Origin of the sequence: Streptomyces sichuanensis (genome assembly GCF_020328095.1) — a bacterium.
GTDB lineage: Bacteria > Actinomycetota > Actinomycetes > Streptomycetales > Streptomycetaceae > Streptomyces > Streptomyces cinnamoneus.
On sequence record NZ_JAIXMK010000004.1, the window covers coordinates 223,627 to 325,482 of the forward strand.

Annotated in this window: 62 protein-coding genes, 1 tRNA gene and 2 pseudogenes (1 of these 65 only partly in view); 21 read left to right on the forward strand and 44 right to left on the reverse strand. The window is 73.2% G+C overall.

Translation table 11 applies throughout. The features are described from left to right. From LE181_RS02875 to LE181_RS02885, 3 genes are all read right to left on the reverse strand, one after another. Window positions 1-352: the beginning of an ATP-binding protein gene (locus tag LE181_RS02875; RefSeq protein WP_225659282.1), read on the reverse strand. The gene continues 2,234 nt to the left of window position 1, outside the view; the window shows 352 of its 2,586 coding nt (coding positions 1-352); it begins with the start codon at window positions 350-352; its stop codon lies off the left edge, out of view. Between the two features lie 35 nt (window positions 353-387). Next, entirely contained in the window at window positions 388-1,413 is a 1,026-nt protein-coding gene (locus LE181_RS02880) for a PhlD (protein WP_225659283.1), read from the reverse strand. Window positions 1,414-1,854: 441 nt separating this feature from the next. Continuing rightward, window positions 1,855-2,757, reverse strand: coding sequence for an oxidoreductase (locus LE181_RS02885; protein WP_225659284.1), 903 nt, complete (start codon window positions 2,755-2,757; stop codon window positions 1,855-1,857). A gap of 70 nt (window positions 2,758-2,827) precedes the next feature. On the opposite strand from LE181_RS02885, the gene LE181_RS02890 reads away from it, so the two are divergent. Continuing rightward, window positions 2,828-3,838 (forward strand): helix-turn-helix domain-containing protein, encoded by a 1,011-nt coding sequence (locus LE181_RS02890; protein ID WP_225659285.1) that lies wholly within the window; start codon window positions 2,828-2,830, stop codon window positions 3,836-3,838. A gap of 5 nt (window positions 3,839-3,843) precedes the next feature. On the opposite strand, the gene LE181_RS02895 is transcribed toward LE181_RS02890, so the two are convergent. From LE181_RS02895 to LE181_RS02910, 4 genes are all read right to left on the reverse strand, one after another. Continuing rightward, window positions 3,844-4,179: an STAS domain-containing protein gene (locus tag LE181_RS02895; RefSeq protein WP_225659286.1), complete on the reverse strand. Its 336-nt coding sequence runs from the start codon at window positions 4,177-4,179 to the stop codon at window positions 3,844-3,846. A 97-nt stretch (window positions 4,180-4,276) separates the two neighbouring features. Further along, window positions 4,277-4,600, reverse strand: coding sequence for a hypothetical protein (locus LE181_RS02900; protein WP_225659287.1), 324 nt, complete (start codon window positions 4,598-4,600; stop codon window positions 4,277-4,279). A gap of 160 nt (window positions 4,601-4,760) precedes the next feature. Further along, window positions 4,761-4,835 (reverse strand) — tRNA-Ala (locus LE181_RS02905). 61 nt (window positions 4,836-4,896) lie between these two features. After that, window positions 4,897-5,349, reverse strand: coding sequence for a VOC family protein (locus LE181_RS02910; protein ID WP_225659288.1), 453 nt, complete (start codon window positions 5,347-5,349; stop codon window positions 4,897-4,899). Window positions 5,350-5,370: 21 nt separating this feature from the next. On the opposite strand from LE181_RS02910, the gene LE181_RS02915 reads away from it, so the two are divergent. Further along, window positions 5,371-5,973 carry a CGNR zinc finger domain-containing protein gene (locus tag LE181_RS02915; protein ID WP_225659289.1) on the forward strand — a complete coding sequence of 201 codons (603 nt, stop codon included), beginning with the start codon at window positions 5,371-5,373 and terminating at the stop codon, window positions 5,971-5,973. A gap of 9 nt (window positions 5,974-5,982) precedes the next feature. On the opposite strand, the gene LE181_RS02920 is transcribed toward LE181_RS02915, so the two are convergent. Next, a complete protein-coding gene (locus tag LE181_RS02920) occupies window positions 5,983-6,864 on the reverse strand; it encodes a hypothetical protein (RefSeq protein ID WP_225659290.1) in 882 nt (293 codons plus the stop codon). Between the two features lie 234 nt (window positions 6,865-7,098). On the opposite strand from LE181_RS02920, the gene LE181_RS02925 reads away from it, so the two are divergent. After that, window positions 7,099-7,947, forward strand: coding sequence for a DMT family transporter (locus tag LE181_RS02925; RefSeq protein WP_225659291.1), 849 nt, complete (start codon window positions 7,099-7,101; stop codon window positions 7,945-7,947). Between the two features lie 68 nt (window positions 7,948-8,015). Here the strand turns inward: LE181_RS02925 and LE181_RS02930 are convergent, their stop codons facing one another. The 4 genes from LE181_RS02930 to LE181_RS02945 form a co-directional block, all read right to left on the reverse strand. Next, window positions 8,016-8,366, reverse strand: a complete 351-nt coding sequence (locus LE181_RS02930; protein ID WP_225659292.1) for a hypothetical protein — start codon at window positions 8,364-8,366, stop codon at window positions 8,016-8,018. A gap of 65 nt (window positions 8,367-8,431) precedes the next feature. Beyond that, on the reverse strand, window positions 8,432-8,983 hold the full coding sequence (locus LE181_RS02935) for an SMI1/KNR4 family protein (RefSeq protein ID WP_225659293.1): 552 nt from the start codon (window positions 8,981-8,983) through the stop codon (window positions 8,432-8,434). A gap of 115 nt (window positions 8,984-9,098) precedes the next feature. Next, window positions 9,099-9,818 carry a hypothetical protein gene (locus tag LE181_RS02940; protein ID WP_225659294.1) on the reverse strand — a complete coding sequence of 240 codons (720 nt, stop codon included), beginning with the start codon at window positions 9,816-9,818 and terminating at the stop codon, window positions 9,099-9,101. Between the two features lie 109 nt (window positions 9,819-9,927). Then, complete coding sequence (locus LE181_RS02945; protein WP_225659295.1) at window positions 9,928-11,523, reverse strand: amidase family protein; 1,596 nt, start codon at window positions 11,521-11,523, stop codon at window positions 9,928-9,930. A 137-nt stretch (window positions 11,524-11,660) separates the two neighbouring features. Between LE181_RS02945 and LE181_RS02950 the strand changes: the two genes are divergently transcribed. From LE181_RS02950 to LE181_RS02965, 4 genes are all read left to right on the forward strand, one after another. Further along, complete coding sequence (locus tag LE181_RS02950; RefSeq protein ID WP_225659296.1) at window positions 11,661-11,873, forward strand: ferredoxin; 213 nt, start codon at window positions 11,661-11,663, stop codon at window positions 11,871-11,873. Next, window positions 11,863-13,230, forward strand: coding sequence for an NAD(P)/FAD-dependent oxidoreductase (locus tag LE181_RS02955; protein WP_225659297.1), 1,368 nt, complete (start codon window positions 11,863-11,865; stop codon window positions 13,228-13,230). The genes LE181_RS02950 and LE181_RS02955 overlap by 11 nt, the downstream gene beginning before the upstream one ends. Window positions 13,231-13,260: 30 nt before the next feature. After that, entirely contained in the window at window positions 13,261-14,475 is a 1,215-nt protein-coding gene (locus LE181_RS02960; protein ID WP_225659298.1) for a cytochrome P450, read from the forward strand. Window positions 14,476-14,536: 61 nt separating this feature from the next. Beyond that, window positions 14,537-17,902 carry a hypothetical protein gene (locus tag LE181_RS02965; RefSeq protein WP_225659299.1) on the forward strand — a complete coding sequence of 1,122 codons (3,366 nt, stop codon included), beginning with the start codon at window positions 14,537-14,539 and terminating at the stop codon, window positions 17,900-17,902. A 159-nt stretch (window positions 17,903-18,061) separates the two neighbouring features. Here the strand turns inward: LE181_RS02965 and LE181_RS02970 are convergent, their stop codons facing one another. Together LE181_RS02970 and LE181_RS02975 are read right to left on the reverse strand one after the other, a co-directional pair. Continuing rightward, window positions 18,062-18,823 (reverse strand): class I SAM-dependent methyltransferase, encoded by a 762-nt coding sequence (locus LE181_RS02970; RefSeq protein ID WP_225659300.1) that lies wholly within the window; start codon window positions 18,821-18,823, stop codon window positions 18,062-18,064. A 68-nt stretch (window positions 18,824-18,891) separates the two neighbouring features. Next, on the reverse strand, window positions 18,892-19,173 hold the full coding sequence (locus LE181_RS02975) for an NIPSNAP family protein (protein WP_225659301.1): 282 nt from the start codon (window positions 19,171-19,173) through the stop codon (window positions 18,892-18,894). A 109-nt stretch (window positions 19,174-19,282) separates the two neighbouring features. Between LE181_RS02975 and LE181_RS02980 the strand changes: the two genes are divergently transcribed. The 3 genes from LE181_RS02980 to LE181_RS02990 all read left to right on the forward strand — a co-directional run bounded on the left by LE181_RS02980 (window position 19,283) and on the right by LE181_RS02990 (window position 21,518). Further along, window positions 19,283-19,831 (forward strand): TetR/AcrR family transcriptional regulator, encoded by a 549-nt coding sequence (locus LE181_RS02980; protein WP_225659302.1) that lies wholly within the window; start codon window positions 19,283-19,285, stop codon window positions 19,829-19,831. Between the two features lie 167 nt (window positions 19,832-19,998). Continuing rightward, on the forward strand, window positions 19,999-20,631 hold the full coding sequence (locus LE181_RS02985) for a hypothetical protein (RefSeq protein ID WP_225659303.1): 633 nt from the start codon (window positions 19,999-20,001) through the stop codon (window positions 20,629-20,631). 221 nt (window positions 20,632-20,852) lie between these two features. Continuing rightward, on the forward strand, window positions 20,853-21,518 hold the full coding sequence (locus tag LE181_RS02990; RefSeq protein ID WP_225659304.1) for a hypothetical protein: 666 nt from the start codon (window positions 20,853-20,855) through the stop codon (window positions 21,516-21,518). Between the two features lie 114 nt (window positions 21,519-21,632). On the opposite strand, the gene LE181_RS02995 is transcribed toward LE181_RS02990, so the two are convergent. The 3 genes from LE181_RS02995 to LE181_RS03005 form a co-directional block, all read right to left on the reverse strand. Further along, window positions 21,633-23,354, reverse strand: coding sequence for an acyl-CoA dehydrogenase family protein (locus LE181_RS02995; protein ID WP_225659305.1), 1,722 nt, complete (start codon window positions 23,352-23,354; stop codon window positions 21,633-21,635). A 120-nt stretch (window positions 23,355-23,474) separates the two neighbouring features. After that, window positions 23,475-24,086 carry a PadR family transcriptional regulator gene (locus LE181_RS03000; RefSeq protein WP_225659306.1) on the reverse strand — a complete coding sequence of 204 codons (612 nt, stop codon included), beginning with the start codon at window positions 24,084-24,086 and terminating at the stop codon, window positions 23,475-23,477. Window positions 24,087-24,175: 89 nt separating this feature from the next. After that, complete coding sequence (locus LE181_RS03005; protein WP_225659307.1) at window positions 24,176-24,724, reverse strand: hypothetical protein; 549 nt, start codon at window positions 24,722-24,724, stop codon at window positions 24,176-24,178. Between the two features lie 226 nt (window positions 24,725-24,950). Between LE181_RS03005 and LE181_RS03010 the strand changes: the two genes are divergently transcribed. After that, entirely contained in the window at window positions 24,951-25,658 is a 708-nt protein-coding gene (locus LE181_RS03010; RefSeq protein WP_225659308.1) for a hypothetical protein, read from the forward strand. Between the two features lie 80 nt (window positions 25,659-25,738). Next, window positions 25,739-26,893, forward strand: coding sequence for an SGNH/GDSL hydrolase family protein (locus LE181_RS03015; RefSeq protein ID WP_225659309.1), 1,155 nt, complete (start codon window positions 25,739-25,741; stop codon window positions 26,891-26,893). Window positions 26,894-27,021: 128 nt separating this feature from the next. On the opposite strand, the gene LE181_RS03020 is transcribed toward LE181_RS03015, so the two are convergent. Next, on the reverse strand, window positions 27,022-27,939 hold the full coding sequence (locus LE181_RS03020; RefSeq protein WP_225659310.1) for an alpha/beta hydrolase: 918 nt from the start codon (window positions 27,937-27,939) through the stop codon (window positions 27,022-27,024). A gap of 97 nt (window positions 27,940-28,036) precedes the next feature. Further along, a complete protein-coding gene (locus LE181_RS03025; protein WP_225659311.1) occupies window positions 28,037-28,948 on the reverse strand; it encodes a helix-turn-helix transcriptional regulator in 912 nt (303 codons plus the stop codon). A 98-nt stretch (window positions 28,949-29,046) separates the two neighbouring features. On the opposite strand from LE181_RS03025, the gene LE181_RS03030 reads away from it, so the two are divergent. Further along, window positions 29,047-29,841, forward strand: coding sequence for an NAD(P)H-dependent oxidoreductase (locus LE181_RS03030; protein ID WP_225659312.1), 795 nt, complete (start codon window positions 29,047-29,049; stop codon window positions 29,839-29,841). Between the two features lie 80 nt (window positions 29,842-29,921). On the opposite strand, the gene LE181_RS03035 is transcribed toward LE181_RS03030, so the two are convergent. From LE181_RS03035 to LE181_RS03055, 5 genes are all read right to left on the reverse strand, one after another. Then, window positions 29,922-30,410, reverse strand: a complete 489-nt coding sequence (locus LE181_RS03035) for a glutathione peroxidase (RefSeq protein ID WP_225659313.1) — start codon at window positions 30,408-30,410, stop codon at window positions 29,922-29,924. Window positions 30,411-30,532: 122 nt separating this feature from the next. After that, complete coding sequence (locus LE181_RS03040; RefSeq protein WP_225659314.1) at window positions 30,533-31,024, reverse strand: hypothetical protein; 492 nt, start codon at window positions 31,022-31,024, stop codon at window positions 30,533-30,535. Window positions 31,025-31,135: 111 nt separating this feature from the next. Next, the gene (locus tag LE181_RS03045) at window positions 31,136-31,438 is read right to left on the reverse strand and encodes a hypothetical protein (RefSeq protein WP_225659315.1); all 303 of its coding nucleotides are present in this window, start codon (window positions 31,436-31,438) and stop codon (window positions 31,136-31,138) included. A 139-nt stretch (window positions 31,439-31,577) separates the two neighbouring features. Beyond that, entirely contained in the window at window positions 31,578-31,892 is a 315-nt protein-coding gene (locus LE181_RS03050; RefSeq protein ID WP_225659316.1) for an alpha-amylase inhibitor, read from the reverse strand. A gap of 163 nt (window positions 31,893-32,055) precedes the next feature. Then, window positions 32,056-32,202 (reverse strand): hypothetical protein, encoded by a 147-nt coding sequence (locus LE181_RS03055; RefSeq protein ID WP_225659317.1) that lies wholly within the window; start codon window positions 32,200-32,202, stop codon window positions 32,056-32,058. Window positions 32,203-32,291: 89 nt separating this feature from the next. Between LE181_RS03055 and LE181_RS03060 the strand changes: the two are divergent. From LE181_RS03060 to LE181_RS03070, 3 genes and pseudogenes are all read left to right on the forward strand, one after another. Then, a pseudogene (locus LE181_RS03060) lies at window positions 32,292-32,883 on the forward strand (helix-turn-helix transcriptional regulator). Between the two features lie 96 nt (window positions 32,884-32,979). Next, the gene (locus LE181_RS03065) at window positions 32,980-34,194 is read left to right on the forward strand and encodes a M6 family metalloprotease domain-containing protein (protein WP_225659318.1); all 1,215 of its coding nucleotides are present in this window, start codon (window positions 32,980-32,982) and stop codon (window positions 34,192-34,194) included. 88 nt (window positions 34,195-34,282) lie between these two features. Next, window positions 34,283-34,843, forward strand: a complete 561-nt coding sequence (locus LE181_RS03070; RefSeq protein WP_225659319.1) for a GNAT family N-acetyltransferase — start codon at window positions 34,283-34,285, stop codon at window positions 34,841-34,843. A 79-nt stretch (window positions 34,844-34,922) separates the two neighbouring features. On the opposite strand, the gene LE181_RS03075 is transcribed toward LE181_RS03070, so the two are convergent. From LE181_RS03075 to LE181_RS03085, 3 genes are all read right to left on the reverse strand, one after another. Next, entirely contained in the window at window positions 34,923-35,519 is a 597-nt protein-coding gene (locus LE181_RS03075) for a DUF2867 domain-containing protein (protein ID WP_225659320.1), read from the reverse strand. Between the two features lie 142 nt (window positions 35,520-35,661). After that, window positions 35,662-37,254 carry a carboxylesterase/lipase family protein gene (locus tag LE181_RS03080; RefSeq protein ID WP_225659321.1) on the reverse strand — a complete coding sequence of 531 codons (1,593 nt, stop codon included), beginning with the start codon at window positions 37,252-37,254 and terminating at the stop codon, window positions 35,662-35,664. A gap of 116 nt (window positions 37,255-37,370) precedes the next feature. Further along, window positions 37,371-39,077: a CocE/NonD family hydrolase gene (locus LE181_RS03085; protein ID WP_225659322.1), complete on the reverse strand. Its 1,707-nt coding sequence runs from the start codon at window positions 39,075-39,077 to the stop codon at window positions 37,371-37,373. 115 nt (window positions 39,078-39,192) lie between these two features. Between LE181_RS03085 and LE181_RS03090 the strand changes: the two genes are divergently transcribed. From LE181_RS03090 to LE181_RS03100, 3 genes are all read left to right on the forward strand, one after another. Next, window positions 39,193-39,909 carry a TetR/AcrR family transcriptional regulator gene (locus LE181_RS03090; RefSeq protein WP_225659323.1) on the forward strand — a complete coding sequence of 239 codons (717 nt, stop codon included), beginning with the start codon at window positions 39,193-39,195 and terminating at the stop codon, window positions 39,907-39,909. A gap of 96 nt (window positions 39,910-40,005) precedes the next feature. Then, on the forward strand, window positions 40,006-40,452 hold the full coding sequence (locus LE181_RS03095) for a VOC family protein (RefSeq protein WP_225659324.1): 447 nt from the start codon (window positions 40,006-40,008) through the stop codon (window positions 40,450-40,452). 45 nt (window positions 40,453-40,497) lie between these two features. After that, window positions 40,498-41,229 carry a tyrosine-protein phosphatase gene (locus tag LE181_RS03100; protein WP_225659325.1) on the forward strand — a complete coding sequence of 244 codons (732 nt, stop codon included), beginning with the start codon at window positions 40,498-40,500 and terminating at the stop codon, window positions 41,227-41,229. A gap of 3 nt (window positions 41,230-41,232) precedes the next feature. On the opposite strand, the gene LE181_RS03105 is transcribed toward LE181_RS03100, so the two are convergent. Both LE181_RS03105 and LE181_RS03110 read right to left on the reverse strand, forming a co-directional pair. Next, the gene (locus LE181_RS03105) at window positions 41,233-41,748 is read right to left on the reverse strand and encodes a GNAT family N-acetyltransferase (protein WP_225659326.1); all 516 of its coding nucleotides are present in this window, start codon (window positions 41,746-41,748) and stop codon (window positions 41,233-41,235) included. 39 nt (window positions 41,749-41,787) lie between these two features. Beyond that, window positions 41,788-42,597 (reverse strand): DUF6424 family protein, encoded by an 810-nt coding sequence (locus LE181_RS03110; protein WP_225659327.1) that lies wholly within the window; start codon window positions 42,595-42,597, stop codon window positions 41,788-41,790. 325 nt (window positions 42,598-42,922) lie between these two features. On the opposite strand from LE181_RS03110, the gene LE181_RS03115 reads away from it, so the two are divergent. Further along, the gene (locus LE181_RS03115; protein ID WP_225659328.1) at window positions 42,923-44,137 is read left to right on the forward strand and encodes a GH25 family lysozyme; all 1,215 of its coding nucleotides are present in this window, start codon (window positions 42,923-42,925) and stop codon (window positions 44,135-44,137) included. 120 nt (window positions 44,138-44,257) lie between these two features. Continuing rightward, entirely contained in the window at window positions 44,258-44,983 is a 726-nt protein-coding gene (locus LE181_RS03120) for an LppU/SCO3897 family protein (RefSeq protein WP_225659329.1), read from the forward strand. Window positions 44,984-45,025: 42 nt separating this feature from the next. Here LE181_RS03120 and LE181_RS03125 read toward each other — a convergent pair whose 3' ends face one another. From LE181_RS03125 to LE181_RS03205, 15 genes and pseudogenes are all read right to left on the reverse strand, one after another. Continuing rightward, window positions 45,026-45,481 carry a phospholipase gene (locus tag LE181_RS03125; RefSeq protein WP_225659330.1) on the reverse strand — a complete coding sequence of 152 codons (456 nt, stop codon included), beginning with the start codon at window positions 45,479-45,481 and terminating at the stop codon, window positions 45,026-45,028. A gap of 458 nt (window positions 45,482-45,939) precedes the next feature. After that, window positions 45,940-47,133 (reverse strand): saccharopine dehydrogenase family protein, encoded by a 1,194-nt coding sequence (locus LE181_RS03130; protein ID WP_225659331.1) that lies wholly within the window; start codon window positions 47,131-47,133, stop codon window positions 45,940-45,942. 67 nt (window positions 47,134-47,200) lie between these two features. Next, window positions 47,201-48,364 carry an AAA family ATPase gene (locus tag LE181_RS03135; RefSeq protein ID WP_225659332.1) on the reverse strand — a complete coding sequence of 388 codons (1,164 nt, stop codon included), beginning with the start codon at window positions 48,362-48,364 and terminating at the stop codon, window positions 47,201-47,203. Between the two features lie 126 nt (window positions 48,365-48,490). Continuing rightward, window positions 48,491-49,192: a ribonuclease H family protein gene (locus tag LE181_RS03140; RefSeq protein ID WP_225659333.1), complete on the reverse strand. Its 702-nt coding sequence runs from the start codon at window positions 49,190-49,192 to the stop codon at window positions 48,491-48,493. Between the two features lie 85 nt (window positions 49,193-49,277). Continuing rightward, entirely contained in the window at window positions 49,278-50,207 is a 930-nt protein-coding gene (locus LE181_RS03145) for a hypothetical protein (protein WP_225659334.1), read from the reverse strand. A 121-nt stretch (window positions 50,208-50,328) separates the two neighbouring features. Further along, window positions 50,329-50,523, reverse strand: coding sequence for a ferredoxin (locus tag LE181_RS03150; RefSeq protein WP_225659336.1), 195 nt, complete (start codon window positions 50,521-50,523; stop codon window positions 50,329-50,331). Window positions 50,524-50,558: 35 nt separating this feature from the next. Then, complete coding sequence (locus tag LE181_RS03155; protein ID WP_225659337.1) at window positions 50,559-51,773, reverse strand: cytochrome P450; 1,215 nt, start codon at window positions 51,771-51,773, stop codon at window positions 50,559-50,561. Window positions 51,774-51,931: 158 nt separating this feature from the next. After that, window positions 51,932-52,129, reverse strand: a complete 198-nt coding sequence (locus LE181_RS03160) for a ferredoxin (RefSeq protein ID WP_225659339.1) — start codon at window positions 52,127-52,129, stop codon at window positions 51,932-51,934. Between the two features lie 87 nt (window positions 52,130-52,216). Then, window positions 52,217-53,413, reverse strand: a complete 1,197-nt coding sequence (locus tag LE181_RS03165) for a cytochrome P450 (protein ID WP_225659341.1) — start codon at window positions 53,411-53,413, stop codon at window positions 52,217-52,219. 53 nt (window positions 53,414-53,466) lie between these two features. Further along, window positions 53,467-54,726, reverse strand: a complete 1,260-nt coding sequence (gene ccrA / locus LE181_RS03170; protein ID WP_225659342.1) for a crotonyl-CoA carboxylase/reductase — start codon at window positions 54,724-54,726, stop codon at window positions 53,467-53,469. Window positions 54,727-54,795: 69 nt separating this feature from the next. Then, a pseudogene (locus LE181_RS03180) lies at window positions 54,796-64,797 on the reverse strand (type I polyketide synthase); the annotation flags it as partial. 88 nt (window positions 64,798-64,885) lie between these two features. Next, window positions 64,886-83,323, reverse strand: coding sequence for a type I polyketide synthase (locus LE181_RS03190; protein ID WP_225659344.1), 18,438 nt, complete (start codon window positions 83,321-83,323; stop codon window positions 64,886-64,888). A gap of 36 nt (window positions 83,324-83,359) precedes the next feature. Beyond that, complete coding sequence (locus tag LE181_RS03195) at window positions 83,360-88,789, reverse strand: type I polyketide synthase (RefSeq protein ID WP_443742918.1); 5,430 nt, start codon at window positions 88,787-88,789, stop codon at window positions 83,360-83,362. 32 nt (window positions 88,790-88,821) lie between these two features. Continuing rightward, entirely contained in the window at window positions 88,822-99,384 is a 10,563-nt protein-coding gene (locus LE181_RS03200; protein ID WP_225659346.1) for a type I polyketide synthase, read from the reverse strand. Window positions 99,385-99,454: 70 nt separating this feature from the next. Next, on the reverse strand, window positions 99,455-101,856 hold a 2,402-nt coding region (locus LE181_RS03205; RefSeq protein ID WP_225659347.1), incomplete at its 5' end, for a type I polyketide synthase.

Sequence of the window (101,856 nt, forward strand, 5' to 3'; positions counted from 1 at the left end):
GGCCGGATCCGATGGTGCCGGCCGGTCGGTCCGCGGCCGGTCCGGGGTCGTCCGTCGTGGGTGCGTGACCTTCCCGGAGCGCCAGTGCGCAGCGCGCCTCGACCCATTCCTTCACCGTGGCGGGGTCACCGCCGCACGCCCGGACCAGGGCCACCACGATGTCCTTGCCCGGCAAGGAGGCCCGGTTGAGCGCGCTGGCGAGGGTGCTCACCGGAAGGTGTTCGCCGGCCTTGCGCGCTTCGCGTTCCAACGCCCGGTAGGAGAGGCCGGAACGGACCTTCATGGTGCGCAGCAGGGCGACGAACTCGGCAGCGGTCCCGGCCGCACCGGGTGTGGGTAACGGCGTGGTCACAATGCGACATGTTATCGAAGGGGGCTCCGGTGGGGCTATCCGCCTGCACCGGCGGGGCGCGCTCCGGAAGCCGTTTCCGTATCACTGCCACGGGTGTGCGGGGGTATGAAGGAAGGGCGGTTCTCGTGCCATGTGGCGTGGAGCGCGGTGGTGGTGAAGCCGGGGCCGAATCCCAGAACGAGGCCCGTTGCGCCTGACGCGGGAGGGCGGTCGTACACGCGTGCCAGCACGTCGAGTACGGCGGGTCCGCCGATGTTGCCGATGTGGCGCAGGCATTCCCAGGACGGGGCCAGATCGCTGTCGGTCATTCCGAGGGCATCCGCCGCCTGGTGCAGGATTCCCGGTCCGCCGGGGTGGACGACGGCGAAGTCCGGGCGCACGTCTTCGGTGCGCAGCCACTCCAGGACGCGGGGCATGACCCTGGTGACCGCGCGGGTTGCCGCGTCGGTGCTGTCGAAGTGGAATCCGGCCTCGTCGATGGCGCCCCAGTAGGCGTTCCGGCTGTCGGGCAAGAGGTATTCCAGCGTCGCGTGCAGGCGCAGGCCGGGGCCCAGAGGTTCGGCGGAGACGACCGTCGCGGCGGCGCCGTCGCCGAAGAGTCCCTTGTAGATGATGGACTGCTTGGTGGTCTCCGAGCGGTGGTACGACGTCGACAGCTTTTCCGCGACCACGACGAGGGCGCGGCTGCCCGGGTGAGCCCGCACGTGGTCCGCTGCCTTGGCCAGGCCCTGGGCACCACCGACGCATGCCAGGGATCCCATCTCCACGCGGCGGACGTCCGATCGCAGCCCGAGCTCACCGATCAGCCGGACGGCCAGGCCGGGGCACTGCCATGAGGAGGTATGGCTGGTGACCACCGCGTCGATGTCCTCCGGGGACAGCCGCGCGTGTGCCAGGGCTTGGCGGGCGGCATCGGCCGCCAGGCCCAGGCACTCGTCGAAGGCGGCCCGGTTGCGTTCGGCTATGCCGGCAGGCGCGGAAAACAGAGGGTCCGTCAGGGGTCTGGTGAAGTAGCGCGTCTCCACCTGCACGGCGTTGAGCAGCCGGGAGACCACACCCATGCTCCGTGGGTCGACGGTTGGGCGGATGTCATCCTCGATGTCCGTGACGGACACCCTGTGTCCACCGAGCGCAACGGCGGGGCGGGAGACATATGCGGGCATGGGGTACCTCCGGTGGTGCAGGTATGACAAGAAAGGTCATTACGAGCACCTCTGGAGGAAACCCCCGGTCCGTCGTGGACCTTCTGCATTCCGCTCAAGCGGAAGCGCACCATGCAGGGTTTTGCTTGTCGCGCGGGATGGCGGGGGCCGAGTCGATCCGGGCGCCCAAGGGCCCTTCACCTCGCCTCGACAGCGGTGCCCGCAGTGACGGTGCGGTGCAGGACCAGTGAAACCGCACGCTGTGTTCCCTGTCGAGGGTTGCCCGTTGCCTCTTGGACGGATGCCAGGGAAACCCCGCCTGACCTGCGAAGATCCTCAGCGCCAGGGGGCTGCCGCACGTCATTGGCGGTGCACGGCGTCGAGGCGGGCGAGCTCGTCCTCCGAGAGCCGCAGGGCGCCGGCGGCCACGTTGGCCGCCAGGTGGTCCAGGTCGCCGGTGCCGGGGATGGCCAGTACGTGGGGGCCGCGGTGCAGCGTCCAGGCGATCCGTATCTGGGCGGGGCCGGCCCCGTGTGCCCGGGCCACGTCCAGGATCTCCGGGTGGTCGGAGTCGGTCGCTCCTGTTTGGCGGCCGGTGGCGGCGATCGCGTAGAACGGTACGAAGGCGATGCCCTGTTCGCCGCAGGTGCGGAGGAGTGTGTCCTGGTCGGGCCGCATGCCGATTCCGTACGGATTCTGCACACACACCACCGGGGCGATGGCCTGGGCCTCGGCGAGGTGGGCGGGGGTGACGTTGGAGATGCCGAGGTGACGGATGAGGCCGGCGTCGCGCAGTTCGGCCAGGGCGCCGAACCGTTCGGCGATCGATTCGGTGCCGAGGATGCGCAGGTTCACCACGTCCAGGTGGTCGCGACCGAGCTGGCGCAGGTTCTCCTCGACCTGTCCGCGCAGCTGCCCGGGCGTCGCGTGGGGCAGCCACTCACCGGACGGGTCGCGTCCAGGGCCGACCTTGGTGGTGATGACGAGATCGTCCGCGTAGGGGCCCAGGGCCCGGTTGATCAGCTCGTTGGCGGAGCGCAACGAGGAGAAGTAGAAGGCGGCGGTGTCGATGTGGTTCACACCGAGCTCGACGGCGCGGCGCAGCACGCCTATTGCCTGGTCGCGGTCGCGGGGAACGGCGTCGGGGATGAGCGCTTCGCCGGTCTGCGGCAGGCGCATGGCGCCGAAGCCGATCCGGTTGACCACGAGGTCTCCCAGCGTCCAGGTTCCTGCTGCCGCCGCGTTGATCGTCTGTGAGGTCATGGCCGGAATGATGCGCACACCCGTAGGGTGACCGCCACTGATTCGGGCATGAGTGAATCCTCGGGGGCGAGTGGTGGCGGAGCTGGTGTTCTCGGTGCGGGATCTGGCGCAGATGCGCTTCGCCGTCTCGCCCATGTGGGAGGTCGGGCCCAGCTTCCGGCTGCTGGGCTGCGGATCCGTGCATCCTGTGCACCGGCCCTGGACCGAGCAGGTACGGCCGCGGCTGGCGGCGGCCGGACTGGACCGGGGATGGCTGGCCGAGCTGATCCCGCCGTCGGGCTACGTCCCCGACTTCCTCAATCCGACGCCCTCCGGCCCGGCCCCCGGCCTGCCAGCCGAGCTGGACGGCATCATGGCCGCCCGCGCCGAGCGGGTACGCCACGACCTCGACCGTCTCCGGCACGAGCGGGGCGGGCGGCTCGGCCCCCGCTCGCAGGCCCTGTACGAGCGGCCGCGGGCGCGCCTGGCCACGGTCACGGAGGAGATCCAGCGCTACTGGGAGATCGCGCTCGCCCCGTACTGGGCGCGCATCCGGGCCGTGCTCGACGCCGACGTCTCCCATCGGGCCCGGCAGGTCGCCGAGGGGGGCACGGCCCGGCTCCTCAACGACCTGCACGCCTCGGTGCGCTGGGACGTGGACACGTTGCAGCTGCCTCGCCGCCCCAAGGCCCTCTCCCGGCACACGGCAGGCCAAGGGCTGCTGCTGATTCCCTCGGTCTTCACCGGACCGGGGCCGTTCACCCGGGTGGCGCCGCCGGAACCGCTCCACATCGCCTATCCCGCACGCGGCATCGGCTCCCTCTGGGAGCAGCGGTCCACCGCCGGGACCGCCGCCCTGGCCGCCGTACTCGGCCGGGCGCGAACCCTTCTGCTGACCGAGCTGGGGAATCCGGCCTCCACCACCGAACTGGCCCGTCGCACCGGGCTCTCCCCGGCCGGCGTCTCCCAGAACCTGACCGCCCTGCGCGACGCGGGCCTGGTCAGCGCCCACCGGACGGGACGCTCAGTGTTGTACGCCCGCACCTCGGTCGCGGAGTCCGTCCTCGACGCCGCCTGCCCGGGGGACGGTGGCGCCCCTTGATGAACCTAGGGCAGCCCCACGGCCGCCCCCGTGGCCTTGAGCAGCCGCTCGACCGCGGGCGCCACAGGTCCCGAGACGCTGAAACCGATCCCCTCGTCCCGGGCGTACTCGCTCGCGCTGAGCAGGGCGTTCAGGCCGGAGCAGTCGCAGAAGGAGACTCGGCTGAAATCCACGTCGACGCATTGAGCACCGCTTGCCACGGCGGACGCCAGCTCATCGCTCAGGCGGGACGAGGTCAGGTAGTCCACTTCGCCGGCCACCGGCACGGTCGTCCGGCCGTTCACCGTCGTGCTGGAGACGTGGAATCGCTCACCGGATGTCTTTTCCCGGTCACTGTGCATGGAAATCAGCCTCCCGCGCCCGTGACCGGGAGTCAAAGGCCGCAGCCGTCGGGCCGGACGTCCCGGCTCGGCCTGTCGTTCGGCCCCGGCGGTCCGCTCAGCCGAACATCACGCTGTGCGGAACGGCGGCTCCGAAGTTCACCGACGTGCCCGGCTGCATCACCAGGCGGGAGCCCTCACAGCCCTGTTCCGCGAACACCGTCGCCCTGGTGTTCGTGCGGTTGTTCGCGCTTCGCGCCCCGCTGACCAGGAGGAAGCATTCGCCGTTCTCCGGCGCGTGCAGAGTGAAGTCGTCGCCGTTCACATTGATGTAGGTGAAGTCGCCCGTGGCCGCCTGGGCACTGGTGGACATCCCGGTGAACAACGCGAGAGCGGCGCCGACGGCCACGGCCGGCCGCAGGGCGTTCTTCAGTGATGGCATGGCAGTTCTCCCCCCTTGGTGCCTGGGTGGTGGTCCACCCAGGCAGCACAAGGATGAGGCTCTCCGAACATGCCGTGAAGCGCCGGGAGGCGCCGTCACCCGAATGGGCTACCAAGCCGTGGTGGGCGCGCGCTGCGCACGCCGGTGACGGTGTGAAAGGGGCGGGGCGGCCGGATTCGAACCGGCGTCCTCCGAGATGCCATCGCGGCGCATTACCTCTGTGCTACGACCCCGCCTTGTTCATGATCGTAACCCAGGCGCGACAGCACAGGAAGCCGGGCCTCTCGGGGGCGGATCTACGCCACGCAGAACTCGTTGCCCTCCGGGTCCTGCATGACCCACCAGTGGCCGGCCGGCCCCTTGTTCACCTCGCGGACGCGGGTCGCCCCCAGCGCTTCCAGCCGGGCCACCAGCTCGTCGAGGCCGCCGCGCTCGCTGTGGACGTCCAGGTGCAGGCGGTTCTTGCCGGACTTGCCCTCGGGCACCTCCTGGAAGAGCAGCCGCCGGCCATGGCCGATGCCGCTGGTCCCGTCGTACGGGTCATCGGGATGACGGACGGCGGCGTAGCCGCGGAAGATCTTGCGGCCGTGGTGTTCGGTGACCGCCTCCGTGCCGATGTGCCCTGCGGCCAGCAACTGCTCGATGAGGGGGCTGGGGTCCTCCACCTCGTACTCCAGGGCCGCCGCCCAGAAGTCCGCGAGGGCGGGTGCGTTCGTGCTGTCGATGACCAGCTTCCAACTCAGTGCCATGTAACCAGTTATATTGGTTACATGGACTCGTCCGCAAGCAGAGGGCTGACACTGCGCTCCCATACCGGGGCCTCCTACCGGTTCGACCCGGGCGCACTGTGCCTGGAGTTGCTGACCACCGGCGGGCCCGGCCCCTACCAGCGCTACGAAGTGCTGCATCAGCCCGCCGACCTCGGCCTCTGGGCCGAGCGGTCGCGGCTGGCGCCGACGCCCGTACTGGAGATCACCGACGCCGAGGTGGCTGACGCGCGGCGGCTCCGCGACGCGCTGTTCCGGGCGGCCCTCGCCCACACCCGTGGCCAGGAGCCCGCGCAGGACGACCTGGACGTGATCAATCAGGCGGCCGCACGTCCCTCCTTGGTGCCCGCGATCGGGCCGGCGGGGCAGCGCCAATGGGCCGGCCCTTCCAGCGGCACGCACCTGCTGGCCACCGTCGCCCGGGATGCGGTGGAGCTGTTGACCGGCCCGTTCACACACCGCATCCGCACCTGCGCCGCCGAGGACTGTCACCTCGTCTACGTCGACACGTCACGCCCCGGCCGCCGCCGCTGGTGCTCCATGGAGCACTGCGGCAACCGCCACAAGGTCCGGGCGCTGCGCGCCCGCCACACCGGGGAAGGATGACCGAGGTCGTCAGTCCTTCACGCAGCTGACGACCGGGCCCTTGAGCATGCCACCGGTGTACGTTTCCTGGCCCTTGGGCAGCCAGTAGCCCATCTTCGAGATGATCGTCGAACAGCGCGCGCCCAGGTGCGCCACGACCTTCACCTTCACCGGATGTCCCGGTTGGATATTGACCAGAGCGCAGTCCAGGACGTGCGGTTGCCGCTGTGTGGAGGGGTACGCCTGGGTGAGGGGGTTCGAGCACTGGCGGTCGGCGGAGGAGAGCCGCACGCCCGTTCCTTCCTCGCCGATCAGGCCCAGGCGGGCGTTGCTGTCACCGCGCAGGTCCCGGCGCGTGACCGTGTAGGTCAGGGTCGTGGTGCGGCCGGGGCGGACGGTGGCCGGTGTGACGGTGATGGTGTGGACCGGGGCCGGCTTGGGCCAGGCCAGAGTGATCGTGCGTGTCCAGTGACCACGCGCGTCGAAGCCCCGCGCGGCCGATCGTGCGCGCATCGCGACCGTGACCCGGTACGTGCCGGGCCCGGGGTACTCCGTGCGGGTCCCCAGGCGGCCCGAGGCGACCTCACGGCCGCCGCGTGTCGTCATCCGGTACGTCCCGGAAGCATCGCACGCGAAGCGCTCGCACCGGGCCGGCGCCGACACGGTCAGGAACGCGTTGTCCAGCGACGCACACAGGTGCGTTCTCACCGAGTGCCCGCCCGGGCCGCTGACCACACCGCCGCGGACGCACCGCTGCTCCCCGGCCTCCGGTGCCGCAGCGGGAGCCACCGCCCCTGCTCCGGCCACCCGGGCTGCCGCCTCCGGGACCGCTGTCGCGGACGGCGGCCCCCACAACGGCGTGGCGATCAGCGCGGCGAGCACGAAGGTACGAGCAGATGTCTTCAAGGCCATCGCGAGCTCCCGGTTTCCGAGACGGGCGAAAACCACGGAACCACACATTCTCCGCGCGCAGGGCGACGGCCCTCGACGCCACGCCGTCCCACCAGCCGGACGCTCCCTGATCACGCCGGTGAGTCGGCCGCAGAGGCGTGGCCCGCGACGTGGTTGCGGGGCGGCCCGCGGTAGGGGCCGCTAACGTGGGCGGGCAGGAGCACGTGCACGGTCCGTCAGCTGCAGGGAGCGCCGATGAGCATGGTGCTCGCCGTGGTGTTCGCGGTCCTCACCTCGCTGAGCAATGGCTTGGCCACTGTCCTGCAGCGCAAGGCCGCCCGTACGACCCCGGAAGCCGATGCCCTGCACGCTCGGCTGATGCTCCGTCTGATGCGGCAGCCCGTGTGGTTCGCCGGCATCGCGGCAGTGATCTGCGCAGCCGTCTGCCAGGCCCTGGCCTTGAGGTGGGGGCCGCTGGCGCTCGTCCAGCCGGTCTTCGTCATCGAACTGCCCCTCGCGCTGCTGATCGGCAGCCTCGTCCTGCACCGGCGCCTGTCACCGCGCGGCTGGGGCGCCGTGGCCGCCGTCGCCGGTGGGGCCGGGCTCGCCCTGGCCGCCGCCGCGCCGTCCGGCGGCCGTGCCCCCCAGTCCGCCGCGCACTGGGCGGCGGCCCTGGCCTGTACCGGCCTGGCCGTGGCCGGCTGCGTGGCAGCCGCGGCGACGTGCCCGGCGGGCAAGGCCCGGGCCGCCCTGTTCGGTGCCGCGGCGGCCATCGCGTACGCGGTCACCGCCGCCCTGATGAAGACCGCCGTCATCCGGTTCGGCGAGCAGGGCGTGGTGGCCTTCTTCACGGCCTGGCAGACCTACGCGTTCGCCGCGGCCGGGGTCTGCGCGCTGTTCCTGCTGTCGAACGCCATGGCGGCCGGCCCCCTGGTCGCCTCCCAGCCCGCGCTCACGCTGGGCGACGCACTGGTCAGCCTGACCCTGGGCATCGTGCTCTACGCAGAAGACGTGCGGTCCGGCTGGTGGTTGCTGCCGGAGGCCGTGGGCGTGCTGCTGGTGCTGGCGGGGACGCTCGTACTGGCCGGGGTGCAGCAGGAATGACGGCGACGGGCCCGAGGGCCGGACTGGACGCGCTGCCGCGGTGCCGGCCCTCGACGGACCGGGCTGTCTCAGGTGCAGGCCGCTTCCAGGGCGTCGGCCCGACGGCGCAGGTCCGCAGCGATGTCGTCCCAGACGGGGCCGTGAAGGTAGAGGCTGTCGGCCGCCTCCCTCATCAGCGCCGGATCGTCGGGCCGCTGCAGGAGCAGCAGCCGGTAGGCGAGGTTGCGGACCCACAGCGGGAGTCGGCTCTCGACCATGTGCGGGCCGAGCTCCCGCAACATGGACAGGATGGAGTCCGCATCGGCGAAGGTCAGTTCCTCGACGAAGTAGTGCTCCTTGTGCTCTCGGCTGCACGCGGGAGCGGGTACGAAGTCATCGCCGTACAGACATCGGGCGTGTTCGGACAAGGTCGTGTGCATGATCTTGAGCCTACGATGCCGCGAACATGCAGGCAGCCACCCCCTGGGCCTGCATCAGGAGGTCTTTACGGGCCGTCCAGCCAGTCGGTGTACCAAGCGCGGAAACCGGGGCTCACCGGAACGCAGCCTCCCCAGTCCGGGTCGAACTGCCAGATCTCCCCTGCCCGCGGGCCGTTCAGGATCAGCCGGATGAAGATTCCGCAGCCCCGTTCGGCGAGCATGAGCGTGCCCCGGGACAGGGTGTCCGCCCGTGCGCCCATCCGGCCGGGCAGGGGTTCGGCGAGCGGGAACGGCGCGCTCAGCCGGCCCGGCTGCCGGTCTTCCTCCCACGCGTCGTCCACGGCCCACTCCTCGCCGGCCTGCGGGCGGGGGACGGTCAGCGGCATCACACCGTGGCAGGGGCCGGCCGGGCCGTTGCCCACCGTCGCGACGAAGGACCGGTACTCCGCAGGGAGCTCGATGCCGTGGGTTTCCTCGAACGCCCGGATCTCCGCCCCGGGCAGCGGCGGCGTCAGCTGGTACCGGTGCGTTTCCGCCCCGAAGCACGCCCGCTCCGGATCGCGGGCCGCCTTCTCCCGCACCCCTGCGCGCACGCCCTCCACGTCCCAGCTCTCCACCCGGCGACCGTAACAGCACCACGCGGGACACGACGGGGGCGGCGGTACGGTACGGCCCGTACCGCCGCCCGAGCCGACAGCACCGGGTGGACCAGCGTGTTCTCAGGTGTGGCGGTCAGGAGTCGTGCAGCCAGACGCGGAGCGGGCCGAGCACGGAGAAGCCGGCGGCGCGCGCGTGCGCGAGATCGTCGCCGTGTTCGTAGCCCACCTGGGGAAGGCCGGGGAAATGGGCTGCGGCAGCCGTGATCGCCGAGGTCCAGGCGGCTGCGGGGTCGCTGTCGTCGGTGGTGAAGAGGTTGGAGAGGCCCACCACCCCCGAGCCGCGGTTCAGGACGACGCCCCCGCAGAGGTCTTCGCCCCGGTGAAAGGCGAGGACCAGCACGGACGGGTCGTCGAGCAGCGCCGGCCGGAAGACGTCCGGGCTTCCGTCACCGCCGTTCCAGGCTGTCTGCCAGGCGTACAGCTGAGCGGCCGTGGTGACCGGCTGGGTGCGCAGAACCGGCGTGGCCCTGGTTGGGGTTCCTGCCGGGCGGTGGATCCACTGGGCGGTGAAGAGCTCGACGAAGCCGTCCGCGGTGAGGTCGAGCGCGGCGAAGCTGTCCTTGATCGAACACCCGGGTGTCGCCGTGTCGACCTCGGGCAGGAAGTCGGCCGGCACCGCGTCGGGGTGCACGGTGACGGCGTCGGGGTAGTACGGCGGCGTGCGGCGGGCACTGTGCCAGGCCGTCTCACCGAGGGTGTTCGGTATGCCGTGGGACCGGCAGACGGAAGCGCACCACTCGGCGTTGTTCCGAGCGGCGGCGGCACGGACGGATGTCGTCTCGGTTGGGGTCACCCGGGGAGACTGGCACTGCTCCGGGCCGGGTGCACACCCTTTTCTCCCCCCGTCGAGGGGACCGGGGGCCGGCCGGTGTCCGTTGCCCGGTCCCCGTACGGGATCCTGCTCACATGCCCGGCCCCGCCGACGGCAGGTAGCGCGGGGCTCGCCAGGCGCCCAGCCTGTGTTCCACTGCGGCCCCCAGCGCCAGGAGCCGGGCGTCCTGGTGGTCACCGGCCATGAGGAGCACGCCGACGGGCAGTTCGTTCACGAAGCCGGCGGGTACGGAAAGCGACGGGTAGCCGGCCACGGCTGCGGGCGTGGAGGAGGGGATCACGTCGTTGTCGCCGCGCGCGCAGTCGGTCGTCCAGGCGGGCGGGTTCGTGGGCGAGGCGATGGCGTCCAGGTGGTGGGCGGCCATCGTCTCGTCCAGTGAGCGCCGGGAAAGGCTCTTCAGCTCGGCGCGCATCGCCCGGTATGCGGGGCTGGTGGTGGGGGGTGCGGTCAGGGCCTGCTCGAACAGTTCCTGACCGGCGAAGCACGTGCGTTCCGCCGGGTGGGTGCGGTTGAACTCGACCAGTCCGGTGAGGGTGCGGGGCCCGTCACGGGTGGCGAGGTAGGCGTTGATGTCCCGGTGGAATTCGCTCAGCAGCGTCGGGTATTCGAGTTCGGCGAGCCGGGCCTGGTAGGGAGGGGTCACCTCGACGACCTCGGCTCCCGCGCTGCGCAGCCTTTCCGCCGTGCGGGTCATGAGGGCGTCGACCTGCGGCCCGAGTGAAGGCAGCCGCCACAGGCCGATCCGTCGGCCGCGCAGGCCGGGTGCCGGCCGGTCCGCGAGGCCGGGGGAGCTCGTGGGGCGCAGGGTGTCGTCGCCGCTCAGCACCGCCAGGGTGATCGCTGCATCGGTCACGTTGCGGGCCATGGGGCCTGCGGTGTCCTGCTCGGCGGAGATGGGCACGACCCCCGCGCCGCTGACGAGTCCGCGGCTGGGTTTGTGTCCGACCACCCCGTTCATCCCGGCCGGGCACACGATGGAGCCGTCGGTCTCGGTGCCGATCGCCACCTGTGCCAAGGACGCGGCCATCGCGGCGGCCGACCCGGAGGAGGACCCGCAGGGGTTGCGGTCCAGTACGTACGGGTTGTTGGTCTGCCCGCCCACGGCGGACCATCCCGATGTCGGCTTCGCGGCACGGAAGTTCGCCCACTCCGACAGGTTCGTCTTGCCCAGGATCACGGCCCCCGCCTCCCGCAGGCGGGTCACCAGGGTGGCGTCGGCCCCGGGCGGGCGTCCGGCCAGGGCCAGCGAACCGGCGGTGGTCGGCATGTCGCGGGTGTTCACGTTGTCCTTGAGCAGCACCGGTATGCCGTCGAGCGGACCACGGGTCGTGCCGTGCCGGTGCCTTGCGTCGCTGGCGGCCGCCTGGCGCAAGGCCGTCGGGTCGGTGCGCAGGACCGCGTGGATCTTGGGGTCGACGGCCTGGATCCGCCGCAGGTAGGCGGTGGTCAGCGCGGACGCGGTCAGCGAACCGTCGGCCATGCGGGCCTGCAGTTGCGGGATCGTCGTCGTGTCGAGGTCCACTCCGCGTAAGGCCGGGGCGGCTGACGGCGGCCCGCCGTCCGTGCCGGGTTCGGTGGCCTGTGCACGCGACCCCGGCACGCCCGTCACGAGAGACCCCGCCGCCGCCAGAGCGGCCATCAGTGCTGCAGTTCTCCTCTTCCTCATGAGCATCAGCGCACTACATGGCGGGCGGCGGGCGCAAGAGTGCCGTTCCCCCCTCGGCTGGAGCAGCATGTGCGGTGCCCGTGTCCGATCTGGGGTACTAAGAGGGTGAGCACCCGATGAGTGAAGGAGCGCCCGGGATGAGGGTTGTGGTCGACCTCAACCGTTGTCAGGGCTACGCGCAGTGTGCGTTTCTCGCTCCCCGGGTGTTCGAGTTGCACGGCGACGAGGCCCTGTTGTACACCCCGGCCGTGCCCGCCGAGCAGCACGAGCGGGTGCGCCGGGCTGCGGCCGCCTGCCCGGTGCAGGCGATCGTCGTCGGCGAGCAGGCGGGTGCGGCCGGTGTCCGGTGACCTGCGCGACGGGCGGATCGTCATCGTCGGCGCCTCCCTGGCCGGCCTGCGGGCCGCCGAAGCGCTGCGCGACGAGGGTTTCACCGGCTCCCTGACGCTCGTCGGGGACGAGCCCGACCTGCCCTACGACCGTCCGCCGCTGTCGAAGCAGGTGCTGCTCGGGCGGGCGAGGGCCGAGGAGTGCGGGCTGCCGGCGCGCCGCGCGCTGCAGGCGCAGTGGCGGCTGGGGGTGCGTGCCGCCGGCGTGGACACGGCCGGCAAGCGGGTGCTGCTAGCCGACGGCGATCAGGTGCCGTACGACCGGCTGCTGATCGCCACGGGGACCCGGGCCCGGCCCTGGCCGGACGCCGGGGAGGCGGGGCTGGACGGGGTGTTCACGGTGCGCACGGTCGGGGACGCGAGCCGCCTCGCCGAGCGGCTCGACGCCGGTCCCCGCCGGGTGCTGGTGATCGGCGCGGGCTTCACCGGCTCCGAGATCGCGTCCGCCTGCCGGGAGCGCGGCCTGGAGGTGACCGTCGCCGAGCGCGGCCGGGCGCCGCTGATCGGCGCGCTGGGCGGCACCGTGGGGGCGTGGGCGACGAAGTTGCAGCTCGCGCACGGCGTCGACCTGCGGTGCGGGGTGACGGTGACCGCCCTGCAGGGCGAGAACGGCCGTCTGACCGGCGCGGAGTTCTCCGACGGCAGCCGGATCGACGTCGACGTGGCCGTGGTCGCCCTGGGGGCGGTCCGCAACACCGAATGGCTGGCCGACTCTGGGCTCGCCGCCGGGCCCCGGGGCGTGGCCTGCGACGCGGGGTGCCGGGTGTTCGACATGTACGGCATCGTCTCCGACGACGTCTTCGTCGCCGGAGACGTGGCCCGCTTCCCGCACCCGCTCTTCGAATACCAGCTGATCGCCCTGGAGCACTGGGCCAACGCCGTCGCCCAGGCCGAGGTCGCCGCGCACAACATGGTCAGCCCCGGTCCGCGCAGACGCCCCCACCTGTCGGTGCCGGCGTTCTGGTCCAGCCAGTTCGGCCTCAACATCAAGTCCGTCGGCGTGCCGACCTTCTCCGACCAGGTCGTCATCGCCCAAGGCGCCCCGGAGGAACGCCGTCTGGTCGCGGTCTACGGCTACCGTGGCCGCGTCACGGCCGCGGTGGCGGTCAACCGGGCCAAATGGCTTGAGCACTATCAGCGGCTGATCGAGACCGCCGCCCCGTTCCCGCCCGGGCCGGGCGCGGCCGATTTCGTCGACGGCAGCGAGCCCGTCCCCTCCGACGTGCCGGACCCGAGGGTGCTCTCGCACGGCCCGACCGTCGCCCTCACCGGCCACCTGCCCGACCGGCGCCTGACCCTGCTGCGTCCCGGGGGCTGACCGCCCGCCGCCCCGCTAGGAGCCCCGCCCATGTCCTCGGAGACCCTCTTCCGGCGCATCACGGAATACCGTCACCGCCCCGATCCCTATCCCCTGTACGCGGAGCTGCGGGAAGCCGGCGGCGTGGCGCGCCAGGAGAGCGGGGCGTACCTGGTGGGCACCTACCACGAGATCAACGCCTTGCTCCACGATCCGCGCGTCAGCTCGGACCTGCGCAACCGCACCGAACCCGACCCGGGTCTCCTGGTGCCGGAGGGGCTTCCGCCGGCCTTCATCGGCATCGACGACCCCGAGCACGACAGGCTCCGGCGCCTGACCATGCGGCAGTTCGGGCCGCCCTGTTCTCCCGGCCGCGTCGACGCCCTGTACGAGGAGATGGAAGGCATCGCCGAGGAACTGGCGGACGGCCTGGCGGGCAGGGATCACGTCGACCTCGTCGACGACTTCGCCTTCCCCCTGCCCGTCACCGTCGTCTGCCGGCTGCTCGGCGTGCCGCAGGAGGACGTGCAGAAGCTGCACGCCTGGGCGGACACCGTCGTCGCGAGCCTGGACTTCGCCCCCGGGGAGGATCCCGGGCCGCGACGGCGCGCCGCCCAGGAGGCACGCATGACCATGGGCACCTACCTGGGCGAACTCGCCGGGCAACGGCGCGGCAGTCCGGCCGGCGACATGCTCTCCGGCCTCGTCAACGACGACGGTCCGGAGGGACGTCTCACCGACCTGGAACTCATGGTCACCACCGTCCTGCTGCTGATCGCCGGGCACGAGACCACCGTCAACCTCATCACCAACGGCATGCTCACCCTCCTCCGCCACCCCGGGGAGCTCGAACGGCTGCGGGCCCACCCGGAGCTGATGCCCGGCGCGGTCGAGGAGCTCCTGCGCTACGAGCCCCCCGTGCAGATGCTGCCCCAGCGCACTGCGCTGGCCGACATCGAGATCGCCGGAGTGACCATCCCCCGGGGCGTGCCGCTGATCCTGGTCCTCGCCTCGGGCAACCGCGACCCGCTGCGCTTCCCCGAGGCCGACCGCTTCGATCCCACCCGGAGCGACAACCAGCACTTCGGCTTCGGCAGCGGCATCCACAACTGCTTCGGCGCACCGCTGGCCCGTCTGGAGACGCAGATCGCGCTCAGCACGTTGCTGCGCCGGCTCGACAGCCCGCGGCTGCTGGAGGACCTGCCCGAATACCGCAACAGCCCCGTCCTGCGCGGCCCCCGCCACCTGCCCGTCGCCCTGACGTAGCGGGGCCCCTGCGAGAGAAACGGCCTGGACCTGGGCGAACGTCCTCCCCCACAATCGCCGCATGATCGAAAGCACCGCCCCCGCGCTCGTCGACGCGCTCCTCGTCACCCTCGACCCGCTGCCCTTCCCGCAGCGCGTGCGCCACATCGCCCGGTGGGCCCGGGAGCGCCGGGCCGGTGGGGAGCTGGGGGCGGTGCTGGCCGAGCTGTCGGAGCGGGGCGGGTACGAGCAGGGCATCGCGGCCTCGGCCGCGGGCGCCGGCCGTGACGTCGTCTGGCTGCAGAACCGGCTGACCGACCCCGATCCGGCCGTCCGGGTCCACGCCGTCGCCGCCGTCCGCGACGGGCTCATTTCCGACGCCGCCGTCACGGCAGCGCTGGACGACGCGCCTCTGGCGATCCGCCGTCAGATCGTCCGGGCGGTCGTCGCGGGGCGGCGCACCGCCCTCGCGGACGCGCTCGTCCGGCCGGTCCGCGAGCGCTGGGGCGACGCCGAGGCGGCGAAGCTGCTGCCGGCCTGCAGGCCCGCCACCGTCGAGGAGCTGCTCCCCGTCCTCTTCCACACCGCCGTCCCCTGGGGCAAGCTCGCCGCACACCACTCCCCCGCCGTCCTCGACGAGGCCGAGCGCCGGCTCGCGGCACTGTCCGAGGACCACCGGCGGAGGTGGTGGCAGGCGTACGGGTCCATCGTGGCGGCCACCATCGAGGCACAGCCCCTGCGGGTGCTCGACCTGCTGGAGCGGCTGTGCCCGGGCGCCCTGCCCGAACCCGTCCACCGGCGGCTCGGCCGGCTGGCCGCCGCCGACCCGGGCGGCACCCTCCGGCTCCTCGTGGCGCCGGGGCGCGAGGACGGGGACCTCCACCGCCTGAAGCCGTCCGTGCTGCGTGTACTCGTCCGTCACCGGCCGCCCGGCTTCGACGCGTTCGGGCGGGCCATGGGCCGTGACGAGCGTGCTCTCGTACGGCTGTTGAAGGCGATGGCGCCGTCACGGCGCGCCGAGTTCTACGACGTCGCGATGAACGGGCGGAGCATGGGCCATGCCGCCCTGTCGCACGGCATCCTCGATGTGCTGCCCCGGGCCCGGCGCGAGGCCGAGGCCCGGCGCATGGCCGGGCAGGCCCGCGAGTACGGCGGCAGCCGGCAGAGCGTCCTGTCGGCCATGGCCTACCTGCCGGTGGCGGAGGCCCGTCCTGAACTACTGGCCGCGACCCGCCGTTCGGAGCCCACGGAGCGGGCCTACGCCTACAAGCTGCTGGTGCGCAACGCGGCCCTCGCCCGCGACCCGGCCGCCCTCACGGAACTGCTCGCGGGGCTGGACCGGCTGCGCAACGAGCAGCAGCCGGTGCGCTCCGCCTTCCTGGCCGCGCTCGCCGACGTCCGGCCCACCCTGTTCGCCCAGGAAGCGGCTCCCCACCTGGAGCGCCTCACGACCGACACCGTCGAGGCACGTGACTTCTCCTGGCCCGAGAGCCACGCCCTGCGCACCCTGGCCCGCGGGGTGCTGCGTGAGCAAACCGACGCGGGGGACGACGAACTGACGGGCTGGGCGCTCCGCACGGTGGCGCGGCTGCAGGGTGCCGCCCCCTCGCGCGAGGACCTGCGTCCGGGCCAGGAGCACGACGTGTTCGCCGCGCTGCGCCCCTCCCTCGAAGCCGCCGCCGACAGGGCCGACTTCACGGAGACGCTGCGGCTCGCCGCCACGCTCCGGGAGCTCGGCCACGGCATACCGGGGCTGCAGGCCCTGCTGCGGCGCGCGATCGAGCACGGCACCCCCGACGACGGACGTCGAGCCGTCGATCACTGGCTCGACGACCCCCGGACCCGGGACGACCGCCTGACCGAGCTGCTCGCGCTGGAACCGTCCGCCGCCACGTTGTCCCGCGTGCAGTGGATGCTCGTGTGCCGCCGCACCGACCTGCTGGACACCGTGCTGGGCGACACCCCTCCGTACGGACGGTTCCTGATCGAGGGCAGCCACGTGCTGCCGCCGGTCTGCCGGGACGCGAGGTACTGGCTGCCGCGCCAGCAGGCCGCGGCAGTACGGCTGCTGGAGCGAGCGGCGGGGGACGACAACCTCACGATGCACGAGCGCGTGCAGGCGGTGCGGATGGCCGCGTGGCTACCGGGACACGGCACCGGACTGCTGCTGCGCTACGCCGACGACGGCAACGTGCCGCTCGCCGAGGCCGCCCTCGCGGCCCTCGCCCGGACGGAGGGCCCGGGGCGCCACCTGCGGCTGCTCCTCTCCCACGCCGGCGGGGACCGGGCGCGCGTCGCCGTCCCCGCGGCGTCCCGCGCGAGCCGGTTCGTCGCGCCGTCCGCCCTGGCCGGGGAGCTGAGGGGGCTCCTGACCTCGACCAGCGGGGTGAAGGTGACCAGCCGCAAGGAGGCCGCGCGGCTCGCCGCCACCGCACTGCCCGCGCCGCAGGCGGTGGCGCTCCTCACCGAGGCGTGCACGCGCCCGGGTCAGCACCACGACGTGCAGGCCGCGTGTGTGGCGTTCACCAAGGGCCTGCTCGCGCACGAAGAGGCGTGGGGGCTGCTGGAGACCGCCGCGGCCGGCCGGCGCGAGCTGCGGATGACCGTTCTGGCGAGCCGGCCGGGCGATCTGCCCGAGCGTCACCGGCGGCGTTACGCGGCGCTCGTACGGGCCGTGTGCGACACCGACGACCCCGAGGTGGCGCGCGACGCCTACGCGGCGCTCGGGACGTGGTCGCCCTGGGCGCCGGACGCCACGGAAATCCTGGAGGCCGCCGTCACCGACCTGGACAACCGGGCGAGCTGGCACCACGCCGCCGACGCGCTGTGCGACGTCGTCGCGCTGGCACCCTCCGGCACGCCGGACCCCGCCCCGCTCACCCGGACGCTCACCGCCCTGATCGCTGCCGACGCCCTGCCCGGCGCCCCCGACGCGGAGCCCGACCGCGACCGGCCCGCGCACCGGCGCCTCCGGCGTCTGACCCTCGGTCTGGCGGCAAGGAGCACACGGCATCCCCGGGCCGTGCGGGAAACGGCGCTCGCCGTCTCCGAAGTCCTCGGCGATTCGGGGGACTACGGCCCCGAGGCGGCCGAACTGCTGGTCCGTACGCTCGATCCGGACGCGGCACCGGACGGACTGACGTCCCAGCTTGAGCGCCTCGCCCGGTTCCACGAGGGCCGGCCGGCGCTCGCGGCCCGCACGGCCGGCTCGCTCGTCCAGCGCCTGGGAACACGCCACGGCAGCGACGGGGCGCTCGCCCACGCTGCCCGCTCCCTGACCGCCGACGGGGGCCACGCCGCCGGGCTGTTCGCGGTCGCCCTCACCACGGTGGGCGGCGGCCGTACCAACTGGTCGGCCGCCTGGCGCGAACAGCTGCGGGTCCTGCGCCGGCACGCCTGCGCGGACGTACGCGACGAGGCCCGCGCCACGACCACCGCCGAGGAGTGAGCGCCCCCTGAGCGGCGTCGTGGGCGGCCGGGGCTCGACGACGCCCCGGCCCGCCCCGCGGGTGCGCTGCCGGCCCAGGGTGTGCGGGCGGCGGGCCGGGGCATCACCATCGAGCCGACCCGCACGGCTCCGCCCCGTCGCTGTGGTGCCGAGACTGCGTCAGGTGCGCTTGCGTGCCTCGATCAGGAACCGTGCGGTATGGGCGACGAACGGCCCTTCGTTCTCGATCCGGTCGTGGAGCTGCCGGAGCCGGTCCGCGTAGTGGTCGACGGTGAATCCGGGCACCATCCAGATCACCTTCCGCAGGAAGTAGATGACCGCGCCGATGTCGAAGAACTCCGTGCGCAGGAATTCCGAGCGCAGGTCCACGACCTCCAGGCCGGCTGCCTCGGCCGCCCGGCGGGCGTCGTCCGGATGCCGCTTGCGACGGACCTCCTCGGGCTGCGGGCCGAGGAAGTACTCGACCAGCTCGAAGACGCTGGCCGGTCCGACCTGTTGCGAGAAGTACGTGCCGCCCGGCCGGAGCACCCGGGCGATCTCCTCCCACCACACCGTCACCGGGTGCCGGCTCACCACGAGGTCGAAGGCCCCGGCGGCGAACGGCAGCGGCGGCTCGTCCTCGTCCTGGACGACCACGGCGCCGAGCGGGTGCAGCGCGCGGGTGGCCTTGGCGACGTTCGGCGGCCAGGACTCCGTGGCCACCACCAGCGGTGGAAGCTTCGGCACGCCCGCCAGGACCTCCCCGCCGCCGGTCTGGATGTCCAGCGCGGCCGAGGCGCGGCCCATCCGCTCGCCCATCATGCGCTGATAGCCCCACGAGGGGCGCTGCTCGGTGGCCCTTCCCGCCAGCCAGGAGAAGTCCCAGCCCTCCACCGGGACCGTTTCCGCCTCGGCCACCAGGTCCTCAAACGTTCGCGCCATACGCGGATCGTCTCAGGCCGGGCCGTACGCCGGCGACCGGATATCGTCGCCCCGGCGCGTCCGGCGGGTCAGGGGGCCGTCAGCCGGTGAATCTCGCGAGGGCGCGTTTCGCGGTCGTCGAAGACGATGTCCGCTCCTGCCGTCGCCATCACGGTGGCCAGCGCCGCGTCGAGGGCTTCCGCGGAATCCATGTGCACGGTCGACGCCACCGCCTCGTCCGTCACCCAGCAGTCGGCCGAAAGGCAGCCCGGCGTCCGCCGGAATATCTCGGCGACCCGCCGGACGCGCGCGATGAATTCCTCGCGGTGGGAAGCGTGCGGATAGTGGAACGCCACGAGGCAGGTTTTCATGCCGCTCTCCCCTTCGGACGAACCATCGGCAGGTCCTAGCCATCTATACGATACCGTATAGATCTCACCGTCGATCTCAGGCCGCAACACGAACGGGGTACCAAGAGTCATGGGCGCCGAGACCCGCACACCTCGCAGCAAGTGGATCGAGGCGGGCCTGCAGGCTCTCGCCGACGGCGGCCCGGGCGCGGTCCGCATCGAGGCGCTGGCGAAATCGCTCGGTGTCACCAAGGGCGGCTTCTACGGCTTCTTCGCCGACCGGAACACCCTGCTGCAGGAGATGCTCGACACCTGGGAACGCGAGAGCGTGGACGACCTGCTCGCACGCGTCGAGCGCGAGGGCGGTGACGCCGAGGACAAAATGGCGAGAGCGGGCACACTGGCCTCCGACGAGCGGTTGCTGGCCATCGACCTGGCGGTCCGTGACTGGGCCCGGCGCGACCGGGTCGTCGCCGACCGGCTGCGGCGGGTCGACAACCGGCGCATGGACTACCTGCGCTCGCTCTTCCGTGGGCTGTACGCCGACGAGGGCGAGGTCGAGGCGCGCTGCATGCTCGCCTTCTCGCTGCTGATCGGCAATCACTTCCTGGCCGCCGACCACGGCACCCGCACCCGTGAAGAGGTGTACGCGCTCGCGGTCAGGCTGCTCAGGACCTGAGGGAGCGGGACGCGACGTGTTCGAGGTGTCCGGCGAACACCCTGTGCGCGTCGGGCGTGAGAGCAGAAGAACGAAGCCCGGTGAACGCGCCCCCGGCGGAGGCAGCTCGCCGCCGGGGCGCGATAAACACGTGGGTGTTTCCCTTATACCCGCCATATGATGATCACATGAACCTCAAGCGGATCGCGGCATATGTGGCTGCCGCCACGATGGCCCCTGCCCTGTTTCTCGCCACACCGGCAGTCGCCGCCGACACCGCGCCGACGGGTGCGACCTCCCTGGCCGCCGCCGAACCCGTCCTGGCCTTCAAGGACTTCCCGACCTCTTTCACGCCGGGCGGCGACTGGTCGAATTTCTCGATAACCATGGAGAACCGCACCGGGCAGACGCTGACCGACTTCCACGCCTCGCTCCTGTTCCAGGAGGGCTACAGCACGAAGGAGGACATCAAGCAGGGCGACGTCGAGCTGGAGTACTACGCGGGCGGCCGCTGGCACCCGGTGGACCTCTGGTTCGGCACCCACCGGTTCAGCGGCGAAGTGTGCCCCCAGGCCGACCCGGTCGGCGGCCCGAACTCCTGGTACTTGAACTGCCCTGCGAAGATCGGCGACCTCAAGCCGGGCGACACCTACGCTCTCGACCTGCGCGTGCGCTTCGCGTCGAGCGCGCCCGCAGCCAAGTACATGCTGACGGCTTCCGGTTACATTCCCGTGGGCAGCACGGACAAGTACCCCCTGCCCGTCCTCACCGACCGGTACCGATTCACGGTCCAGCCCGCGCAGGCAGCCGCGAAGCCCTGAGCCGCGGCCGGTGAAGCGCCGTCAGGGCGGGGCCGCCGGGCGGCCCCGCCCGCCCGTCCGCCACAGGAATCCCGTTCCGCCACACGGGTGAGAGAGAGTGGGTGAATGCCGTAAAGGTGACGCACCATAGTTAACCCGTCACCCTTCCCATGGTCGGCAGTTAAGTCGAGGTGAAAGTACGCCGGTCATACGTGCACCGGCGCCGACTGGAGGGGAATCCTGTGAGCTTCGTTCAGCGGATCGCTGCCGCCGCCACGCTCGTCGTCACCACGCTCGGGTTCGGCTGCGGAAGCGCCTCGGCCGCTTCGGGCCATGGCGACGGCGTCACGAACATCTACTGCAACAACCCGTACAACGCCAGCCTGGTCGACGCCTCCGGCGGAACCGCGGTGGTGAAGCAGGCCCAGGATCTGCTGGGCGTCGGCGTGGGCGGTGACGGGACGGGCGGTACCGGCGCCGGGGGCAGCGGTTCGGGTGGCAACGCCTCCAGCGGCGACGGCAGCGGCGGCGGTGCCGGGGCCGGCGGTGGCGGCAGCGTCTTCGGTGGGGGCAGCCCCGACGCCGAAGGCGGCAACGGCACCAGCGGTCCCGCCGCGGGCGGACCCGGTGCGGGCGGTGTCGGCGCAGGCGGCCCGGGCAGTGGTGGCTCGGGCGCGAGCAGCGGCGCTCAGCACCAGGGAGCCACTGCCAACGGTGGCAAGGGCGGCAGCGCTGACCTCTCCAACGTCCAGCAGGCCAACCAGAACCGTTGCGGACAGAGCACGGACGCCGAGGTCAGCACCACGGTCGACAAGAGCACCGCGATCGACAACAGCCGGTCGGTCGACAAGTCGGTCAGGACGAGCAAGCTGCGGTACGACCTCGCCGGCCGTCCGCGACAGCACTGAGCACGGATGACGGGCCGATAGCCGGGACCCGTCCCCGAGCCCGTGGGGTCTTCCACCGTGCGCAACGCGCCGGTGGAAGACCCCACAGCCGTGTACGCCCTGTCGCCGGGGCCGTTACGGGGCCATCTCGTACGCCCCGGACAGTGCCTCGACGCGCTCCCACACGCGCGTCGAGCGGGCCTCGTCGACGACCGGGCGCCGGACCGCGCCGAGCGCCCAGCTCTGCTGCTCCTCGGTGGCGGAGTCCTTGCCGTGCAGCTCGACGGCGTGGGCGGAGAAGTCGCGGACGAGGACGGCGAAGAGCTCGTCGAGCACGTCCTCCTCGGTCCCGGTCAGGGCGGACTGCTCCAGGATCAGCTGGCCGTGGACGACCAGGGCGAAGAGCTGGCCGACGGCCAGGAGCAGGTCGAGGTCGCGGCTCTGCTCCTCGCCGGGGGCGGCCGTGGTGACGAACGTGCACAGGGCGTCCGCCTGCTCCCGGAAGCGGGCGACGTTCGGCAGGTGGGCGTAGGCGTCGTAGGCGCCGCGCCAGTCGTGGAAGCGGATGGAGCCGAGGCCCCGGGCCGGTCCCTGCCGGAAGAGGAACTCGTCGTCGGCCGCGTCGAGGCGGGTCGGCACGGGCGCGTACTCGGCGGGGTTCAGCAGGTGGTTGCCCATGAACTTGAGGATCAGCGCGAGGTTGACGTGGACCGTGCCCTCCAGCTTCGGCAGGCCGCGGATCTCGGTGGCGGCCTGGGCGAAGTAGGTGTCCTTCTCGAAGCCCTTGGCCGCGATGACGTCCCACATGAGGTCGATGACCTTCTCGCCCTCGGTGGTCACCTTCATCTTCGTCATGGGGTTGAAGAGGAGGTAGCGGCGGTCGTCGGGCCCGGCGGAGCGGAAGTAGTCGACGGCGCGGTCGCTGAACAGCTTCATGCCGACGAGACGGACGTAGGCGTCGGTCAGCTCGCGGCGCACGTGCGGGAAGGCGGTGACGGGGCGGCCGTAGAGGATGCGGTTGTGCGCGTGGGTGACGGCCTCGTACATCGCGTGCTCGCAGATGCCGATCGCGCCGGTGCACAGGTTGAACTTGCCGACGTTGACGGTGTTCAGGGCGGCGTCGAAGGCGGCGCGGCCGGTGTGCAGGATGTCCTCGGGCGCGACCGGGTAGTCGTCGAGGCGGAATTCGCTGACGTACTTCGAGGAGTCGACCACGTTCTTCACGAGGTGGTACGCCTCGTGGCGGCTGTCGGCGGCGAAGAACACGTAGCCGTCGGGGCCCTCGACGTCGGTGCGGCGGCCGAAGACGGAGACGAGGCCGGCGGCGTTGCCGTTGCCGATGTAGTACTTGGATCCGGTGGCGCGGAAGCCGCCGTCGCCGGTGGGCTCCAGCAGCATGTCGGTCGAGTAGATGTCGGCGCCGTGGGTCTTCTCCGACAGGCCGAAGGCGAACACCTCGCCCTGGGAGAGCAGCTCGGCCGCACGGGCGCGGGCGGCGGCGTTGTCGCTCTGCCAGACCGGGCCGAGGCCGAGGATGGTGACCTGCCATGCGTACCAGTAGTCGAGCCCGTAGAAGCCGAATATCTCGTTGAGGGCGGCGATGCGGGCGGTGTCCCAGCGCTTGTCCCCGGCTCCGTCGGCGGCCGCCGCGGGGGTCAGGAACGTCGCGAACAGGCCCTCCTTGGCGGAGAATTCCAGGAAGTCCGCCAGCCAGGCGCGGGAGCGGTAGTCCTCGATCAGCTTGCGCTTGCCGCGGGTCTCGAACCAGTCGACGGTGGCGCGCAGCAGCCTGCGGGTCTCGGCGTCGAAGTGCGCCGGGTCGTAGGTGCGCGGGTTGAAGAGAAGCGGGTCGGCCATGACTGTCCGCCTTTCCGGCTCGGAGTCGGGGGGTGAACGGGGTTCGGTGGTCAGGGGGATGCGGGGGGCGCGCCGGCCGCTCCTGGTGCGGGAGGGCGGCGGGCGTCCCGCTTCCGGGGGTCAGCGCTCGGGGTGCCCGGGACGTTCGGGGCGCTCGGCGGCCCGCGGCCGCCCGGCCTGTGCCTCACGGATCCGGTGGAGGGTGGCGAGCACGTCGTCGAGCCAGGCGAGCGTCATCCGCTCGTACGCGATGCCGCCGCGCAGCACGACGTGCTGCAGCTCCTGCATGGTGTCGAGCGCCTCGGGGGCGTCGGGGCCGGTGAAGTCGCGCAGCTCGCCGGCGAGGTAGTGCGCCAGCCGTTCGGAGTGTGTCCGGTGGTACCGCTCGACCTGGCGCATCAGCTCGGACGGGTCGTCGAAGGCGGCGCCCCGGATCTTGACTGCGAGGTCGTGCCGGACGCTCTCCGGTTCGATCGGCTCGTGCAGCCACTGTGAGAGGGCGGCCTGGCCCGGGGCGGCAACGGAATAGTGCTTTTTGTCCGGTCTGCCCTGCTGCGGCACCTCACGGGCCTCGACCCAGCCGTCGCTCTCCATGCGCTTGAGAACGCGGTAGATCTGCTGGTGGGTAGCGGTCCAGAAGTACCCGATGGACCGGTCGAACCGCCGGGCCAGCTCGTATCCGGAGCCCGGCTTCTCCAGCAGAGAGACGAGGATCGCGTGCTCAAGCGCCATATGCCGGATCCTCTATGCAACTCGTTGCATAGACAAGCGGTCCCGCCCGGGTGAGACGCGGGTCACGTCGGCGGGCGACCCGGACACGGTCAGGAAAGGTGCTTCCGCGCGGTGACGTAGCGGAACGGCGCGCTGACCCCGGCGCTGTGGTGGCCGGCGGCCGCGAGGGCCAGCGTCAGACGCTTGCGCGGTTTGAGGTCCAGGCCGGCGGTGGCGTGCAGCGCCCCGAGCGCGAATTCGTCCCCGCACCCCACGGCCGCGTATCCGTCGGCCGGCTCGGCTATCTGGTAGTCGTCGTAGACGGTGAACAGCCGGCCCTGTATGCCCACGAGGAACGTCCCGGCCTGCTCCTGCTCGGAGTCCTTGCGCGCCCAGCCGCCCTCCGTCAGGCACGTGCGCAGCCTGTCGACGAAGACGGTGGTCATGAACCGGTCCAGGTCGCCCTTCGGCTTGGGCGCCTTGAACGCGTGGTGCAGCAGCTGCCCCATGCGGAAGCTGGTGGTGAAGCCCATGGCGTAGGGGCCGTTCCGGAAGATCTTCGGATCACGGCGGACGGTGACTCTGAGGCCGCAGACGCCTGCCGAGTCCCCGCCCAGGTGCACCCGCCCGTCGTGGACGAGCCCGACGATCACGGTCATGGTCGCCTCCTCCGCTGTACCACCCTCTCGATACTGCGCACGGGGAAACGGGCGGAAACCGGCCCAGGGCGGGAAGTGGCGGCCGGGCGAGTCGCCCGGTTGGGCAGTGCCGCGTGGCGGAGGTGCCGTGAGGGGCCCACGATGACGGAGGGCGTGGGTGGGTGGCGAACGCGGCCGTACCGACGTCGGGGGCTGTCCCGCTGCCCGGAACCGAAGGAGTTCGGACATGTCCCCACGTCGGCGCCACGTCGCCGTCTTCATAGCCGCCGCCGCCGCGACGGCCGGCGCCGGTCTGTGGGCCGCGGCTGCCGTGGGTGCGATACCCCACGTGCTGCCGGTCCCCGAGGTGACCTTGAGCCACGCCAGTGCGGACCTGTGCCTGACCGATGCCGCGGCCGGGGCGCTGCAGGCCAATGGTCTGTCCCTCATCGCCCAGGCACCCGCCGTCGTCATCGGCAAGGGTGGCAGGCAGTGCGTGCGCGTTCCCACCAAGGACGGTCGCCTGGCGACGGATTTCAGCACGGGCACCGTCACGTTCGACGGGGCGTTCGGCTTCGCCAGGCCGTCGACGGGCAAACGGGTGCTGCTGAGCGACCTGACGGCCGATCTCACCAGCCGCAACATCGCCGGCAGCGCGGCTCCCGGTCCGGCGTCCGGGCCGCCGCCCGGCCTGGCAGAGCCGAAGGAGCTGCTGAGCTTCACCCTCGATCTCGCGAAGGCGAAGGTCGATCTGTCCCACGGCACCATGTCGGGGGCCGGCACGATCAACCTGCTCGGCGCCACGCACAGCATCGTCAAGGACGCCCTGGGCGCCGATCCCCTGCCCGGGCCGGTTCCGGTCTTCGACGTCACGGTCGGCGGTTCCGTGGACGATTCCGTGGTCGATGCCCTTCTTCAGTCGCAGTCACAGCGCGGGCACGTCCCGCCGGGGTAGACGAACGCCGCCGCAGAAAGGTCCGGCACCCGCCCCGGGCCACGGGAACAAGATCCAGCCACCCGCTGTTCGAAACGATCATGACAACGACCTCCCAGTGGGTAGCAGGATTCCGCTCCGCCGTCATCAGCCCCTACGAGACCTACCGGCTCTTTCCGTCAAGGAGCTTCACCGACCAGACCGTACGGCAGGTCCTGCGCCTGAACGGTGGCGGCGAAGCCGTCCGCATACGCCTGAGCAACAGGTTCGGGAAGGAGCCGCTGACCGTCGGGGCCGCGCGGCTGGCGCGGCGCACCGAGGGGCACGGCATCGACCCGGAGACGTCCGTCGCGCTCACCTTCGGTGGGGAGCACGGGTTCACCCTCGCGGCCGGCGAGGAGGCCGTGAGCGATCCGGTGGTGGGCGAGGTGTCCGCCGGTGACGCGCTCGCCCTCAGCCTCTACTTCCCCCACGACACGGGACTCGCGACCTTCTCCGTGATCGCCTCGGAGACCGGCTTCGCCGTCCCGGGCGACGCGACCGCGGCCACCGCCCTGGACGGTGCCGAAGAGCTGCCGCTGTCCCGGTACTTCGTCTCCGGCGTCGACGTCCTCGCTCCCGAGGGCACGGCGATCGCCGTGGCCTTCGGCGACTCGTGGATGGAGGGGGCCGGCACCACCCCCGGGGCCGACGCCCGTTTCCCCGACCAGCTCAACCGCCGCCTGGAGCGCGGCTGGGTGGTCAACCAGGGCATTTCCGGGAACCGGCTGCTGACCGACGAGATCGGCGAGCACGCCCTCGCGCGGCTGCAGCGCGATGCCGTCGACGTGCCCGGCGTCACCCACGTCCTGCTCAACTTCGGTCTCAACGACCTCGGCAGCCCCGGTTCCATCGACCCGGCCGCCCCGCAGCCGCTGCCCACGGTCGAGCAGCTCGTCGACGGCTACACCGAGCTGGCCCGCAGGCTGCACGAGGCCGGCCTCACCGTCATCGCCCACACGATCGGCCCCTACGCGGGAACGATCTTCGAGGGTTACGACTCCGAGGAGGGCCGGGCCGTCCGCCGCAAGGTCAACGAGTGGATCCGCACGGCCGACGTCTTCGACGCCGTGACGGACGTCGCGGCGGCCGTCGAGGACCCGGCCGACCCGGAGCGGATCCTCCCGGCGTACGACAGCGGCGACCACCTGCACCTCAACGACGCGGGGACGAAGGCGATGGCCGCGGCGGTCGATCTGTCGAACCTGAAGCTCTGATGCCAGTCACGCCGCCCGGCCCCCCGGCCTGGCCGGGCGGGCCGGGCGGCGCCCACGCGGGGTGCGCGAGGCCGTGTCCGCGTCATCGACTCCCAGGACCGGGATCGTCCGAGGATCGCGGTCAGTCCCTACGATTGCGTCATCCGGTCGCGCAGCCACGAGTCGACGCCGCTCAGCGCGGTCCTGGCCATTGCCGTGGGGTGGCCCGTGAAGCCGTGGGGGGACTCGGGGTAGACCCGGAGCTCGACGTCATTGCCGGCCGCTGACAACCGGCCTGCCAGCGCCAGGTTGTCTTCCAGCAACACGTCTGCGCTTCCGACGACCAGCAGCGTCGGGGGAAGCCCCCACAGGGCGCCGTAGAGGGGAGAGATGTCGGGGACAGTGCGGTCTTCCACATGGCCGGCGTACGCCTGGATGAAGTATTCGTCCGCGATGCGGCGTCCGGCCGGGGTTCGTGCGCTCAGGTCGTAGGTCCCGAACTGGAGCGCAGCGCCGGTGAACCGGTCAACGGCACCTCTGTCCCTCAGCCGGAGCAGGGTCGCCAGGGCGAGTGTGGCTCCCGCGGAGCTCCCGCCGATCGCGAGCCGGGACGTGCCGAAGCGGGGACCGGCTTCTTCGACGAGCCAGAGCGCCGCCGCCTCACAGTCGTCGGGTGCCGCCGGCCAGGGGTGCTCAGGGGCCAGCCGGTAGTCGACGCTGACAACGGCGATGTGGAGGGCGTCCGCGAGTTCGCGGTTGCGCCCGTCGCCTCGTGCTGCGGAGTCCATGTAGAAGCCGCCGCCGTGGATGTCCAGGTAGACGCCCCGTGGCGGACCGTCGGCAGGAGTGAAGATCCTGACGGGGACGCACGCTTCCGCGGCTTCGATCGTCTCTTCGACGGCAGGCGGATCGGCGGCAGGAGGAGCAGACCTCTTCGCTCGGGCCTCCTTGAGCTCGTCCAGTGTGGCGGGGCCACGGCCTGCCGCCCTCGACTTGTAGAAGTCACGAGCTTCATCGACCTGCTGCGCGGGCACGTCGGCGAACAGTGCGTCCAGCGCGAATCGCACGCGTCCCTCCTCATCACTCGGGTCTCGACTCCACGGTATCCCGGCCTGCGGCGCCGGATTCGGCGCCCCCGGGCCGATCCGTCCGTCGTCCCGACGGCTACCCGGCGCGCGCCCCGGGCACCTCCTCCGCGGCCGTTGCCAGCCGGGCCAGGGCTGCGGCGTCCCGGCTGCCCTCGTCGGCACTGAACACATACACGACCAGGCCCACCTCACCGGGCGCCGCCGGCACGTGCAGCGTCTCGTAGTCCAGGTGCAGCAGCCCGGCCACCGGGTGCCGCAGCCGCTTGCGGCCCGCGGCGCACATCACGACCTCGCCGGTGGCCCAGAGCCTCCGGAACTCGGCGCTGCGTCCGGACAGTTCGGTGATGAGCCCGGCCGGTTCCGCGTCGTCGGGGTAACGCCCGGCGAAGACCCGCAGCTGGCCCACGGCCTCGACCGCCCTGTCCTCCCATTCGGGGAAGACGTCCCGGGAGGCGGGGTCGAGGAAGAGGTACCGCGCCTGGTTCCGGTCGCGGCGACCGGGCTCGGCCAGGCCGCCCATCAGCTCGGCGCCGAGGGCGTTCCAGGCCACCACGTCGAGGCGATGGTCCGTCGCGAAGGCCGGGAGGTGGGCCATGGCGTCCATGACGCGCTGCAGCAGGGGACTCACCCGGGCCCTGGGCGCGGGGCCGCGCCGGGCGCCGGCCAGGGTGGCGAGGTGCCTGCGCTCCGCCCCGTCGAGACCGAGCGCCCCGGCGAGCGCGTCGAGCACCTCGGCCGACGGCTGGGTGGCCCGGCCCTGTTCGAGCCGTACGTAGTAGTCCACGCTGATGCCCGCCAGCTGGGCCAGCTCCTCCCGGCGCAGCCCGCGCACCCGCCGGCGACGGCCGCCGGCCAGCCCTACGTGCTCGGGCGCGACGCGCTCCCGGCGAGTGCGCAGGAAACCGCCGAGCGCCCGCCGCGGATCGCCGACCCCGTCGATGCGGTGGTCCGCACTGTCTGTGCGCTCCCTGTGGTCCACGCTGTTCATGCGTTCCAGTATGGGTGGCCCTCGCAGTACCAGGATCACCGATCCGGTGGTCGAACAGGGTGCTGGCTGCTCCGCAGCGATCGCGAGAGCGTAGCCGCATGAGGGAAGCCACACCGCAGCAGCAGAAGAAGATCCTCGTCGTCAGTGCACACCCGGAACCCCGTTCGCTCACCGCCTCGCTGACCGCCTTCGCGGTCGAGCACTTGCGCGCGGCAGGTCACGAGGTACGCCTGTCCGACCTCTACGCGATGAAGTGGAAGGCGACGGTGGACGCCGACGACTTCCCCGACCACCCCGGGGACCGCCGGCTGCAGGTGATGGGCGCCTCGGAGCACGCCACGCTGGCGGGGCGGCTGTCGCCGGAGATAGCGGCGGAGCAGGAGAAGGTCCGCTGGTCGGACGCGGTGATCCTGCAGTTCCCGATGTGGTGGTTCTCGGTGCCGGCGATCCTGAAGGGCTGGATCGACCGGGTGTTCACCAGCGGGTTCGGCTACGGCCCGGAGGTGCCCCCGCCCTACGGCGAGAGCGCCCTCGCGGGGCGCCGGGCGCTGGTGTCGGTGACGGCCGGCGCCCGCGAGTCGGCGTTCTCGGACCGGGGCGTCCACGGTCGGCTGGAGGACGTCCTCCACCCGCTCCAGCACGGCTTGTTCTGGTTCACCGGCATGGCGCCCCTCGAACCGTTCGCGGTCTTCGGAGCGAACGACCTGCCGGAGGAGCGGTTCGCGGTGGCGCAGCAGGAGTACGCGCGACGGCTCGACGGGCTCTTCACGGACGAGCCGGTACCGTTCCGGTCCCTCGTCGGCGGCGACTACGACCGTGCCATGCGCCTGCTGCCGGGTGTGGAGGCGCCGGGGGCGGGCGGACTGGACCTGCACGTCCGCCCGCGTGGCTGAGCGGCCGGTCCCGGTCCCGGACCCGCTTCCGGGACCGGCTCCGGCCCGAAGTATGCGCCGCAGGCCGCCGCGGCACGGGATCAGGCCGGCAGTACGGCCTCGACGGCGGCGGTGACCTCGGGGGCGTCCGGCTCGGTGCGGGGGCTGAACCGGGCGACGACGGTGCCGTCGGGGGCGACGAGGAACTTCTCGAAGTTCCAGCGGATGTCGCCGGTGTGGCCCTCGGCGTCCGGCGTGCCGACGAGTCCGGCGTACAGGGGGTGCCGGTACTCGCCGTTGACGTCGGTCTTCTCGGTCATGGGGAAGGTGACGCCGTAGGTGGCCGAGCAGAAGGCGGCGATCTCCTCATGGGTGCCGGGCTCCTGCCCCATGAACTGGTTGCAGGGGACGCCCAGGACCGTGAAGCCGCGCTCCGCGTACTGCTGGTGGAGTTTCTCCAGTCCGGCGTACTGCGGGGTCAGCCCGCACCGGGAGGCGACGTTGACGACCAGGACGGCCTTGCCCTTGTACTGGGCGAGGTCCGCGGGGCCGCCGTTGAGGGCGTCGATTTCCACGTCGTGAAGGGACATGTCGCTCCTTGTGTTCGTCATCGGTGAGGCCGGTGCGGCTGGTGTACCCGTTGATTGTCGCCGATCGGCCCGGGACGCCACGTGCCGCTGCCCGGCGATGAAGAGCCTTCGCTGTGGGCGCGTCAGGCCGGCCGCGCGGTGGCGGCCCGCCCACGGAGCAGGAGGTTCTGGGTGGCCAGGCCGATCGCCAGGTACGCGTACAGCGACGCCGTGCCCAGCATTCCGGCGCCGGCCGCGTGGTCGATCCACAGGCCCAGTGCGCCGTGCGCACCCACCGAGGCCAGCCACCATCCGGTGGTGGCCGCCGTTCCCTTGCGCAGTACGTCGCCCCCGGGACCGTGCCACACCCGTACGGTCCGTGCCCTGGCCGCTCCGAAGCCCGCCGCCACGGCCAGGCTTGCGGCCAGGAGGACGACGGGCAGCGTCGTCAGCGCGTGGTGTTTCAGGACCGATGCGATGCCGAAGGCGAGCCCCAGGGTGCCGAGAACGCCGAGGATCATGGGGGCGATCAGTGAGCCGGCACGGCGTACCCGGCGGGTGCGCAGTTGGCGTCGTACGACCAGCGCAACGACCACCACGGCCACGACGACGGCCCCGCCGTGCGCGCTGTGCATGTGTGTACTCCCCCCGGTGGCACTGTGCTCGGGCGGCCGTGCCGCCCGGTCCATTGTGCGCGAGCGTCCGCGAAGTCCTGCCTGAGGGGTGGCCCGGCTTCGAGGGACGGCCTACGAGTGCAGGCTGATCAGCATGATGCCTGCGAACGTCATCACCAGGCCGGCGAGGGCCAGGACGACTCCGCGGATGCGGAACCGCGTCACGCTGGTGCCCGCCGCGAGCGTTGCGGGCGTGCCCAGACTGTCGAAACCGCCGAGAGAGCCCTGGCCGCCCAGCCGGCGGTAGACGCGTTCGCTCCGGGCCTGGGCGCTCTGTGACATGGCGGCGGCCACACCGCCGATGTCGAAGGCGAGGCTGATGCCGAACAGGGCCGCTGCGGCGCCCAGCGCGGTGAAGACTATCGGCACGATCATGGCCTGAATCCTACGGTCTCCACCTCGTGCACCAGGGCCCCCGGGTGGCCCCGGGTCACCGCCGCGACGGGCGCGGGGCCCGGCGGCCGCCGTACGGGGCGGTGACCGGGGCAGTCACCAAGGGACGCCGGTCAGTGGGTCAGCAGGTGACGACCTTGCCGTAGGAGCCCCTCCCCCAGTGCCATTCCCACTGGTAACCGGGCTGGTAGGTGAGGCAGCGCGAGTCGGGTCCCCAGTCGATGACGACCTTGAGGTGCATCGCCTCCTGGCAGTTGTTGGTCACCTTCACGTACTTCTCGTGCTTGATGACGTCCCGCTTGACGCAGGCGGGGGCCGTCCCCGTCACCTTGACCCCCGCGGGTTCGGCTGCCGTGGCCGGTGGAGCCATGACCAGACCACTGCCCAGGACGGCGGCGGCCATGATGCCGAGGGCGGCGCTCTTGCAGATCTTCATGGTGGTGATCCCTTCAGATCGCGTTCAGGGCACGTCTGTCCCAGCACGGGACCTACCCTGCTGCACACGAAGCTCACCCGACGTTGACTCACGAGTCAGTCTGTCGGGGCATCCTGGGGGCGTGAAGGGCAAATTCCGCCTGTGCGCACGCGTCTGGAGGACATCAGTCCAGCTCGTAGCCGAAGGTGTACGGGAAGGATGATTCTCCGTGTCCGGCCGTGAACGTGCCGGTCGTCGCCGTGACGTAGACGATGACGTACTCACACGACGTCCCCACCGCCTCGATGCCCCCGGAGAAGGCGTTGATCACCGAGGCGCGGGCGAGCCGGGACCGGATCCGCCCTGCTCGGCCGGCGCCGGCTCCTCCGCCTGCTCCTGCTGCTCCAGAACCGCGGGCGCATGACGGCCACCGAGCTCGCCGCCGAGCCGGAGGTGCCGGTCCGTACCGTCTACCGGGACGTGGAGGCGCTCCAGGCGTCGGGCGTCCCGGTCTGCGCCGAGCGCGGGCCCGTCGGCGGCTACCGCCTGATGGACGGCTACCGCACACGGCTGACCGGGCTCACCGATGCCGAGGCCGACGCGCTGTTCCTCGCCGGAGCGCCCGGCCCCGCATTCCTGGCCGTGGAGGTCACGGACACGGGCTTCGGACGGCCCGCCGGCTTCGACCTGGCCGCCCACTGGCAGGAATCCTCGCGACGCCTGGAAGCCACGTTCCGCCAGGCGACCGAGCACCTGCGGATCTCTTCCCGGGCACAACGGCTGCTGCCCGTGCAGTTCGGACATGCCGGTACCCGGGCCCTGGAGAGCGCCGGGCCGCCGGACGACGAGGGCTGGGTGCGGGTGGACATGCCGGTCGAGTCGCCGGCCGTCGCGGTTCGGCGACCTGCTCAGACTCGGCACGGAGGCGGAGGTCGTCGGACCGCCGGCACTGCGACAGGCCGTCGCCGAAGCCGTGACCGTTCTGGCCGACCGCTATGCGGCCGGGCCCTGAACCCGCCAGGCTGTCCCTGCCTTGTCCTGTGCGTCCCGTCCGTTTCGTGGACCTCCCCGGCGGTGAGCCGAAGGCTCCGCCCTGAGAAGGAGTGACATGCCCACCTTGCGCTCCCGGCCGCGGCTGCTCGCCACGGCCTGCACCCTCGCCACGTGCATAGCCACCTGCACGGCCCTGGCCGCACCTGCCGCCGCGGCGGCGCCCCGGCCCGAACGGCCGTCACCCGCCGCCGACTGCGCGCTCAAGGGCGGGACCGGCTGGACCGACGAGGGCCATGACACCGACCGTGCGCAGTTCCGGCGTGCCACGGGCGTCCACCGGGTCCTGACGCTGTTCGTGGACTTCCCCGACGCCCGGGCCACCGACCCGACCGCCGCGTACGCCGGCCTCCTCGCCCCCGCCGCCGAGTGGATGCGCACGGCCTCCTACGGCCGCTCGCAGCTGGACCTCACGTTCGCGCACCGGTGGATCCGGATGCCGGCGGCGTCCACGAGCTACGGATTCCAGCGCGGGCTCACCTTCGAGGCCCACGAACGCTACCTCCGCGACGCGGTCACGGCCGCCGACCCGTACGCGGACTTCTCCCGCTACGACATGGTCTACGTCGTCCCCACCAGAGCGGCCGCGGCGATCTCCTTCTCCCCCACCTACCTCTACGACCCGTCCACGCCCGGTGTCACGGCCGACGGCACCCGCGTCAGATGGGCCGTCACCTTCGGCCAGGACATGTGGCGCTGGGGGCACAAGGTCGCCGCGCACGAGACCGGCCACGTCTTCGGCCTGCCCGATCTGTACGCGTTCACCGGAGACACCCACGGATTCGTGGGCGGCTGGGACGTCATGGGCAACATCGCGGGCCACGCCCCGCAGCACCTCGGCTGGCACTCGTGGAAGCTCGGCTGGACCCGTGACGACCAGGTCGCCTGCCTGGCGCAGCCCGGCCGGCGCACCGTCCGGCTGACGCCCGTGGAGCGCCCGGGCGGCACCAAGATCGCTGTCGTCCGCACGGGCGCGACCACGGCGTACGTGGCCGAGTCGCGCCGCGCCGCGGGCAACGACCCGCGTCCCTGTTCCACGGGCGTGCTGATCTACAAGGTGGACTCCGCGGTCGCGACGGGCAACGGTCCGGTCCGGGTGATGAACGGGAGCCCGGCCACCACCCCGCCGGCCGGGTGCGGCCCGCTCGACCTCGCGGCGTTCGGGCCCGGCCGGTCCTTCACCGACCCGGCCGCGGGCGTGCGCATCGACGTCCTCGCGGGCGGCCGCTCAGGAGACACGGTGCGCATCACCGCCACCGGTCAGGCCACTTGAGCCGCCACCGGCTCCCCGGACGGCCGCGCCGACACCCGTGAGAAGATCCACTGGCAGTGTGCGCTGATTCCTGTGGTGGAAGGTGACGATGTACGCGATATCCCTGGGCGACGACGGTGCGGAACTGCGTCCGCTCGAACCGTGGCAGGCCGACGCGTTCCTGGCCCACATCGACCGGGGACGGGAGTTCATCGGGCAGCACAACGGGCTGCCCGACATCGTCACCGACCTCGCGTCGAGCCGGGCGTTCCTCCAGACGTACGCGGACAAGACCGCGGCCGATGCCGGGCGGATCTGCGGCATCTGGACGGACGGCAAGCTGGTCGGCGCCGTCATCCTCCGGCGGATGGACGTCGGGCAGCGCACTGCCGAGGCGGGCTGCTGGCTGGAGCCGGCGGCGGTGGGCAAGGGGCTGGTGACCCGGGCCGTGCGCGTGCTCATCGACTGGGCCGTCGAGGAGCGGGGCATCCACCGTGTGGAGTGGTGGGTGTCGTCGGCGAACGAGCCCAGCATCGCCGTGGCCAGGCGGCTCGGGATGACGAAGGACGGCGTACTGCGGGAGAGCTACCTGTACCGCGGGAAGCGGCACGACGAGGAGATCTGGTCGGTGCTGGCGCCGGACTGGCGGGCGGCCCGGCGGGCGTCCTGAGCCAGTCGGTGAAGGTACCGCCGCCCCGGCGGTGGCGGTACCTGCGCTCGCCGTTCGCCTGCGCGGGACTGTCTCCGCGTCAGGCCGCGCTTTCCTCACGGGTGTTCGCCTGCCACGTGCGTCCGATCGCCCGCAGCAGCGCCGGGTACACCCCCGCGTACCGGAAGGGCTTGATCCCTGCCATGTATACGGCACCGAGCAGCCCGTTCGGCTTGACCAGGACGGCCATCTGACCGCGGTAGCCGCCGGCCCCGTCCGGGACCCAGCCGATGTGCATGACCCCGTGCATGGTCCGGTTGGCTATCTCGGCCGCCCACTCGTCGTGCGTCCGGTAGAGGGAGGTGAACGGGCGCGAGGAGAAGGCGGGCCCCTGGGGCCCGTCGCGGAGGTCCGCCGGCAACCGGTCGCGCAGCGTCTGCACCCGTCCGCCGGTGCCGGCGTCGGGCTTGTCCCAGCCGAGCAGCGCTCCGAGCTTCCAACGGATCGCGAAGAGAGCGCGCGACACGGGTGAGGAGTCGCCTGTCGCGTCGCCTTCCGTGAACTGCCGCACCAGCCGGGGGAAATCGTCGGGACCGCCTGGAGTGGGCAGCGCCCACACGTCCTCGATGTGGAAGTCGCCGGCGATCTCATGGATCCGCCAGGGACGGGAGGTGTGTGCGGTGGTGGGGAGTCTCATGAGCAAGCCCCTCGATCTATACGGCTACGTATAGATCGAGGCTAGCCCCGCCCGTACGCCCCCGTACAGCCGAGTGGGGCGTGAGGGCAGACGCATGGCGACGCCTCGCCGGCTCGATGGGCGCACGGGGCCGTCCGCCGGCCTACCGTCGCGCCGGCTCGACCGATTGCCAGAAACCGCAGTGGTGGTCCGTGCCGAAGGTGTTGATCGTGACGCTTCCCGTGGGGCGCAGGGAGAGGAAGCTGTCCGTGGGGTTGCGGTAGGCGTACCAGCGGGCGCGGTCCTTGCCGTTCGGGTCGAGGGTGGAGACGAAGGAGCTCCAGTAGGCGATCATCCGGTCGGAGAGCTTCTGCTGCTCCTCGGTGAAGGTGACGCCCGGAAAGTCGAAGAGGTAGGGCAGCTCGGTCGCGTGGGCGGCCAGGACGTTCTTGGTGCCGAAGAACTGCTGCACACCGGACCAGGCGACGGGGGCGGGGTCCGCGAACTCGTAGGCGTACACCGGCATGTGCGGGGAGAGCGTACGGTTCAGCGAGCGGGCCCGGCAGGCGAAGTCGCCGTCCGTGACGGCGTGGCCGTAGGCGAGCCCGGCGTCGCCCTTGTGGGCGCTCCGGGGGTACGCGCGGGCGATGACCCCGCCCTTGGCGCCGTAGTGGGCCTTCAGGCCGGGGACGAACTCCTGCTGCGGGACCTTGCCGGTCAGGGTGTAGGTGACCTCGTCGTGATTGGTGCCGTTGAGGACGGGCACCTTGACGGCCGGGACGCCGGAGACGGGGCCGGGCAGCAGGGCCGTGCCGTACGAGAGGGTGCTCACCGAGGCGGCGGGCGCCTCCGGGATCGCGGAGAAGCCCTTGGCGCCGTGCCGCGGCGGGCTCGTCAGGGCGCTCGCGGGCAGGGCGCGCAGGCAGCCGGCGGCCGTGGCCTCGACGAAGCAGCCGAGCGACGCGGCGAAGGCCGTGCCGGCCTGCTGCGCGGCGCCGGCCTCCCGGCCTCCGCACGGGCCGCTCTGCAGGATCGCGGCGCGGAACAGGCCGCGGGAGGCCGGGGAGTTGAGGAGGGCGCAGACGGACGCGCCGCCCGCGGACTCACCCGCGACCGTCACCTTGGCGGGGTCGCCGCCGAACGCGGCGACGTTGCCCTTGACCCAGCGCAGGGCCGCCTGCTGGTCCATGAGGCCGTAGTTCCCGGTCTCCTTGCCGTCGGCGAGCGCGGGGTGGGCCAGGTACCCCAGGGCCCCCAGCCGGTAGTTGATCGTGACGACGACGACGCCGCCCTGCGTGGCCAGCCGCCGGGCCGGGTACGCGTCGCCGCTGCCCCAGCTCAGGGCGCCGCCGTGGAGCCACACCATGACCGGCGCCCGTTCCCCGCGGCGCCGCTCCGGCGCCCACACGTTGAGGAAGAGGCAGTCCTCGCGGCCCGTGGCCGCCGCTCCGGCCACCCCCGGCTGCGGGCACTGCGAACCGGGCATGGTGGCGTCCCGGACGCCCTCCCACGCGGAGTGCCGCTCCGGGGCGCGCCAGCGGCGCTGGCCGGTCGGCGGTGCGGCGTACGGGATGCCTTGGAAGAGCCGGTAGCCCTCGCGGACCGACCCGCGCAGCCGTCCCGACGTCACGGTGACGACGGGCCCGTCGGCCGCGTCGGCCTCGTCCTCCAACGGGGCGCAGCCCGCAACGGCCAGCAGGAGCACGGCCGCCGCGGCGAGCAGCCGGATGGACCTCGACCTCGCCGGTGGCAGCACGGTGCCTCCTGAGAGACGTCACGGAGAGTCGGCATTCGCACTGTATGCGCGTCGTGCCGGCCCCGCCGCCGGGGAGCCGCCGTCCGGGTACCGGCCGTCCGGGCCGCTCGTGTGCGTCAACCGGCGTCCCCGGGGAGCATCAGTGCCGAGTCCGCGTGCAGGGTGATGCGGACGGGCGTGACGTCGGTGGCGTCGACCGCCGGCTCCCCCGTGCCGGGGTTGCGGGCGTAGCGGGGGTGGGCGCCGCCGCTGATCTGCCAGCGGATCCGGTGACCGGCGGCGAAGCGGTGGGCGGTGGAGCTCATCGGGACGGTGACCTTCGCCGGTTCCTGCCCGGGCGTCCGCAGCGGGGCCAGCCCGTCGCAGACGTTCGTGGAGCGGCCCTGCGCGTCCACGTCGCACAGGCGGGCGAAGATGTCGGCGTATCCGGTGTCCGTGGAGACGGTCAGTCGTGCGGTGACGGGGCCGAGGACGTCCACGGGCCCGGTCAGCGGCGGGCTGGTGAACGTCAGGACGTCCTCCCGGGCTTCGAGTGCGCTGTTGTCGCGGGGGCCGGCGGTGCGGGCGAGCAGCGGGCCGCCGACGGACGGGGTGGGATCGGCGGGGTCGTAGCGGAAGGAGGCCAGCGGTGCGGAGTCCGTGGGGGCCAGTTCGGTGAGGTGTCCGCCCGGGGTGGGGAACCACACCGTGGTGGCCGGGGCCGGATCGCAGGACACGGGCGGGGGCGGTGGCCAGTCGTCGAGGTCCCGCCACGCGTTGTCGCCGCCGAGGTGCACGCGCACCCGGGTGGGGCGCAGGCCGGAGGGGTCGTCGCACAGGTGCGCGCGCAGCCAGGCCAGGCTCTCGGCGAACACCTCGGGCCAGCCCTGCTGGAGGGCGGAGGTGTGGGTCCAGGGTCCGACGAGCAGGGCGGTGTCGCAGCCGGCCCGGCGCAGCCGGCCGTACTGCTCGAAGGTCTGGTCGGCCAGTACGTCGTGCCACCCGGTGATCAGGGCGGTGGGGACGTTCAGCCGGTCCGCGGCCTCCCCGACGGACGTGCCGGACCAGAACGGGTCGTCGGCGTCCGGGTGTGCCATCACCTCGTCCAGCCAGGGCACTTCGCCGAGGGCGGCCACGTGCGCCCGGCGCAGCGGTCGCGCGGTGACGATCGTGCGCAGGTGGCGTTGCAGGCGCATCGTCGCCTTCACGAGGGGGACCAGTCCGCGGTGCTGGGTGGTCATGGCGGCGCCGAGGATGAGGGCGTCCTCCAGGTGGAGTGCGCCGCCCGCGTGGAAGAGGGCGTGGGGATCGTGCAGCCCCACCTGCACCACCATCGCCTTCAGTTCCGGCGGCGGGTCGAGGGTGAGGGCCCACTGCACGTGGCCCAGGTAGCTGGGGCCGACGGTGCCCAGCGTTCCGTTGAACCAGGGCTGCTCCCGCAGCCAGGAGACCGTGGCCTGTCCGTCGGCGGCCTCGTCGCGCCACAGGTCGAACCGGCCGCCGGAGCCGCCGGTGCCGCGGCAGCTCTGCAGGACCACGTGGAAGCCCTGTTCGGCGAAGAGGATGCCGTACAGCGGTGACCAGGGCAGGCCCCGGCCGTAGGGCGAACGCACGAGGAGGGTGGGGAAGTCGCCCGCGGTGCGGGGGAAGTAGTGGTCCGTGATCAACGGGCTGCCGTCTGCGGCCGGAACGACCAGTCCGGGCTCCCACCCGACGTCGTGCCGCCTGGGCGGGAGCCCGCGCCAGGTCGCCCGCATGATCCGTGAGGGCAGTGGCGGCTTCCCGGAAGGCGGCGTCCAGGCCGCGGCCCTCGGCGCGGCGGCGTCACGCGTGGGTGATGTCATCGTTCCCCTCCACCATTTCTCGTACGCAGTACGAGAATAGATGATAGGGGATGCTGGAATGACATCCACCCGTAGCGCGGCCGCAAGGGAACGCGAGAGAAGGAGTACGAAGATCGTGACCGGTGACGGCGGGTCGGGCGCTTCGGGCGTCGACCCCCAGGAGCTCTGGCTGACGTCCGACCGGCCCCGCAGGGGGCGCAGGCCCGCCTTCAGCCGTGAGGCGATCACGGCGGCCGCCGTCGCCCTCGCGGACGCGGAGGGGCTCGACGCGGTCACGATGCGGCGGGTCGCCTCGGAGGTGGGGGCCGGCGTCATGTCGCTCTACAGCTACGCCCCCGACAAGGCGACGCTGATCGAGCTGATGGTGGACCACGTCAGCGGCGAACTACCGGTGTCGGACGCCCCCAGCGGTGACTGGCGCGCCGACCTCAAGGCCATCGCCCACCTCCAGCGGGCCCTCATGCTGCGACACCCCTGGCTGCCCGCCGCCCTGTCCACCCGCCGTTCGCTCGGCCCCAACACCCTGGCCTTCCTGGAACGCGCGCTCGCGGCCCTGCGGCCCACCGGGCTGGACGGCGCGGCGAAGCTGGAGGTCTTCGCGCAGCTGACCGGGTTCGTGGCCGGGCACGTATCGCATGAGATCGCACAGGCCGCAGCCGCACGATCGCCCGAGCGGGCCGCCGCCGAGGCCCGCTACCTGGCCGTCGTCGCCGCGGACGGCCACCACCCGGAGCTCGCCGAAGCCCTCTCCGCCCCCGGACGCGCCCTCACCCCCGAGGCCACCTTCACCCGGTTCCTCAACCGCCTGGTCGACGGCCTCGACAGCGACTGATCCGGCAGCCGCGGCCGGGGGCCTGCCGTGGGGACCCACGTGGCACACGCCCGGCGCTTCCGCCCCTCCGGCCCCCGCTCACGGCACAGTGGACGCATGAACGCAGAGGAGAGCAACGCCCTGGCCCGGGCGCACGTGGCGACGAGGCTTCCGGCCCGGAGCCTGGAGCGGGCACGACGGTTCTACGCGCAGCAGCTGGGCCTGGAACCCGTCGACGAACGGCCCGGCGGGCTGCTCTACCGGTGCGGGGGCGTGGAATTCGTGGTCTTCGAGTCGACCGGAGCCTCCCCCGGCACGTTCACTCAGATGGCGTGGACGGTCGACGACATCGAGGCGGTCGTCACGGAGCTCGGGCGGCGCGGCGTCGTGTTCGAAGAGGTCGACGTGCCCGGCTTCCGGACGAGGAACGGAATCGCCGAGATCGACGGGAACTATCCGAGCAAGGGCGCACGGGGTGAACGCGGCGCCTGGTTCCGTGACAGCGAGGGGAACCTGCTGGGGATCGGCGAACCGGTCCGGGACGACCGTTCCGCCGGCACGTGATCTCCGTCGCGGTGACGGCCGTGCCGGCGGGCGTAGGTTCCCCTCGTGAACAGACACCTATCCTTCGAGCGGTTGCACAACTTCCGCGATCTGGGCGGCTACACGACCGAGGACGGCCGGACGGTCCGTTGGGCGCGGCTGTTCCGGTCCGACTCGCTGGGCAAGCTCCAGGGCGCGGACTGGGAACGCTTCGTCGCCCTCGGCGTCACCACCGTCATCGATCTGCGCTACCCCTGGGAGATCGCGGCCAAGGGCCGCGTCCCCGAGCACGCGTCACTGACCTACCACAACCTCAGCATCGAGCACCGTCCCTACGACCAGGCGGCTCTCGGCGCCGACGTCGAGACCGGGCCGTTCCTGGCCGAGCGGTACATGGAGGTCGCCCACGACGGCGTCGAGGAACTGCGCCGGGCCCTGGAAGTGATCGCCTCCCCGGACGGTCCCGTGGTCTTCCACTGCGCGTCCGGCAAGGACCGCACCGGGCTGCTGGCCGCGCTCGTCCTCTCCTTGCTGGACGTGCCGGAGAAGGACGTCATCGAGGACTTCGCCCTCACCGAGCTCGCCACCGAACGCCTCGTCGCCGACTGGCGGGCCGGTCACCCGGGCCGGGAGCCCGCCTGGCCCGGGTTCGGGCGGGCGCCCGCCGACGTGATGCGCTTGTTCCTCGCGGCGCTGGCGGATCAGCACGGGTCCGTGCGCGGCTACGCAACGGACCTGCTGGGCGTCGACGACGCCCTGATCGATGCCCTGCGCCGGAACCTGCTGGAGCCGGCGTGACGGTCAGATCCCGAACGGGGCCGCGTAGCGGACGGTGCCGCCGGGCAGCGGGTGGGCCTCGTCCAGGGCCATGGCCATCATGGCCTCGTCCGGGACGTCGATGGTCAGTCCGATGCCGTGCGCGGAAGCACGGGTGAAGCCGAACCGCGGGTAGTACGCCGGGTGTCCGAGGACGGTGACGTACTTCTCCCCCATGTCGCCGGCCGCCTTCAGCGCGGCACGGACGGCGGCCGAGCCGGCGCCGCTCCTCTGCTGCCCGGGGCGTACGGCGACGGGGGCCAGGCAGAGGGCCGGGGTGTCGTCGATGTGGCAGCGCGTGAGGAGGGCGTGGCCGGTGACGCTGCCGTGCTCGTCGGTGCTGACGAGGGACAGGCCGTCGATCCAGGCGGAGTCGGCACGCAGGGCGTCGACCAGGTCGGCCTCCAGCGGCGTCTCGAACGCGGCGAGGAGGATCTCGCGAATGGCGGGGACGTCGGCACCGGTCTCGGCGCGGGTGATCCAGTCGGTGTGTGGACGCATGGCAGAACGTACCACGCGAGTTCCCCCGGCTTCCTCTTCTTATTGCTGGTGCCGGAACGCCTCCCGGGCCAGCCGGTCGTCGGGCGGGAGGATCGTGGCGTCCCACTCGGCTCCCCGCGCCTCGACGAGTTCGGCAGCGCCGACCTGGGCCTCCGCACCCGCGCCGACCAGGCGCGCCGCGTACGGCGAGCCGGCGTGGGCGGCCAGGACGCGGACGCGGCCGTCGCCCGAGCCGCGCGGGGAGAGGGGGACGACGGCCACCGGCAGGCCCTGTTCGTCCGCCACGAACAGCTCGAAGTCGTCGAAGCGGAAGTGGTCGATGTCCACGATGGGCTTGGGGTAGTGGTGGTACCCGGCCGCGGTCGGCAGCACGCCGGAGTGGGCGCCCGCGGGGAGGGGGACCGAGGCGTTGAAGATGGAGTCCGTCCATTCGGCGACCTGCTCGGCCGTCTCGATGGGCGTGTTCAGCAGGCGTTCGCCGTCGTCGTAGCCGAGGGCGGCGTAGCCCGGAAGGGTGTCGGGGAAGGCCCGCACCAGGCGCACGGCGTAGCGCCGGATGCGATCCACCTTCTTCGGGTCCGCGCAGAACTGGGCGGACCACTCCACGCCGAGCGGCAGGAACACGCAGAACCAGCCGTCCTCGTCCTTGACCCACACCCCGCCGCCGTGGTGGTCCTGGTACGGCCCCGGGGCGAACGCCCAGTCGCCGGTCGTGTCGACCAGCTTGCGCATCAGGTTCCGGCTCGCCCGGTACTGCGCGCTCTCCTTGCGCGGCGGGTGGTCCGCCACGGAGATGGTCCAGGGGAAGTCCTCGTGCCGCGGGTGGGTCGCCCGTTCCCTGTCGTTCATGGCTCGCCCTTCTCCAGGCTTCCCGCCGCCTCCCCGCGGGGCCGCGGTGATGTCCCCGACGGATCGCGTCGCATCGCGTGCCGTGATGGGTCCCACGGGCGGTCCCGGCGATAACCCCGGAGCACGCGAAGCCCACATTCGGACCAGTGGCTCCCGGAGACAGCTGCCGCACCGGGATTCCGGTGGCATGTCCGCGTCGATAGCATCCCGGGGTTGTCCGCCCACCGCTTCTCAGCCCCCGTTCGCCACGGCGTGAGCACAGTGAGGGAGCTTTGCTGTGAGATTCTTGCCGAACCGCCCCCGGTCCTTACCGGACCGTCGTCTCGTGGCCGCCGCCGGTCTGCTGGCGTTCACCGCCCTCCTCCAGCCCGCCGGGGCCCTGGCTGCCGAGCCGCCGCCTGCCGGCCCCGCGCACAGCGCGGAGGACGACCACCACGCCGGCTCCGGCCTCGCCGCCACCGATCGCGGCACGGCTCCCCGCCCCGCGGTGGCGGCCGCCGTACGGGGGCTCGACGTCAGCGGCCACCAGGGGAACGTGGACTGGCCGGCCGTCGCCGCCGCCGGAGCGTCCTTCGCCTACGTCAAGGCGTCCGAGGGGCTGACGTTCAAGAACGAGTTCTTCGCGCAGCAGTACAACGGTTCCGCCGCCGCGGGACTGGTGCGCGGCGCCTACCACTTCGCCCGGCCGGACACCTCGGGCGGCGCCGCGCAGGCCGACGCCTTCCTCGCCGCGGGCGGCGGCTGGAACGCGGACGGCAGGACGCTGCCGGGGGCGCTCGACGTGGAGCGCCTCTCGCAGGACGCTCCCGTCTGTTACGGGCTGGAGCCGGCCGGCATGGTCGCCTGGATCAGCGCCTTCACCGAGCGGTACCGCCAGCACACCGGGCGGTACCCGGTCCTCTACACCAACACCGGCTGGTGGTCCCAGTGCACCGGCGACTCCCGGGCGTTCGCGAACACGTCGCCGCTGTGGATCGCCAACTACAACGGCACGGCCCACCCCTTGCCCAAGGGCTGGCCCGCCTACACGCTCTGGCAGACCTCCGACCGGGGTCCGTTCCCCGGCGACCAGAACGTCTTCAACGGCTCCGAGCAGGACCTGCGCACCTTCGCGAACGGCGACTACACGCCCCCGCCGACCTCCGACTGGCCCGTGCTGGCACAAGGACACCGCGGCCCCCAGGTCACCGCCGCCCAGTACCTGCTCAACGGCCGGGGTGCCGCCCTGGAGGCGGACGGCGCGTTCGGCCCCGCCACCCGCGAGGCCGTCACCGCCTTCCAGCGCTCGGCCGGCCTCACCCCCGACGGCGTCATCGGCCCGAAGACCTGGCAGGCCCTCGTCGTCACGGTCCGGTCCGGCTCCGACGGTCCCGCCGTGCGCGCCGCCCAGCACCTGCTCAACAGCCACGGTGCCACGCTGCAGGTGGACGGCATCTTCGGGCCGGGCACGAGGGATGCGACCGTCTCCTTCCAGAAGTCCCGCAACCTCGGTGCGGACGGCATCGTCGGCCCTGCCACCTGGAAGGCGCTGCTCTCCTGAAACCCCGATGAAATCGAGCTGGGCAACCGGCCTTCCACCCGCCACACTTCAGGGAGCCCACCGAGGCGAAGCCTCTCCCCACCCGGCAGTCCGCAAGCCCCCCGGAGTTGACCGATGCCCATGGAAGTCACCTTATGGCTGACCCCCGAAGAGGCCGCCTTCGGCGTCGTCAGAACCGTCGGTCTGCCGAGGGGGTCGGTCAACGTCCGCGTTCCACCGGTCCGGGACGGCGATCTCATCCGGGTGTCCACCGACAAGGGCGAGGCGCTGCTCCGGATCCGGGTCGGCAGCGTGCCGGCGCCGCAGCCGCCGGGGTCCCGGGCGTCGCTCCTGCGCAGCCCGCTGCTCAAGCCGCTGCTCGTCCTCGGGGCGCTCGGCGTGCTGGTCGTCGTCCTCCTGACCCAGCGCGACGACTCCTCCTCGGCCGCGCCGGGCGCCGGCAGGACCCCGTCGCCGCCGGCCTCCCGCACGCCCTTCTCCCCCGGCCCGGGTGACGGGCACGCGGCTCCGGGACTTCCCGACCCGCTCGCCGGCACCGACCGCCCCACACGCGGCCCCAGCAGGCTCCCCACACCTCCCGCTCCCTACCGCACGGGGACGTGCCTCAACGGGACCATCCCCGACTCCACGACCCCGGTGAAGGTGAACAACGTCGGCGTCGTCGCGTGTTCGTCGTCCGACGCGCACTACCGGGTCATCCAGACGTTCCACGGCACCACCGACATGTCCCGGTGCCGCGAGAACTCCGACACCCAGTACTCCTTCTCCTCCGAGACGACGTTGGGGGGCCGGACGATCAGTTCGGTCGTCTACTGCCTGGTCGGCATCGGTTCCTACGAGAGGTGAGAGGGATTCCCCCGCCGTGGGCCGGGGTCCGTGCCGGTGGAATCAGGTGCCGAGGGCGCTCACGGCCTGGTAGTAGGTCCAGGCGGTGGCGTTGCACGCGGTGTGCTTGGCCCCGCTGTAGGTGTTGCAGACGCGCTTGAGGTCTTCGTGGAGGGCGTTGTCGAGGCGGGCCTTGTTCGCCTCCAGAGTGCCGGTGACCTTGTAGTTGCGGTAGCCGAAGTCGTGGCGGGCGCAGGAGTTCCGGAAGGGGAAGCCGAAGGGGTTGTCGGGCGACTTGGAGCAGTAGTCGGTCGACCAGTCGAATCTGTAGGAGGCCCAGGCGCCCTGGTTCTGGCGGGCGGCGTTCCAGGCGTTGGAGCTGGAGGCGCTGGTCTGGGTCCAATGGGCGAGAACCTGCGCCTTGTCCGCGGGGACGGCGGCCTGGGCGGGTGAGGCGAGGGTGACCACGGCGGTCACGGTGAGGGCGGCTGCGGCCAGGGGGGTGGTGAACCGGTGCACGGAGATCCTTCGAGGGGCACCCGCACAGGTGCGCGGGAGGGATGACCAGGAGCTGTGCTCTGCTCACCGGCGGAGATCGCGAGCGGGAGCAACGCGCCTCATCCCAGCCGATCATGCAGGGGCCTGTCCATGTCACACGGCGGAGATGACCGGAACGGGGTGGACGGAGGAGGGGCGGGCCTGCGCCGGCATGTCCTGAAACCAGCGCTCCGCTTTTCCGGGAGGCGCCGGGCAGGTGCTTCGCCGGCTCGTCCTCCGCGGTCCCTCAGCTCGGCTTTCCGGTACTTCCGCTTCCGCGGGGTGCGCGCCCGGCCGGACCCGGACCGCACCGGCTGTCCGGCTTGATCCTTTCGGTCGGCCCGTGCAGTTGCACGGGCCGGCGCCGGCACGGAGCCCCTTTCGGGCTACGCGCCTGACGGTCGGATCCGGCGTGGGTTTGGCGCGGATTCAGCGTGGGTTCATCGTGTGTGGACGACGCGGAACGGGATCCCGGCCGCTTGCAGCCGGCCGATCAGCGCGTCGCCCATCGCCGTCGCCGGTGTGACCTGGCCCGCGGTCTCCGGCAGATCGTCCAGGGCGAGGCACAAGGACGCCTCCGCGAGCATCTTCGCGGTCTCGCCGTAGCCCGGGTCTCCGCCCGTGACCTCGGTGAACACGCGGCGGCCGCCGCCCTCGCCGACGAACCGCATCCGGAACCAGCCGGCGGCCCGCTGCCGCGCACTCGGCCCGCGTCCCGCGGGGTAGCGGTTCATCAGCCAGGTCCTGGCGGGCGGCAGCTGCGCGACGGCCGCCAGCGCGCCCAGTCCGACCGGCCCCGCCAGGGCCACGGGCAGCGTCTTCACCGACGCGTAGTGCCGGTAGCGGAAGTCGGGGCCGTAGCGTTCCAGTGCGGCGGCCGAGCGGCCCACGACGAGCGGGTCGAGCGTGGGCAGCGGCAGCGCCCACGTGCCCGTCTCCTTGCTGAACCGCGGTGCTCCCAGCGGGGTTCGGACGCGCCGTCCGGCCGGCGGCTGCTCGTGCCGCCGCCGCTCCCGTGCCGCCGCGGCCGCCTGCCGCTGCCGCCCGATGATGGTCAGGGACGAGGCGAGCGTCCCGCCGGAGATCAGTCCCGAGGCCCGTACGAAGCCGTCCACGCTCAGCGGGACCTTCTCCGGCAGCTGCTGGACGGTGAAGTACACGCCCAGGTCGTGCGGCACGGAGTCGAAGCCGCAGGCGTGCACGAGCCGCGCGCCGGTCTCCCGGGCCTGCTCGCCGTACCGCACGAACATCAGGTCCACGAACTCCGGCTCACCGGTGAGGTCCGTGTAGTCGGTGCCGGACTCCGCGCAGGCGGCGACCAGTTCCTCGCCGTACCAGATGTACGGCCCGACGGTCGAGGCCACGACGTGCGTGGACCCGGCGAGCGCGCGCATCGCGGCCCGGTCGCCCGCGTCCGCGGCCACCAGCGCCAGACCGGCGGCCCGCTCGGGGTCGAGCACGGCCAGCCGTTCCCGCAGCTTCTCCAGCTTTTCCCGGCTGCGTCCGGCGAGTGCCAGCCGGCAGTCCCGCGGCGCGTGCGCCAGCAGGTACTCGGCGGTGAGCTCCCCCACGAAGCCCGTCGCCCCGAAGAGCACGACGTCGTAGGGGCGTTCCGTACCGGTCTGCCTGTTCATGGCACCTCCGTCACAGGGTTGCGTCACGGGAGACCGTAACGCGTGCAGGATCGTTTCATCTCCTGATTCAGCGCTTGGGCCAGTGCCACAGCGGTTCGTCCATGAGCCCCTGGCCCGCCACCTGCGTCTGTCCGAAGTCCTTGACCAGTTCGACGACGTGGGCGCCGGGGGCGAGGGCGGCGGCGAGCGGGCGGGCGTGGGTGACGACCACGATCTGGCTGTGCCGGGACGCCCTGCGGATCAGGCCGGCCAGCGGCGCGAGCAGGTCCGGGTGGAGGCTCGTCTCGGGCTCGTTCAGGACGAGGAGCCGCGGCGGGCGCGGGGTGAGGAGGGCCGCGGTCCACAGCAGGTAGCGCAACGTTCCGTCGGAGAGCTCGGCGGCGGTCAGGGGGCGCAGCAGTCCGTGCTGGCGGATCCGCAGTTCGAAGCGCGTGCCGAGCAGGCCGATGTCGACGCGACTGCCGGGGAAGGCGGCGTCGACGGCCTCGTCGAGCGCTTCGTGGTCGCCGGTCTCGCGGATGGTCTGCAGGGCGGCGGCGAGGTCGGAGCCGTCGCCGCTCAGGACGGGGGTGCGCGTGCCGATGTGGGAGGCGCGGGCGGGCGCGTGGGCGTCGGTGCGCACGTGGTCGTAGAAGCGCCAGTCGCGGATCTGCTCGCGCACGGCGAGCACGTCGGGGGCGTGCTGCGGGTCGGCGACCTCGCCGAGCATGGAGTCGTACGGGCGGATCGCCCCGGCCCGGCGGTGCCAGGTGCCGTCCAGGGCGCGGACCTTCACGGCGCGGCCCTTGCGTTCGGAGAGCAGGGCGGCGGGGCGCAGGACGGGGCCGCTCCAGATCGCCTCGGACTTGATTTCGGGGTCGAGGGCGAAGAGGGAGGTGGTGGACGTGCCGCCGGGGTGTCCGAAGTCGACGGCGTATCCGAAGTCGTCCCCGGCGAAGCCGAGGCGCAGGCCGGCGGGGGCCGTGGAGGTCGTGCCCTGGACGGGGTGCAGGCCCTCGCGGACGGCACGGCCGGTCTTCTCCGGGCCCGCCCAGAGCGTGGACGGGAGGCCGCCCTCCCGGGCGAGCGCGGCCACGGCGCCGCCGCGCGCGGCGTCGGCGAGCAGTTTCAGGGCGCGGTAGAGGGAGGACTTGCCGGTGCCGTTCGCGCCGGTCACCACGTTGAGGCGGTCGAGGGGGACCACGAGGTGGCGCAGGGAGCGGTAGTTCTCGACGGCGAGCGTGGTGATCATGTGTTCGATCGTACGGGGCCGGCCGGTGGTGCGCGGAGCAGCGACGCCGCTGCGGGCGGCGGCTCTCGCGTGCGGCTCCTCCGTGCGCAGCCGGCCGCCGGTGGGTCCGGCGGCCGGCCGCGTCGCTCACGCCTGGGCGGCCAGGTCGCGGCAGGCCGGGTGGCCCCAGCCCTTCGCGTTCTTGGCGATGGACTCCCCGGCCGCGTACGACTGTCCGCAGACGCACCGGCCCGCGAACTTCGCGCGGAGGGTCTTCGTGCCGCGTGCGGAACCGCCCGCCGCGGCCTTTCCGGACCTCGCCGCACGGGGCTTGCCCTGCGCGGGCTCGGGGCGGGGGGCCGGCACCGGCAGGACCGACGCCCCGTGGGACGTTCCCGCCGGGAGCTGGGCGGTGGCCGCGTCGCTGGCCGCCTGGTCGGCGATGGCGTTCAGGTGGTCTCCGTCCACCTGGTGCGCCGGTACGTAGCGGAATTCCACCGGGCGGCCCGTGAGCAGCGCGTCGATGCGGGCGACGAGCTCCTGGTTGGCCACGGGCTTTCCGGCAGCGGTCTTCCAGCCGTTGCGCTTCCAGCCGGGCAGCCACTTGGTGACCGCGTTCATGGCGTACTGCGAGTCCATGCGCACCTCGATGGGCACGGCCGGGTCGGTGGCGCCGAGCAGCTGCTCCAGTGCGGTGAGCTCCGCGACGTTGTTCGTGGCCCGGCCGAGCGGGCCGGCCTCCCAGCGCTCAGGGGTTCCCTGCGCGTCGGCTATGACCCAGGCCCAGGCTGCGGGCCCCGGGTTGCCCTTGGAGGCCCCGTCACAGGCGGCGATGATGCGTTCAGACATGTTCCGATGATCTCAGCTCGGGGCACGGTCGCGGCGCAGGCCCGGCGGGGGCGCCGGCCGCCCCCTCGTCGGCGACGACCGGCCGCTAGGCCGTGAAGCGCAGCGCGCGCAGCAGTTCGTCGTCGTGGGCCCGGCGGGCCTTCTTCAGCATGCGGCGCAGTTCGGGGGTGTCCGCCGGTCCGGAGACGGTGACGGAGAGGGTGAGACCGTTCCGGTGGAGGGCCAGCGTGTGGGAAGGACTGCCGTCGCCCAGTCGACGGGTCGCCTCGACGAATCCGCCGTCCAGGTCGGTGCAGGTCGCCGGGCCGGGCAGGGTGGTGTCGGCGCAGGGGGACGCGTTGCCGGGCACCACCTCGTACTGCAGGGTCTCCCGTGCCGTGCCGGAACCGGTGTAGCGGTAGCCGAGCCGGAACCCCTGGCTCGACACACTGCCGTTGCCCGCGTCGATCGTGTAGCCGTCGGGGGCGTCGGGCACGAGGAGCTGCTTGCGGGACAGCGACGAACCCTCCAGCAGTGAGGCGAGCTCCTTCGTCCGGTCTCCTTCGTACCCGGACCAGGCCAGGAGGGCCACGGTGCCGGCCACCGCCGTCCCGGCCACGGCGCGGGCCGCCCGGCCGGGGACGAACAGCGCCGCGACCAGTGCGTACGGCACCCCGCACCAGAGGAAGAGCGTCGCGTCGCCACCCAGGTCGACGTCGCCGGAGAGCCGGGCGCGGTAGGCGAGCGCGACTCCCGCGCTGCCGCCCAGGAACACCGCGACCGCCCATCCCAGGCGTCGTCCGGCCGTGCGGCAGGCCGGCACCACGTCCCGGACGGCGGTGCCGGCGGCGAACAGCCACGCCACCATGGCCGCGCTCCCGGCCCCGAACGCGGCTGCCAGGCCCGGCAGGCCGCCCGCCCAGGCCCAGAAGACGCCGACGCTCCAGCACACCGGCACCAGGGCCGCTCCCGCAGCCCAGACCGCCGCCAGGCAGAAGGCGACCTGCGTCCGGCGTGGACTTCTCACTCGATGCATGGGGCAAGCATGCGTAAGTGTGCCGGGAGGCGCCTGAGTACGCGTACTCAGGTGATCCACACGGGCCGAGGTCCCGCGACCGCTCGCACGGTCGCGGGTCCCGCCGTGGTGGCCGCGCCGTTCAGTCGTCGGCGAGGGCGACCGCCTGCACCGGACAGGACATGGGCACGTCGCGTACGCCCGGGTCACCCGCCGCGTCCTCGTGCCCCGGGAGCAGGGTGACCAGCCCGTCGTCGTCCTGGGTGAAGACGGCGGGCGCGGCCAGTACGCACTGGCCGGCGCCGATGCACCGGTCGCGGTCGATGGTGATGCGCATGGTGCGGTCCTTCTCCGTTCCCCCGGCCCGGGTCGTCACCAGGTGACGGGGAGTTCGATCGGGCCCTGGGCGTCGTGGCCTGCCTTGATGGGCACCTCGTCGAGGGGGACGGCCAGCCGGAGGTCCGGGATGCGGGCGAAGAGGGTGCCGAGGGCGATTTCGAGCTCGGCGCGCGCGAGGTTCTGCCCGAGGCACTGGTGGATGCCGTGGCCGAAGCCCACGTGGTGACGTGCGGACCGCCGGATGTCGAAGGTGTCGGGGTCCTCGTACGCGGTGGCGTCGCGGTTCATCAGCGTGATGGAGACGATCACGGCGTCGCCGGCCTTGACGGTCTCGCCGCCGACCTCGATGTCCTCCTTCGCCAGCCGGACCATGTAGTCCGAGACGGAGGTGAAGCGCAGCAGCTCCTCGACCGTGGCGGAGATCAGGCTCGGGTCGCGCCGCAGGGCGTCGAGCTGCTCGGGGTGCTGCAGGAGCGTGAGGGCTCCGAGGGCGATGGCGTTGACGGTGGTCTCGTGACCGGCCACCAGCAGGACCAGGGTCATCAGGACCAGCTCGTCCAGGTCCAGCTTGCCCTCGGCGAGCTGGACGGCGATCAGCTCGTCCAGCAGGCCGTCCCCGGGCTCGTCCTTCTTCCTCTGGACCAGGCCGTGGAGGTACTGGTGCAGCTGGGCGAAGGCCGCGTCGGCCTCGGCCGAGGTCGCCGCACCCACGAAGTCGCGCGACCGCTCCTCGAAGAAGTCGTGGTCGCCGTAGGGGACGTCGAGCAGCGCGCAGATCGCCATGGAGGGCACGGGCAGGGCGAAGGAGGACACCAGGTCGGCGCCCGGGCCCTTCTCCAGCATCGCGTCCAGCAGCCGGTCCACGTCGCGCTGGATCATGGGGCGCAGGGCGGCCATGCGCTTGACGCCGAAGCTCGGGATGAGCATGCGCCGCTGCCGTGCGTGCTCGGGGTCGTCGACGCCGATCAGGGGGAACGAAAGCCCGCCGCGGCCCTCCGTGCGCTGGACGACGACGGGGAAGATCGGGTTGCCCCACTCGGAGGACAGGCGGGGGTCGGCGAGCAGGGCGCGCCCCTCGGCGTGTCCGGTCACCAGCCAGGCCATGCGGCCGTCGAAGAGCCGCACCTGCGTCAGCGGTGCGTCGCCGCGTAACTGCGCGTAGCTCTCCGGCGGCTGGAACGGACAGGTCCTGTCCTTGGGGAAGGCGGGGGCCGATGCCCCGGTGGGGCGGATGTCGGTCTCGGTCATGTCGTGCCTTTCAAGCGATCGGTGGGCCTTGCGCACCCCGGCCGGTGCCCGGTCGTCCCGTCCACCTTTGGATGCTATGTGCATGAATTGCCGGACGGCAGTGGGTGATTCCCTAGTGTTCCCCGGCTGCCGGCGGTGGGCCGGCGGGTCCCCGGGAGTTACGCGTCGTGGATCTCGATCGCTCCCGACGGGCAGAACCGCTCCGCGTCGCGGACCTCGGCGCGCAGGCGCTCGGAGGGCCGGCTGACGAGCAGCACCACACAGCCGTCCTCGTCGTCCTGGTCGAACACCTCGTCGGCGGCCCGGACGCACTGCCCGGCGCCCACGCACCTGTCCCTGTCGATCGTGATCTTCATCGTGGTTCCTCAGCGTCTGGAATGCGGCGAGCAGCGCCCGCGGGCCGCGGGCGCTGCTCGCCGGGGGGATTCACCGTGGTGCGGGGGTCACCAGGTGACGGGCAGCTCGTGCACGCCGTAGAAGACCATGTCGTTGCGGAAGCGGAGCTCCTCGACGGGCTTGGCCAGGCGCAGCGTGGGGAAGCGCCGGAAGAGGGTGCTGAAGACGATCTGGAGCTCGATGCGGGCCAGCTGCTGGCCGATGCACTGGTGCGGGCCGAAACCGAACGCCAGGTGCGGGGCGGGGCGGCGGGTGATGTCGAAGCGCTCCGGATCGTCCACGAAGGCGGGGTCGAAGTCGGCGGCCAGGACGTGCGCCACCACCTGCTCGCCCTTGCCGATGCGCACTCCGCCGATCTCCACGTCCTGGGTGGCGACGCGCTCACCGCCGAACTGGCCGATGGTGAGGTAGCGCAGCAGTTCCTCGACCGCGTTGCCGATCAGCTCCGGGTCCTCGCGGAGCAGGGCCAGCTGGTCGGGGCGGTCCAGCAGCAGGGCCGCGCCGAGGCCGATCATGCAGGCGGTGGTGTCGTGCGCCGCGATCAGCAGGGTGCCGGCGGCGTTCATCAGGAACATGTCGTCGACGGCGCCGTCGGGGTCCTCGGTGGTGATCAGCGCCGAGATCAGGTCGTCGCCGGGGTTGGCCCGGCGCTCCTGGACGAGCTGGTAGAGCAGCCCGCCGAGCCGCATGCCGGCGGCTTCGGTGGCGGCGGCGTCCTGGTCGACGCGCATCATCGCCTCGGCGATCTCCTGGAACTCCGCCCGCCGCTCGACGGGGACGCCGAACAGGTCGGAGATCACCATGGAGGGCACGGGGTTGGCGAAGGTCTTCACCAGGTCGACGGGGCCGCCCTGCGCCTCGATGGCGTCGAGGTGGTCGTCGACGATGCGCTGGATGTTCGGCCGGAGCGCCTGCATGCGCCGGACCGTGAACTCCTTGGCGAGCAGCTTGCGGTCCGTGGTGTGGTCGGGCTCGTCCTGCCACAGCAGGCTGCCGCGGCCCGGCTTCTGGGTCACGACGCCGTCCTGGGTGTGCAGCGCGTGGGGCACCTGGACGCTGAACGACGGGTCCCGCAGCACGGCGCGCACCTGCTCGTAGCCGGTCACCAGCCATGCCTCGTCGCCGCTGGTGAAGGTGGCCCGGGTCACCGGGGCGTCCGAGCGGATGCCGGCGAGGCCGTCCGGCGGCAGGAACGGACAGCTGCGCGCCTTGGGGACGGCGGGGGCGGTGGTGGGCTCGGTCATGACTCTCCTTGCGCTTGCTGGTGTGAGGGGCGGTCGTGCTGCGGTGGGAACGGTCAGGCGGCGGCGGGGAGTTCGAGCGTCGTCTGGCCGCGCCGGGTCGCGTTCACGAGGACGGCCATGTTCCCGGAGGGGTGGACGTTGTCGTGCATCATCTGGTGCATGCGCCCGATGTCCTCGAAGCCCTCGCAGGCCGACAGGCAGGGGTCGAGCAGGCCGGCGCCCACCAGGTTGATGACCTCGCGGCACTCGCGGGCGCCGGCGTAGTGCGAGCCCTGGAGGCGCTTGGAGCGCATCCACAGGTGCCGCAGGTCGATGTCGCCGTTGTAGCCGGAGGTGCCGCCGCAGATCACCACCATGCCGCCGTTGTCGCAGAGGTACATCGACGTCGGCAGGGTGTCCTGGCCGCTGTGCTCCAGCACGATCCGCGGGGACCTGCGCTCGCCGAGGATCTCCCAGATCTGCTTGCCGATGCCGCGCGCACCGCGCAGGAACCGCGCCGACCCCTCGGCGTCGTCGACGTCGGGCAGCCGGCCCCAGTGGTCGAAGTCGCGGCGGTTGATGGTGCCCTTCGCCCCGAGGCCGCGGCAGTACTCGGCGCGGGCCTCGTCGGAGACCACCGCGATGGGGATGCCGCCGACCATCTTGACGAGCTGGATGGCCATCGAGCCGAGGCCGCCCGCACCGCCCCAGATCAGCACGGGGTCGCCGGGGTTGACCGTGTTGCCGTGCCAGCCGAACAGCTGCCGGTAGGCGGTGGGACCGGTGAGCAGGAACGCCGCCGACTCCTCCCACGACAGGTGCGCGGGCTTGGGGTGGCACTGGTACTCGTCGACCCGGCAGAACTGCGCGAACGAGCCGTAGTTGGTCTCGTAGCCCCATGCCTGGATGCTGTTGGAGACCAGGGGGTCCGTGCCCAGCCGGATGTCCTCGGCGGTCTCGTCCCACTGGCCGCTGGTGAGCGACACATGGTCGCCCACGGAGACGTTGCGGACGCCCTCGCCGACCGCCCACACCACGCCGGACGCCTCCGAGCCGCCGATGTGGAAGTCCTCCGGCTGCCCCTGGCGCTGCCGCATCCCGATGACGTCGACCGGCGTGCCCAGCGAGGACCACACGTTGTTGTAGTTGATGCCGGCGGCCATCACGTAGACCAGCACCTGCCCGCGGCCCACCCGGGGGGTGTCGACGACCTCGGTGCGGAACGCCTGCTTGGGCGGGCCGTAGCGGTCCTGCCGGATGACCGAGGCGTACATCTGCTGCGGGACCTCGCCGAGCGGTGGGGTCTCACCGATCTCGTAGAGCGACTTCGTCATGCTTCTCTCCCACGTCTGCTGTGTTCTGCGCTGCTGTTCGTGTCCGTGATCTGCCGGGCGGGTTCTCGGTCACCGGTGACCGGGCGGTTGTGTGCCGAGGCCGGCCAGCCATGACTGCACCGCTGCGGCGGTGGTGTCGGCGTGGTGCTCCATCATCGAGTAGTGGTTTCCCGGCACTTCGACGACGGTTTCCACGTGCTCGGGCGGCGCCGCGCGTCCGTCGCCGTCCGCGGCGTCGCGCAGCATGGGCTCGCCCGCCCGTACGAGCAGGGTCGGTGCGGTGACCGACGGTGCGTCCCACTCGTCGAACAGGCCGATGTAGCGGCCCATCGCGGTGAGCTGTTCGGCGCCGGAGCTCATGAAGTCCAGGCGCTGTGACTGCGCTTGGGCCATGGCGTTGAGCACCTTGTGGTCGAAGGGGACCTTGCGGCTGAAGCTGTCCACCATGACGACGGCCGCCGGCTGCACGCCCTGGGCCTCCAGGTGCGCCGCCACCCCGTGGGCGATCCAGCCGCCCGAGGAGTAGCCGAGCAGGACGACCGGCTTGCCGTCGGCGCACTCCAGTACGGTGCGGGCGTGCAGCCGGAGCACGGCGTCCACGTCGGCCGGGACCAGCTCGCCTTCCTCGTAGCCCGGGTGGGCCAGCGCCCACACGTCGGCCCGGTCGCGGAAGGGGGCGGCGAACCGCGCGTACTGGAGCACCCTGGACGGGGCGACGTACGGCGCGAAGCACATCAGCGCGAACGGCAGGTCGCCCTGCGAGAACCGCACCGGTTCGGGCCGGATGGCCAGGTCCTCGGGCCGTTCGAAGGAGGGCCGGAAGCGGGCCGCCTGCGTCAGCATCGCCATGGCCTCGCCGGCCGTCCCGGTCTCGCTCGCGTGCCGGTAGAGCTGCACGAGCATGTCGACGGGCCGGTCCTCCTGGGCGGGTCCGCGCCCGGAGCCCGCGAGGAGCGTCCGCAGGTGCTTGGCGAGCCTGGCGGGCGTGGGGTGGTCGAAGGCCAGCCCGGCGGGCAGCTTCAGACCGGTCGCGGCCGACAGGCGCCGCCGCAGGTCGATCGCGGTGAGCGAGTCGAAGCCCAGTTCCAGGAACTGTGCGGTGGGGGGCACGTCCTCCGCGGAGGCGTGGCCGAGGACGACGGCGCTCTGGGAGCGGATGTGCTCCAGCAGCCTCTCCTCCTGCTCGGCCGGGGCGAGGCCGGCGACCTCGGCCGCCAGGGCCGCTTCGCCGTGCGTCTCCTCGGCGAGCTGCTCGGCCTCCAGCAGCCGCTGTACGTCCGGCAGGTCGGCCAGCAGCGGGCTCGGCCGTCCCACGGTGAAGGCGGGCAGGAACCGCTCCCAGTCGATCGGGGCGACGGTCAGGACCGGGTCGTCGTGCTCGACGGCCTGGTGCAGGGCGGAGATGGCCAGTTCGGGGGCCATGAAGCCCAGGCCCCGCTTCTCGCCGCGCTCCTGGACGGCGTCGTCGACCATGCCGCCGCCGGCCCAGCCGCCCCAGGCGACGGAGGTCGCGGTCAGGCCGCGTGCCCGGCGGTGCAGGGCGAGGGCGTCGAGGAAGGCGTTGGCCGAGGCGTAGGACGCCTGGCCGCCGCTGCCCCAGACTCCGGCCCCCGAGGCGAAGAGGACGAAGGCGTCCAGCTCGCGGTCGCCCAGCAGTTCGTCGAGGTGGAGGGCGCCGGTGACCTTGGCGGCCGCCGCTTCGGCGAACTCCTCGTGACCGGCGTCGGTCAGCAGCGACGAGCGTGCCGTGCCGGCGGCGTGCAGCACCGCGGTGAGCGGGTGGCGGGACTCGATGCCGGCGAGCAGCCGGGCGACCTCGTCGCGGTCGGCGACGTCGCAGGCGGCGATGGTGACGTCGGCGCCCAGGGCGGTCAGTTCCGCGTGCAGTTCCCGCATGCCGGGGGCGTCGGGCCCGCGCCTGCCGGTGAGCACCAGGTGCTGGGCGCCCGCGCCGGCGAGCCACCGGGCCAGGTGCCTGCCGACGCCTCCGGTGCCGCCGGTGATCAGTACGGTGCCGTGCGGCTGCCACTGCCGGGCGGGCTGTGCGTCGGCGGGCCGGGCGCGGACCATGCGGCGGGCGAACACGCCGTCCGCGCGCACGGCCAGCTGGTCCTCGCCGTCCTGGGCCAGTACCCCGGCCAGGCGTCGCAGGGCGTGCTCGTCCAGTGCCTCGGGCAGGTCGAGCATTCCGCCCCAGCGCCGGGGCTGTTCCAGCGCGGCCACGATGCCGAGGCCCCACAGCTGTGCCTGGGTGGCGTCGCGCAGCGGGTCGGACGTGCCGACGGAGACGGCGCCCCGGGTCGCGCACCACAGCGGTGCCTCCACGCCCAGGTCGCCCAGTGCCTGCAGCAGGGTCAGGGTCGCGGCGAGGCTCGCGGACAGCGTCGGGTGGGCCGGGTGCAGGCCGGGGGCCAGGCCCAGGGTGGAGAGGACCCCGGTGGGCCGTTCGCCGGCGAGTTCCGCCTCCAGCCGGGCCGCGGCGTCCTCACGGTCGCAGTCGACGGGCAGTTCGACCACCCGCACCTTGGCCCCGTGGGCACCGAGCGCGCCCACGACGCTGGCCGCCCACTCCTCGTCCGCCAGTCCGGCGGGGAGCACGGCGAGCCACAGGCCGTCCAGTTCGGGGGCCGCCTGGTCGTCGGTCAGCTGCCGGAAGGTGACCCGGTAGCGCCAGCCGTCCACCGTGGACTTCTCGCGGTGGCGCTGCCGCCACGCGGACAGCACCGGCAGCGCCGGGCCGATGAGGGCTGCGCCGTCCGCATCGAGTTCGCCGACGAGCTCCTCGACGTCCGCGCGCTCGACGAGCTCCCAGAAGCGGGCCTCGACCGGGTCGGCGCCCGCGGGCGCCGGGTCGGCGTCCTCCAGCCAGTACCGCTGCCGCTGGAACGCGTACGTCGGCAGGTCCACGCGCCGTACGGGGTAGCCGGCGAAGGGCACCGTCCAGTCCACGTGCACGCCGTTGACGTGCAGTTCGGACACGGAGCGCAGGAAGCGGTCCATGCCGCCCTGGTCCCGGCGCAGCGACGCACCGGTCACGGCCTCGGCGTCGGTGGTCTCCGCGATCTCCTGCACGGCGCCGACCAGCAGCGGGTGCGGGCTGCATTCGACGAAGACCCCGTGCCCGTCCTCCAGCATCGTCTGCACGGTCTGTTCGAACTCCACCGTCCGGCGGGCGTTGCGGTACCAGTACTCGGCGTCCAGGCCGGTGGTGTCCTGGGCGGTGCCGGTCACCGTGGAGTAGAAGGGGATCTCCGCCGGGCGCGGCGAGACGGGGGCCAGCAGTTCCAGCAGCTCCGTGCGCAGGCTCTCGACCTGGGCGGAGTGCCCGGCGCCGGTGGCGCCGCGGACCTTGCGGACGCGCAGGCCCTCGCCTTCGAGCTCCGCCATCAGTTCGTCGACCGCGTCCGGGTCGCCGGAGACGGTGAGGGTGGCGGGCCCGTTGACGGCGGCGACGGACAGCCGGTCGCCGTACTTCTCCAGCCTGCCGCGTATCAGGGCGGCGGGTGCCGCGACGGCCAGCATCGCGCCCTTGCCGATCAGCTTGGTCAGCGTCCGGCTGCGCAGCGCCACGATCCTGGCGGCGTCGTCCAGGGTCAGGGCCCCCGCGACGTACGCGGCGGCGACCTCGCCCTGCGAGTGGCCGATGACGGCGGCGGGCGTCACCCCGTGGGAGCGCCACAGCGCGGCCAGCGACACCATCACCGTGAACAGTGCCGGCTGGGCGACCTCGACCTCGTCCACGCCCGGTGCGCCCGGCTCGGCGCGCAGGACGTCGAGCAGCGGCCAGTCGAGGTAGGGGGCGAAGGCCGCCGCGCAGGCCCGGGCCTGTTCGGCGAAGACCGGTGAGGTGTCGAGCAGTTCCCTGGCCATTCCCGTCCACTGCGAGCCGTGGCCGGGGAAGACGAAGGCGACCTTGCCCGAGGCGCCGGTGGTGCCCTGGACGACGGTGTCCGACGGCTCGCCGCCGGCGAGTGCGGCGAGTCCGGCGCGCATCTCGTGCCGGTCGCGGCCGACGACCACGGCCCGGTGTTCCAGCTGTGCCCGTGTGGTGACGAGGGCGCGGCCCACGTCGGGCAGGCCGAGCCCGGCGGTGCTGTCGAGGTGGCCCAGCAGCCGGCGTGCCTGTTCCCGCAGGGCGCGGGCGGACTTCGCGGACAGCGGCCAGGGGAAGGCGTCCGCGGCCTCGGCGGTGCCGTCCGTGCCGGCGGGGGCGTGCTCGTCCTCGGCGGCGTGCCCGGCCTGCGGGGCCTGTTCGATGATGGTGTGCACGTTGGTGCCGCTCATGCCGAACGAGGAGACGGCGGCGCGCCGGGGCCGGTCCTGGTCGGGCCAGGCGATCTGCTCGGTGAGCAGGCGCACGTTCCCGGCGGACCAGTCGACGTCCTGGGTGGGTTCGTCGACGTGCAGCGTCCGGGGCAGGACGCCGTTGCGGAGTGCCATCACCATCTTGATGACGCCGCCGACGCCGGCTGCCGCCTGGGAGTGGCCGATGTTGGACTTCAGCGAACCGAGCCACAGCGGCTCGTCGCGCTCCTGGCCGTAGGTGGCCAGCAGTGCCTGCGCCTCGATCGGGTCGCCGAGCCTGGTGCCGGTGCCGTGGGCCTCCACGGCGTCGACGTCGGCGGGCGTGAGCCGGGCGTTGGCCAGTGCCTGTCGGATCACCTGCTGCTGGGCCTTGCCGCTGGGCGCGGTCAGGCCGTTGGAGGCGCCGTCCTGGTTGACGGCGCTGCCGCGCACGACGGCGAGGACCTCGTGCCCGTTGCGGCGGGCGTCGGAGAGGCGCTCGACCAGGACCAGGCCCACGCCCTCGGCGAAGCCGGTGCCGTCGGCGGACGAGGAGAACGCCTTGCAGCGGCCGTCGGCGGCCAGCGCGCGCTGCCTGCTCGACATCGTGAACGCGGACGGGCTGGACATCACCATCACGCCGCCGGCCAGCGCCATCGAGCACTCGCCGTTGCGCAGGGCCTGCACGGCGAGGTGGAGGGCGGTCAGCGAGGAGGAGCACGCGGTGTCGACGGTGACCGACGGGCCTTGCAGGCCGAAGGTGTAGGAGAGCCGGCCGGCGATCACACTGGCGGAGTTGCCGCTGGAGAGGTAGCCCTCGACGCCGTCGGGGACCTTGAGCGGTCGGGCGGCGTAGTCCTGGTAGCCGGAGCCGACGAACACGCCGGTCGCGGTGGAGCGCACGGTGTCGGGGGCGATGCCGGCCCGTTCGAAGGCTTCCCACGAGGTTTCCAGCAGCAGCCGCTGCTGCGGGTCCATGGCGACGGCCTCGCGCGGGCTGATGCCGAAGACCGTGGGGTCGAACTCGGCCGCCTCGTGCAGGAAGCCGCCCTGCGTGGTGTAGGTGGTGCCGGCGTGGTCGGGGTCCGGGTGGTAGAGCGCTTCGACGTCCCAGCCCCGGCTGCCGGGGAACTGCGAGACGGCGTCCCGTCCGGACAGGACGAGCTCCCACAGGTCCTCGGGCGAGCGGACCCCGCCGGGGTAGCGGCAGGCCATGCCGACGATGGCGATCGGTTCGTCGAGCACGGCGGCCGCCGCCGCGACCGCGGTCTGCGGTCCTTCGCCGCCGAAGAGTTCGGCGTTGAGGTGGGCCGCGAGGCCGGCGGCCGTGGGGTGGTCGAAGACCAGGGTCGTGGGCAGTGCCAGGCCGGTCTCGTCGTTGATCCGGTTGCGCAGTTCCACGGCGGTCAGGGAGTCGAAGCCGAGGTCCCGGAAGGGACGGTCGGCCTCGATCGAGCCGGCTCCGCGGTGCCCGAGCACGGTGGCCGCGTGCGTGCGGACGAGGTCCACGAGCGAACGCTCGCGGTCGTCGTGCGACAGCCCGGCGAGGCTCTCCGCGAGCGCCCCGGAGCCGTGGTTCTCCGCGGGGGCGCTGTCCTGCGCCTGTGCCGCGCGCACCTCGGGGAGGTCGCCGAGCAGCGGGCTGGGGCGGCCGAGGGTGAACGGCACGATGAACCGTGCCCAGTCCACGTCGGCCACGGTCAGCAGGGCCTCGTCGCGGTCGAGCGCGTGGTGCAGGGCGGTGATCGCCGCCTCGGGGGCCATCGCGCACAGCCCCCGGCGGCGCAGCCGCTCCTCGTCGTCGCCGTCCTCGACCATGCCCCCGTCGGCCCAGGGGCCCCAGGAGACGGCGGTCGCCACGAGTCCGCGGTCGCGTCGCTGCCGCGCGAGTCCGTCCAGGAAGGCGTTGCCGGCCGCGTAGGCGGCCTGGCCGCCGCTGCCCCAGACGCCGGAGATGGAGGAGAAGAGGACGAAGGCGTCCAGCTCCCGGTCGCCCAGCAGCTCGTCCAGGTGGGCCGCTCCGTCGGCCTTCGCGGCGAGCGCGGCGGCGAAGGCGGCCGGGGTCGTGTCGGCCACCATGCCGGCGTCGGCGACTCCGGCGGTGTGCATCACGGCGGTGACGGTGTGCTCGGCGAGCAGGGCTGCCACGGCGTCGCGGTCGGCCACGTCGCACGCGGTGAGCGTGACCCGGGCGCCGAGGGCCTCCAGTTCGGCCTGCAGCCCGGCGGCGCCCGGTGCGTCCGCGCCCCGGCGGCTGGTGAGCACGAGGTGCTCGGCCCCGTTGCGGGCCAGCCAGCGGGCGACGTGACCGCCGAGGGCGCCGGTGCCGCCGGTGACGAGGACCGTGCCCCGGGGCTGCCACCGGCCGGAGGCCGGACGGGCCGGTGCGTGCGCGAGCCGCCGGGCGAAGACGCCGGAGGGGCGGACGGCGAGCTGGTCCTCTTCCCAGCGGCCCGTCCGTGCCTGTCCCAGGACCGCGGCGAGCCGTGCGGCGGCCTTGTCGTCGACGGTGCCGGGCAGGTCGATCAGGCCGCCCCAGCGGCGGCGCAGTTCCAGGGCGGCCGTCCGGCCGAAGCCCCAGACCTGGGTGTGGCGTGCGTCGCGCACCGCGTCGGAGCCGTCCACGGCCACGGCGCCCGAGGTGAGGCACCACAGCGGGGCGTCGACGGCCGCGTCGCCCAGGGCCTGGACGAGCAGCAGCGTCGACAGCACGGGGTGTCCGGTGACGAGCAGGGACAGCACGCCGTCGACCGGTCCGAGTCCGGCCAGTTCCCGGGCCAGGCCGTCGCGGTCGCTCGCCGGACCGATGACCAGGGTCTTCAGCTCGGCACCGCGCGCGGTGAGCGCGGCGCGGACCGCGGCGGCCTGCTCGTTCTCCTCCTCCGGCACGGCCAGCAGCCAGGTGCCGTCGATACCGGCGGGGGCGGGCTCGCTCAGCCGCTTCCACGACTCGCGGTAGCGCCAGCCGTCCACGGCGGACTGTTCCTTGCGCTGCCGCCGCCACGACGACAGGCGCGGCAGGACGTCGCTGAACGCGTCCTCGGCGCGGACGTCCAGCGTGGCCGCGAGCGAGGCCACGTCCTCGCGCTCCACCGTCTCCCAGAACTCGGCGTCGACGGGATCCGCCGCCACGGCGGCGGCCTCCGGCGCGTCCACCCAGTACCGCTCGTGCTGGAACGCGTACGTCGGCAGGCCGACCGTCCGCGCCCCGGAGAAGTACGCGCTCCAGTCCACGGCGACGCCGTGGGTGTACAGCTGGGCGAGGGCCGTGGTGAGGGCCGGCCGCTCGGGGCGGTCGGCGCGCAGCACCGGCACGGTGACCGCCTCGTCCAGGCAGCCCTGCGCCATGGCGCTCAGCACCCCGCCGGGGCCGATCTCCACGAACGTGCTCACGCCCTCGGCGTGCAACGCCCGGACGCCGTCGGCGAAACGCACCGCCTCGCGGACGTGCCGGACCCAGTAGTCCGCGGTGTACTCCTCCACGAGACGACCGGTGACGTTGGAGACGACAGGGATCTGCGGCGTCTCGAAGGCCAGCTCACCCACGACGCGGGCGAAGTCGTCGAGCATGGGGTCCATCAGCGGCGAGTGGAAGGCGTGGCTGACCTTCAGCCGCGAGGTCTTCCGTCCCTCCCCGGAGAAGACCGCGGCGACGGCCAGCACCGCCGCCTCCTCACCGGAGACCACGACCGACGAGGGCCCGTTGACCGCGGCGATGCTCACGCCTTCGGTCAGGTGCGGCGCGACCTCGTCCTCGGTGGCCTGGACCGCCACCATGGCGCCGCCGGCGGGCAGCGCCTGCATCAGTGCGGCACGCGCCGACACCAGCTTCGCCGCGTCCTCCAGCGACAGCGCGCCCGCCACGTGCGCGGCGGCGATCTCGCCCACCGAGTGGCCCACGACGTAGTCGGGGCGGATGCCCCAGGAGGAGAGGAGCCGGAACAGCGCCACCTCGGTCGCGAACAGCGCCGGCTGGGCGCTTCCGGTCTGGTGCACCGTGTCCGAGTCGACGTCGACCGGGGTGTCCAGGTGTGCGCACACCTCGTCGTACGCGGCGGCGAACACCGGGTAGGACGCGTACAGCTCCCGGCCCATGCCCAGGCGTTGCGATCCCTGGCCGGAGAAGAGGAAACCGGTCTTGCCTCCGGCCGGACGCCCCAGCACCACCCCGGCCGACGGGACGCCGGCGGCCAGGTCCTTGAGGCCGCTCAGCAGGGCGTCGCGGTCCTCCCCCACCACGGCGGCCCGGTGGCGTAACGCGGCGCGCGTGGTGGCCAGCGAGAACCCGACGTCCGCCGGCGACGCCTCGCCGCCCGTGACGTGGGACAGCAGCCGGGCCGCCTGGGCGCGCAGCGCATCGTTGCTCTTGGCGGACAGCACCCACGGCAGCGGTCCGGTGACGGGCGTGGCGGCGGACTGCTCCGCGGGCTCCTCGTCCTCCGCCGGAGCCTGCTCGATGATCGTGTGCGCGTTGGTGCCGCTGACGCCGAAGGAGGAGACGGCGGCCCGGCGGGGGTGGCCGGACTCGGGCCAGGCCATGGCGTCGGTCAGCAGGCGCACGTCACCCGACGTCCAGTCCACGTGCGGCGTCGGCTCGTCCACATGCAGCGTCCGCGGGAGGACGCCGTGGCGCATGGCCATGACCATCTTGATGATGCCGCCGACACCGGCGGCGGCCTGGGCGTGCCCGATGTTGGACTTCAAGGAGCCCAGCCACAGCGGCTGACCCTCGGGGCGTTCCTGGCCGTAGGTCGCCAGCAGCGCCTGCGCCTCGATCGGGTCGCCCAGCCGGGTGCCCGTACCGTGCGCCTCCACCACGTCCACCTGCGCGGGGGACAGACCGGCGGACGCCAGTGCCTGGCGGATGACCCGCTGCTGCGCGGGGCCGTTCGGGGCGGTCAGGCCGTTGGATGCGCCGTCCTGGTTGACCGCGCTGCCGCGCACCACCGCGAGGACCTGGTGTCCGTTGCGGCGGGCGTCGGAGAGTCGCTCCACCAGGAGCATGCCGACGCCCTCGGCCCACCCGGTGCCGTCCGCGCCGGCGGCGAACGGCTTGCACCGTCCGTCCGGCGCCAGCCCGCGCTGGCGGCTGAACTCGACGAACGCGGTGGGCGAGGTCATCACCATCACGCCGCCGGCCAGCGCCATCGAGCACTCGCCGCTGCGCAGCGACTGGATCGCCCAGTGCAGCGCCACCAGCGACGACGAGCAGGCGGTGTCGACCGTGACCGCCGGCCCTTCCAGGCCGAAGGTGTAGGAGACGCGGCCGGACATCACGCTGGCGGAGTTGCCGGTCCCGAGGTGGCCGTCGGAGTCGCCGGCCACACCGAGCAGGAGGTTGAGGTAGTCCTGGTAGCCGGATCCGACGAAGACCCCGGTCCGGCTGCCCCGCAGCGACTCCGCGTCGATGCCGGCGCGCTCGAACGTCTCCCACGTGGTCTCCAGCAGCAGGCGCTGCTGCGGGTCCATCGAGACGGCCTCGCGCGGGCTGATCCCGAAGAACTCGGGGTCGAAGTCCCCCGCCTCGTACAGGAATCCGCCGTGCCGCGCATAGGTCTTGCCCGACGCGTCCGGGTCCGGGTCGTAGATGCCCTCCACGTCCCAGCCGCGGTCCGCCGGGAAGTCCCCGACGGCGTCGCCGCCGGAGACCACCAGCTGCCACAGGTCCTCCGGCGATCGCACGCCGCCGGGGTACCGGCAGGCCATGCCCACGATCGCGATGGGTTCCTGGTTCTTTTCCTCGACCTCGCGCAGGCGCTCCCTGGCCTGGCGGAGATCTCCGGTGACCCGCTTGAGGTATTCGAGAAGCCTGTCTTCGTTGCTGCTCATCCGCCCTATCCGTCCTCGGCTGTTGTTAAAGGTAGAGGGCCAAGAACTAGGAATTTTCTAGATCTTGATCGATCAGATCGAAGATGTCGTCGACCGTCGCGTCCTCCAGCTTTCGCTGGGCGACGGCGGATTCCTCCCCCCGGTCACCGGTGGCGTTCATCAGGGACAGCAGTTCCTGCAGTCGCCTGCGGACCCCCGACCGGACCGTCTCCTCGGCGGCGGCGACCGTCGTGATCACCGACTCCAGGCGGTCCAGTTCACCGAAGACGGAGACCTCGGCCGGGCCCCCGTCGCCGGCGAGTTCGGCCCGCAGGTACCGGGCGATCGCCTGGGGCGTCGGGCAGTCGAAGACCAGCGTCGCGGACAGGGTCAGGCCCGTGTCGGCGGTGAGCAGGTTGCGCAGCTCCACGGCCGTCAGCGAGTCGAAGCCCAGGTCCCGGAACGCCAGGTCGGGTTCGACCGCTGCGGAGCCGCTGTGGCCGAGGACGGCCGCCGCGTGGGCGCACACCGTGTCCACGAGGAGGCGCTCCTGCTCGCCCTCGGACAGCCCGGACAGCTTCTGCCGCAGCGCCGACGGCTCGGCGGCCCGCGCCTCGGGCTCCCCGGCCAGGGCGTTGCCGACCTCGGGCAGCTCGCTCAGCAGGGCGCTCGGCCGGCTGAGGGTGAACGGGACGACGAACCGTGCCCAGTCGACGTCCGCCACGGTGACCGCGGCATCCCCGCTGTCCAGCACGCCGTGCAGGACGGAGATCGCCTGTTCCGGCCGGAGCACGGTCAGGCCGCGCAGCCGCAGCCGCTCCTCGTCCCCGGTGTCGGCGACCATGCCGCCCTCGCCCCACGGGCCCCAGGCGATCGCGGTCGCGGCGAGCCCCCGGGCCCGGCGGTGTTCCGCCAGGCCGTCGAGGAAGGCGTTGGCGGCCGAGTACGCGGCCTGTCCGCCGCCGCCCCAGATACCGGAGATGGAGGAGAAGAGGACGAAGGCGTCCAGCTCCCGGTCGCCCAGCAGCTCGTCGAGGTGCACGGCGCCCAGGGCCTTGGCGGCGACCGTGGCCGCGAAGTCGTCGAGGCCGGTCTCGGCGAGCATGCCCGGCTCGGCAGTGCCGGCCGCGTGCACGACGGCGTTCACGGGGTGCTCGGCGAGCAGTGCGGCCAGTGCCGCGCGGTCGGCCACGTCACAGGCGGCCACGGTCACGCGAGCACCCATGGTCTCCAGTTCGGCCTTGAGGCCGGCCGCACCGGGGGCGTCGATGCCCCGCCGGCTGGTGAGCACCACGTGCTCCGCACCGGCACCGGCCAGCCACCGGGCGACATGGCCGCCCAGCGCACCCGTACCACCCGTGATCAGCACCGTGCCCCGCGGCGACCACCGCCGGCCGGCCCGTGCTCCGGTGCCCCGGGCGTCGGTGACCCGTGCGAGGCGGCGTACGAACACTCCGGCCGCGCGGACGGCGACCTGGTCCTCGGCCGACTGGCCCAGCGTCGCGACGAGTCGTTCGGCGGTCCGGCCGTCGATCGTGGCGGGCAGGTCGATCAGACCGCCCCAGCGCGAGGAGTGCTCCAGCGCGACCACCCGGCCGAGGCCCCACACCTGGGACTGGACGGGGTCCGCCGGCTCGTCGGCGGGGGTCACGCCCATCGCGTTCCGCGTCACGCACCACAGCGGTGCCTCGACCCCCGCGTCGCCGAGCGCCTGGACGAGCAGGACGGACAGCGCGACGCCGCTGGTCAGGGACGTGACCGGGGAGGGAGAGCCGTCGATGGCGAGCAGCGACAGCACTCCCGCGACGGGCTCGTTCCCCGCGGCGGCGGCGAGTTGCGCGGCCAGGGACTCCCGGCCGGCGTCCGGGTCGACCGGGACGGGCAGCGGGGTGAGGCCCTGGGCCGTCAGCCCATGCAGACAGGCGGTGACCCAGTCCTCGTCGCGTTGCGCGGCGCTGACGGGGACGAGCCAGGTGCCGGGCCGCGCCGTGCCGTTGGGGGCGGAGATGCGCTTCCAGGTGATCCGGTAGCGCAGGGCGTCCGCGGCGGACTGTTCCTTGCGCTGCCGGCGCCACGACGACAGGCGCGGCAGGACGTCGCCGAACGTGTCCTCGGCACGGATGTCGAGGGTTCCGGCGAGGGCCTCAAGGTCCTCGCGTTCCACCGTCTCCCAGAACTCGGCGTCCACCGGGTCCGTTGCCGTGACGGTGGGCTCCGGCGCGTCCACCCAGTACCGCTGGTGCTGGAACGCGTACGTCGGCAGATCGACCTTCCGCGCACCGGCGAAGAACGCACTCCAGCCCACCGGGGCACCGTGGTTGTGCAGCTGGGCGAGGGCCGTGGTGAGGGCCGGCCGCTCGGGACGGTCGTTGCGCAGCACCGGCACGGTGACCGCTTCCTCCAGGCAGCTCTGCGTCATCCCGCTGAGCACACCGCCGGGGCCGACCTCCACGAAGGTGGTGACGCCGAGCTCGTGCAGGGTCTGGACGCCGTCGGCGAAGCGGACGGCCTCGCGGACGTGCCGCACCCAGTAGTCGGGGGTGTAGGACTCCGCCAGCCGGCCGGTGAGGTTGGAGACCACCGGGATCCGCGGCTCGTTGAAGGTCAGATCGCGGACGACTGCCGCGAACTTCTCCAGCATGGGGTCCATCAGCGGCGAGTGGAAGGCGTGGCTGACCTTCAGGCGGGACGTCTTGCGCCCCTGCTGTGCGAAGACCTCGGCGACCTGCGTCACAGCGTCTTCGGCACCGGAGATCACCACAGACTGCGGACCGTTGATCGCCGCAATGCCGGCCTCGTCGGTCAGGTGCGGCAGGACCTCGTCCTCGGTGGCCTGTACGGCCACCATCGCCCCACCTGCGGGCAGCGCCTGCATGAGCTGAGCACGCGCGGACACCAGCTTGGCTGCGTCCTCCAGCGACAGCACGCCCGCCACATGGGCAGCAGCAATCTCACCCACGGAGTGCCCGGCCACGTAATCCGGCCGCACCCCCCACGACTCCAGCAGCCGGAACAGCGCCACCTCGACCGCGAACAACGCAGGCTGAGTGACACCCGTCTGGTGCAGCTCCTCCGACTCGACGTCGACGGACTCCTCCAGATGCGCGCACACCTCGTCGTACGCGTCGGCGAACACCGGGAACGCTTCGTACAGCTCACGCCCCATCCCCAGCCGCTGCGAACCCTGGCCCGAGAACAGGAAGCCGGTCTTGCCTTCCGGCTTGCCCTGGACGACGCGGGACGACGGCGTACCGGCGGCCAGGTCCTTGAGCCCCTGGACGAAGTCGTCATGGGTCTCCCCCACCACTGCCGCCCGGTGGCGCAGGGCGGTGCGGGTGGTGGCCAGCGAGAGGCCGACGTCGGCCGGTGACGTCCCGTCGTCCACGAAGGACAGCAGCCGTCGTGCCTGGTCGCGGAGTGCCGCGCCGCTCTTGGCGGAGAGCAGCCAGGGCAGCGGGGCCGGGGCCGCCGTCACCGGGGCGGTGTCGTCCTCGGCCGGGGCCGGCGGGGCCTGTTCGATGATGGTGTGGGCGTTGGTGCCACTGACGCCGAAGGACGAGATGCCCGCCCGCCGGGGGTGACCGGACTCCGGCCAGTCGATGGCCTCGGTGAGCAGGCGGACGTCGCCGGCCGTCCAGTCCACGTGCGGCGTCGGCTCGTCCACGTGCAGCGTCCGCGGCAGCACGCCGTGGCGCATGGCCATGACCATCTTGATGATGCCGCCGACACCGGCGGCGGCCTGGGTGTGACCGATGTTGGACTTCAGGGATCCCAGCCACAGCGGCTGCCCGTCGTTCCGCTCGCGGCCGTAGGTCGCCATCAGCGCCTGGGCCTCGATCGGGTCGCCGAGCCGCGTGCCCGTGCCGTGCGCTTCCACCGCGTCCACGCCGGCGGCGGTGAGGCCGGCGGCGCCGAGCGCCTGGCGGATGACCCGCTGCTGCGCGGGGCCGTTCGGGGCGGTCAGCCCGTTGGACGCGCCGTCCTGGTTGATGGCGGTACCGCGGACGACCGCGAGCACCTGGTGTCCGTTACGGCGGGCGTCGGAGAGCCGCTCCACCAGGAGCATGCCGACGCCCTCGGACCAGCCGGTGCCGTCGGCGGCCGCGGCGAACGCCTTGCAGCGGCCGTCGACGGCGAGGCCGCGCTGGCGGCTGAACTCCACGAAGGCCCGGGGAGTGGACATCACCATCACGCCGCCGGCCAGTGCCATGGAGCACTCGCCGTTGCGCAGCGCCTGTACTGCCCAGTGCAGCGCCACCAGCGACGACGAGCACGCCGTGTCGATGGTGACCGCCGGGCCCTCCAGGCCGAGGGTGTAGGCGATGCGGCCGGACATGATGCTGGCGGAGTTGCCGGTGCCGAAGAATCCCTCGGAGTCGTCGACCGCGTTGAGCGCCTGTGCCGCGTAGTCCTGGTAGCCGGATCCGACGAAGACCCCGGTGCGGCTTCCGCGGACGGACTCGCTGTCGATGCCGGCGCGTTCGAGGACCTCCCACGAGGTTTCGAGCAGCAGCCGCTGCTGCGGGTCCATGGCGACGGCCTCGCGCGGGCTGATCCCGAAGAACGCCGGGTCGAACTCCCCGGCCTCGTAGAGGAATCCGCCGTGCCGCGTGTAGGTCTTGCCCAGCGCGTCGGGGTCGGGGTCGTAGATGCCGTCGACGTCCCAGCCGCGGTCGGCCGGGAAGTCCCCTATGGCGTCGCTGCCGGAGACGACCAGCTGCCACAGGTCCTCGGGCGAACGGACGCCGCCGGGGTAGCGGCAGGCCATGCCGACGATGGCGATCGGGTCGTCGTCCGCTGTCGGCGCGCTCACCGGCGCCGGTGCCGGGGCCGTCGTCGCGCTGCGGCCGGTGATCTCGGTGCGCAGCAGCTGGGCGAGGGCGTTGGCGTTCGGGTAGTCGAAGACCAGGGTGGGCGGCAGTGCGAGGCCGGTCTCGGTGTTGAGCTTGTTGCGCAGTTCGACGGCGGTCAGCGAGTCGAATCCCAGGTCCTTGAAGGCCCGGTCGGCTTCGACCTCGCCGGCGCCGCTGTGGCCGAGCACGGCTGCCGCGTGCGTGCGGACGAGCTCGACGAGCAGCGTGTGCTGCTCGGTCCCGGACAGTCCGGCGAGCCGGGCGGCCAGTGGCGAGTCGGCGGCTGCGCCGCCCTCGTCGGTGCGGCCGGTGGCGTTGAGGATCCGTTCGGTCTCCGGGAGGTCGCCGAGCAGGGCGCTCGGACGGCCCACGGTGAACGGGGTGATGAACCGTTCCCAGTCGATGTCGGCCACGGTCACGGTCGTCTCGCCGGAGTCCAGTGCCTGCCGGAGGCCGGAGACCGCGAGCGCGGCGGGCATCGGGATCAGGCCGCGGCGCCGGAGTCGTTCGGCCGCGCCGTCGCCTTCGGCCATGCCGCCGTCGCCCCAGGGGCCCCAGGCCACCGCGGTCGCGGGCAGGCCCTGGGCGCGCCGACGCTCGGCGAGCCCGTCGAGCGCGGCGTTGGCCGCGGCGTAGGCGGCCTGGTGGCCGCTGCCCCAGACGCCCGCGATGGACGAGAAGAGGACGAAGGCGTCGAGCTCCCGGCCTGCCAGTAGCTCGTCCAGGTGGATCGCGCCGGCGGCCTTCGCGGACAGGACGGCGGCGAAGGAGCCGAGCGTCATGTCGTCGAACGGTTCCAGGTGGTCCACGCCGGCGGTGTGCACGACGGCGTTCACGGGGTGCTCGGCGAGCAGTGCGGCCAGTGCCGCGCGGTCGGCCACGTCACAGGCGGCGACGGTCACGCGCACGCCCGCTGCCTCCAGCTCCGTGGCGAGTTCGGCGGCTCCCGGCGCGGCCGGGCCCCGCCGGCTGGTGAGCACCAGGTGCTCCGCACCGGCACCGGCCAGCCAGCGGGCGACGTGGCCGCCCAGCGCACCCGTACCGCCCGTGATGAGCACCGTGCCCCGCGGCGACCACCGCCGGCCGGCCCGGTCGCTGCGGCCGGTGGTGGCGTGGGAGAGCCTGCGGCCGAACACGCCGCGGGCGCGGACGGCGACCTGGTCCTCGGCCGACTGGCCGAGCACTGCGGCGAGGCGGCCGGTGACCCGGTTGTCGATCGTCTCGGGGAGGTCGACGAGGCCGCCCCAGCGCCGCGAGTGTTCCAGCGCGGCGACGCGGCCGAGGCCCCAGACGGCGTTCTGGGCGGCGCTCGGCGTCGCGTCCGAACGGCCGGTCGACATCGCCGACCTGGTCAGTGCCCACAGCGGCGCGTCGATGCCCGCGTCGCCCAGTGCCTGGACGAGCAGGACGGACAGCGCGGTGCCGACGGTGAGTGCCGTGTGCCCGGGGTGGGGCCGCTCGTCGATGCCGAGCAGGGAGACCACGCCCTCGACCGGGGTCTCCCGGACGGCGTCCTCAAGCTGCCGCAGCAGTGTGCCGCGGTCCGTGGCGGGGTCGACCGCGACGGGGACGATCTGTGCCCCGCGTGCCGTGAGTCCGTCGCGGACGGCGGTGGTCCACTCGGTCTCCTGGGTGGTCAGGAAGAGCCAGGAGCCGGACAGTTCGCGGTTCCAGCGACCGTTCAGCGGCTTCCAGCCGGCGCGGTAGGACCAGCCGTCCACCACGGATTCCTCGCGCCGCTGCCGGCGCCACGCGGACAGCCGGGGCAGCACCGCGTCCAGTTGCTCGGCGGGCAGGTCGAGGGTGGCGGCGAGGGCCTGGGCGTCCTCGCGCTCCACCGTCTCCCAGAAGCCGGCCTCGACGGCGTCGGTGCCCGCGGGGGCGGCCGTGGGCGCGGTGGTCTCCAGCCAGTACCGCCGGTGCTGGAAGGCGTAGGTCGGCAGGTCCACCCGGCGGGCGCCGTGGCCGGTGAAGAACGCGTCCCAGTCGACGGGTACGCCGTGCACGTGGATCTGTGCGACGGCGCCGGTGAGCGCCTCGGGTTCCGGGCTGCCCGCGCGGAGGGCGGCAATGGTGATCACGTCGGCCGTGTCCGCCAGGCAGCCCTGCGTCAGCGCGCTCAGCACGCCGCCGGGGCCGATCTCCACGAACCGCGTCACGCCCAGGTCGTTCAGGGTCCGGATGCCGTCGGCGAAGCGGACGGCCTCGCGCACGTGCCGGACCCAGTAGTCGGCGGTGTACGTGTCCGCCGGCTGCCCGGTGAGGTTGGAGACGACCGGGATGCGCGGCTTGCCGAAGGTGAGCTCTCCGACGACGCGGGCGAACTCGTCGAGCATCGGGTCCATGAGCGGCGAGTGGAAGGCGTGGCTCACCTGGAGCCGGGAGGTCTTGCGTCCCTGCTCGGAGAAGACCGCGGCGACGGCCGCCACGGCGTCCTCGGCGCCGGAGACCACCACGGACGAGGGTCCGTTGACGGCCGCGATGCCCACCCGTTCGGTGAGGTGCGGCAGGACCTCGTCCTCGGTGGCCTGGACCGCCACCATCGCGCCGCCCTCGGGCAGCGCCTGCATCAGCCGGGCGCGGGCGGTCACCAGCGTGGCCGCGTCCTCCAGCGACAGCACCCCGGCCACGTGCGCCGCGGCGATCTCGCCGACGGAGTGGCCGGCGACGTAGTCGGGCCGGATGCCCCATGAGGCGAGGAGCCGGAACAGCGCCACCTCGGTCGCGAACAGGGCGGGCTGCGTGAAGAGGGTGCGGTTCAGCTCGTCGGCGTCGTCGCCGAAGGCCACGTCCCGCAGCGGCCGGTCGAGGTGCCGGTCGAGGTGGGCGCACACCTGGTCGTACGCCTCCGCGAAGGCGGGGAACGCCGCGTACAGCTCGCGTCCCATGCCGGGCCGTTGCGAGCCCTGCCCGGAGAAGAGGAACCCGACCTGGCCGCCGCCGGCGCGGCCGGTCACGACGCCGGGAGCGGGCTCCCCGGCCGCCAGGGCCCGCAGGCCGTCGAGGAGCGGGGCACGGTCGTCACCGACCACGGCGGCGCGGTGCTCCAGCGCGGCCCGGGTGGTGGCGAGCGAGAAGCCGACGTCGGCGGGCGACGGCCCGGCCGTCTCGGCCACGTGGGACAACAGGCGTTCGGCCTGGGCCCGCAGGGCCTCCTCGGTCTTGCCGGACAGCACCCACGGCACGGTGGCCGGGGCGTCCCCGGCCGGGGCGACGGCGACGGGCTCCGTCGCCGGGGCCTGCTCGATGATCGTGTGCGCGTTGGTGCCGCTGACGCCGAAGGACGAGATGCCGGCACGGCGGGGACGGCCGGACTGCGGCCACGGGACCTCTTCGGTCAGCAGCCGCACGGCGCCGGCCGACCAGTCCACGTGCGGCGTCGGCTCGTCCGCGTGGAGCGTCCTGGGGAGGACGCCGTGGCGCATGGCCATGACCATCTTGATCACGCCGGCGACGCCGGAGGCCGCCTGGGCGTGGCCGATGTTCGACTTCAGCGAGCCCAGCCACAGCGGCTCGTCGTCGCCGCGGCCCTGGCCGTACGTCGCCAGCAGGGCCTGCGCCTCGATGGGGTCGCCGAGCGCGGTGCCGGTGCCGTGCGCCTCGACGACGTCCACGTCGGTCTCGGTGAGGCCGGCCGAGGCCAGGGCCTGCCGGATGACCCGCTGCTGCGCGGGGCCGTTGGGGGCGGTCAGGCCGTTGGACGCGCCGTCCTGGTTGATGGCGCTGCCGCGCACCACGGCGAGGACCTCGTGACCGTTGCGGAGGGCGTCGCCGAGGCGCTCGACGAGCACGACGCCCGCGCCCTCCGCCCAGCCGGTGCCGTCCGCTTCCGCGCCGAACGCCTTGCAGCGGCCGTCGGCCGACAGGCCGCGCTGCCGGCTGAACTCCACGAACGCGGCCGGTACGGCCATGACGTTCACGCCGCCCGCGACGGCCATCGTGCTCTCGCCGTTGCGCAGCGACTGGATGGCGAGGTGCAGGGCGACCAGCGACGACGAGCAGGCGGTGTCGACGGTGACGGCGGGGCCTTCCAGGCCGAACGAGTAGGCCACGCGCCCGGAGACGACGCTCGCGGCGCTGCCGGTGAGCAGGTGGCCCTCGACGCCCTCGGGGACCTCCGGGAGGCCGGCGCCGTAGCCCTGGTAGGACATGCCGACGAACACGCCCGTGCGGCTGCCCTTCAGCGAGGCGGGGTCCATTCCCGCGCGCTCGAACGCCTCCCACGTGGTCTCCAGCAGCAGTCGCTGCTGCGGGTCCATCGCCAGTGCCTCGCGCGGCGAGATCCCGAAGAGAGCGGCGTCGAAGTCGCCCGCGTCGTAGAGGAAGCCGCCGTCGCGCGCGTACGTCTTGCCGGGCGTGCCGGGGTCGGGGTCGTAGAGGCCGTCGACGTCCCAGCCGCGGTCCTCGGGGAAGCCCGCGATGGCGTCCCCGCCGGACGTCACGAGCTGCCACAGGGCCTCGGGCGAGGTGACCCCGCCGGGGAGGCGGCAGCTCATCGCCACGATCGCGATGGGCTCGTGGTCGACGGCGGCCGTACGCTGCTCCGGCAGCGCGGCGGCCTGCGATCCGAGGAGCCCGGTGCGCAGGAAGTGGGCCAGGGCCGTGGTGTTCGGGTAGTCGAAGACCAGGGTGGTGGGGAGCTTCAGACCGGTGTCGGCGGTGAGCTTGTTCCGCAGCTCGACGGCGGTGAGCGAGTCGAAGCCGAGGTCCTTGAAGGCACGGTCCGGCTCCACCCCCGCGGTGCCGGTGTGGCCGAGGACGGCCGCCGCGTGGGTGCGGACCAGGTCCACCAGGACGCGGTCCTGTTCGCCCGCCGACAGTCCGGCCAGCTCCTCGGCCAGCGGCGAGCCGCCGGCGTCGGCGGTGCCGGCGGCCGGGGCCTCCAGCGCGCGGCGCACCTCGGGCACGTCGGACAGCAGTGCGCTCGGGCGGGTGACCGTGAACGGTCCGATGAACCGCTCCCAGTCGAAGTCCGCCACGGTCAGGGTGGTCTCGTCGTCGGCCAGCGCCTGCCGGAGCGCGGAGATGGCGAGTGCGGGCTGCATAGGCGGCAGGCCCCGGCGGCGCAGCATCTCCTCTCCGTCACCGACGCCGGCCATGCCGCCTTCGGCCCAGCCGCCCCAGGAGACGGCGAGGGCGGTGCGGCCGTGCGCCCGCCGGTGTGCGGCCAGGGCGTCCAGGTAGGCGTTGGCCGCCGAGTAGGCGCCCTGGCTGGCGCCGCCCCAGATGCCCGCGCCCGACGAGAACAGGACGAACGCGTCGAGGTCCTGACCGGCCAGCAGCTCGTCCAGGTGCGTGGCGCCCGCCGCCTTCGCCGAAACTGTGGCGCCGAAGGCGGCCGGGCCGGTGTCCTCGATCATGGCGTGGTCGCCGACGCCCGCCGCGTGCACGACGGCGTTGACGGGGTGCTCGGCCAGCAGCGCCTTCAGGGCGTCCCGGTCGGCCGCGTCACAGGCCACGACGGTGGCCTTGGCGCCGAGTTCTTCCAGCTCGGCGACGAGTTCGGCGGCTCCCGGCGCGGCGGGGCCGCGCCGGCTGGTGAGCACCAGGTGCTCGGCTCCGGCACCGGCGAGCCAGCGGGCGACGTGCCCGCCCAGCGCACCCGTACCACCGGTGATCAGCACCGTGCCGCGCGGCGACCACTGCCGGTCGGGTCCGGCGCTGCGGGTGGCCCGCACCATCCGGCGGCCGAAGACACCCGAGGCGCGCACCGCCACCTGGTCCTCCGCCGACTGCCCGAGGACGCCGACGACACGGGCCGCCGTACGGGCGTCCAGCTGCTCGGGGAGGTCGAGCAGACCGCCCCAGCGCTGCGGGTACTCCAGGGCCGCCGCCCGGCCGAAGCCCCACACCTGCGCCTGCACCGGACGGTCGAGGCGGTCGGAGCGGCCGGTGGCCACTGCCCCGCGGGTCGCGCACCACAGGGGTGCGTCGATGCCCGCGTCGCCCAGGGCCTGTACGAGCAGGAGGGTCGCGGCGAGGCCGTGCGGGAGGGCGGGGTGACCGGCCGAGGGGTTCTCGTCCTCGGCCAGCAGCGACAGCACACCGGCCACGGGACCGGTGCCGGCCAGCTCCGCCGCCAGCGCCGCGCGGTCGGTGCCGGGGCCGGCGACGAGCGTCACCGGCTCCAGGCCGCGTTCGGTGAGAGCGGTACGGACCGAGGCCGTCCAGTCGGTCTCGTCGGCGATCACGAGCAGCCACGTGCCGGTGGCGCCGCTCTCCGGGAGCGCACCGAGCGGCTTCCACGTGACGTGGTAGCGCCAGCCGTCGACCACGGACTGGTCGCGGCGCTGACGCCGCCAGGCGGACAGCCGGGGCAGGATCGCGCTGAGCGATTCGTCCGTGCCGACGCCCAGGGTCGCGGCGAGGGACTCCAGGTCCTCCCGCTCCACGGTGTCCCAGAAGCCGGACTCCACCTCGTCGACCGGGCCACCGGCAGCGGTCAGCTCCTCGCCTTCCAGCCAGTAGCGCTCGCGCTGGAACGCATAGGTGGGCAGGTCGACGCGGCGGGTGCCCGGGAAGAACGCCTGCCAGTCCGGAGTGGTGCCGTGGACGTGCAGTTCGGCGAGCGCGGTGACGACGGCCTGGCGCTCGGGGCGGTCGGCGCGCAGGACGGGCACGGTGACGACCTCGTCAGCCTCCAGGCAGTTCTGCGTCATCCCGCTGAGCACACCACCGGGACCGACCTCGACGAAGGTGGTGACGCCCTCGTCGTGCAGCGCCTGGACGCCGTCGGCGAAGCGGACGGCCTCGCGGACGTGCCGCACCCAGTAGTCGGGGGTGTACGTCTCGGCCAGCCGGCCGGTGAGGTTGGAGACGACCGGAATCTGCGGCTCGTTGAACGTCAGCCCGCGGACGACTGCCGCGAAGTCCTCCAGCATCGGGTCCATCAGCGGCGAGTGGAAGGCATGGCTGACCTTCAGGCGGGACGTCTTGCGCCCCTGCTGGGCGAAGACCTCGGCGATCTCCGTCACGGCGTCCTCGGCACCGGAAATCACCACGGACCGCGGGCCATTGATCGCTGCGATGCCCAGCTCGTCGGTCAGGTGCGGCAGGACCTCGTCCTCCGTGGCCTGCACCGCCACCATCGCACCGCCGGCAGGCAGCGCCTGCATCAGCCGGGCCCGGGCCGACACCAGGCTCGCCGCGTCCTCCAGCGACAGCACGCCAGCAACATGAGCCGCAGCAATCTCGCCCACAGAGTGCCCGGCCACGTAGTCGGGCCGAATGCCCCACGACTCCAGCAGCCGGAACAACGCCACCTCGACCGCGAACAACGCGGGCTGAGTGACACCCGTCTGGTGCAGTTCCTCCGAGTCGACGTCCCACGTCATGCCCAGGTGCGCGCAGACCTCGTCGTACGCATCCGCGAACACCGGGAACGTCTCGTACAGCTCACGCCCCATCCCCAGCCGCTGCGAACCCTGGCCCGAGAACAGGAAGCCGGTCTTGCCCTCGGTGCGGGCGCGTCCCAGCACCACGTTCGCCGCGGGTTCGCCGGCCGCGAGGGCGGCCAGCGCCGACCGGAGCCCGTCCGGGCCCTGTGCGATGAGCACCGCACGGTCCTCGAACGTCGCCCGCGCGGCCAAGGAGAGGCCGATGTCGGCCGGTGTCCAGTCCGGCTGTGCGTCGAGGTGCTCGGCCAGCCGGGCCGCCTGGGCGCGCAGCGCCGGCTCGCCCTTGCCCGACAGCACCCACGGCACGACCGCACCGGAGTCCGGGGTGGGGGCAGGCTCCACTGCGGCGGGGGCCTGCTCGATGATGGTGTGCGCGTTGGTGCCGCTGACGCCGAAGGCCGAGATGCCCGCACGGCGCGGGCGGCCGGACTCCGGCCACCGGACCTCGTCGGTCAGCAGCCGCACCGCGCCCGCCGACCAGTCCACGTGCGGCGTGCGCTCATCGGCGTGCAGCGTGCGCGGCAGCACGCCGTGGCGCATCGCCATGACCATCTTGATCACACCGGCGACGCCCGCGGCGGCCTGCGTGTGGCCGATGTTCGACTTCAGCGAGCCCAGCCACAGGGGCTCGTCCTCGGAGCGGTCCTGGCCGTACGTCGCCAGCAGGGCCTGCGCCTCGATGGGGTCGCCGAGCGCGGTGCCCGTGCCGTGCGCCTCCACCACGTCCACGTCGGCGGAGGCGAGCCCTGCCGACGCCAGGGCCTGGCGGATGACCCGCTGCTGCGCGGGACCGTTGGGGGCGGTCAGGCCGTTGGACGCGCCGTCCTGGTTGACGGCGCTGCCCCGGACGACCGCGAGGACCTCGTGACCGTTGCGGACGGCGTCGCTGAGGCGCTCGACGAGCACGACGCCCACGCCCTCGGACCAGCCGGTGCCGTCCGCTCCCGCGCCGAACGCCTTGCAGCGGCCGTCGGCCGACAGACCGCGCTGGCGGCTGAACTCCACGAAGACGTTGGGGCTGGCCATGACCGTGACGCCGCCGGCGAGCGCCATCGTGCACTCGCCGTTGCGCAGCGACTGGATGGCGAGGTGCAGGGCGACGAGCGAGGACGAACAGGCCGTGTCGATGGTGACGGCCGGGCCCTCCAGGCCGAAGGAGTAGGCGACCCGGCCGGAGACGACGCTGGACGCGCCGCCGACCAGCCGGTGTCCCTCGACGCCTTCGGGCGTGCGGCGCACGTCGGCTCCGTAGCCCTGGTAGGCCATGCCGACGAACACGCCGGTGCGGCTGCCGCGGACCTGTGCGGGGGTCAGGCCAGCGCGCTCGAACGCCTCCCAGGAGGTCTCCAGCAGGACTCGCTGCTGCGGGTCCATCGCCAGGGCTTCGCGCGGCGAGATCCCGAAGAAGGCGGCGTCGAAGTCGGTGGCGTCGTAGAGGAAGCCGCCTTCGCGCGTGTAGGTCTTGCCGGGGCGTTCGGGGTCGGGATCGTAGAGGTCGTCGGTGTCCCAGCCGCGGTCGGACGGGAACTCCGACACGGCGTCGCCGCCGGCTGCCACGAGGTTCCAGAGCTCCTCGGGCGAGTCGATCCCGCCGGGCAGGTGGCAGCTCATCGCGACGATCGCGATCGGCTCGTCGTCGACGGCGGCCGTGCGCTGCTCGCCCGGTGCGGCGGCCTGCGAGCCGAGGAGCTCGGTCAGGAGGAAGTGGGCGAGGGCCGAGGCGTTGGGGTAGTCGAAGACCAGCGTGGGCGGCAGCGCGAGGCCGGTGGCCGTGTTGATCCTGTTGCGGAGTTCGACCGCGGTCAGCGAGTCGAAGCCGAGGTCCTTGAACGCGCGGTCCGGCTCCACGTCTGCCGCTCCGGCGTGGCCGAGCACGGCTGCGACGTGCGCGCGGACCAGGTCGAGCACGGTCGCCGCGCGCTTGGCCTCCGGCAGCCCGGCCAGCTCGGCCGCCAGCGGGACGGTGCCCGTGGTGCCGTCGGCCGGCGCCGTGTTCCGGGTGCGGAGCACCTCGGGGAGCTCGGAGAGGAGGGGGCTCGGGCGGCCGAGGGTGAACGGTCCGATGAACCGCTCCCAGTCCATGTCGGCCACGACGACGGTGGTGTCGTCGCAGTCCAGGGCGGACTGCACCGCGGTGACGGCGAGTGCGGCGGGCAGGGTGATGACGCCCCGGCGGCGCAGGTGCTCCTCGTCGGCGTCGGTCACCATGCCGCCGTCGGCCCAGGGGCCCCAGGCGATGGCCGTCGCGGCCAGGCCCCTGGCCCGGCGCTGCCCGGCGAGCCCGTCGAGGTGGGCGTTCGCGGCCGCGTAGGCGGTCTGCTGCCCGCTGCCCCACACACCGGCGATCGAGGAGAAGAGGACGAAGGCGTCGAGGTCCTGCTCGCCGAGCAGTTCGTCCAGGTGCGTGGCGCCGGCGACCTTCGCCGTCATGGTGCGGGCGTAGTCGGCCGGGGTCAGCTCGTCGAACGGGGCGAGTTGTTCCACGCCGGCGGCGTGGAACACGGCGGTGAAGGTGTGCTCGGCGAGGAGCTGCGCCACCGCGTCGCGGTCGGCGACGTCGCAGGCGGCGAGGGTGACGGCGGCCCCCAGGTCCTCCAGTTCGGCCTTCAGTGCGGCCGCGCCGGGCGCGTCGGCACCGCGTCGGCTGGTCAGCACCAGGTGCTCGGCGCCGGCTCCGGCGAGCCAGCGGGCGACGTGGCCGCCCAGGGCGCCCGTACCACCGGTGATCAGTACCGTGCCGCGCGGCGACCACGGCCGCCCGGCGGTGCGCGGGGCGTGGGTCAGGCGGGCGGTGAACACGCCGGACGTGCGGACGGCGACCTGGTCCTCGGCCGTCCCTGCGGGCCGGCTCAGCACGGCGGCGATGCGGCCGGCGGCGCGCTCGTCGACCGCCGGGGGCAGGTCGATGAGGCCGCCCCAGCGGCGGGGGTGTTCGAGGGCGAGGGAGCGGCCGAAGCCCCAGATCTGGTGCTGCACGGCGCTGAGCGGCGCGTCGTCCGGGCGGCCGGTGGCCACCGCCCCGCGGGTCGCGCACCACAGCGGCGCGTCGATGCCCGCGTCGCCCAGCGCGTGGGTCAGTGCGACGGTCCGCGCGAGCCCTTGGGACACCGCCGGGTGCTCGGGCGAGCCGGTCTCGTCGATCGCGAGCAGCGACAGCACGCCGTCCAGGGGGGCGGATCCGGCCGTGGCCCCGGCCAGGTCGCGGGCCAGCGACTCGCGGTCGGCGTCGGCGGTGACCGCCAGCGGGATCAGGTGTGCGCCGCGTCCGAGAAGTGCCGTGCGGACCGAGTCGGCCCACTCGTCGCCCTCGGGTGCCGCGAACAGCCAGGTGCCGGGAAGGTCCGTGGCGGACAGGCCGTTCTGCGGCTGCCAGGTCACCCGGTAGCGCCAGCCGTCCACGGCGGACTGCTCGCGCCGCTGCCGGCGCCAGGCGGACAGCTTCGGGACGACGACGTCCAGTTCTTCGGCGCTCAGCCCCAGCGTGGCGGCGAGCGACTGGGCGTCCTCGCGCTCGACGGTCGCCCAGAACTCGGCGTCGACCGCGTCCACGACGGCCGGCCCGGCGTCGTCCGGGGTCTCCATCCAGAAGCGCTGCTGCTGGAAGGCGTAGGTGGGCAGGTCGGTCTTCCGCGCGCCGGGGAAGAGCGTCTGCCAGTCCGGGGAGATGCCGTGGACGTGCAGTTCGGCGAGCGCGGTGACGACGGCCCGGCGCTCGGGGCGGTCGGAGCGCAGGACGGGGACGGTGACGGCGTCGTCCAGGCAGCTCTGTGCCATGCCGCTGAGCACGCCGCCGGGGCCGACCTCGACGAACGTCGTCACGCCGAGCTCGTGCAGGGTCTGCACGCCGTCGGCGAAGCGGACGGCTTCGCGGACGTGCCGGACCCAGTAGTCGGGGGTGTACGACTCGGCCAGCCGGCCGGTGAGGTTGGAGACGACCGGGATCCGCGGCTCGTTGAAGGTCAGGCCACGGACGACTGCCGCGAACTCCTCCAGCATCGGATCCATCAACGGCGAGTGGAACGCGTGACTGACCTTAAGGCGCGAGGTCTTACGACCCTGCTGTGCGAAGTGCTCGGCGATCTCCGTCACGGCGTCCTCGGCACCGGAAATCACCACGGACCGCGGACCGTTGATCGCTGCGATGCCCACCCCGTCGGCCAGGTGCGGCAGGACCTCGTCCTCAGTGGCCTGAACCGCCACCATCGCACCACCGGCAGGCAGCGCCTGCATCAGCGCAGCACGGGCCGACACCAGCGTCGCCGCGTCCTCCAGCGACAGCACTCCTGCCACGTGCGCGGCCGCGATCTCGCCCACGGAGTGACCCGCCACGAAGTCGGGCCGGATGTCCCAGGACTCCAGCAGCCGGAACAGCGCCACCTCGACCGCGAACAACGCGGGCTGGGTCACGCCGGTCTGGTGCAGCTCCTCCGACGCGACGTCCAGCGTGACGCCGATCTGTGCACACACCTCGTCGTACGCCGTGGCGAAGACCGGGAACGCCTCGTACAGCTCCCGGCCCATGCCGAGGCGCTGCGAGCCCTGGCCGGAGAACAGGAATCCGGTCCTGCCGCCCGCGCGGGATGCGCCCTGGACCACGGACGCGGACGGGGTGCCCGACGCCAGGGCCCGTACGCCGTCGGTGAGTTCCTCCAGGGTTTCGCCGACGACGACGGCCCGCCGGTCCCAGGTGGCGCGCGTCGTGGCGAGGGAAAGGCCGATGTCGGCCGGCGCCGGTCCGGGGACGCCCTCCACGTGGGTCAGCAGGCGCTCGGCCTGGGCCCGCAGGGCCGCCTCGGTCTTCGCCGAGAGCACCCACGGCAGCGGGCCGGCGGCCGGTGCCTCGGCGGTCCCGTCGGGCTCCTCGGTGGCCGGGGGCGCCTGCTCGATGATCGTGTGGGCGTTGGTGCCGCTGACGCCGAAGGCCGAGACCGCGGCGCGGCGCGGGTGGTCGGACTCCGGCCACTGCACGGCCTCGGTCAGCAGCCTGACGCCGCCGGCCGACCAGTCGACCTGCGGGGTCGGCTCGTCCACGTGCAGCGTCTGCGGCAGCACGCCGTTGCGGATCGCCATCACCATCTTGATCACACCGGCGACACCGGCGGCCGCCTGGGTGTGCCCGATGTTCGACTTGACCGACCCCAGCCACAGCGGGCGGTCGCCGGAGTGTTCCCGGCCGTACGTGGCGAGCAGCGCGTCCGCTTCGATGGGGTCGCCGAGGGTGGTGCCCGTGCCGTGTGCCTCGACGACGTCGACCTGGGACGCGGGCAGTCGTGCGCTCTCCAGGGCCTGCTGGATCACCCGCATCTGTGCGGGGCCGTTGGGTGCGGTGAGGCCGTTGGAGGCACCGTCCTGGTTGACGGCGCTGCCGCGTACGACGGCGAGCACCTCGTGGCCGAGGCGGCGGGCGTCGGAGAGCCGCTCCAGCAGGAGCACGCCGACGCCCTCGGACATGCCGGTGCCGTCGGCGGACGACGAGAAGGCGCGGCAGCGGCCGTCGGGCGACAGGCCGCGCTGCCTGCTGAACGCGACGAAGGTGTTGGGGGTGGCCATCACGGTCACGCCGCCGGCCAGGGCGAGGGAGCACTCGCCCTGGCGCAGGGCCTGGGCGGCCAGGTGCAGGGCCACCAGTGACGACGAGCAGGCCGTGTCGACGGTGACGGCCGGGCCTTCGAGGCCGAGGGCGTAGGAGATGCGGCCGGAGACGACGGCCGCGGTGTTCGCGGTGACGAGGTGGGCCTCGACGTCCTCGTCGCCCGGCCGCTGGAGGTAGGCGTGGTCCTGGCCGTTGGTGCCGACGAACACGCCGGCGCGGGTGCCGCGCACCGTGGTCGGGTCGATGCCCGCGCGTTCGATGGCCTCCCAGGAGGTCTGCAGCAGCAGGCGCTGCTGCGGGTCCATCGCCAGTGCCTCGCGGGGGGAGATCCCGAAGAACGCCGGGTCGAAGTCGGCGGCGTCGTAGAGGAAGCCGCCCTCGCGCACGTAGGTCCGGCCCGGCCGCTCGGGGTCGGGGTCGTAGACGGCGTCCATGTCCCAGCCGCGATCGGTGGGGAACGCGGAGACGGCGTCGGCGCCCGAGGAGACCAGCTGCCACAGGTCCTCGGGCGAGCCGACCCCGCCCGGGTAGCGGCAGGACATCCCGACGATGGCGATGGGCTCGGTGTCCTTCGCCTCCAGCTCACCCAACTGCTTGCGGGTGTGGCGCAGGTCCACCATCACGCGCTTGAGGTAGTCCCTGAGCTTGTCGTCGTTCGACATGTGTTTTTCGTCCTCGGTAGCAGTGCGAAAGGAGGGTTAGAGAGACCCGAGCTCTTGGTCGATGAGGTCGAACATCTCGTCGTCTGTGGCGGCGTCGATCCGGTCGAGGTCGAGGTCGGCGCCGGGGGTGCTCGCCGCGGTCTCCTGGTGGGTGTCGGTCCACTTCCAGAGCAGCGACTTGAGGCGGGCGGTGACCTTGTCCCGTACGGCGTCGTCGGGAGCGATCGCGGCGAGACCGGCCTCCAGCCGGTCCAGCTCGTCGAGGACGGGCGGGGTCTCGGCGGCCAGGTCGAGGACCAGGTCCTTGTGCAGCAGGCGGGCGATCGCGACGGGGTTGGGGTGGTCGAAGACCAGGGTGGGCTTCAGTCGCAGCCCGGTCGCGGCGTTGAGGCGGTTGCGCAGTTCCACGCTGGTGAGGGAGTCGAAGCCGATGTCCCGGAAGGCGGTGCCCGGTTCGATGACGGCGGGGTTGGCGAGGGCCAGGGCGGCGGCCGCCTGGTTGCGCACCAGGTCCAGCAGCACCTTCTCCTGGTCGGCTTCGGCCATCCCGGCGAGCCGGCGGGCGAGGGCGGTGGTCCGGCCGGCGGCGGCTTCGTCGGGGGCCCGGCCGGTGTCCGGTACGAGGCCGCGGAAGACGGCCGGCATCAGGCCGGCGCGGGCCATGGAGCGCAGTCCCGCGAAGTCCAGCCGGACGGGCACGACGACGGGCCGGTCGAGGGTGAGGGCGGCGTCGAAGAGGGCCAGGCCCTCGGCGGAGGTGAAGGGCACCACTCCGGCGCGGCCCATACGGTTGCGGTCGGCGTCGGTGATGCGGTCGCCCATGCCGCCGTTGTCGGTCCACAGGCCCCACGCCAGTGAGGTTGCGGGCAGGCCCTCGGCGCGGCGTTGCCGGGCCAGGCCGTCCAGGAAGGCGTTGCCCGCAGCGTAGTTCGCCGCGCCGGCGCTGCCCAGGATTCCGGACAGGGACGAGAAGAGGACGAACGCGGAGAGGTCCAGGTCCTTGGTCAGCTCGTGCAGGTGCAGCGCACCGTCGACCTTCGGGCGCAGCACGGTGTCCAGGCGCTCGGGGGTCAGTGCGGTGATCACGCCGTCGTCCAGGGCGGCGGCGGCGTGCACGACGGCCGTGAGCGGGTGCTCGGCGGGGATCGAGGCGAGGAGCGTCGCCACGGCGTCCCGGTCGGCGATGTCGCAGGCGGCCACGTCGACGTGTGCGCCCAGTGCGGTCAGGGCGGCGCTGAGCTCGCCGATGCCCTCGGCGGCGGGTCCGCGGCGGCTGGCCAGCAGCAGCCTGCGGGCGCCGCGTTCGGTGACGAGGTGCCGTGCGAGGGACAGGCCGAGGCCGCCGGAGGCGCCGGTGAGCAGCACCGTTCCCTCGGGGTCCCAGGCTCGTGCGGCGGGTTCCCCGGGGCGGGTGATCCGGTCGAGGCGGGGCACGAACAGCTTGCCGGCGCGTACCACGGCCTGCGGTTCGTCCAGTGCGGCGAGCGCTCCGGCCACGGGTCCGGTGATGTCCGCGTCGGAGTCGACGAGCAGCAGGCGGTCCGGGTGCTCGGCCTGTGCGGACTTCACCAGGCCGGCCACCGCGACGTGGGCGAGGTCCGGTGTCTCCCCGTCCAGGGCGACGGCTCCGCGGGTCGTCACCACGAGCCGCGCATCGGTGAACCGGTCGTCGGTCACCCACTCCTGGACCGCCGTCATGACGGCGGCCAGCAGGTCCCGGGTCGCCGTCGCTGTGTCGTCCCCGCTCGGGGCACAGGGCAGGAGCACGTGGGCGGGCGCCGGTGAACCGGCGTCGACCGCCTGGCGGAGCGCGTCGAGGCCGGGGTACGGGCCGTCGCCGCCGAGTACCGCCCATGCGGGTTCGGTGGCCGGGGCGGCGGGCAGGGCGTGCTCGACCCAGTCGACGTCGAACAGCCAGTCCTGGTGTGCGACGCGTGCTGCCAGTACCTGCTGCGGTGACACCGGCCGCGTCCGTACGGACGCCGCCGAGGCCACGGGAGCACCGTCGGCGTCGGCGAGTTCGACCGTCACGCCGTCGCCGGCGGGGCGGACGCGTATGCGTACGGTCGTGGCGCCCGTGGCGTGCAGGGACACGCCGCTCCAGGCGAAGGGCATCAGCAGCTCGCCGGCGGCGTCCGTGCGGTCGAGCGTCAGGGTGTCGAGGGCGGCGTCGAGCAGTTCGGGGTGCAGGCCGTAGCGGCCGGCGCGCTCCCGCTCGGTGCCGGGCAGTACGGCCTCGGCGTACAGCTCGTCCCCGGAGCGCCAGGCGGCGCGCAGGGTCCGGTGGTCCTCCACGGGCAGGGTTTCGGCGCCCGTCGGCGGCCAGATCACCATGTCGAAGTCCGTCGCCGGAACGTCGCGGGTGAGTTCTGCGGTGGCGTGGCGGACCCACGGCTCCTCGGCGTCGTCGGCGGCCCGGCTGTAGATCTGCACCGACCGCCGGCCGGCGTCCTCGGCCGGGCCGACCTGCACCTGTATGCGGACCGCGCCCTGGTGCGCCAGGACCAGCGGGGCGTCGACGTCCAGCTGCTCGACGTGCGGGAATCCGGCCTGCCGGCCCGCGCAGAGGGCGAGTTCCACGAACGCGGACACCGGCAGCACGGGCACTCCGCCGACCGTGTGGTCCGCGATCCAGGGCAGGCCGGTGGGGGCCAGCCGGCCGGTGAGCAGCACGTCCTGTCCCCCGGCGGTCTCCACGACCGCGCCGAGCAGGGGGTGGCCGGAGGAGTCCAGGCCCGCCGCGGAGACGTCGGGGGCGGTGGTGCCCTCCAGCCAGTAGCGCTCGCGCTGGAAGGCGTAGGGGGGCAGGGCGGTGCGGCGGGCTCCGGGGAGGAGGGCGGGCCAGTCCGGGGAGAGTCCGTGGGTGTGGAGCTGTCCGAGGGCGGTGAGGAGGGCCCGGGGTTCGGGGCGGTCGGCGCGCAGCGCCGGCACCGTGACCGCGTCGTCCACGCAGCCCTGTACGAGGGCGCTCAGCACACCGCCGGGGCCGATCTCCACGAAGGTGGTGACGCCCAGCTCGTGCAGGGTCTGCACGCCGTCGGCGAAGCGGACGGCCTCGCGGACGTGCCGCACCCAGTAGTCGGCCGTGCAGGCGTCGACGGGCCGGCCCGTGAGGTTGGAGACGACGGGTATCTGCGGCCTGTCGAACGTCAGCCCCTGCACGACCTGTGCGAACGCGTCGAGCATCGGGTCCATCAGCGGCGAGTGGAAGGCGTGGCTGACCTTCAGGCGCGAGGTCTTGCGGCCCTGCCGGGCGAAGACGTCGGCGATCTCCGTCACGGCGTGTTCGGCGCCGGACAGGACCACGGACGCGGGTCCGTTGACGGCCGCGATGCCCACCCGTTCGGTGAGGTGCGGCAGGACCTCGTCCTCGGCCGCCTGGACGGCCACCATCGCCCCGCCGGCAGGCAGTGCCTGCATCAGCGTGGCGCGGGCCGAGACCAGCTTGGCCGCGTCCTCCAGCGACAGCACTCCGGCCACGTGCGCTGCGGCGATCTCGCCGACCGAGTGGCCGGCGACGTAGTCGGGCCGGATGCCCCACGAGGCGAGGAGCCGGAACAGCGCCACTTCGACGGCGAACAGGGCGGGCTGTGCTGCTCCGGTCCGGTTCAGCTCCTCGCCGTCCACGTCGACCGGCGCGTCGAGATGTGCGCACACCTCGTCGTAGGCCGCGGCGAAGACCGGGAACGCCTCGTACAGCTCGCGTCCCATGCCCGGGCGTTGTGATCCCTGCCCGGAGAAGAGGAAGCCGGTCTTGCCGCCGGCCGGGCGGCCCTGCACCACGTGTGCCGCCGGCTCACCGGCTGCGAGGGCGGCGAGGCCCGTTCGCAGCTCGTCCGCGTCGGCGCCGATCACCGCGGCCCGGTGCTCCAACGCCGTGCGGGTGGTGGCCAGGGAGAACGCGACGTCGGCGGGGTCCGCCGTGGTGCCGTCGGTCTCCGTGAAGGCCAGCAGGCGCTGTGCCTGGGCCCGCAGGGCCGTATCGCTCTTCGCCGACAGGACCCACGGCACGAGGGAGGTGCGGGCCCGCAGCGGCTCCTCGGCGGGTGCCTCGGGGGCGTCGCCGGCCGGTTCCTCCGCCTCCGGTTCGGCCGCCTGCTCGATGACGACGTGCGCGTTGGTGCCGCTGATGCCGAACGAGGAGATCCCGGCCCGGCGCGGGCGGTCCGTCCGCGGCCAGTCGGTGGCCTCGGTCAGCAGCCGCACCGTGTCCGCCGACCAGTCGACGTGCGGGGTCGGCTCGTCCACGTGCAGGGTCTGCGGCAGCACGCCGTGGCGCATCGCCATGACCATCTTGATGACGCCGGCCACGCCCGCGGCGGCCTGCGCGTGGCCGATGTTCGACTTCAACGAGCCGAGCAGCAGCGGTCGTTCGCGGTCCTGCCCGTAGGTGGCGATCAGGGCTTCCGCCTCGATCGGGTCGCCCAGTGTGGTGCCCGTGCCGTGCGCCTCCACGGCGTCCACGTCGGCCGGCGACAGCCCGGCGGAGGCCAGCGCCTGGAGGATCACCCGCTGCTGCGAGGGGCCGTTGGGCGCGGTCAGGCCGTTGGACGCGCCGTCCTGGTTCACCGCACTGCCGCGGACGACGGCCAGCACCTCGTGCCCGAGGCGACGGGCGTCCCGCAGGCGCTCCACGAGCAGCAGGCCGGCACCCTCGGACCAGGTCGCCCCGTCCGCCGCCGCGGCGAACGCCTTGGAGCGGCCGTCGGGGGCGAGCCCGCGCTGGCGGCTGAACTCCACGAACGCGCTGGGGCCCGCCATGACCGTCACGCCGCCGGCGAGCGCCATCGAGCATTCGCCGCTGCGCAGCGCCTGCACGGCGAGGTGCAGCGCGACGAGCGAGGACGAGCAGGCCGTGTCGATGGTGACGGCGGGGCCCTCGAAGCCGAAGGTGTAGGCGATGCGTCCGGAGGCGACGCTGCCGGAATTGCCCGTGCTGAGCAGCCCTTCGACGCCTTCCGGGAGGACGCCCGGGGTGAAGCCGTAGTCGTGGTACATCAGGCCGGCGAACACGCCGGTGCGGCTGCCCTTGAGCGAGGCGGGGTCGATGCCCGCGCGCTCGAAGACCTCCCAGGCGGTCTCCAGCAGCAGCCGCTGCTGCGGGTCCATCGCCAGCGCCTCGCGCGGCGAGATCCCGAAGAGCTGTGCGTCGAAGTCCGGTGCGTCGTGCAGGAACCCGCCCTGCCGGGTGTAGACCTTGCCGGGCCGCTCGGGGTCGGGGTCGTAGAGGGAGTCGACGTCCCAGCCGCGGTCCTCGGGGAACGCCGAGATGGCGTCGCCGCCGCGGGCCAGGAGCTGCCAGAGCTCCTCCGGGGAGTGCACGCCGCCGGGCAGGCGGCAGCTCATTCCCACGATGGCGATCGGTTCCTGGTCGCGGGCCTCCAGCTCGCGCACGCGTCGCCGGGCCTGGCGCAGGTCGGTGGTGGCGCGCCGGAGGTAGTCCCGGAGCTTGTCTTCGTTCATCATCTGTGTGCCCGCCCCTTTGTGGCCTGCGCAGTTCAGGAGGTGCCGAGTTCGTCGTCGAGCAGCTCGTACAGCTCCTCGTCGCTCGCCGAGCTGAGGTCGTCTTCGTCCTCGGCTCCGCCGGTGTCTCCCGGATCGGCCGGCTCGTTCCCGTTCCAGCGGGTGAGCAGCGCCTGGAGACGCATGTTGATCTTTGTTCGGGTGGTGTTGTCCGCTGCGGCGGCGTCGAGGGCGGCGGCGAGGCGGTCGATCTCGTCGAAGACCGACCCGGTCCCGCCCGTGCCGCCCGGGAGGTCCTTCAGCACCCGCTGGGCGAGGGCCTCGGGCGTCGGGTAGTCGAAGACCAGCGTGGCGGGCAGCCGCAGGCCGGTGGCCTTGTTCAGCCGGTTGCGCAGTTCCACGGCGGTCAGTGAGTCGAAGCCCAGGTCGCCGAACGCCTGGTCGGGCTGTACGGCCTTGGCGGAGCCGTGTCCGAGCACGGCGGCGACCTCGGACCGGATCAGGTCCAGCACCACCTCTTCGCGCTCGCTCTCGGGCAGGTCCGCGACCCGCTGCGCCAGCGGTACGACGGTGGCCCGGTCCGTGCGCCGCGGCCGGCCGCCGGCCAGCGTTGCGAGCAGCGGCGGCACCGGGGCGGCCGCGTTGCGGAGCGCGGCGACGTCCAGCCGTGCCGCCACGACCACGGGTTCCTCCCGGGCGAGGGCGGCGTCGAGGAGCTCCAGACCGTCCTCGTCCGACAGCGGCAGCACGCCGCCGCGGGCGAGCCGGGTGCGGTCCGCTCCGCCGAGGTCCGCGGTCATGGTGCCGGTCCGCTGCCACAGGCCCCAGGGCAGCGACACCGCGGGAAGGCTCTGCGCGCGGCGGCGACGGGCGAAGGCGTCCAGGAAGGCGTTGGCCGCGGCGTAGTTCGCCTGGCCGGGCGTGCCGAGCGTGCCGGCGAGCGAGGAGAAGACCACGAACGCCGACAGGTCGCCGGTCAGTTCGTGCAGGTTCAGCACGGCGTCGGCCTTCGGGCGCAGCACCGCGTCCAGGCGCTCCGGCGTGAGCGAGCCGATGACGCCGTCGTCGAGGACGCCGGCCGTGTGCACCACGGCGGTCACCGGCGTCCGGGCCAGCACCGCGGCGAGGGCGTCGCGGTCGGCCGCGTCGCAGGCGGCCCAGGTCACGTCGGCGCCCGAGGCGGTCAGCTCCGCCTGGAGCTCGGCCGCGCCCTCGGCGTCCGCGCCGCGCCGGCTCATCAGCAGGAGGCTGCGTACACCGTGCCGGTCGACGAGGTGCCGGGCGAGCAGTCCGCCCAGGGCGCCGGACGCGCCGGTCAGCAGTACCGTGCCCGTTCCGAGGTCCGGGGTGGCCCCCGGTGCGGTGGCGGTGGCCCTGGCCAGGCGGGGCAGCAGCAGCACGTCGTCGCGCAGTGCCGCCTGCGGCTCCCCGGAGGCGAGGAGCCGGGGCACGACCGTCGTCGCGGCCTTCGCCGCGTCGGTGTCCTCGCCGGTGTCGAGGAGGACGATGCGGTCCGGGTTCTCCGACTGGGCCGAGCGCACCAGGCCCCACACGGCGGCCTGGACCGGATCGTCGCCGGGGGCGGCCGCGCCGCGGGTCACGAGCACCAGGCGCGCGGCCCGGTCCTCGGCCAGCCACCACTGGACCAGCCCGAGCACCTCGGCCAGGACGTCCCGGACGCGCTCGGCGTCCGTGCCGGACCCGGCGGGGCAGGGCACGACGACGGCGTCCGCGTCCGTCGCCGGGGCGGAGACGAGCGAGGCGATGTCGTCGTAGGCCCGTACGGTCGCGCCGGGTGCCTGGGGCGGTGCGGCGAGCGGCGTCCACTCGACGGTGAACAGGGAGTCCCGGGAGCTCGTGCGGAGCTGGTCGAGGGACACCGGGCGCAGCGTCAGGGACTCCACCGAGACGACGGGCCGGCCCGTGCCGTCGGCGGCCGTCAGCCGCACCGCGTCCCCGCCGGCCGCCGACAGCCGCACCCGCAGGGCGGCGGCTCCGGTGGCGTGCACGGTGACGCGGGACCAGGCAAAGGGCAGCAGCGGCCCGTCGGCCTCCGGTACGAGCCCGCCCGCGCCCAGCGCGTGCAGGGCGGAGTCCAGCAGCGCGGGGTGCACGCCGAAGGCGTCCGCGTCCGGGCCCTCGGGGACGGCCAGTTCGGCGTAGACGGCGTCGCTGCCGCGCCAGGCGGCGCGCAGCCCCTGGAACAGCGGTCCGTAGGTCAGGCCGATCCCGGCCAGTCCGTCGTAGAAGCCGTCCAGGTCGACCGGCTCGGCGTCGGCCGGGGGCCAGTCGGCGAGGTCGGTGTCGGCCGGGGCCGCGCCCGTGGCGACGGCACCGGTGGCGTTGCGTACCCACGGGCCGTCCTCGGCCCGGGAGTGCACGGTCAGCGGCCGGCGGCCGGAGTCGTCCTGCGCGCCGACGAGGATCTGGAGGGCGACGCCGCCGTGCTCGGGCAGCACGAGCGGCGCTTCCAGGGTCAGTTCCTCGACCAGGTCGCAGCCGGTCTCGGCCGCGGCGTGGGCGGCCAGTTCGACGAACGCCGTGCCGGGCAGCAGCACCGATCCGAGGACCGCGTGGTCGGCCAGCCAGGGCTGGGTCTGCAGGGACAGCAGGCCGGTCAGCAGGTGGCCGCCGGCATCGGGCAGTTCCACCGCCGCGCCCAGGAAGGGGTGGTCGGCGGAGTCCAGTCCCGCGGCGCGTACGTCACCGGCCGCCGCCACGCCGTCCAGCCAGTACCGCTCGTGCTGGAACGCGTAGGTGGGAAGGTCGACGGTGCGCGCCCCCGGCAGGACCGCGTCCCAGTCGACGGTGACGCCGTGCACGTGGGCCTGGGCCAGCGACAGCAGCAGCCGGCGCCGGCCGCCGTCGCCGCGGCGCACGGTCGGTACGGCCACGGCTTCGGCCTCGGCGGCCTCGATGGCGTCCTGGATGCCCGCCACCTGCACGGGGTGCGGGCTGACTTCGATGAAGACGTCGTGCCCGTCGGCCAGGGCCGCGTGGATCGCGTCGTGGAACCGCACCGTCTGCCGCATGTTGCGGTACCAGTAGTCGGAGCCGAGCTCACCGGCGTCCAGCTTCCGGCCGGTGACCGTCGAGTAGAAGGGCACGGCGCCGGGGCGGGGGGTGATGCCGGCGAAGCCGTCCCTGGCCTGGTTTTCGACCTGCTCGATCTGCGGGGAGTGCGCGGCGTAGTCCACGGCGACCTTGCGGGACTGGATGCCCTGCTGCTCGCAGTGCGCCAGGAGTTCGTCCAGGGCGTCGGTGTCTCCCGAGACCACGACGGTTCCGGGCCCGTTCACCGCGCCGATGCCGAGCCGGCCGGCCCACCGGCCGATCAGTTCGTGCGCTTCGTCGTGCGGGAGGGTCACCGAGGCCATGCCGCCGCGGCCCTGGAGTTCGCGTACCGCCAGGCTGCGCTGGGCGACGATGCGCGCCGCGTCCTCCAGGGAGAGCGCTCCGGCGACCACTGCGGCGGAGACTTCGCCCTGGGAGTGTCCGACGACCGCCGCGGGGGTGACGCCGAAGGAGCGCCACACCTCGGCCAGTGCGACGGTCATCGCCCACAGCACGGGTTGCAGCACGTCGACGCGGTCCTGCTCCACGTCGGACTCGCCGCGCAGCACCTCGGTCAGCGACCAGTCCACGTGCGGGGACAGGGCGCGTTCGCAGGCGGTGATCCGTTCGCGGAAGACCGGTGAGGTCTCCAGCAGTTCGGTGGCCATGCCGACCCACTGCGAGCCCTGGCCGGGGAAGACGAAGACGACCTTGCCGGTGGTCCGGGCGGCCCCGGTCACCACGTGGGGCGGCGTGGAGCCGTCCGCGACGGCGGCGAGCCCCTGCCGGAACTTCTCGGTGCTCTCCCCCACGACCACGGCGCGGTGTTCGAAGGCCGCCCTGGTGGTGGCCAGCGAGTAGGCCGTGTCGGTCGTCGGGGTCTGTCCGCCGGTTTCGTCCAGGAAGGAGATGAGGCGGGCGGCCTGGGCCCGCAGTGCCGCTTCGGTCCTGCCGGAGAGGACCCACGGCTGGGCCACGGGGTCGTCCTCCACAGCGGGCTCGACAGGAGCGGCTGCGGTGGGTGCCTGCTCGATGATGGTGTGCGCGTTGGTGCCGCTGACGCCGAACGACGAGACCGCCGCGCGGCGGGGCCGGTCCGTCACCGGCCAGTCGACGGCTTCGGTCAGCAGCCGGACGTCGCCCGCCTCCCAGTCCACGTGCGGGGTCGGCTCGTCGACGTGCAGGGTCTGCGGGAGCAGGCCGTTGCGCATCGCCATGACCATCTTGATCACACCCGCCACACCGGCGGCGGCCTGCGTGTGGCCGATGTTGGACTTCAGCGAGCCGAGCCACAGCGGCCGGCCCTCGGGCCGCTCCTGGCCGTAGGTGGCGAGCAGGGCCTGGGCCTCGATGGGGTCGCCCAGCTTCGTGCCCGTGCCGTGCGCCTCGACGGCGTCGACGTCGGCCGGCGACAATCCGGCGGAGGCCAGGGCCTGGCGGATCACCCGCTGCTGCGACGGGCCGTTCGGCGCCGTCAGACCGTTCGACGCACCGTCCTGGTTCACCGCCGACCCGCGCACGACCGCCAGCACCTGGTGACCGTTGCGCTGGGCGTCGCTCAGTCGTTCCACCAGCAGGACGCCGACGCCTTCGCCCCAGCCGGTGCCGTCGGCCCCGGCTGCGAACGCCTTGCAGCGGCCGTCCGCCGACAGACCGCGCTGCCGGCTGAACTCCACGAAGACCGTGGGGCTCGCCATGACCGTGACGCCGCCGGCGAGCGCCATCGTGCACTCGCCGTTGCGCAGCGCCTGGATGGCCAGGTGCAGGGCGACGAGCGACGACGAGCACGCCGTGTCGACGGTGACGGCCGGGCCTTCGAGCCCGAAGGTGTAGGACACCCGGCCGGAGGCGACGCTGCCCGACCCTCCGGTGGTGAGCAGGCCCTCGACGCCCTCGGGCAGCTCGCGCGGGCCCTGGCCGTAGTCGTGGTACATCAGGCCGGTGAAGACTCCGGTCCTGCTGCCGCGCACGGAGGCCGGGTCGATGCCCGCCCGTTCGAACGCCTCCCACGACGCCTCCAGCAGCAGCCGCTGCTGCGGGTCCATCGCCAGCGCCTCGCGGGGGCTGATGCCGAAGAAACCGGCGTCGAACCGCGCCGCCTCGTGCAGGAAGCCGCCCTGCATGGTGTAGGTGGTGCCGAGGTGGGCGGGGTCCGGGTCGTACAGCGACTCGACGTCCCAGCCGCGGTCGTCGGGGAAGCGGGAGATGCCGTCCCGGCCGGACGCCACCAGCCGCCACAGGTCCTCCGGCGAGCGCACTCCGCCCGGCAGGCGGCAGCTCATGCCGACGATGGCGATCGGCTCGTCGACGGCTCCCCCGGCCCGGCGGACGGCGGCCGTGCCGTCGGGGGTCTCTCCGAGGAGTCCGGCTCCGACGTGCCGGGCGAGGGCGGCGGGCGTCGGGTGGTCGAAGACCAGGGTCGCGGGCAGGCGCAGGCCGGTCGCGGTGGACAGCCGGTTGCGCAGCTCCACCGCCGTCAGCGAGTCGAAGCCCAGGTCCTGGAAGGCGTGCGCGGGCTGGACGGCGCGGACCGAGGAGTGCCCCAGTACGGCGGCGACCTCGGACCGGACCAGTTCCAGGACGGCTTCGTCGCGCTCGTCCGGTGAGAGCCCGGCGAGGCGCGTGGCCAGTGATCCGGTGGCGGTGCGCTGGGCGGTGCCGCGCAGGGGGACGCGGACGAGTCCGCGCAGCGGCGCCGGTACGGCTGCGGCCTCCCGGTTGCGCAGGGCGCCGGTGTCGAGGCGGACCGGTACGAGCACGGCCTCGTCGGAGAGGAGGGCGACGTCGAAGAGCCGCAGGGCGTCGTCGGTGGAGAGCGGCAGCACGCCCGAGCGCGCCATCCTCGACCTGCCCGCCTCGTCGAGGCCGTCGGCCATGGCCCCTTCCTGCTCCCACAGGCCCCACGCGAGCGAGACCGTGGGCAGGCCGCGGTCCCGGCGGTGCGTGGCGAACGCGTCGAGGAAGGCGTTGGCGGCCGCGTAGTTGCCCTGGCCGGGGTTGCCGAAGGTGCCGGCGGCGGAGGAGAAGAGCACGAACGGCTTGTCGCCGGCGAGTTCGTGCAGGTTCAGTACGGCGTCGACCTTGGGCTTGAGCACGGCGTCCAGGCGCTCCGGCGTCAGCGCGGCGATCACGCCGTCGTCCAGCACGCCGGCGGTGTGCACGACGGAGTCGACCGGTGTCGCGGCCAGCACCTCGGAGAGCGCCGCGCGGTCGGCCACGTCGCAGGCGGCCCAGGTCACATCGGCGCCGTGCGCGGTGAGTTCGGCCTCCAGGGCCGCGGCGCCCGGGGCGTCGGCGCCGCGGCGGCTGACGAGCAGCAGGCTGCGCACGCCGTGTCCGGTCACGAGGTGCCGGGCGAGGGTTCCGCCGAGCGCGCCCGAGGCGCCGGTCAGCAGGACGGTGCCACCGAGGTCGGGGGCGGCGTCCTCCGTCTCCGGGGCGGCGGCCCGGGCCAGGCGCGGCACACGGACCTCTCCGTCGCGCACGACGACGTGGGGCTCGCCGGAGCGCACGATGCCGGGCACGGACTCCAGCACGTCGGCCGGGCCGTCGGTTTCGAGGAGCACGATCCGGCCGGGGTTCTCCGCCTGGGCCGAGCGCACGAGACCGGCCGCGGCGGCGTGGGCGAGGTCGTCGCAGCGTGCCACGAGGACCAGGCGTGCCGTCCGTTCCTCGGCGGACCACCACTGGAGCAGTCGCAGCACCTCTGCGGTGACCTCGCGGACCCGTTCGGCTCCGCTGAGCCCTGCCGTGCCCTCGGGGCACGGGACGACGAGCACGTCGGCGGGGGACGTCCGGTCGGTGCCGGCCAGCGAGGCGGTGTCCGGGACGTACTCGACCGTCGTGCCCGCTGCGTCGGAGGGCAGGGTCAGCGGCGTCCACTCCATCGTGAACATCGCGTCCTCGGGGCGCTTGCCGAGCTGTTGTGCCGACACCGCGCGCAGCGTCAGCGCTTCCACGGACGCGACGGGCTCGCCGGCGGCGTCGGCCAGCAGCAGCGACACCGTGTCGGTACCGGCCCGGGACAGCCGCACCCGGACGGTCGACGCGCCCGTGGCGCGCACGGACACACCGGACCAGGCGAACGGCAGCAGCGGCCCGTCCGTTTCCCCCACCAGGGCACCGCCCGCGCCGATCGCGTGGAGCGACGCGTCCAGCAGCGCCGGGTGCAGGAGGAAGGAGCCGACGTCCATGCCGTCGGGGAGGGTGACCTCGGCGAAGACCTCGTCGCCCGCGTGCCATGCGCGGTGCAGCCCGCGGAATGCGGGACCGTAGGACAGGCCGAGGCCGGCCAGCCGGTCGTAGAAGCCGTCGAGGCCGACGGGCTCGGCGCCCGGCGGCGGCCACGCGGCGAGCGTCCGGCCGGCCGGGGCGCCCGCCTCGCCGGTGACGGTGCCGGTCGCGTGCCGGACCCACGGCAGGTCGGTGTCGTCCTCGGGACGGGAGTGCACGGTCAGCGGCCGACGGCCGGAGCCGTCGTCCGCGCCGACCCACACCTGGACGGCGATGCCGCCCCGCTCGGGCACCACGAGGGGCGCTTCGAGGGTGAGGTCCTCCAGCAGTGCGCAGCCGGCTTCGTCGGCCGCGCGCACCGCCAGTTCGACGAACGCGGTGCCGGGCAGCAGCACGTTCCCGAGGACGGCGTGGTCGGCGAGCCACGGGTGCGTGCGCAGTGACAGCCGCCCGGTCAGCAGCCGCTCGTCGCCACCGGCGAGGGCGACGGCGGCGCCCAGCAGCGGGTGGTCGGCGGAGCCCAGGCCGGCCGCACGCACGTCGCCGACTGCGGTCTGCGAGGCGTCGAGCCAGTAGCGCTCGTACTGGAAGGCGTAGGTGGGCAGTTCCACGCGGCGGGCGCCGGGGAAGACGGCGGCCCAGTCCGGTGAGACGCCGTGCGCGTGCAGTTCGGAGACCGCGGCGACGAGTGCCGCCCGCTCCGGGCGGTCCGCCCGCAGGGCGGGGACGGCGAGCGCCTCGGCGTCGTCCAGGCAGCCCTGGGCCAGTGCGCTCAGCACGCCGCCGGGGCCGATCTCCACGAAGGTGGTCACGCCGTGCTCGTGCAGCGTCCGGACGCCGTCGGCGAAGCGCACCGCTTCGCGGACGTGCCGGACCCAGTAGTCGGGGGTGTACGCGTCGACGAACCGGCCCGTGACGTTGGAGACGACGGGGATCTGCGGCGTCTCGAAGGCCAGCTCACCCACGACGCGGGCGAAGTCGTCGAGCATGGGGTCCATCAGCGGCGAGTGGAAGGCGTGGCTGACCTTCAGCCGTGACGTCTTGCGGCCCTGCGCGGAGAAGACCGCGGCGACGGCCAGTACGGCCGCTTCCTCACCGGAGACCACGACCGACGAGGGCCCGTTGACCGCGGCGATGCCCACCTGGCCGGTGAGGTGCGGCAGCACCTCGTCCTCGGCCGCCTGGACGGCCACCATCGCCCCGCCGGCGGGCAGCGCCTGCATCAGCGCGGCACGCGCCGACACCAGCTTCGCCGCGTCCTCCAGCGACAGCGCGCCCGCCACGTGCGCGGCGGCGATCTCGCCCACCGAGTGCCCGGCGACGTAGTCGGGGCGGATGCCCCAGGAGGAGAGGAGCCGGAACAGCGCCACCTCGATGGCGAACAGGGCGGGCTGGGCGAGGCCCGTCCGGTGCAGGTCCTCGGAGTCGAGGTCGATCGTGACGTCGAGGTGTGCGCACACCTCGTCGTACGCGGCGGCGAACGCCGGGTAGGACGCGTACAGCTCCCGGCCCATGCCCAGGCGTTGCGATCCCTGGCCGGAGAAGAGGAAGCCGACGCGGCCGCCCGTGCCGGACCGGCCTCGGACCACGCCCGGGGCCGTGGATCCGGAGGCCACCGCGCGCAGTCCCTCGGCGAGCTCGTCGACCGTCTCGCCCTGCACCACCGCACGGTGTTCCAGCGCCGTGCGCGTGGTGGCGAGGGAGAACGCCACGTCCCGTAGCGGGGTGCCGGCGTCGGTGCGGGAGAGCAGGCGTTCGGCCTGGGCGCACAGTGCGGCTTCGCTCTTGCCGTACAGCACCCACGGCACCGGCCCGCCCTCGGCCGGGAGCGCCGCCTCCACGGCTTCCTCGGCTTCTGCGGCTTCCGCGGTCCCGTCTGCGGCGCCGTCCGTCTCCTCCTGGGCGTCCTGTTCGTACGCGCCGGCCGGCGGGGCCTCCTCGATGATCGTGTGGGCGTTGGTGCCGCTGATCCCGAAGGAGGAGATGCCGGCCCGGCGCGGCTGGTCGGACGCCGGCCAGGGGACGGATTCGGTCAGCAGCTGCACCGCGCCCGCCGACCAGTCGACGTGCGGGGACGGCGCGTCGACGTGCAGCGTGCTCGGCAGTTCGTCGTGGCGCATGGCCATGACCATCTTGATGATGCCGGCCACACCGGCCGCGGCCTGCGTGTGCCCGATGTTGGACTTGATCGAGCCCAGCCACAGCGGCTGGTCCTCGGAGCGGCTCTGGCCGTACGTGGCGAGCAGGGCCTGGGCCTCGATCGGGTCACCCAGCCGGGTGCCCGTACCGTGCGCCTCCACCGCGTCGACCTGTGCGGCGGTCAGCTGGGCGGCGGCGAGGGCCTGGCGGATCACCCGCTGCTGGGAGGGGCCGTTGGGGGCGGTCAGGCCGTTGGACGCGCCGTCCTGGTTGACGGCGGATCCCCGCACGATCGCGAGGACTTCGTGCCCGTTGCGGCGGGCGTCCGAGAGACGCTCGACCAGCAGCAGGCCGACGCCCTCGCCCCAGCCCGTGCCGTCGGCACCGGCCGCGAACGCCTTGCAACGGCCGTCGGGCGCCAGACCGCGCTGACGGCTGAAGCCGACGAAGGTGGCGGGGCCGACCATCGCCGTGACACCGCCCGCCACGGCCAGCGAGCACTCGCCGTTGCGCAGCGACTGGACGGCCAGGTGCAGGGCGACCAGCGACGACGAGCACGCCGTGTCCACCGTGACGGCCGGGCCTTCGAGGCCGAAGGTGTAGGCCACCCGGCCGGAGGCGACGCTGCCCGAGGTTCCCGTGCCCAGGTAACCCTCAAGGTCTTCCGGGGAGTTCTGCAGGGTGGCGAGGAACTCGTGGTTCATCACCCCGGCGAACACACCGGTCCTGCTCCCCGCCAGCGAGGCGGCGTCGATGCCCGCCCGCTCGAAGAGCTCCCAGGACGTCTCCAGCAGCAGCCGCTGCTGGGGGTCCATCGCGAGCGCCTCGCGGGGCGAGATCCCGAAGAGCCCGGCGTCGAACTGCGCCAGGTCGCGCAGGAACGCACCCTCACGGGCGTAGCTGGTCCCCCGGTGCTCCGGGTCCGGGTCGTAGAGCGCGTCCAGGTCCCAGCCGCGGTCGGCGGGGAACTCCGAGACGGCGTCCCGGCCGGTGGAGACCAGCTCCCACAGGTCCTCCGGCGAGCGGACGCCTCCCGGGTAGCGGCAGCTCATCCCGATGATGGCGACCGGTTCCCCGGCGGCGTCCTCGTAGTCACGAAGGCGCCGCCGGGTCTCCTGGAGATCTGCGGTGACTCGCTTCAGGAAATAGCGGAGCTTGTCCTCGTTCGCCACCGAAATCGTCCCTCACCCCTGCGAATACTTACCGGAATTCGGCAAGGAGTCGCCCGGGACACCGGAACCGTCAGGAGATTCCGAATTCCTTGCCAAGAAGGTCAAACATTTCGTCGTCCGTGGCCGATTCCAGATCGCTGCCGCTTCCGGGGCCTTGTGCCGTGCTGCCGGATTCCCCGGCAATCACCAGCAGGCTCTGGAGCTTTGACACGATCCGATCGCGGGCATCGCCCCCCGACAACTTCGTGTTCAATTCTTGTTCGACCTTGTCGAGGGAGGCAAGTAGGGAATCCACTAGAGCGGGTCCGGCCGCACCCGTCGTCTCCGTCAGCACGTGCCGGGCCAGAACGGCGGGTGTCGGGTAGTCGAAGACCAGCGTCGCGGGCAGTCGCAGACCCGTGGCCTTGTTCAGCCGGTTGCGCAGTTCGACGGCCGTCAGCGAGTCGAAGCCCAGCTCCTGGAAGGCGCTTTCCGGCTGGACCGTACGGTCCGAGGCGTGCCCCAGGACCGCGGCGACCTCCGCCCGGACCAGGTCCAGGACGACCTTCTCGCGCTCCCCGTCCGGCAGACCGTCCAGGCGTGCCGTCAGCGAGGCCGAGGAGGGTGCGGACGCGGACGCCCGGGCGGTCCTGCGGGCCGGTGCCGGCACCAGGGCGCGCATCACCGGCGGCGCTTCGCCGGCGCGCAGCGCACCGGTGTCGATCCGGACCGGAGCGAGCACGGCCTCGTGCGAAGCCAGCGCCATGTCGAACAGCCGCAGCCCCTCCTCCGACGACAGCGGCAGCACGCCGCTGCGGGCCATCCGCGCCCGGTCGGCCTCGGCGAGACCGTCGGTCATCGCACCGGACTGCTCCCACACTCCCCAGGCCAGCGACGTGGCGGGCAGGCCCTCACCACGGCGGTGCGAGGCGAAGGCGTCGAGGAAGGAGTTCGCCGCCGCGTAACTCGCCTGACCGGCGCTGCCGACGATTCCGGCGACCGAGGAGAAGAGGACGAAGGCGGCCAGATCCGATTCCCGGGTGCACTCGTGGAGGTTCAGCACGGCGTCCACCTTGGGGCGGAGCACCGCTGCCAGCCTCTCCGGGGTGACCGAGGAGACGACGCCGTCGTCGAGAACGCCGGCGGTGTGCACGACGGCCGACAACGGGTGGTCGTCGAGCCCGCCCAGCAGGGCACGCACGGCGTCCCGGTCGGCCACGTCACAGGCCGCCCAGGTGACCTCGGCGCCCCACTCGGCCAGTTCGGCGGTCAGCTCGGCCGCCCCGGCGGCCTCCGCGCCCCGGCGGCCGGCCAGCAGGAGCCGGCGCACCTTGTGCTCGGACACCAGGTGCCGGGCGACGAGCCCGCCCAGCGCACCGGACGCACCGGTCACGAGGACGGTGCCGTCCCCGAAGTCCGGGGTGCCGGTGGCGGATCCGGGCGTCTTCGCCAGACGGGGGACGAACACGTCCTGGCTGTCCTGGCTGTTCTGGCCGCTCTGGCCGCGCACCGCGAGCTGCGGCTCACCGGAGGCGACGGCGGCGGGCAGGATGCGGACGGCCGCGTCGGTGTCCTCCGCCTCCACCAGCACGATCCGGTCGGGGTTCTCCGACTGCGCGGAGCGGACCAGACCCCACACCGCCGCATGGGCGAGGTCACCGGGCCGGGTCACCAGCGCCAGACGCGACGGACGGTCCTCCGCCAGCCACCACTGCACCAGCGCCAACACCTCACCGGCAACGGCGTGCACCCGGGTTGCCGTGTCCGTACCGGATCCGGCCGGGCACGGCACGACGGCGACCTCGGGCAAGGCGGGCTCGGCGGCCAGCGCAGCCAGGTCCGCGTAGCACCGGACGTCGAGCTCGGCGGCGTCGCCGAGGACCACCGGCCGCCATTCGAGGCCGAAGAGAGCGTCCTCGGCACGCCTGCCGGAGCCACCCGCCTTGAGCAGCTGCTCCCGCGACACCGGCCGCAGCGACAGCGTCTCGACCGTGGCCACGGGTCCACCGGCGGCATCGGCCACGGCCAGGGAGACCGCATCGGTACCGGTCCGCGAGACCGTGACCCGCAACGCCGTCGCCCCGACGGCCCGCACGTCCACACCGGACCAGGCGAAGGGCAGCAGCGGCCCGTCGTCGACGGGGACGAGGCCGCCCGCGCCGATCGCGTGCAGCGCGGCGTCCAGCAGCGCCGGATGCAGGGCGAACGTGCCCGCGCCGGCGTCCGCCTCCGTGCCTGTGCCCGTGCCTGTGTCCGTGTCCGTGTCCGTGTCCGTTTCGTAGGCGAGGGCGACCTCGGCGAAGACCTCGTCCCCGCTGCGCCACACCGACCGCAGGCCCTGGAAGACCGGGCCGTATTCCAGGCCGAGCCCGGCCATGCCGTCGTAGAAGCCCGTCAGGTCGACGGCCTCCGCACCCGCCGGCGGCCACGCCCCGCCGTCGGTGCGGAAGGCGGCACCGTGCGACGCCCCGGGCAGCTCGTCCGTCAGCGCGC

Bases quoted from the DNA above. Each gene is read 5' to 3' on its own strand.
- LE181_RS02880 (WP_225659283.1), bottom strand. From the start codon at position 1,413: ATGGGTGTGGTCTCCCGGCTGCTCAACGCCGTGCAGGTGGAGACGCGC.
- LE181_RS02885 (WP_225659284.1), bottom strand. From the start codon at position 2,757: ATGACCTCACAGACGATCAACGCGGCGGCAGCAGGAACCTGGACGCTG.
- LE181_RS02895 (WP_225659286.1), bottom strand. From the start codon at position 4,179: ATGCACAGTGACCGGGAAAAGACATCCGGTGAGCGATTCCACGTCTCC.
- LE181_RS02900 (WP_225659287.1), bottom strand. From the start codon at position 4,600: ATGCCATCACTGAAGAACGCCCTGCGGCCGGCCGTGGCCGTCGGCGCC.
- LE181_RS02910 (WP_225659288.1), bottom strand. From the start codon at position 5,349: ATGGCACTGAGTTGGAAGCTGGTCATCGACAGCACGAACGCACCCGCC.
- LE181_RS02915 (WP_225659289.1), top strand. From the start codon at position 5,371: ATGGACTCGTCCGCAAGCAGAGGGCTGACACTGCGCTCCCATACCGGG.
- LE181_RS02920 (WP_225659290.1), bottom strand. From the start codon at position 6,864: ATGGCCTTGAAGACATCTGCTCGTACCTTCGTGCTCGCCGCGCTGATC.
- LE181_RS02925 (WP_225659291.1), top strand. From the start codon at position 7,099: ATGAGCATGGTGCTCGCCGTGGTGTTCGCGGTCCTCACCTCGCTGAGC.
- LE181_RS02930 (WP_225659292.1), bottom strand. From the start codon at position 8,366: ATGCACACGACCTTGTCCGAACACGCCCGATGTCTGTACGGCGATGAC.
- LE181_RS02945 (WP_225659295.1), bottom strand. From the start codon at position 11,523: ATGAGGAAGAGGAGAACTGCAGCACTGATGGCCGCTCTGGCGGCGGCG.
- LE181_RS02950 (WP_225659296.1), top strand. From the start codon at position 11,661: ATGAGGGTTGTGGTCGACCTCAACCGTTGTCAGGGCTACGCGCAGTGT.
- LE181_RS02960 (WP_225659298.1), top strand. From the start codon at position 13,261: ATGTCCTCGGAGACCCTCTTCCGGCGCATCACGGAATACCGTCACCGC.
- LE181_RS02965 (WP_225659299.1), top strand. From the start codon at position 14,537: ATGATCGAAAGCACCGCCCCCGCGCTCGTCGACGCGCTCCTCGTCACC.
- LE181_RS02970 (WP_225659300.1), bottom strand. From the start codon at position 18,823: ATGGCGCGAACGTTTGAGGACCTGGTGGCCGAGGCGGAAACGGTCCCG.
- LE181_RS02975 (WP_225659301.1), bottom strand. From the start codon at position 19,173: ATGAAAACCTGCCTCGTGGCGTTCCACTATCCGCACGCTTCCCACCGC.
- LE181_RS02980 (WP_225659302.1), top strand. From the start codon at position 19,283: ATGGGCGCCGAGACCCGCACACCTCGCAGCAAGTGGATCGAGGCGGGC.
- LE181_RS02985 (WP_225659303.1), top strand. From the start codon at position 19,999: ATGAACCTCAAGCGGATCGCGGCATATGTGGCTGCCGCCACGATGGCC.
- LE181_RS02995 (WP_225659305.1), bottom strand. From the start codon at position 23,354: ATGGCCGACCCGCTTCTCTTCAACCCGCGCACCTACGACCCGGCGCAC.
- LE181_RS03000 (WP_225659306.1), bottom strand. From the start codon at position 24,086: ATGGCGCTTGAGCACGCGATCCTCGTCTCTCTGCTGGAGAAGCCGGGC.
- LE181_RS03005 (WP_225659307.1), bottom strand. From the start codon at position 24,724: ATGACCGTGATCGTCGGGCTCGTCCACGACGGGCGGGTGCACCTGGGC.
- LE181_RS03010 (WP_225659308.1), top strand. From the start codon at position 24,951: ATGTCCCCACGTCGGCGCCACGTCGCCGTCTTCATAGCCGCCGCCGCC.
- LE181_RS03015 (WP_225659309.1), top strand. From the start codon at position 25,739: ATGACAACGACCTCCCAGTGGGTAGCAGGATTCCGCTCCGCCGTCATC.
- LE181_RS03025 (WP_225659311.1), bottom strand. From the start codon at position 28,948: ATGAACAGCGTGGACCACAGGGAGCGCACAGACAGTGCGGACCACCGC.
- LE181_RS03030 (WP_225659312.1), top strand. From the start codon at position 29,047: ATGAGGGAAGCCACACCGCAGCAGCAGAAGAAGATCCTCGTCGTCAGT.
- LE181_RS03035 (WP_225659313.1), bottom strand. From the start codon at position 30,410: ATGTCCCTTCACGACGTGGAAATCGACGCCCTCAACGGCGGCCCCGCG.
- LE181_RS03040 (WP_225659314.1), bottom strand. From the start codon at position 31,024: ATGCACAGCGCGCACGGCGGGGCCGTCGTCGTGGCCGTGGTGGTCGTT.
- LE181_RS03045 (WP_225659315.1), bottom strand. From the start codon at position 31,438: ATGATCGTGCCGATAGTCTTCACCGCGCTGGGCGCCGCAGCGGCCCTG.
- LE181_RS03050 (WP_225659316.1), bottom strand. From the start codon at position 31,892: ATGAAGATCTGCAAGAGCGCCGCCCTCGGCATCATGGCCGCCGCCGTC.
- LE181_RS03065 (WP_225659318.1), top strand. From the start codon at position 32,980: ATGCCCACCTTGCGCTCCCGGCCGCGGCTGCTCGCCACGGCCTGCACC.
- LE181_RS03070 (WP_225659319.1), top strand. From the start codon at position 34,283: ATGTACGCGATATCCCTGGGCGACGACGGTGCGGAACTGCGTCCGCTC.
- LE181_RS03075 (WP_225659320.1), bottom strand. From the start codon at position 35,519: ATGAGACTCCCCACCACCGCACACACCTCCCGTCCCTGGCGGATCCAT.
- LE181_RS03085 (WP_225659322.1), bottom strand. From the start codon at position 39,077: ATGACATCACCCACGCGTGACGCCGCCGCGCCGAGGGCCGCGGCCTGG.
- LE181_RS03095 (WP_225659324.1), top strand. From the start codon at position 40,006: ATGAACGCAGAGGAGAGCAACGCCCTGGCCCGGGCGCACGTGGCGACG.
- LE181_RS03105 (WP_225659326.1), bottom strand. From the start codon at position 41,748: ATGCGTCCACACACCGACTGGATCACCCGCGCCGAGACCGGTGCCGAC.
- LE181_RS03110 (WP_225659327.1), bottom strand. From the start codon at position 42,597: ATGAACGACAGGGAACGGGCGACCCACCCGCGGCACGAGGACTTCCCC.
- LE181_RS03120 (WP_225659329.1), top strand. From the start codon at position 44,258: ATGGAAGTCACCTTATGGCTGACCCCCGAAGAGGCCGCCTTCGGCGTC.
- LE181_RS03130 (WP_225659331.1), bottom strand. From the start codon at position 47,133: ATGAACAGGCAGACCGGTACGGAACGCCCCTACGACGTCGTGCTCTTC.
- LE181_RS03135 (WP_225659332.1), bottom strand. From the start codon at position 48,364: ATGATCACCACGCTCGCCGTCGAGAACTACCGCTCCCTGCGCCACCTC.
- LE181_RS03140 (WP_225659333.1), bottom strand. From the start codon at position 49,192: ATGTCTGAACGCATCATCGCCGCCTGTGACGGGGCCTCCAAGGGCAAC.
- LE181_RS03145 (WP_225659334.1), bottom strand. From the start codon at position 50,207: ATGCATCGAGTGAGAAGTCCACGCCGGACGCAGGTCGCCTTCTGCCTG.
- LE181_RS03150 (WP_225659336.1), bottom strand. From the start codon at position 50,523: ATGCGCATCACCATCGACCGCGACCGGTGCATCGGCGCCGGCCAGTGC.
- LE181_RS03155 (WP_225659337.1), bottom strand. From the start codon at position 51,773: ATGACCGAGACCGACATCCGCCCCACCGGGGCATCGGCCCCCGCCTTC.
- LE181_RS03160 (WP_225659339.1), bottom strand. From the start codon at position 52,129: ATGAAGATCACGATCGACAGGGACAGGTGCGTGGGCGCCGGGCAGTGC.
- LE181_RS03165 (WP_225659341.1), bottom strand. From the start codon at position 53,413: ATGACCGAGCCCACCACCGCCCCCGCCGTCCCCAAGGCGCGCAGCTGT.
- ccrA (WP_225659342.1), bottom strand. From the start codon at position 54,726: ATGACGAAGTCGCTCTACGAGATCGGTGAGACCCCACCGCTCGGCGAG.
- LE181_RS03190 (WP_225659344.1), bottom strand. From the start codon at position 83,323: ATGTCGAACGACGACAAGCTCAGGGACTACCTCAAGCGCGTGATGGTG.
- LE181_RS03195 (WP_443742918.1), bottom strand. From the start codon at position 88,789: ATGATGAACGAAGACAAGCTCCGGGACTACCTCCGGCGCGCCACCACC.